The 114,033-nt window shown below is 70.7% G+C and carries 106 protein-coding genes (2 of these 106 only partly in view); 50 read left to right on the top strand and 56 right to left on the bottom strand.

Going from position 1 to position 114,033, the window contains the following annotated elements:
* Window positions 1-515: the 3' portion of an NAD-dependent epimerase/dehydratase family protein gene (locus FS532_RS15515; protein WP_144756322.1), read on the top strand. The gene continues 292 nt to the left of window position 1, outside the view; the window shows 515 of its 807 coding nt (coding positions 293-807); its start codon lies beyond the left edge, outside the window; it ends in the stop codon at window positions 513-515.
* Between the two features lie 142 nt (window positions 516-657).
* Here the strand turns inward: FS532_RS15515 and FS532_RS15510 are convergent, their stop codons facing one another.
* Genes FS532_RS15510 through FS532_RS15500 form a run of 3 tightly spaced genes read right to left on the bottom strand, consistent with a single transcriptional unit; the run spans window position 658 to window position 4,285 of the window.
* Window positions 658-2,892: a YhgE/Pip domain-containing protein gene (locus tag FS532_RS15510; protein ID WP_144756319.1), complete on the bottom strand. Its 2,235-nt coding sequence runs from the start codon at window positions 2,890-2,892 to the stop codon at window positions 658-660.
* A complete protein-coding gene (locus tag FS532_RS15505; protein ID WP_144756316.1) occupies window positions 2,889-3,623 on the bottom strand; it encodes a hypothetical protein in 735 nt (244 codons plus the stop codon). Before FS532_RS15505 ends, FS532_RS15510 begins: the two co-directional genes overlap by 4 nt.
* Window positions 3,620-4,285: a TetR/AcrR family transcriptional regulator gene (locus FS532_RS15500; protein ID WP_144756313.1), complete on the bottom strand. Its 666-nt coding sequence runs from the start codon at window positions 4,283-4,285 to the stop codon at window positions 3,620-3,622. Before FS532_RS15500 ends, FS532_RS15505 begins: the two co-directional genes overlap by 4 nt.
* Before the next feature lie 160 nt (window positions 4,286-4,445).
* On the opposite strand from FS532_RS15500, the gene FS532_RS15495 reads away from it, so the two are divergent.
* The 4 genes from FS532_RS15495 (at window position 4,446) to FS532_RS15485 (ending at window position 10,404) form a co-directional block, all read left to right on the top strand.
* Complete coding sequence (locus FS532_RS15495; RefSeq protein WP_144756310.1) at window positions 4,446-8,081, top strand: S8 family peptidase; 3,636 nt, start codon at window positions 4,446-4,448, stop codon at window positions 8,079-8,081.
* A 116-nt stretch (window positions 8,082-8,197) separates the two neighbouring features.
* The gene (locus FS532_RS18755) at window positions 8,198-8,365 is read left to right on the top strand and encodes a hypothetical protein (RefSeq protein ID WP_186322078.1); all 168 of its coding nucleotides are present in this window, start codon (window positions 8,198-8,200) and stop codon (window positions 8,363-8,365) included.
* Window positions 8,366-8,548: 183 nt separating this feature from the next.
* Window positions 8,549-9,844, top strand: a complete 1,296-nt coding sequence (locus FS532_RS15490; RefSeq protein WP_144756307.1) for an adenylosuccinate synthase — start codon at window positions 8,549-8,551, stop codon at window positions 9,842-9,844.
* Between the two features lie 2 nt (window positions 9,845-9,846).
* Entirely contained in the window at window positions 9,847-10,404 is a 558-nt protein-coding gene (locus tag FS532_RS15485; RefSeq protein WP_144756304.1) for an arsenate reductase/protein-tyrosine-phosphatase family protein, read from the top strand.
* A gap of 27 nt (window positions 10,405-10,431) precedes the next feature.
* Here FS532_RS15485 and FS532_RS15480 read toward each other — a convergent pair whose 3' ends face one another.
* Window positions 10,432-11,682, bottom strand: coding sequence for an MFS transporter (locus FS532_RS15480; RefSeq protein ID WP_144756301.1), 1,251 nt, complete (start codon window positions 11,680-11,682; stop codon window positions 10,432-10,434).
* A gap of 54 nt (window positions 11,683-11,736) precedes the next feature.
* Here FS532_RS15480 and FS532_RS15475 point away from each other — a divergent pair, with 54 nt between their 5' ends.
* On the top strand, window positions 11,737-12,516 hold the full coding sequence (locus tag FS532_RS15475; RefSeq protein WP_144756298.1) for an AraC family transcriptional regulator: 780 nt from the start codon (window positions 11,737-11,739) through the stop codon (window positions 12,514-12,516).
* Here the strand turns inward: FS532_RS15475 and FS532_RS18750 are convergent.
* A complete protein-coding gene (locus FS532_RS18750) occupies window positions 12,437-12,955 on the bottom strand; it encodes a VanZ family protein (RefSeq protein WP_186322077.1) in 519 nt (172 codons plus the stop codon). The genes FS532_RS15475 and FS532_RS18750 overlap by 80 nt on opposite strands.
* Window positions 12,956-13,057: 102 nt before the next feature.
* Here FS532_RS18750 and FS532_RS18745 point away from each other — a divergent pair, with 102 nt between their 5' ends.
* From FS532_RS18745 to FS532_RS15455, 3 genes are all read left to right on the top strand, one after another.
* Entirely contained in the window at window positions 13,058-14,002 is a 945-nt protein-coding gene (locus tag FS532_RS18745) for a hypothetical protein (protein WP_186322076.1), read from the top strand.
* A gap of 214 nt (window positions 14,003-14,216) precedes the next feature.
* Window positions 14,217-14,546, top strand: a complete 330-nt coding sequence (locus FS532_RS15460) for a hypothetical protein (RefSeq protein WP_144756292.1) — start codon at window positions 14,217-14,219, stop codon at window positions 14,544-14,546.
* 58 nt (window positions 14,547-14,604) lie between these two features.
* Window positions 14,605-14,964, top strand: coding sequence for a hypothetical protein (locus tag FS532_RS15455; RefSeq protein ID WP_186322075.1), 360 nt, complete (start codon window positions 14,605-14,607; stop codon window positions 14,962-14,964).
* A 22-nt stretch (window positions 14,965-14,986) separates the two neighbouring features.
* On the opposite strand, the gene FS532_RS15450 is transcribed toward FS532_RS15455, so the two are convergent.
* The gene (locus FS532_RS15450) at window positions 14,987-15,721 is read right to left on the bottom strand and encodes an SOS response-associated peptidase (protein WP_144756289.1); all 735 of its coding nucleotides are present in this window, start codon (window positions 15,719-15,721) and stop codon (window positions 14,987-14,989) included.
* Window positions 15,722-15,762: 41 nt separating this feature from the next.
* On the bottom strand, window positions 15,763-16,431 hold the full coding sequence (locus FS532_RS15445) for a hypothetical protein (protein ID WP_144756286.1): 669 nt from the start codon (window positions 16,429-16,431) through the stop codon (window positions 15,763-15,765).
* A gap of 255 nt (window positions 16,432-16,686) precedes the next feature.
* On the opposite strand from FS532_RS15445, the gene FS532_RS15440 reads away from it, so the two are divergent.
* Window positions 16,687-17,112, top strand: a complete 426-nt coding sequence (locus FS532_RS15440; RefSeq protein ID WP_144756283.1) for an organic hydroperoxide resistance protein — start codon at window positions 16,687-16,689, stop codon at window positions 17,110-17,112.
* 9 nt (window positions 17,113-17,121) lie between these two features.
* Window positions 17,122-17,508, top strand: coding sequence for a YchJ family protein (locus FS532_RS15435; protein WP_144756280.1), 387 nt, complete (start codon window positions 17,122-17,124; stop codon window positions 17,506-17,508).
* Here the strand turns inward: FS532_RS15435 and FS532_RS15430 are convergent.
* Window positions 17,501-18,367 (bottom strand): shikimate dehydrogenase family protein, encoded by an 867-nt coding sequence (locus FS532_RS15430; protein WP_144756278.1) that lies wholly within the window; start codon window positions 18,365-18,367, stop codon window positions 17,501-17,503. The two genes, FS532_RS15435 and FS532_RS15430, sit on opposite strands and share 8 nt — an antisense overlap.
* 58 nt (window positions 18,368-18,425) lie before the next feature.
* On the opposite strand from FS532_RS15430, the gene FS532_RS15425 reads away from it, so the two are divergent.
* On the top strand, window positions 18,426-19,430 hold the full coding sequence (locus FS532_RS15425) for an iron-siderophore ABC transporter substrate-binding protein (RefSeq protein WP_260852764.1): 1,005 nt from the start codon (window positions 18,426-18,428) through the stop codon (window positions 19,428-19,430).
* Between the two features lie 151 nt (window positions 19,431-19,581).
* Here FS532_RS15425 and FS532_RS15420 read toward each other — a convergent pair whose 3' ends face one another.
* The gene (locus FS532_RS15420) at window positions 19,582-19,986 is read right to left on the bottom strand and encodes a DUF1304 domain-containing protein (protein ID WP_222122002.1); all 405 of its coding nucleotides are present in this window, start codon (window positions 19,984-19,986) and stop codon (window positions 19,582-19,584) included.
* Between the two features lie 134 nt (window positions 19,987-20,120).
* Between FS532_RS15420 and FS532_RS15415 the strand changes: the two genes are divergently transcribed.
* From FS532_RS15415 to FS532_RS15405, 3 genes are all read left to right on the top strand, one after another.
* Window positions 20,121-20,444: a chorismate mutase gene (locus FS532_RS15415; RefSeq protein ID WP_144756275.1), complete on the top strand. Its 324-nt coding sequence runs from the start codon at window positions 20,121-20,123 to the stop codon at window positions 20,442-20,444.
* Window positions 20,441-21,514: a lactonase family protein gene (locus FS532_RS15410; RefSeq protein ID WP_144756272.1), complete on the top strand. Its 1,074-nt coding sequence runs from the start codon at window positions 20,441-20,443 to the stop codon at window positions 21,512-21,514. The genes FS532_RS15415 and FS532_RS15410 overlap by 4 nt, the downstream gene beginning before the upstream one ends.
* 82 nt (window positions 21,515-21,596) lie before the next feature.
* A complete protein-coding gene (locus FS532_RS15405; protein WP_144756269.1) occupies window positions 21,597-22,007 on the top strand; it encodes a GNAT family N-acetyltransferase in 411 nt (136 codons plus the stop codon).
* Between the two features lie 34 nt (window positions 22,008-22,041).
* Here FS532_RS15405 and FS532_RS15400 read toward each other — a convergent pair whose 3' ends face one another.
* Genes FS532_RS15400 through FS532_RS15385 form a run of 4 tightly spaced genes read right to left on the bottom strand, consistent with a single transcriptional unit; the run spans window position 22,042 to window position 26,355 of the window.
* Complete coding sequence (locus tag FS532_RS15400) at window positions 22,042-22,962, bottom strand: 2-hydroxyacid dehydrogenase (protein ID WP_144756266.1); 921 nt, start codon at window positions 22,960-22,962, stop codon at window positions 22,042-22,044.
* A 17-nt stretch (window positions 22,963-22,979) separates the two neighbouring features.
* Window positions 22,980-25,361 carry a phosphoribosylformylglycinamidine synthase subunit PurL gene (gene purL / locus FS532_RS15395; RefSeq protein ID WP_144756494.1) on the bottom strand — a complete coding sequence of 794 codons (2,382 nt, stop codon included), beginning with the start codon at window positions 25,359-25,361 and terminating at the stop codon, window positions 22,980-22,982.
* Between the two features lie 41 nt (window positions 25,362-25,402).
* Window positions 25,403-26,098 (bottom strand): phosphoribosylformylglycinamidine synthase subunit PurQ, encoded by a 696-nt coding sequence (gene purQ / locus FS532_RS15390; RefSeq protein WP_144756492.1) that lies wholly within the window; start codon window positions 26,096-26,098, stop codon window positions 25,403-25,405.
* Between the two features lie 5 nt (window positions 26,099-26,103).
* On the bottom strand, window positions 26,104-26,355 hold the full coding sequence (locus FS532_RS15385) for a phosphoribosylformylglycinamidine synthase subunit PurS (protein ID WP_144756263.1): 252 nt from the start codon (window positions 26,353-26,355) through the stop codon (window positions 26,104-26,106).
* Between the two features lie 145 nt (window positions 26,356-26,500).
* Between FS532_RS15385 and FS532_RS15380 the strand changes: the two genes are divergently transcribed.
* Window positions 26,501-27,109, top strand: a complete 609-nt coding sequence (locus FS532_RS15380; protein ID WP_144756260.1) for a PadR family transcriptional regulator — start codon at window positions 26,501-26,503, stop codon at window positions 27,107-27,109.
* Window positions 27,106-28,710 (top strand): DHA2 family efflux MFS transporter permease subunit, encoded by a 1,605-nt coding sequence (locus FS532_RS15375; protein WP_144756257.1) that lies wholly within the window; start codon window positions 27,106-27,108, stop codon window positions 28,708-28,710. Before FS532_RS15380 ends, FS532_RS15375 begins: the two co-directional genes overlap by 4 nt.
* Window positions 28,711-28,904: 194 nt before the next feature.
* Here the strand turns inward: FS532_RS15375 and FS532_RS15370 are convergent, their stop codons facing one another.
* A complete protein-coding gene (locus FS532_RS15370) occupies window positions 28,905-29,726 on the bottom strand; it encodes a cytochrome c oxidase assembly protein (RefSeq protein ID WP_260852773.1) in 822 nt (273 codons plus the stop codon).
* 139 nt (window positions 29,727-29,865) lie between these two features.
* Window positions 29,866-31,173, bottom strand: a complete 1,308-nt coding sequence (locus tag FS532_RS15365) for an acyltransferase family protein (RefSeq protein ID WP_144756254.1) — start codon at window positions 31,171-31,173, stop codon at window positions 29,866-29,868.
* 169 nt (window positions 31,174-31,342) lie between these two features.
* Between FS532_RS15365 and FS532_RS15360 the strand changes: the two genes are divergently transcribed.
* Entirely contained in the window at window positions 31,343-31,789 is a 447-nt protein-coding gene (locus FS532_RS15360) for a Fur family transcriptional regulator (RefSeq protein WP_144756251.1), read from the top strand.
* A gap of 89 nt (window positions 31,790-31,878) precedes the next feature.
* On the top strand, window positions 31,879-33,408 hold the full coding sequence (locus FS532_RS15355; protein WP_144756248.1) for a catalase: 1,530 nt from the start codon (window positions 31,879-31,881) through the stop codon (window positions 33,406-33,408).
* A 77-nt stretch (window positions 33,409-33,485) separates the two neighbouring features.
* On the opposite strand, the gene FS532_RS15350 is transcribed toward FS532_RS15355, so the two are convergent.
* From FS532_RS15350 to FS532_RS15340, 3 genes are all read right to left on the bottom strand, one after another.
* Window positions 33,486-34,052 (bottom strand): GNAT family N-acetyltransferase, encoded by a 567-nt coding sequence (locus FS532_RS15350; RefSeq protein WP_186322074.1) that lies wholly within the window; start codon window positions 34,050-34,052, stop codon window positions 33,486-33,488.
* 125 nt (window positions 34,053-34,177) lie between these two features.
* The gene (locus FS532_RS15345) at window positions 34,178-35,047 is read right to left on the bottom strand and encodes a VOC family protein (protein WP_144756243.1); all 870 of its coding nucleotides are present in this window, start codon (window positions 35,045-35,047) and stop codon (window positions 34,178-34,180) included.
* Window positions 35,048-35,275: 228 nt separating this feature from the next.
* Window positions 35,276-36,052, bottom strand: coding sequence for an SDR family oxidoreductase (locus tag FS532_RS15340; protein WP_144756240.1), 777 nt, complete (start codon window positions 36,050-36,052; stop codon window positions 35,276-35,278).
* Window positions 36,053-36,163: 111 nt separating this feature from the next.
* Here FS532_RS15340 and FS532_RS15335 point away from each other — a divergent pair, with 111 nt between their 5' ends.
* The 3 genes from FS532_RS15335 (at window position 36,164) to FS532_RS15325 (ending at window position 38,296) form a co-directional block, all read left to right on the top strand.
* Window positions 36,164-36,730: a hypothetical protein gene (locus tag FS532_RS15335; protein WP_144756237.1), complete on the top strand. Its 567-nt coding sequence runs from the start codon at window positions 36,164-36,166 to the stop codon at window positions 36,728-36,730.
* Entirely contained in the window at window positions 36,727-37,344 is a 618-nt protein-coding gene (lepB, locus tag FS532_RS15330; RefSeq protein ID WP_144756234.1) for a signal peptidase I, read from the top strand. The genes FS532_RS15335 and lepB overlap by 4 nt, the downstream gene beginning before the upstream one ends.
* Before the next feature lie 127 nt (window positions 37,345-37,471).
* Window positions 37,472-38,296: a helix-turn-helix domain-containing protein gene (locus tag FS532_RS15325; RefSeq protein ID WP_186322073.1), complete on the top strand. Its 825-nt coding sequence runs from the start codon at window positions 37,472-37,474 to the stop codon at window positions 38,294-38,296.
* 24 nt (window positions 38,297-38,320) lie between these two features.
* Here FS532_RS15325 and FS532_RS15320 read toward each other — a convergent pair whose 3' ends face one another.
* The 8 genes from FS532_RS15320 to FS532_RS15285 all read right to left on the bottom strand — a co-directional run bounded on the left by FS532_RS15320 (window position 38,321) and on the right by FS532_RS15285 (window position 43,776).
* Entirely contained in the window at window positions 38,321-38,755 is a 435-nt protein-coding gene (locus tag FS532_RS15320) for a hypothetical protein (RefSeq protein ID WP_144756229.1), read from the bottom strand.
* Window positions 38,756-38,757: 2 nt separating this feature from the next.
* Window positions 38,758-39,189, bottom strand: coding sequence for a helix-turn-helix domain-containing protein (locus tag FS532_RS15315; RefSeq protein WP_260852763.1), 432 nt, complete (start codon window positions 39,187-39,189; stop codon window positions 38,758-38,760).
* 41 nt (window positions 39,190-39,230) lie between these two features.
* Window positions 39,231-39,575 carry a hypothetical protein gene (locus FS532_RS15310; RefSeq protein ID WP_260852762.1) on the bottom strand — a complete coding sequence of 115 codons (345 nt, stop codon included), beginning with the start codon at window positions 39,573-39,575 and terminating at the stop codon, window positions 39,231-39,233.
* Window positions 39,576-39,902: 327 nt separating this feature from the next.
* Window positions 39,903-40,223, bottom strand: coding sequence for a hypothetical protein (locus FS532_RS15305; protein WP_144756222.1), 321 nt, complete (start codon window positions 40,221-40,223; stop codon window positions 39,903-39,905).
* 10 nt (window positions 40,224-40,233) lie between these two features.
* A complete protein-coding gene (locus FS532_RS15300; protein WP_144756219.1) occupies window positions 40,234-40,860 on the bottom strand; it encodes a response regulator transcription factor in 627 nt (208 codons plus the stop codon).
* Window positions 40,857-42,071, bottom strand: a complete 1,215-nt coding sequence (locus FS532_RS15295) for a sensor histidine kinase (protein WP_144756216.1) — start codon at window positions 42,069-42,071, stop codon at window positions 40,857-40,859. Before FS532_RS15295 ends, FS532_RS15300 begins: the two co-directional genes overlap by 4 nt.
* A gap of 23 nt (window positions 42,072-42,094) precedes the next feature.
* On the bottom strand, window positions 42,095-42,865 hold the full coding sequence (locus FS532_RS15290; RefSeq protein ID WP_186322072.1) for an ABC transporter permease: 771 nt from the start codon (window positions 42,863-42,865) through the stop codon (window positions 42,095-42,097).
* Window positions 42,862-43,776: an ABC transporter ATP-binding protein gene (locus FS532_RS15285; protein ID WP_144756213.1), complete on the bottom strand. Its 915-nt coding sequence runs from the start codon at window positions 43,774-43,776 to the stop codon at window positions 42,862-42,864. Before FS532_RS15285 ends, FS532_RS15290 begins: the two co-directional genes overlap by 4 nt.
* Before the next feature lie 139 nt (window positions 43,777-43,915).
* On the opposite strand from FS532_RS15285, the gene FS532_RS15280 reads away from it, so the two are divergent.
* Entirely contained in the window at window positions 43,916-45,109 is a 1,194-nt protein-coding gene (locus tag FS532_RS15280) for a PP2C family protein-serine/threonine phosphatase (RefSeq protein WP_144756210.1), read from the top strand.
* A 329-nt stretch (window positions 45,110-45,438) separates the two neighbouring features.
* Here the strand turns inward: FS532_RS15280 and FS532_RS15275 are convergent, their stop codons facing one another.
* Together FS532_RS15275 and purD are read right to left on the bottom strand one after the other, a co-directional pair.
* A complete protein-coding gene (locus tag FS532_RS15275; RefSeq protein WP_144756207.1) occupies window positions 45,439-46,308 on the bottom strand; it encodes a phosphoribosylaminoimidazolesuccinocarboxamide synthase in 870 nt (289 codons plus the stop codon).
* Complete coding sequence (purD, locus tag FS532_RS15270; RefSeq protein ID WP_144756204.1) at window positions 46,305-47,573, bottom strand: phosphoribosylamine--glycine ligase; 1,269 nt, start codon at window positions 47,571-47,573, stop codon at window positions 46,305-46,307. Before purD ends, FS532_RS15275 begins: the two co-directional genes overlap by 4 nt.
* 57 nt (window positions 47,574-47,630) lie before the next feature.
* Between purD and FS532_RS15265 the strand changes: the two genes are divergently transcribed.
* Window positions 47,631-47,993, top strand: a complete 363-nt coding sequence (locus FS532_RS15265; protein WP_144756201.1) for a sterol carrier family protein — start codon at window positions 47,631-47,633, stop codon at window positions 47,991-47,993.
* A gap of 330 nt (window positions 47,994-48,323) precedes the next feature.
* Here the strand turns inward: FS532_RS15265 and FS532_RS15260 are convergent, their stop codons facing one another.
* Window positions 48,324-50,897, bottom strand: a complete 2,574-nt coding sequence (locus FS532_RS15260) for a helix-turn-helix transcriptional regulator (protein ID WP_144756198.1) — start codon at window positions 50,895-50,897, stop codon at window positions 48,324-48,326.
* A gap of 109 nt (window positions 50,898-51,006) precedes the next feature.
* Between FS532_RS15260 and FS532_RS15255 the strand changes: the two genes are divergently transcribed.
* A complete protein-coding gene (locus FS532_RS15255; RefSeq protein ID WP_144756195.1) occupies window positions 51,007-51,420 on the top strand; it encodes a hypothetical protein in 414 nt (137 codons plus the stop codon).
* A gap of 84 nt (window positions 51,421-51,504) precedes the next feature.
* Here the strand turns inward: FS532_RS15255 and purF are convergent, their stop codons facing one another.
* On the bottom strand, window positions 51,505-52,962 hold the full coding sequence (purF, locus tag FS532_RS15250) for an amidophosphoribosyltransferase (protein ID WP_144756192.1): 1,458 nt from the start codon (window positions 52,960-52,962) through the stop codon (window positions 51,505-51,507).
* A gap of 72 nt (window positions 52,963-53,034) precedes the next feature.
* On the opposite strand from purF, the gene purM reads away from it, so the two are divergent.
* Window positions 53,035-54,129 carry a phosphoribosylformylglycinamidine cyclo-ligase gene (purM, locus tag FS532_RS15245; protein WP_144756190.1) on the top strand — a complete coding sequence of 365 codons (1,095 nt, stop codon included), beginning with the start codon at window positions 53,035-53,037 and terminating at the stop codon, window positions 54,127-54,129.
* Between the two features lie 267 nt (window positions 54,130-54,396).
* On the opposite strand, the gene FS532_RS15240 is transcribed toward purM, so the two are convergent.
* Window positions 54,397-54,618 carry a DUF3073 domain-containing protein gene (locus FS532_RS15240; protein ID WP_144756187.1) on the bottom strand — a complete coding sequence of 74 codons (222 nt, stop codon included), beginning with the start codon at window positions 54,616-54,618 and terminating at the stop codon, window positions 54,397-54,399.
* Window positions 54,619-54,775: 157 nt separating this feature from the next.
* Between FS532_RS15240 and FS532_RS15235 the strand changes: the two genes are divergently transcribed.
* Window positions 54,776-55,894: an NAD(P)-binding domain-containing protein gene (locus FS532_RS15235; protein ID WP_144756184.1), complete on the top strand. Its 1,119-nt coding sequence runs from the start codon at window positions 54,776-54,778 to the stop codon at window positions 55,892-55,894.
* Between the two features lie 45 nt (window positions 55,895-55,939).
* Here the strand turns inward: FS532_RS15235 and FS532_RS15230 are convergent, their stop codons facing one another.
* From FS532_RS15230 to FS532_RS15215, 4 genes are all read right to left on the bottom strand, one after another.
* Window positions 55,940-56,380, bottom strand: a complete 441-nt coding sequence (locus tag FS532_RS15230) for a DoxX family protein (RefSeq protein WP_144756181.1) — start codon at window positions 56,378-56,380, stop codon at window positions 55,940-55,942.
* 109 nt (window positions 56,381-56,489) lie between these two features.
* Window positions 56,490-56,756, bottom strand: coding sequence for a DUF3072 domain-containing protein (locus tag FS532_RS15225; RefSeq protein ID WP_144756178.1), 267 nt, complete (start codon window positions 56,754-56,756; stop codon window positions 56,490-56,492).
* 81 nt (window positions 56,757-56,837) lie between these two features.
* The gene (locus tag FS532_RS15220; protein ID WP_144756175.1) at window positions 56,838-57,575 is read right to left on the bottom strand and encodes a hypothetical protein; all 738 of its coding nucleotides are present in this window, start codon (window positions 57,573-57,575) and stop codon (window positions 56,838-56,840) included.
* 4 nt (window positions 57,576-57,579) lie between these two features.
* A complete protein-coding gene (locus FS532_RS15215; RefSeq protein WP_144756172.1) occupies window positions 57,580-59,817 on the bottom strand; it encodes an APC family permease in 2,238 nt (745 codons plus the stop codon).
* A gap of 130 nt (window positions 59,818-59,947) precedes the next feature.
* Between FS532_RS15215 and FS532_RS15210 the strand changes: the two genes are divergently transcribed.
* The gene (locus FS532_RS15210) at window positions 59,948-60,736 is read left to right on the top strand and encodes a MerR family transcriptional regulator (protein ID WP_144756169.1); all 789 of its coding nucleotides are present in this window, start codon (window positions 59,948-59,950) and stop codon (window positions 60,734-60,736) included.
* A 179-nt stretch (window positions 60,737-60,915) separates the two neighbouring features.
* On the opposite strand, the gene FS532_RS15205 is transcribed toward FS532_RS15210, so the two are convergent.
* From FS532_RS15205 to FS532_RS15195, 3 genes are all read right to left on the bottom strand, one after another.
* Window positions 60,916-61,497, bottom strand: a complete 582-nt coding sequence (locus FS532_RS15205; protein WP_144756166.1) for a PadR family transcriptional regulator — start codon at window positions 61,495-61,497, stop codon at window positions 60,916-60,918.
* The gene (locus FS532_RS15200; protein WP_144756161.1) at window positions 61,494-62,327 is read right to left on the bottom strand and encodes a DUF4097 family beta strand repeat-containing protein; all 834 of its coding nucleotides are present in this window, start codon (window positions 62,325-62,327) and stop codon (window positions 61,494-61,496) included. Before FS532_RS15200 ends, FS532_RS15205 begins: the two co-directional genes overlap by 4 nt.
* Window positions 62,328-62,457: 130 nt before the next feature.
* The gene (locus tag FS532_RS15195) at window positions 62,458-64,143 is read right to left on the bottom strand and encodes a BNR-4 repeat-containing protein (RefSeq protein ID WP_186322071.1); all 1,686 of its coding nucleotides are present in this window, start codon (window positions 64,141-64,143) and stop codon (window positions 62,458-62,460) included.
* Window positions 64,144-65,007: 864 nt separating this feature from the next.
* Between FS532_RS15195 and FS532_RS15190 the strand changes: the two genes are divergently transcribed.
* The 4 genes from FS532_RS15190 to FS532_RS15175 all read left to right on the top strand — a co-directional run bounded on the left by FS532_RS15190 (window position 65,008) and on the right by FS532_RS15175 (window position 69,555).
* Entirely contained in the window at window positions 65,008-66,336 is a 1,329-nt protein-coding gene (locus tag FS532_RS15190; RefSeq protein ID WP_144756155.1) for a hypothetical protein, read from the top strand.
* A 476-nt stretch (window positions 66,337-66,812) separates the two neighbouring features.
* Window positions 66,813-67,487 carry a hypothetical protein gene (locus tag FS532_RS15185; RefSeq protein WP_144756151.1) on the top strand — a complete coding sequence of 225 codons (675 nt, stop codon included), beginning with the start codon at window positions 66,813-66,815 and terminating at the stop codon, window positions 67,485-67,487.
* 23 nt (window positions 67,488-67,510) lie between these two features.
* Entirely contained in the window at window positions 67,511-68,449 is a 939-nt protein-coding gene (locus FS532_RS15180; protein WP_144756148.1) for a glycosyltransferase family 2 protein, read from the top strand.
* A gap of 257 nt (window positions 68,450-68,706) precedes the next feature.
* Window positions 68,707-69,555 carry a glycosyltransferase gene (locus FS532_RS15175; protein WP_144756145.1) on the top strand — a complete coding sequence of 283 codons (849 nt, stop codon included), beginning with the start codon at window positions 68,707-68,709 and terminating at the stop codon, window positions 69,553-69,555.
* A 150-nt stretch (window positions 69,556-69,705) separates the two neighbouring features.
* Here the strand turns inward: FS532_RS15175 and FS532_RS15170 are convergent, their stop codons facing one another.
* From FS532_RS15170 to FS532_RS18740, 8 genes are read right to left on the bottom strand one after another with little or no spacing between them, the layout of a single operon-like run.
* Complete coding sequence (locus FS532_RS15170) at window positions 69,706-70,902, bottom strand: hypothetical protein (RefSeq protein ID WP_144756142.1); 1,197 nt, start codon at window positions 70,900-70,902, stop codon at window positions 69,706-69,708.
* A gap of 44 nt (window positions 70,903-70,946) precedes the next feature.
* On the bottom strand, window positions 70,947-71,966 hold the full coding sequence (locus FS532_RS15165; RefSeq protein ID WP_186322069.1) for a glycosyltransferase family 2 protein: 1,020 nt from the start codon (window positions 71,964-71,966) through the stop codon (window positions 70,947-70,949).
* A complete protein-coding gene (locus tag FS532_RS15160; protein WP_144756136.1) occupies window positions 71,963-72,769 on the bottom strand; it encodes a WecB/TagA/CpsF family glycosyltransferase in 807 nt (268 codons plus the stop codon). Before FS532_RS15160 ends, FS532_RS15165 begins: the two co-directional genes overlap by 4 nt.
* Window positions 72,769-74,205 carry a sugar transferase gene (locus FS532_RS15155; RefSeq protein WP_186322068.1) on the bottom strand — a complete coding sequence of 479 codons (1,437 nt, stop codon included), beginning with the start codon at window positions 74,203-74,205 and terminating at the stop codon, window positions 72,769-72,771. Before FS532_RS15155 ends, FS532_RS15160 begins: the two co-directional genes overlap by 1 nt.
* Before the next feature lie 44 nt (window positions 74,206-74,249).
* Window positions 74,250-75,278: an LCP family protein gene (locus tag FS532_RS15150; RefSeq protein WP_144756131.1), complete on the bottom strand. Its 1,029-nt coding sequence runs from the start codon at window positions 75,276-75,278 to the stop codon at window positions 74,250-74,252.
* The gene (locus FS532_RS15145) at window positions 75,265-75,870 is read right to left on the bottom strand and encodes an arsenate reductase/protein-tyrosine-phosphatase family protein (RefSeq protein WP_186322067.1); all 606 of its coding nucleotides are present in this window, start codon (window positions 75,868-75,870) and stop codon (window positions 75,265-75,267) included. Before FS532_RS15145 ends, FS532_RS15150 begins: the two co-directional genes overlap by 14 nt.
* On the bottom strand, window positions 75,854-77,329 hold the full coding sequence (locus FS532_RS15140) for an O-antigen ligase family protein (RefSeq protein ID WP_144756124.1): 1,476 nt from the start codon (window positions 77,327-77,329) through the stop codon (window positions 75,854-75,856). The genes FS532_RS15145 and FS532_RS15140 overlap by 17 nt, the downstream gene beginning before the upstream one ends.
* A complete protein-coding gene (locus tag FS532_RS18740) occupies window positions 77,326-78,378 on the bottom strand; it encodes a glycosyltransferase (RefSeq protein ID WP_186322066.1) in 1,053 nt (350 codons plus the stop codon). Before FS532_RS18740 ends, FS532_RS15140 begins: the two co-directional genes overlap by 4 nt.
* A 292-nt stretch (window positions 78,379-78,670) precedes the next feature.
* Between FS532_RS18740 and FS532_RS15130 the strand changes: the two genes are divergently transcribed.
* Window positions 78,671-80,779, top strand: a complete 2,109-nt coding sequence (locus FS532_RS15130) for an acyltransferase family protein (RefSeq protein ID WP_186322065.1) — start codon at window positions 78,671-78,673, stop codon at window positions 80,777-80,779.
* Window positions 80,776-82,878, top strand: coding sequence for an acyltransferase family protein (locus FS532_RS15125; protein WP_144756118.1), 2,103 nt, complete (start codon window positions 80,776-80,778; stop codon window positions 82,876-82,878). Before FS532_RS15130 ends, FS532_RS15125 begins: the two co-directional genes overlap by 4 nt.
* An 11-nt stretch (window positions 82,879-82,889) precedes the next feature.
* On the opposite strand, the gene FS532_RS15120 is transcribed toward FS532_RS15125, so the two are convergent.
* Window positions 82,890-83,096: a hypothetical protein gene (locus tag FS532_RS15120; RefSeq protein ID WP_144756115.1), complete on the bottom strand. Its 207-nt coding sequence runs from the start codon at window positions 83,094-83,096 to the stop codon at window positions 82,890-82,892.
* A gap of 265 nt (window positions 83,097-83,361) precedes the next feature.
* Here FS532_RS15120 and FS532_RS19075 point away from each other — a divergent pair, with 265 nt between their 5' ends.
* The 5 genes from FS532_RS19075 to FS532_RS15095 all read left to right on the top strand — a co-directional run bounded on the left by FS532_RS19075 (window position 83,362) and on the right by FS532_RS15095 (window position 91,630).
* Window positions 83,362-85,779, top strand: coding sequence for a LuxR C-terminal-related transcriptional regulator (locus FS532_RS19075; RefSeq protein ID WP_186322064.1), 2,418 nt, complete (start codon window positions 83,362-83,364; stop codon window positions 85,777-85,779).
* Window positions 85,776-87,350, top strand: a complete 1,575-nt coding sequence (locus tag FS532_RS15110; RefSeq protein WP_144756108.1) for a polysaccharide biosynthesis tyrosine autokinase — start codon at window positions 85,776-85,778, stop codon at window positions 87,348-87,350. Before FS532_RS19075 ends, FS532_RS15110 begins: the two co-directional genes overlap by 4 nt.
* Complete coding sequence (locus FS532_RS15105; RefSeq protein ID WP_144756106.1) at window positions 87,293-88,300, top strand: nucleotidyltransferase family protein; 1,008 nt, start codon at window positions 87,293-87,295, stop codon at window positions 88,298-88,300. The genes FS532_RS15110 and FS532_RS15105 overlap by 58 nt, the downstream gene beginning before the upstream one ends.
* A gap of 139 nt (window positions 88,301-88,439) precedes the next feature.
* Complete coding sequence (locus tag FS532_RS15100) at window positions 88,440-89,018, top strand: hypothetical protein (RefSeq protein ID WP_144756104.1); 579 nt, start codon at window positions 88,440-88,442, stop codon at window positions 89,016-89,018.
* A 20-nt stretch (window positions 89,019-89,038) separates the two neighbouring features.
* Entirely contained in the window at window positions 89,039-91,630 is a 2,592-nt protein-coding gene (locus FS532_RS15095; RefSeq protein WP_144756101.1) for a helix-turn-helix transcriptional regulator, read from the top strand.
* A 39-nt stretch (window positions 91,631-91,669) separates the two neighbouring features.
* On the opposite strand, the gene FS532_RS15090 is transcribed toward FS532_RS15095, so the two are convergent.
* Together FS532_RS15090 and yczE are read right to left on the bottom strand one after the other, a co-directional pair.
* Window positions 91,670-92,218 carry a YczE/YyaS/YitT family protein gene (locus tag FS532_RS15090; protein ID WP_186322062.1) on the bottom strand — a complete coding sequence of 183 codons (549 nt, stop codon included), beginning with the start codon at window positions 92,216-92,218 and terminating at the stop codon, window positions 91,670-91,672.
* A 65-nt stretch (window positions 92,219-92,283) separates the two neighbouring features.
* Complete coding sequence (gene yczE, locus FS532_RS15085) at window positions 92,284-92,952, bottom strand: membrane protein YczE (protein ID WP_260852761.1); 669 nt, start codon at window positions 92,950-92,952, stop codon at window positions 92,284-92,286.
* A gap of 60 nt (window positions 92,953-93,012) precedes the next feature.
* Here yczE and yczR point away from each other — a divergent pair, with 60 nt between their 5' ends.
* The 3 genes from yczR (at window position 93,013) to FS532_RS15070 (ending at window position 98,550) form a co-directional block, all read left to right on the top strand.
* Window positions 93,013-94,479 (top strand): MocR-like transcription factor YczR, encoded by a 1,467-nt coding sequence (gene yczR, locus FS532_RS15080; protein ID WP_144756098.1) that lies wholly within the window; start codon window positions 93,013-93,015, stop codon window positions 94,477-94,479.
* A gap of 129 nt (window positions 94,480-94,608) precedes the next feature.
* Entirely contained in the window at window positions 94,609-95,271 is a 663-nt protein-coding gene (locus FS532_RS15075; RefSeq protein WP_144756095.1) for a DUF6518 family protein, read from the top strand.
* A 93-nt stretch (window positions 95,272-95,364) separates the two neighbouring features.
* A complete protein-coding gene (locus FS532_RS15070; RefSeq protein ID WP_144756092.1) occupies window positions 95,365-98,550 on the top strand; it encodes an efflux RND transporter permease subunit in 3,186 nt (1,061 codons plus the stop codon).
* Here FS532_RS15070 and FS532_RS15065 read toward each other — a convergent pair.
* Both FS532_RS15065 and FS532_RS15060 read right to left on the bottom strand, forming a co-directional pair.
* On the bottom strand, window positions 98,547-98,843 hold the full coding sequence (locus tag FS532_RS15065; protein ID WP_144756090.1) for a hypothetical protein: 297 nt from the start codon (window positions 98,841-98,843) through the stop codon (window positions 98,547-98,549). The genes FS532_RS15070 and FS532_RS15065 overlap by 4 nt on opposite strands.
* A gap of 209 nt (window positions 98,844-99,052) precedes the next feature.
* On the bottom strand, window positions 99,053-100,093 hold the full coding sequence (locus tag FS532_RS15060; protein ID WP_144756087.1) for an alpha/beta hydrolase: 1,041 nt from the start codon (window positions 100,091-100,093) through the stop codon (window positions 99,053-99,055).
* 136 nt (window positions 100,094-100,229) lie between these two features.
* Here FS532_RS15060 and FS532_RS15055 point away from each other — a divergent pair, with 136 nt between their 5' ends.
* Window positions 100,230-101,111, top strand: coding sequence for a PPK2 family polyphosphate kinase (locus FS532_RS15055; protein WP_144756084.1), 882 nt, complete (start codon window positions 100,230-100,232; stop codon window positions 101,109-101,111).
* Window positions 101,112-101,380: 269 nt separating this feature from the next.
* Window positions 101,381-103,366 (top strand): DEAD/DEAH box helicase, encoded by a 1,986-nt coding sequence (locus tag FS532_RS15050; RefSeq protein WP_144756081.1) that lies wholly within the window; start codon window positions 101,381-101,383, stop codon window positions 103,364-103,366.
* Between the two features lie 69 nt (window positions 103,367-103,435).
* Here the strand turns inward: FS532_RS15050 and FS532_RS15045 are convergent, their stop codons facing one another.
* The 3 genes from FS532_RS15045 to FS532_RS15035 are packed head-to-tail and all read right to left on the bottom strand — an operon-like array spanning window position 103,436 to window position 105,064.
* A complete protein-coding gene (locus FS532_RS15045; protein WP_144756078.1) occupies window positions 103,436-103,945 on the bottom strand; it encodes a mycothiol transferase in 510 nt (169 codons plus the stop codon).
* Between the two features lie 10 nt (window positions 103,946-103,955).
* Entirely contained in the window at window positions 103,956-104,489 is a 534-nt protein-coding gene (locus FS532_RS15040) for a MarR family winged helix-turn-helix transcriptional regulator (protein WP_144756075.1), read from the bottom strand.
* On the bottom strand, window positions 104,486-105,064 hold the full coding sequence (locus FS532_RS15035; RefSeq protein WP_144756072.1) for a MarR family winged helix-turn-helix transcriptional regulator: 579 nt from the start codon (window positions 105,062-105,064) through the stop codon (window positions 104,486-104,488). The genes FS532_RS15040 and FS532_RS15035 overlap by 4 nt, the downstream gene beginning before the upstream one ends.
* A gap of 267 nt (window positions 105,065-105,331) precedes the next feature.
* On the opposite strand from FS532_RS15035, the gene FS532_RS15030 reads away from it, so the two are divergent.
* The 4 genes from FS532_RS15030 (at window position 105,332) to FS532_RS15015 (ending at window position 111,396) form a co-directional block, all read left to right on the top strand.
* Window positions 105,332-105,931 (top strand): hypothetical protein, encoded by a 600-nt coding sequence (locus FS532_RS15030; RefSeq protein WP_144756069.1) that lies wholly within the window; start codon window positions 105,332-105,334, stop codon window positions 105,929-105,931.
* 98 nt (window positions 105,932-106,029) lie between these two features.
* Complete coding sequence (locus FS532_RS15025) at window positions 106,030-107,187, top strand: S24/S26 family peptidase (protein WP_144756066.1); 1,158 nt, start codon at window positions 106,030-106,032, stop codon at window positions 107,185-107,187.
* Between the two features lie 70 nt (window positions 107,188-107,257).
* Entirely contained in the window at window positions 107,258-108,421 is a 1,164-nt protein-coding gene (locus tag FS532_RS15020; protein ID WP_144756063.1) for a metallophosphoesterase family protein, read from the top strand.
* Window positions 108,421-111,396, top strand: coding sequence for an AAA family ATPase (locus FS532_RS15015; protein ID WP_144756060.1), 2,976 nt, complete (start codon window positions 108,421-108,423; stop codon window positions 111,394-111,396). The genes FS532_RS15020 and FS532_RS15015 overlap by 1 nt, the downstream gene beginning before the upstream one ends.
* Window positions 111,397-111,461: 65 nt before the next feature.
* On the opposite strand, the gene FS532_RS18735 is transcribed toward FS532_RS15015, so the two are convergent.
* Window positions 111,462-111,638 (bottom strand): hypothetical protein, encoded by a 177-nt coding sequence (locus tag FS532_RS18735; RefSeq protein ID WP_186322092.1) that lies wholly within the window; start codon window positions 111,636-111,638, stop codon window positions 111,462-111,464.
* Window positions 111,635-112,438, bottom strand: a complete 804-nt coding sequence (locus FS532_RS15010) for a class E sortase (RefSeq protein WP_260852759.1) — start codon at window positions 112,436-112,438, stop codon at window positions 111,635-111,637. Before FS532_RS15010 ends, FS532_RS18735 begins: the two co-directional genes overlap by 4 nt.
* A gap of 96 nt (window positions 112,439-112,534) precedes the next feature.
* Between FS532_RS15010 and FS532_RS15005 the strand changes: the two genes are divergently transcribed.
* Both FS532_RS15005 and FS532_RS15000 read left to right on the top strand, forming a co-directional pair.
* A complete protein-coding gene (locus FS532_RS15005) occupies window positions 112,535-112,972 on the top strand; it encodes a GNAT family acetyltransferase (RefSeq protein WP_144756057.1) in 438 nt (145 codons plus the stop codon).
* A gap of 180 nt (window positions 112,973-113,152) precedes the next feature.
* Window positions 113,153-114,033: the 5' portion of a CPBP family intramembrane glutamic endopeptidase gene (locus FS532_RS15000; RefSeq protein ID WP_144756054.1), read on the top strand. The gene runs 244 nt beyond the window's last position; the window shows 881 of its 1,125 coding nt (coding positions 1-881); its start codon is at window positions 113,153-113,155; its stop codon lies beyond the right edge, outside the window.

Genomic DNA, 114,033 nt, shown 5'->3' with positions numbered 1-114,033 from the left:
CCGCGGCCGGCGTGCTCCGGGTCGTCCAGGCGAGTTCGGTCCACGCGGTCGGCCGCGTCCCCGAGCCCGTCGACGCACCGGGGAGCGTCTCCGGCGATCGTCTCCCGCGACCCGACACGTACTACGGCGTCACGAAGGCCGGGATGGAGCTGTTGGGCAGCCTGTTCGCGGACCGGTTCGAGATGTCGATCGTCTCGGCGCGGATCGGGGCGTTCGGCGACGTGCCGTCCTCGCAGCGCGCGCTCCTGCTGTGGTCCTCGCCCGACGACCTCGCACGCCTGGTGATCGCCACGACCGAGCTCACCCAGCCCGGTCACCACGTGGTGTGGGCACTCTCGAGGAACACCGGGTCACCGGCTGACCTGCGCGCCGGCGAGGCGATCGGCTTCCTCCCGCGCGACGACGCATCCCGTGTGCTCGACCCCGACGACCGGGACGCCTTCGCGCCGGAGGACATGCGGTACCTCGGCGGTGGCCTGGCGGACGTCCCGCTCGGTCGCCGCCGCGAGCACTGACGGCCCCGTCGACGGAGCAGAAATCGTCGGGTGCCGAACGGCGACCCGACGATTTCTGCTCACTCGACGAAGCGGGCCGGGGCGGGCGCGCGGGGGCGGGGACGGGGCGCGCGGGGGCGGGACCCGTCCCCGCCCCGCCCCGCTACCCGATCAGGCTCGGGCGCAGGTCGCGCAGCGTCCGGGAGCGGGTCTGCCGCGCCGTGACGACGTACGACACGAGCAACGCGCCGAGCAGCCAGCACGTCAGCACCCCCGCGTCCGACCACGTCGCCGCGGCCGACCCGCCGTACATCGTCTGCCGGATCGCATCGACGGAGTACGTCATCGGGAGCGCGAAGTGCAGCGCCGCCAACGGCCCCGGCAGCGTCTGCCACGGGAACGTCCCACCGGCGGTGACGAGCTGCACGAGCATGAGCACCAGGCCGAGGAACTGCCCGACGGACCCGAGCAGCACGTTGAGCGCCATGATGATCGCCGCGAAGGTCGCCGACGCCAGCACCATGATCCCGATCGTCGGCCCCGTCCAGGCGACGTCGAGGTCGAGGGCGAACCGGACGATGAGGAACAGCGCCACCATCTGCACGAGCCCGAGCAGCGCGGGCGTCAGCCACCCGCCGAACACCACCCGCAACGGCTTCCGCACGGCCGTGATCGCCCGCTTCGAGATCGGCTTGAGGATGAGGAACAACGCGTACATGCCGATCCACGCCGCGAGCGAGATGAAGAACGGCGCGAGGCCGGCCCCGTAGTTCGACGCCGAGGCGACGTCGTCCGTCCCGACCTTCACCGGGTCGGAGATCACCGACGCCTGGTCGTTCCGCTGGGAGGCGGTTGAGGCGGGGATCTTCGTGCGGCCGTCGTCGAGCTTCGATGCGAGCTCGGACGAGCCGCTCTGCAGCTCGGTCAGCCCGGACGCGAGGGACTTCGCTCCGTCGTCGGCGGATGCCGCACCGGACGCGAGCGAGGCCGCGCCGGAGGACAGCGTGGGTGCCGCGGCCGCGAGCTTGGACGTCCCGGCCGCGACCTGCGACGACCCCGACGCCAGCTTCGACGCCCCGTCGGCGGCAGTGGCGATCCCGCTCGTCAGTCCGGGAGCCTTCGTCGCGAGTTCCCCGGTGCCGGCCGCGAGCTTGTCGGACCCGTCGGAGAGCTTCTGGACGCCAGCGGTGAGCTGCGGGGCCTTCGCTTCGAGTTTCGTCGCACCCGCGGCGACATCGGCGCTACCGGACTGCAACTTCGCGAGACTGCTCGACACCGTCGTGGCCCCCGCGCCGAGCGCCGCGCTGTTCGTCTGGAGCGTGTCGAGCGAGGCGAGCAGAGCGGCCTTCTGGTCGGCGCTCAGCACTGTCGACGTCTGCACGACGGGCTTCAGTGTCGCGACCAGGTCCGGCGAGGCCGCGGCGAGCTGCTGCACGCCCGCGATGAACGGTGCCGAGTCCGTGGCGAGCTTCGCGTTGCCGTCGGCCACGGCAGCCGCTCCGGTCGCGAGCTTCGTCGAGTCCGCCGGGAGGGTCGCGGTCTGGTCGCGGAGCGCGTGGAGCCCGCTCTGCAGCTGCTCCGCGCCGTCGTCCAGCGCAGCAGTCTGCGCCGGCAGCGACGCCGTCTGCTGCTTCGCCGACTGCAGCCCGGAGGACAACGTCGATGCACCGGACGCCACCTGCTGCGCGCCGGAGTTCAGCGCGGCGGTCTGCGACGGCAACGCGGCCGTCCCGTCGGCGAGCGTGGCCGCGCCGTCCGCGAGCTTGCCGGTACCGTCGGCGAGGGTCGCCGCCCCCGAAGCGGCAGAGCTCGCACCCGAGGCGAGCTGCCCGGCTCCGTCGACCGCGTCGCCGAGGCTGTCGCGCACGTCGGCGAGACCGACGAGCAGGGTCTTCGCCGCCTGCTTCCCGACCCGCTCGGCCACGGCGGTGCGCATGGTCTTGCCCGCCTGCTCGGCGATCGTCGACGCGAGGTACGAGTTCGTGTCCGCCGTCGTCATGACGAGCTTCGCCCGCTTCGGTTCGTCGGACTGCGCCGACACGAGGGACTCCGAGAAGTCGTGCGGGATGGTCACCACGAAGTCGTAGGTGCCGTTGCGCACGCCGGAGCGCGCGTCGGCCGCCGAGGTCTTCGTCCACTTGAAGTCGGCGCCGTCGATGGCCTCCTTCGTGACGTCCTTGCCGTAGTCGACGTGGTCGCCGTCGAGCGTGGCGCCGGCGTCCTGGTTGACGATGGCGGCAGGGACCTGGTCGAGCTTGGCGTACGGGTCGCGGTTGGCCCAGAGGTAGGCGCCGCCGTAGAGCAGCGGCACGACCATGAGCGCGATGAACGCGAGTCGTGCGAGCGGGGTCGCGGTGAGTCGCGCCAGTTCGGCGCGGACGAGCGAGGTGGTGGTCACGCGGTCGCCTCCGTGGGCAGGTGGTCGGTGTCGGACTGGAGGCGCGGGTCGTCTCCGTCAGGTCGGGCCACGTCCTCGGGGTCCTCGGTCTGGGTGGTTCCGGTCGTCTGGATGGTGTCGAGCGGCTCGACGGTGTCGAGCAGGTGCTCGACGGTCGCTGCTGCGGCCTTGGAGGTCACGAGCACCACGGTCACGCCGCGGCGGGCGATGTCGCGGACGACCGCGAACCAGCCCTCCACGGCGCCGCCGTGCCGCTCGGGCGAGGTGATCACGAGCCCGGTCACACCGTCCCGCAGCAGGGCGAGTTCGGCGAGCAACCGGACGCGCACGTCGGTCGGCACCCGCTGCACGTGCGTGTCGGCGTACTCGCGCAGCCCGAGCTCGTCGAGCACGGTGTCGACGTGCTGGCGGGAGGGCCGCTGTTCGGCGAACGCGAGCTCCTCGCGCACGATGCGCCGGACGCTCATCACCGGGAACGGCTCGGCGATGCCGGGGGTGTCGACGAGCGCGAACGCCTTCCGGATCGCCCCGGCGTCCTCGTGCCCGTCGAGCAGCACGCGGCCGGTCTCGGGCTGCATGCGGCCGCCGGCGACGAGGGACGCGAGCACGGGGGCCTGCTCGGTCTCGACGGCGATCACGCCCGGGCGTCCCGGTGCGGCGACGGCGGAGACGACGGGCAGGGCCGCGCCGGGCTCCTCGCCGATGCCGACGTGGTCGAGTTCGATGGTCATGCGGGGTCCTTGCTGGCGGAGGGGTTCGTGGAGTGGGCGGGTGCGACCGGCTCGGAGAGCATCGCGGTGCGCCAGTCGATGCCGGCCATGCCGAGTGCCGACAGCACCACCATGCGCCGGCCGTCCTCGTCGGACGTCCCGGAGCGGGTGGCCTCGTCGAGGACGGCGATGCAGGCGCCCTCGACCAGTCGCCCGAGCGTGGCGGGGTCGACGTCGTCGCGCATCGCGCCGTCGGCGATCCCGAGGGCGCAGGCGTCCCGGACCTGGGCACGCAGGGGTGCGAACACCTCGGCGACGGACTCGCTGAACGGGCTGCGGATCGCGACCCGGGCCATCGAGCGGACGTGCGAGACCTCGGCCCAGAGCGTCACCGCGATGGCGGCGAGTCGTGCGGCCGGGGGCAGGGCGACGAGGTCGGACGTGGTCGGCATGGTCGCGGCGACACGGGCGGCACCGGCGGTCACGACCTCGCGCACGAGGTCGTCGCGCGACGGGAAGTGTCCGTAGACCGCACGCCGGGACAGCCCGGCGGCGGACGCGATCGTCTCGAGCGAGGCGTCGGGATCGCCCTGCAGGACGGTCTTCGCCGCCTCGAGCAGCGCCGCGCGGTTCTCGGTCGCGTCGCGGCGGGGCGCGCGGGTCTGCTGGTCTGGACTGGTCACGCACCCCATCGTAATAACGTGCACACGGGTGTGCAAGTTATCAGGTTGACCACCCCCGAACGAGGGACGTCCCCCAAAGTGCGGACTGCGGGACCTGAGAGGAAACGCATAACTTCACAGCAATTCCTTGCGAAACACGGACGAACCGGGAGTGCGCCCTTTGAACCGTGCAACACCGAACAACGACCCGAACCCCAACCCGAACCGCATCGCGCGCGTCCTGACCGCCGGCATCGCCGCCGCGGCCCTGGCGTGCGGCGGACTGGCCGTCGGCGGAGCAGCCTCGGCAGCACCGGCCGGACCGGTACCGGCCGACCTGAAACTCTCGCAGCCGCTGCGGGACGCGAAGCCCTCGAAGACGATCGCCGCGTTCGTGCGGACGACCGGCCAGGGCGCGCTCGAGGTCGACGCCCAGGCGAAGGGCGGGGACCTCACGAAGTCGAAGACCCCGTCCTCGGCGGCGAAGCAGCGCGTCAAGGCGATCGGGTCGACGGTCGACGCCGTGCGCGCCGCCGTCCAGCAGTCCGACGCGGACGCCACCGAGCTCTACTCGACCGAGTACACCGTGCCGGGCGTGGCCGTCGTCGCCGACGTCGCCGCGCTCCGGAAGGTCGCGGCCCGCTCCGACGTCGAGAGCATCATCCCGCTCACGCCGAAGAAGATCGTCGACCCGACCGTGAACGCCGACTCCGGCGCGGCACCGTCCGGTGTCGACCCGAGCCTCACGAAGCCCGGCGCGGACGGCGTCACGCCGAAGAACGCGGCGAGCGACGTCTACACCCGCTCGCTCGACGCCTGGCAGCAGACCGGCCGCACCGGCAAGGGCGTGAACGTCGCCGTGCTCGACACCGGCCTCGACTACACGCAGGCGGACTTCGGCGGTCCCGGCACCGCGGCCGCGTACCAGGCGGCGCTCGCCAACACCGGCGCACCGACGGCCGGGTCCTACGACGGCAAGAAGTTCCTCGGCGGCTACGACTTCGCCGGCCCGACGTACAACGCGGACACCACCGACCCCGCGTACGACCCGACCCCGAAGCCGGACGACAACCCGATCGACGGCAAGGGTGGCGACCACGGCACCCACGTGTCGGGCACCATCGCCGGCTACGGCCTCGACGCCGACAAGAAGACCTACACGGGCGACTACACGAAGCTCACCACGCAGCAGGTCCAGGACATGTGGATCGGCCCGGGCACCGCGCCCCAGGCGGGTCTCTACGCCCTCAAGGTGTTCGGTGACAACGGCGGCTCGACCGACCTCACCGGTGCCGCGCTCGACTGGGTCGGCCAGGCGCTGACCGAGGGCAAGGACATCAACGTCCTCAACCTGTCGCTCGGCTCCGACTACGGTGCGCCGGACGACCCCGACAACGCCAAGATCGACGCGCTCACCGCCCGCGGTGTCCTGCCGGTGATCGCCTCCGGCAACGCCGACGACTTCACCGACATCGGTGGTTCGCCGGGCAACGCCGAGGGTGCGCTCACGGTGGCCGCGAGCGCCACCGGTCAGTCCCTCTACGACGGTGTCGAGGCGACCGCCCCGGCGGACGTCGCGAAGACCTGGCGTGCCCAGTACTCGCAGAACTACCAGGGCACGCTGCCGGTCGAGGGCGATGTCGTCGTCCCGGGCACGAACGTCGACGGCTGCGCCGCGTTCAGTGCGGACGAGGCAGCGAAGATCGCCGGCAAGGTCGTCTGGCTCAAGTGGACCGACGCCGCGCTCGAGTGCGGCTCCGGCGTGCGGTTCAACAACGTCGAGGCTGCCGGCGGTGTCGGCGTCCTGCTGGCGGGGACGATCAACACGTTCGACTCCGGCATCGCGGGGAACGCGACCATCCCGGGAGCCGAGCTGACCGCGGACAGCGTCACGGGCCTCCAGGCAGCTGCCCAGGCCGGGACCCTGCACGTGCGCTTCGCCGACGAGCTCGAGGGCTTCGAACTCGCGACGGACCCCGAGGCCGTGAACACGCTCGCCGGGTTCACCAGCCGGGGCGTCCACGGGTCGTTCGACGACATCGTCAAGCCGGACATCGCCGGCCCCGGGGTCAACGTGATCTCCGCGGCCAACGGCACCGGTGACGGCCGCATGTCGATGAGCGGCACGTCGATGGCCACGCCGGACGTGGCCGGCATCGCGGCGCTGACCTTCCAGTCGCACCCGACGTGGTCGGCTCCGCAGGTCAAGGCCGCGCTGATGAACACCGCGACGCACGACGTGCGGCAAGGTGACGGCACCGCGACCCTGCTCCGCCAGGGCACCGGTCGCGTCGACGCCCTGCAGGCGGTCACCGCCGGCACCACGGTCCGCAGCATCGAGAACGACCAGCTCGTCACCGCCTCCTACGGTGTCGTCGAGGTCGCCTCGAAGACCAGCGAGAACCGCACCCTGCAGATCGAGAACACCGACGGTCGGCCGCACACCTACGACGTGGCCTACCAGCCGCAGGTGTCGCAGCCGGGTGTGGCCTTCGCGCTCAGCACCAAGCGCGTGACGGTCCGACCGCACGGCACCGCGACGGTGAAGCTCACGTTCTCGATCGCCGACCCGACGAAGCTCCGCCGGGTGATCGACCCCACCCAGGAGTCGGTGCAGCAGGGCTACCAGCGGGAGTTCGTCGCCGCCGCCTCGGGCATCGTGACGTTCACGCCGACCGACAAGAAGCTCAACCCGCTGCGGCTCGGCACGTACGTCGCGCCGAAGCCGGTGAGCGCGGTGCACGGCTCCGACGTCGAGTTCCCCGCCACGAAGAACACGGCGGACCTCGCCCTGACCGGCCGCTCGGTCGACCAGGGCGACGCGACGACCGGCTACCACGCAGCCGTCGCACCGTTCGTGCTCGGCGGAACGGACGGCCAGGAGTCCTTCCCGGCCGGTTCGGCCAAGCAGTCCCTGCAGGCAGCGGACGTCCGGGCCTACGGCGCGAACTACGACAAGGCGTCGGACACGCTCGCGTTCGGCGTCCAGACCGCCGGTCCCGACGCCAACCCCGGCGCCGTGACCAACGTCGAGGTGCTCATCGACACCGACCGTGACGGCACGCCGGACTACCTGGTGTACGACGCCAAGTCGGCAGCGGTGGACGCCACGTTCGCCACGACCGTCGACCTCGCCACCGGCGAGACCGTGGACACGCAGCCGCTGAACGGCGGGGCCCCCGGCCAGGACGTGAACACGTTCGACAGCGCGGTCAAGGTCCTGACGGTCGACGCCTCGACGATCGGCGCCACGAAGGCGTTCACCTACTCGGTCCTGACCGAGTCGGCGTACGCCCCGGCCCTGGCCACGAGCGGCTCCTACGTCGTCGACGAGACGGCGGAGGCGACGTACGACCCGACGAAGCCGGCGCTCACCTTCGCGAAGGGCGGTTCGACCGGCGTCCTGTTCGCCGACTCCGGGTCGCTGCAGGTCACCCGCGGCTCCGGTCTCGCGAATGCCAAGGTGCTCCTGCTGCACCTCGGCAACGCGGTCGGCGACCAGGCCGACACGGTCTCGGCGACGGTCGCCGCCCCGGTCGTGACGCTCCGCAAGGGCAGCGCCGTCACGGTCAGTGGCAACCCGACGGTGGGCAAGAAGCTCACGGCGCACCACGGCTCGTGGGACGCCAAGGGCGTGCGGTACTCGTACCAGTGGCTCCGTGACGGCGCCGCCGTGCAGGGTGCCACGAAGCAGACCTACTCGCTGGGCTCGTCCGACGCCGGACACCGCCTCCAGGTGCAGGTCACTGCGACGGCGAAGGGCTACCAGGACGGCTCGGCGACGTCGAAGCCGACCGCGAAGGTCACCCGCCGCTAGTCGGAGCAGTCCGAACACCGCACTCCGGGCCCCGTCACCACGCGTGTCGGGGCCCGGAGTGCGTTCCGAGGACATGTAGTTAGACAAACTAGTTATCCAGTGACAGGCTGTTCGACATGCAGCACGCAACCCTCACGCAGCTCCGAGCCAACCCGATGGAGTGGCGGCGCCGTGGGCTCACCCCGCCGGACGTCATCCAGTCCATGATCGAACAGCGCCTCGCCGAGCCCGGCCACTCGCAGCCGGTCGGCGATCCCTCCTACCAGGACTTCTTCCGCGCCTGATCGCGGACGTCACCACCAGACGGACTGGAGGCGCGGTGCCAGCTGGCACCGCGCCTCCAGTCCGTTTCGTCGTCACCATCTCGAGCACGCGCCAGGTGGCGCGGAGGTGACCGTCCGATAGACTCGGGTGGACCACCGACCCGACGGTCGCGTGAGGTCCTCCGCCAACGTGAGGAGAACCAGATGCCCGCAGCAGTCATCATCGGCGCCCAGTGGGGCGACGAGGGCAAGGGGAAGGCCACCGACCTCCTCGGCAGCCGCATCGACTACGTCGTGAAGTTCAACGGCGGCAACAACGCCGGGCACACCGTCGTCGTCGGCGGGGAGAAGTACGCTCTGCACCTCCTGCCGTCCGGCATCCTCACGCCCGGCGTCACCCCGATCATCGGCAACGGCGTCGTCGTCGACCTCGAGGTCCTGTTCCAGGAGCTCGACGCGCTGAAGGCCCGCGGCGTCGACGTGTCCCGCTTGCTCGTGTCGGCGAACGCCCACGTCATCACGCACTACCACCGCACCATCGACAAGGTGACCGAGCGGTTCCTCGGCAAGCGCCAGATCGGCACCACCGGTCGTGGCATCGGCCCGAGCTACGCCGACAAGATCAACCGCGTCGGCATCCGCATCCAGGACATCTTCGACGAGAACATCCTGCGTCAGAAGGTCGAAGCCGCCCTCGACCAGAAGAACCACCTGCTCGTGAAGGTCTTCAACCGTCGGGCGATCGACGCGGACGAGGTCGTCGAGTCGCTGCTCTCCTTCGCCGACCGCCTGCGGCCCATGGTCGCCGACACCGGCCTGGAGATCCACCGGGCGCTCGAGCGCGGCGACACCGTCCTGTTCGAGGCCGGCCAGGCCACCATGCTCGACGTCGACCACGGCACCTACCCGTTCGTGACGTCCTCGTCGGCGACCGCCGGCGGCGCTGCGACCGGCTCCGGCATCGGCCCGGGCAAGCTCGAGCGGATCATCGGCATCGTGAAGGCGTACACGACGCGCGTCGGCGCCGGCCCGTTCCCGACCGAGCTGTTCGACGAGTCGGGGGAGTTCCTCCGCGCCAACGGCTTCGAGTTCGGCACCACGACCGGCCGTCCCCGTCGCTGCGGCTGGTACGACGCCCCGATCGCCCGGTACACGGCGCGCGTCAACGGCGTGACCGACTTCGTGCTGACCAAGCTCGACGTCCTCACCGGCCTCGAGACGATCCCGGTCTGCGTCGCCTACGACGTCGACGGCGTCCGTGTCGACGAGGTCCCCGTGAACCAGTCGGACTTCCACCACGCGAAGCCGATCTACGAGGAGTTCCCGGGCTGGACCGAGGACATCACCGGCGCCCGCTCGTTCGAGGACCTGCCCGCCAACGCCCAGGCCTACGTGCTCGCGGTCGAGGGGATGTCCGGTGCCCGGATCTCCGCGATCGGAGTCGGCCCCGGCCGTGACGCGATCGTCGTCCGGCACGACCTGCTCGGCGCCTCGGCCTGACGATGCGGGTCCTGTTCGTCTGCAGCGGCAACATCTGCCGCTCACCACTCGGCGCGCAGGTCCTGACCGCGAGGCTCGGCCGTGACGCCCCGGCGTTCACGGTCGAGTCAGCGGGCACCATCGCGCAGGACGGTGCCCCGATGGACGGCCCGGCCGCCGCGCAGTCGGAGCGGCTCGGCGGCGACCCGTCGGCGCACCGCTCCCGTTACCTGACGCCGGAGATCGCCGCTGCCGCCGACCTCGTGCTGACGGCGGAGCGCTCGCACCGTGCGGCCGTGGTGTCGCTCGCGCCGCGGGCTGCGAAGCGGGCGTTCACGATCAAGCAGTTCGCCCGGGTGCTCGACGCCCTCGAGCCCTCCGACCTGGACGGCGTGGCGACCGCGGAGCAGCTCGTGGAGCGGGTCGCCCGACTCCGGGGGACCGTGCCGCAGCCGGTCGACCCCGCGGAGGACGACGTCGACGACCCCTACCGGCGGTCGGCGGCGACTCACGAACGCGTGGCGGACGAGATCGCCGCCGCGCTCGACGTGGTCGCGGACGCCCTGCGCGCGGTGCGCTGACGCGGGTGGCGACCCGGCGCGCGGCGCCTACACCCGCGGCGCGAGCACGTGCCGGTCGCGGCTCGCGGCCACGCCGGCGACGAGCTGGACCACCAGGAGCGCCAGGAGTACAACGATCGGCACCGTCCAGCCGCCGGTCGCAGTGTGGAGCAGCCCGAGTCCGAGCGGCCCGAGCCCCGCGAGCAGGTACCCCGTGCCCTGCGCCATCGTCGACACGTGGGCGGTGTGCCGGGCATCCGGCGAGCGCCACACGATGTAGCTCAGCGACAGGCTGATCGCGCCGCCCTGCCCGAGCCCGAGCAGCGTCATCCACGCCCAGGCCCCGGCGGCCGGAGCGACGAGGAGTCCGACGAAGCCCGCCGCGCAGAGCACCACGACGACGAGGACCGGCAGCCACGTCGGCCGCAGTCGTCGGGCGATCGCCGGACCCGTCACCCCGGTCACGATCCCCGGCAGGCTTGAGTAGGCGAGCATCAGGCCGGCCTCGTGCGCGGAGACCCCGGCGTCCTGCAGGACCGTCGGCACCCAGGTCAGGAACGCGTAGTACGACAGGCTCTGCAGCCCCATGAACCCCGTCACGGCGATCGCCACCCGGTCGCGGAACAGTCGTGCGAACGTCGGCTCGTCGACGGCGGGCACCGGGGCGTCCGCGACGGCGCGTGATCCCCGTGCGTGCCCCGGGTTCCGGAGCGCACGCGGCAGCCACACCAGGAACGCCACGACAGCGGGCACAGCCCAGAACGCCAGTGCCGGACGCCACGACCCGAACGCGCCCATCAGCGGGACGACGGCCGCCGACGCGATCGCCGCACTGAGGAACAGTGCCGTCGAGTACAGCCCCATCATCAGGCCGACCCGGTGCGCGAAGTCGCTCTTGATCGCCGCCGGCATGAGCACGTTCGCGACCGCGATGGCCGCGCCCGCCAGCACGGTGCCGCCGTAGAGCGCCCAGCCGTGCGGCTCCAGACGGAGGGCGATCCCGACCGCCAGCACCGCCATCGTCAGTCCGAGCAGTCGGTGCAGCCCGATCCGCCGGGTGAGCACGGGCGTCAGGAACGCGAAGGCCCCGAAGGCGAACACCGGGATCGTGGTGAGGAGGCTCGCCGCCGACGGGCTGAGGTGCAGCGACCGCTCGATCGCCCCGAGCACGGGCCCGACCGACGCGACGCCCATCCGCAGGTTCAGCGCGACGAGCATGAGCCCGGCGCCGACGTACCAGGCGGCGAGGAGCCCGCGCCGGGGCGCAGCAGTCGGGACGGGGACGGAAGCGGTGGTCATGGACCGATCACACCATCGAGCGGGCTCGGCCCGGAACACGTACGCTGCCCGGTGATGTCGGATTCCAGCCAACCGGGCAAGCTGTCGGAGGACGGCCGCCCCGAGGCGGCGTTCTGGTTCGCGCACGCCGAGACCGTCCCGCCGCACGTGCACCCGCTCGGGCACCTCGTGCACGCCGCGTCCGGTGTGCTGTCGCTCATCACCGACGACGGCGCGTGGATCGCTCCGCCGAACCGGGTCGCGTGGGTCCCGGCCGGTGCCGAGCACCGGCACCGGGCCCACGGGGTGACCGACATGCGCGTCGTCTACCTGTCCGAGGACGCCGCCGTGGGCCTCCCGTCGGGTCCGGCGGTCCTGGCCGCGTCGGCACTGGCCCGGGAGGCACTGCTCGCGATCACGACGTCGGCTCGGCGTTCCGAGGTGGCTCGGTCCCACCTCCGTGCGGTCATCGTGGACGAGGTCGCGTCCGCCCCGGAGCAGCCCCTGCACCTGCCCGAACCCCGTGACGCCCGGTTGCGGCGCGTGGTGCGTCGGGTGGAGCGGGACCTCACGGAGCCGGTGTCGCTGGCGGGGCTCGCGGCGTGGTCGGGCGTCGGGGAGCGGACCCTGACCCGGCTGTTCCGGCAGGAGACCGGGATGGGGTACCGGCAGTGGCGGTTGCAGCTACGGGTCCACCGGGCGCTGGTGCTCCTCGCCGGCGGGCAGTCGGTGACCGATGTCGCCGCGGCCTGCGGGTGGGCGACGACGAGTCAGTTCATCGACCAGTTCTCCCCGCTCGTCGGGATGACGCCGGGCGCGTACCGGCGAGCCGCGAGCGCCGTGCCACGAAACTGAGGACCGCGACACCGAGGAGCGCGCCGACGATCGCTCCGATCGTGTTGGCGAGCACGTCGTCGAGCGTGGCGTACCGCGCGGGCAGGAACAGCGCCTGACCGGTCTCGATCGCCGCACTCAGCACCAGACCGGCGAGGGCACCTGCCCACCACCACCGTGCGCCGGCGAACAACACGACCAGCAGCCCGAGCGGCACGAAGAACACCACGTTCGCCAGGGACTCGACGACGTCGTAGCCGAACCAGGCCGGCGCGCCGAGGCGGTGCGCGTGGTCGATCGCAGCGTCGAGCCAGGTGCGGCTCGACGCATCGACCGGCGTGCGCCAGAACCCGATGAGCAGCACCGCGACGCCGTAGGCGGCCGCGATGGCGACGGCGAACCGTCGGCTGCGCGCGGAGGCGCGTGCGGGGTCGGGAGCCGACCACTCGTGGGAGGTCACCGGTCGACGGTAGCGAGTCGCGCCTCCAGGCCGGATGTGTCCACGGGTGCAGCGAGGCCGGCGCGGGCCGGGGGAGCGCACGTCCGCCGCTAGCCTGGCGGGATGGGTGGGGGAACACGGATGCGCACGGTCGGACTCGGCGTGGGGACCGGCGTGCTGTCCGGTGTGGTCGGCCTGCTGCCCTGGATCGTCACGGGCATGCGGCTGCCGCTGCAGAACCTCTGGGCGACCCCGACCGTCGACCCGGCCGACATGCCCGTGGCGCTGCTGCCGTTCAGTCAGTACAGCGTCGGGCTCATCGGAGCGATGCTGCTCGTCGGCGGGGCGGTCGCCGGGCTCGCCGTGCGGCTCCTGGGCGAGCGTCGGGGACTGCCCGGTCGGCTCGCCACCGTCCTGGCCGCGACCGGGTTGCTGGTCGTCCAGCTCGTCGCCCTGGTGCAGACCGCCGTGGTCACCGGGGCGGGGCTCCGGACGGACCGGTCGATCGGGACCGGTGCCGCGATCAGCGCCGCGCAGGTGTACCTCGTCGCACTGATGGCGGGGACACTCCTGGCCATCGCGCTCGCGGTCGTGCTGCTCGTGGTGCTCGCCCGGACCGCGCCGGGCGTCGCCGTCGTCGCGGTCGCGGTGGGGGCGCTCGCCGCGGGAACCTGGGTCGACGCGTTCCTGGTGTCACCGGTCGGGTTCGCCGACGGATCCGTGTCCGCCGTGCTGTCCGTCACCCGGTGGGTGCCCGCCGTCCTGGTCGGTCTCGGCATCGCCAGGACGGGTCTGACCAGCGTCGGGCGGGTCATCGGATCCGTGCTCGCGCTCGCCGTCCTCTGGAGCGGATCGGCCGCGGTCACCGCGGTCACCGCGGCCCTCGGGACGCGGGTGTACCTGCCGTACCCGCTCGAACTCGCGTCGTTCGGCGCCGAGGTCTTCCGGTCCGCACTCGGCCCGGCCGGGACCGGGATCGGCAGCGCGCTCGTTGCACTCGTCATCGGCGGTGCCGGCGCACTCGTGTGGCGATGGTGGCGGGCACGGAGGGGCCGCGTCGCACGCTGATCGCCGGCGGGGTCCGGAACTGGCCGGAGAACGAGTACCCCGATCTGTCCCCTGTACCCCGGAAGTGCGTCGCACGTGCCCGGAAAACCGGGGATCACTGATGCAGCGGATTGACGGAACCCGTGAATGCGCGGGCATCGCTGGCGGCGGGAGGGGGTGTTCTCGTAGCGTTCTGGTGTCAGCAGTTGTACCCCGGATCGCGAAGGAGAGCGACATGAGCACCACCGTCAGCACCGACACCCGAGCCGAGGTCACGCTCGACACCGACACCGTCGACACCATCGCCATCCTCGAGGCCCAGGCCGAGCCGCACTCCCGCCCGTCGCGGGCCAAGCTCAGCTGGACGCAGGAGGAGGACGGCGAGTGGGTCGCCAACTACGGCGGCTACTTCGGCGGGTCGATCGACAAGCGCGACGGTCGGTACGTCGCCTCGGACACCTTCGGGTTGGTCGTCGGTGACTTCGAATCGCTCGAGCAGGCCCAGGCTCAGCTCGCGGACCAGCTGCACGTCATGCTGCCCTCCGTGATCCGACCCGTCGACTGAGCACTCCACCACGCACCACCACCGGTCAGCACCGCAGCAGGACAGCACGAGGAGCACCATGAGCACGGCCTTCGCCCACCCCCACCACGCCGAGGCGACGGGACACGAGGCGACCAGGCACGAGGCCACCGCGGACGAGGTCACGGTCGACACCGCCACCATCGCCGTGATCACCGAGATCGAGGCCGAGGTCGTCGCTCCCGAACAGCACGCCCGGATCACGTGGTCCCGCCCCGACACCGGGCTGTGGGCCGCGAACTACGGCGGGTACTACGGCGGCACGGTCGACCGTCAGGAAACGCACTTCTTCGTGTCCGACACGTTCGGCCAGTACGTCGGCGACTTCCGGTCCCTCGAGGAAGCACAGCAGCGGCTTGCCGAGCGGCTCCGGGTGCTCCTGCCCGACGTGCGTCGCTGACGGGCGTCCCTGACGCCTGGGGTCAGGCGATCCGCTCGATCAGCTGTGGGCCGTCGTTCCTGACGCTGTTCACGGTGCGCGCGACCTCGTACTGCTCGAGACCAGCAGCGACCGTCAGTGACTCGTGGTCGAGCAGGGCGAGCAGGTCGTCCGTGTCTCGTCCATCGGGGTCCAGCCAGTCGTCGTAGCCGTCCGGCGTGAGGAACGCCGGCATCCGGTCGTGCACCTCACCCGGCGCCACGTGGGCGTCGCGCGTGATGATCGCGAGCGAGAGCCGCCACTTGTCCGGGTCGCCCTCGGGCTTCGTCGGGTCCGGCCAGGCGCTCACCACGCCGGCCATGGCGAGTGCGCCGCCGGGCTCGTGGACGAAGTGCGGTTCCTTGCCGTCCTCGCGCACGACCCACTCGTAGTAGCCCTGCGCGGGCACGATGCACCGGTTCGTGGCGAAGGCCCGTTTGAACATGCCGCTCGTCGCCACCGTCTCGATGCGCGCGTTGATCGGCTTCGGGCGCTGCTTCTGGAAATCCTTCGCCCAGCTCGGCACGAAGCCCCAGCTGATCCGGGGGAGTTCCCGTTCGCCGTGCCGCTGCCGGACCGCGAACACGGGGTCCGCCGGCGCGACGTTCCAGCTCGGGACGAGGCCGGTGCCGACCACGCCGGTGTCCTCGTCCACGTGCTCGGTCCGATCGGCGAGCTCACCGATCAGTTCCGGCAGCAGATCGGCCGTGGTGTCGGAGACGACGAACCTTCCACACATGACCCCAGTGTGCTCGCGACCACCGACAGGCGTGCGGTCGATCACTCGCCGGGCAGGCCCAGCTTCGAACCGGTCGGATCCCGTCGCCACTGCGGACCGTCGGAGTCGGGCGGCGGCGCGGTGGCGAGCGCGGCGAGGCGGGCGCGTTCGGAGCGGCCCAGCCGGACGACCATGTCCGGGATCATCCCGATGTACAGGACGGGCCACACGAAGGCGACGGAGCGGAAGCCGCCGGCGACGATCGCCCCGAGACAGAGCAGCGCGAACCCGACGATCGTCGGACCGAACCGGGACAGCCGTCGGAGCAACCCGCGCTGCAGCAGGGGCACATCGTTCAGGACCGCAGCGCGGTCGTCCTGAGCGACAGGGCGGGGGCGTCGGTCGAGGTACGGCTGGACCGACCAGCGCACGGCCATCAGCGTGTCCGGACGGACCTGTCGCCCGTTGATCGTCGCCGCTGGGTCGACCGGCCGTGCGGTCCGGAAGCAGCTGAAGCACACCAGGCCGACACCGGCGGTGGTCAGCGCGATGGTGACGACGGCTCCCAGCACGGACGTCCCAGCCCAGGCGAACCGCACCTGCAGGACCACGGCTGCGATGAGCGCGAGGACCGCCGCGACGCCGGAAACTCGTGTCGCCCGGCGGACGCGCGCGGAGTCGAGGACGTCGCCGATCCGCTCCCGCAGCACCTGCCAACCGAGTCCGAACACGAGACTTCTTCTACTCGGTCGGTCTGAGAGTGGCGCGTGCCGGGCTACCCGTGTGTCGAGGGAGCAGAAATCGTCGGGTGTGCTGCGGCGACTCGACGATTGGTGCTCACTCGATCGGGCGTGGGGCCGGACACGCCCGGGGCCGGACTCGCATGGGGTCGGACACGCCCGGGTGCGGGCTTCGGGAGCGCGGGCAGCCCGCACCGTGACGCCGCGGCCCAGCGCTCGCTCAGGAAGGCGCGGTGCGCTCGACCTATGAGCCTCGACATCGTCTACACCGCAGCCGCCCACGCCACCGGCGGAGGCCGCGACGGCCACGTGCGCAGCGAGGACGACCGCCTCGACCTCGACACCCGCCTGCCGAAGGAGATGGGCGGCAGCGGCGAGGGCACCAACCCGGAGCAGCTCTTCGCCGCCGGGTACGCCGCGTGCTTCCTCGGTGCGCTGCACGCCGCCGGCAAGGAGCTCGAGGTCGACACCACCGACGCCGAGGTCTCGGCCGAGGTCGGCATCGGCGGCAACGGGCAGGGCGGCTTCGGCCTCGCGGTCGAGCTCGACGTCTACGCCCCGTCCGCCCGTCCGGAGCAGCGGCAGCGCCTCGCCGAGCGCGCGCACGAGATCTGCCCCTACTCGAACGCCACCCGCGGCAACATCACGGTCGCCATCTCGATCGTCGACTAGCGTTCCGGCGTGGTCACCGACGAATCGCGCTGCCCCTGCCTCAGCGGCAACCCCTACGGGGAGTGCTGCGGACCCCTGCACGGCGGCGCGGCGGCACCGACGGCCGAGCGGCTGATGCGCTCGCGGTTCAGCGCGTTCGCGCTCGGTCTGCCCGAGTACCTCCTGCTGACGTGGCACCCGCGGACGCGGCCGGAGGACCTCGAGTTGGACGCGGATCAGCGTTGGACCCGGTTGGACGTGCTGTCGACGCGGTCTGGAGGCCCGTTCGACTCCCGGGGAACGGTCGCGTTCCGCGCGTGGTGGCGTTCCGACACCGAGCGCGGCACGCTCGAGGAGACGAGCGAGTTCGTCCGCGAGGGCGGTCGCTGGTACTACGTGGACGGCGTCGTCAGCTGAGCACGGTGGGCGGCAGGCCCACGGCGGCGCGCATCGCCCGCCGCACGTCCGCCTCGGCGGGCAGCAGCTCGTCCTGGTCGCCGGTGAGGAAGAACCGGATCTGTCCGAGCGCCTGCTCCGTGAGCATGTCGAGGCCGTTGAGCACCCGGCCGCCCGCACCAGCCCAGCGCGAGGCGACCGCCGTGGGCCACGGCTCGTAGGCGACGTCGAACAGCACGGCGTCGGGCCCGGACGGCACCAGCTCGAGGGTGTCCGCGGCACCACCGGGCAGGGTCGAGACGACGAACCCGTGCCGCGTCCCGGGAAGGTCCGTCAGGGGCAGGACCTCGAGCGAGACGCCGAGCCGCACGGCCAGGTCGACGAGTGCTCCGGCCTTCGCGGTGTCGCGGAGGAACAGCCGCACCAGGGTCGCGCCGAGCCGGACGGCGGCCGTGAGGGCGCTCGCCGCGGTCGCACCGCCGCCGAGGACCGTCGCCTCACCGGGCAGGTGGCCGAGTGCCTCGACCGGTCGGACGAGCCCCTCGACGTCGGTGTTCGCCCCGTACCGCAGCACGGTGTCGCCAGAGGTCCGGAAGGCGATGGTGTTGGCGACCCCGAGCTCGTCGACCAGCGGAGTGGTCCGGTCGAGGAGCGGCAGCACGTCCCGCTTGAGCGGCATCGTGAGGCTCAGCCCACGCCATTCGGGCCCCAGCCCCGCGACGAACGCATCCAACCCGCCGGACGCGACCTCGTGCCTCCCGTACGACCACCCCAACCCCAGGACGTCGTAGGCCGCTGCGTGCAGCGTGGGGGAGAGGGAGTGCGCGATGGGGGAGCCGAGCACCGCGAGCCGGGTGCGGGCGGGATCGGTGACGGCCACGGTGATCCAGCCTATCCAGACGCTTTCCGTACCGGGCCGTTAGGTTAGGCTACCCTTCGTGATCCGTACTCCCCTCCGTCTCCGACGCGTGCTGGCCGCTGCCGGTGCCGTCGTCGCAGCGTCCCTCGTCCTCGCCGGGTGCGCCTCCGGCTCCGGCTCCCCGTCCTCCTCGTCATCGGGGTCGTCCGACGGGGCCTTCCCGGTGTCCATCACCACCGCGCTCGGCACCACGAAGATCGAGTCGCAGCCGAAGCGCGTCGTCGCCCTCGGGTGGGGCGACGCCGAGACGGCACTCGAGCTCGGCGTGCAGCCCGTCGGCGCGAGCGACTGGCTCGCCTTCGGTGGTGACGGCGTCGGCCCCTGGCTGAAGGGTGCCTACACGAAGTCGCCGAAGATCATCCAGACGCTCGAGCCGAGCTACGAGGACATCCTCAAGCTCAAGCCCGACGTGATCCTCGACGTGAAGTCCTCCGGCGACAAGGACCGCTACGCCAAGCTGTCCGCGATCGCGCCGACCGTGGCGATCCCGAAGGGCGGCGAGAACTACCTCGCCTCGACCCAGCAGCAGACCACGATGATCGCGAAGGCCCTCGGCAAGGAAACGGAGGGCAAGAAGCTGCTCTCCGACCTCGACGACGCCTACGCCGCGGCACGCAAGGCCCACCCGGAGTTCGAGGGCAAGTCCGCCGTCGTCGGTGCGTACAGTTCCGAGGGCTTCGGTGCCTACGCCTCGACGGACAGCCGCTCGACGTTCATGCGGAACCTCGGCTTCACCATCCCGAAGGCCATCGACGAGCAGGCCGGCAAGGCGTTCTCGGTGCACCTGTCGGACGAGAACCTCGACCTGTTGAACGCCGACCTGACGCTCATCCTGCCGATCTACGTCGACGCGTCGAAGGCCGAGGCGGACCCGCTGTTCCAGAAGGTGCCGTCGGTCGAGGCCGGGCACTCCATCGTGTTCGACGACGCCGATGTGTCCTCGGCGTTCTCGATGGGGACCACCGCGGCGATCGAGTGGGCGCTCGAGAAGCTACCGGACGAGTTCCAGGCGAAGCTCGGCTGACGCGACGATCCGCGCGTAGGAGGTCGTTTCGCGCGTAGGAGGCTGGAACTTCCGGCCTCCTACGCGCGTTTCTGCTTCCTACGCGCGGTTCCGCCTTCTCCGCGCGAAACAGCTGCCAGCCCGGCGTCCGCGGACGCGACGGTCGCGTCGGTCAGGAACCGAACGTGGACCCGAGGAACGCGAACAGCAGTGCGATCAGGGGGAACGCGCCCTGCACGAACGCGGAGTTGAGGTAGCGGCGGCCGGTGCCGGCGAGGACCACCGCGGCACCGAGCATCGACGCGGTCGCGAACACCACGAGGGTCCACCCGCTCGCGCTGTTGCCCGCGACGACGAGCACCACACCGAGGACCGCACCGATCGCGAGGAACAGGTTGTAGAACCCCTGGTTGAACGCCATCGAGCGGGTCGCCTGCACCTCGGTCTCCGACGACAGGCCGAAGATCTTGCGCACCCGGGGACTCGTCCACGCCACGGACTCGAGGAAGAAGATGTACACGTGCACGAGGCCAGCGAGGACCGCAAACACGCTCGAGATCACGAGCAGGACCGACATGGACTCCATTCTCGCAGGACCGAGGCCGTGCTCAGGTCCCGCTCAGGTTGCGGCGGCGGACGCGCGCGACACCCGGCAGCGGACGCGCGCGTAACCGACACCTGGTGGCCAGCCCCGGCCGTTAGGCTCGCAGCATGAGCGACGACGACACCACGCCCGCGTACGACCAGGCGGCCGTCGCCGAACTCGGCAGCATCCGGCAGAGCATCGACAACATCGACGCCGCCGTGATCCACATGCTCGCCGAGCGGTTCAAGTACACCCAGCGGGTGGGGTACCTCAAGGCCGCCGCGGGCATGCCGGCCGCCGACCCCGGTCGCGAGCAGGTCCAGGTCGCACGGCTCCGCTCACTCGCCGCCGAGTCGCACCTCGACCCCGCCTTCGCCGAGAAGTTCCTGAACTTCATCGTCGCCGAGGTCATCCACCACCACGAGCAGATCGCCGGCGGCGACGCGTGAGCGACACCCTCCCGGCGCTGCTCGTCGGCTCCTACACCGCCACGGGCGGCGGCAACGCCACGGGGATCTCGATCGTCCCTGCCGGTCCCGCCGGTGACGCCGAGGCCCGTACCGTCGCGGTCATGGACGACCCGTCGTTCCTCGCGGTGTCCGGTGACCGCGTCTACGCCGTGTCCGAGACCGCGGACGGCGGCGTCTCGGCGTTCCGTCGCGACGGCGCAGCGCTCGAGCACCTCTGGGACGCCCCGGCCGGCGGCGACGCCCCGTGCCACGTCCGGGTCGACCCGTCCGGTTCGCTCGTCGTCACCAACTACGTCTCCGGCACCGTGACGGCGATCTCGCTCGAGGCCGCCGAGTCCCACGCCGCATCACTCCTCGCGAGCGACGGGGTCGTGGGGGCGCACGGAAGCGATGACGTCGGCGTGCCCGCCGCGGCCGTCGTGACCGAGGTCCTGCCCGACGCCACCGGACCCGTCGAGGACCGCCAGGAGGGGCCGCACGCCCACCAGTCGGTCGCCACCCCGGACGGCACCGTGCTCGTCGCGGACCTCGGGGGCGACGCCCTGCACGAGTTCCGGATCACTGCCGAACCCGCGATCTCCCTCGTCCGTGTCCACCACGTGGCACCGGGGGTCGGTCCGCGACACTTGGCCTGGCACGACGGGGACCTGATCGTCGCCGGCGAGCTGGACGGGCACGTGCACCGCCTGCGCCGTGACGACTCCGGTTCGTTCGTGACCATCGCGTCGACGGCGACCTTCGAGGGTTCGGTGGGGGAGTCGCTGCTCAGCCACATCGAGGTCGACGACGCCGGGCTCGTGTACGTCGCCGTCCGTGGGCGGGACCTGATCGTGGTGCTCGACGCCTCCGACGGCGGGCTGTCGCTCGTCGGTTCGGCGTCGTCGGGCGGTGTCTGGCCACGACACTTCGCGCGCGTGCCCGGACACGTCCTCGTCGCGAACCAGATGTCGGACGCGATCGCCGTCCTGCCGACCGGCGACGACGGCGTCCCCGGCGAGGCCGTCGCGCAGATCCCGGTCGGCACGCCGACCTGCATCATCCCGGTCTGACGCGGCGTCACGTCGCCCCCGGGACGCTGCGATCCAGCCTGGAGGCACGGTGCGTGTCACCGGGACCGGCCAGACTGGGGAGATGGACGCGTCCTACACCCTCGTCTCCGGTCCGCCTCCGCTCGCCGACTACCTCCGGCTGCGCCGGGACTCCGGCCTGACGCCGAAGAACGCCGAGCAGGGCGCCGGAGCGATCGCGGGCAGCTGGTCGGCGTGCCACGTCGTGGACGAGCAGGGCACACCGGTCGCGATGGGTCGGACGATCGGCGACGGCGGGTGGTACTTCCACATCGCGGACATCGCCACGGACCCGGCTCACCAGCGCCGCGGTCTCGGACGCCGGGTCGTCGAGTGGCTCCTCGAGGACGTCCGCTCCCGGGCACCCGAGGGAGCGTACGTCACCCTCGTCGGGGACCCGCCCGGGCAGCGGCTCTACCGGTCGCTCGGGTTCGAGGACGTCGCACCGAGCCTCGGGATGGCGCGACTGACCTGAACCGCGTCGGACGTCAGCCGCCAGCCGTCAGCCGTCAGTTGTCGATGAGGTTCTCGAACGGGCGACCCTCGGCCAGCGCCGCCACCTGCCGGCGCATGAGCTCGATCGACCTCGGGACGCTCAGGTCGGTGTTGCCGCCGACGTGCGGGGTCAGGACCGTGTTCGGCGTCGTCCAGAGCGGGTGCCGCGCGGGGAGCGGTTCGGGATCGGTGACGTCGAGCGCCGCCGAGAGGCGTCCGGACTGCAGCTCGGCCACGAGGGCGTCGGTGTCGACGACCTTGCCACGCGCGACGTTCACCACGAGGGCGCCGTCGGGGAGCGCGGCGAGCAGGTCGGCGTCCACCAGTCGCTCGGTCTCGTCGGTCAGCGGCGCGATGAGGACGAGCACGTCGGTCTCGCGGACGATCGTCGGGAGCTCGCCGAACGCGTGCACCTGTCGGCCGTCCTGCTCGCGCGCGGTGCGTGCCACCACGGTCACCTCGGTGCGGAACGCCTCGAAGCGCGTGGCGATCGCGGAACCGATCGCCCCGTAGCCGACCACCGTCACCCGGCGGTCGGCCAGGGAACGGGTGGTCCGGGCGTCCCAGACCCCGTTCGCGCGGTCGGTCTGGAACGCCCCGAGCTCGCGCAGTGACGTCAGCGCGAGCCCCACCGCGAGTTCGGCGGTCTCGTCGTCGTGGATGCCGCGGCCGTTCGCGAGCTGCGCGTGGCCGGGGACGTGCGGGACCGCGTGCTCGTACCCGGCGCTCGGCAGCTGCAGCAGCTGGAGGTTCGGCAGGTCGTGCACGTACTGCCACCGGTGCCGTCCACCGAAGTAGAACGGCAGGAACGCGATGGCGACGTCGTCGGGGCGTCCGTACGGCGCCTCGACGTCCCACACGTCCAGCTCGATGCCGTCCGGCACGGGGCCGAACCGGTCGACGAGCTCGGCGAACGGCAGCGTGACGATCGGCATCCTGTCGGCGACCGCTGTCAGGAGTCGGTCCGCGGCGAGAACGCGCCGTCGGAGTCGAGCGGACCCCGGCCGACGTAGCCCTCGGTCACGTCTTCGACGATGACGTCCCCGAAGCGGCCCGGCAGCGTGGCGTTGTGCGTGCCGCGCAGCTCGTCGATCGTCGCCTCGAACGCCCCCTGGACCTCGAGCGACCCGCTCGTGGCGTCCGTGACGCCGATGCGGAGCACCGGGAAGCCCCGGCCGTCGCAGAGGCCCTGGAAGCGGACGTCGTCCTCGCGTCGGACGGTCACGATGACGCGGGCGGTCGACTCGGAGAAGAGCGCGGTTGCCGTGTCGACGCCGTCGCGGGCCTCGAGCTCGTCGAGCACCACGCGGGCGCCGAGGCCGAACCGGAGCACCGACTCCGCGAGCGACTGGCCGAGGCCGCCGTCCGCCAGGTCGTGGGCGCTGGTCAGCAGCTGCTCGCTCGCCGCCGCGTGCAGGAGGTCCGCGAGGGCCTTCTCACGCTCGAGGTCGACCGCTGGCGGCCGACCACCGAGGTGGCCGTGCACGGTGCCGGCCCAGGCCGAACCGTCCAGCTCGAGCGACGTGGTGCCGAGCAGGTAGATGTTGTGTCCGTCGTCCTGCCAGCCGGAGGGCACGCGGAGTGCGACGTCCTCGATCACACCGAGGACACCGACGACCGGGGTCGGGTGGATCGGCGTGGTGCCGGTCTGGTTGTAGAACGACACGTTGCCGCCGGTCACCGGGATCCCGAGCTCCATGCAGCCGTCGGCGAGGCCCTCGACGGCCTCGGAGAACTGCCACATGACCTCGGGGTTCTCCGGCGAGCCGAAGTTCAGGCAGTCGGTCACGGCCGCGGGGACGGCGCCGGTCACGGCGACGTTCCGGTACGCCTCGGCGAGGGCCAGCCGTGCGCCCTGCTTCGGGTCGAGCTGGCAGTAGCGGCCGTTCGCGTCGGTGGCGATCGTGACGCCGAGCCCGGTCTCCTCGTCGACGCGGATCATGCCGCCGTCGTCGGGGAAGGAGAGCGCGGTGTTGCCGAGCACGTAGGTGTCGTACTGGTTCGTCACCCAGTTCTTCGACGCGAGGTTCGGCGAGCCGAGCAGGCTGAGGAACTGCGCCTTGAGCGCGGGGCCGTCGGCCGGACGCTCGAGCGAGGCGGCGGTGTCGGCCTGCAGCGCGTCGATCCAGGTCGGGTAGGCGACCGGACGGTCGTACACCGGGCCGTCGACGGCGACCGTGCGCGGGTCGACGTTCACGATCTCCTGACCCTGCCAGTCGATGACGAGACGGCCGGTGCCGGTGACCTCGCCCAGGACGCTGGTCTCGACCTCCCACTTGCCGACGACCGCGAGGAACGCGTCGAGCTTCTCGGGGCGGACGACCGCCATCATGCGCTCCTGGCTCTCCGACATGAGGATCTCCTCGGCGGTGAGCGTCGGGTCGCGCAGCAGGACGTCGTCGAGCGAGATGTGCATGCCGCCGTCGCCGTTCGATGCGAGCTCCGACGTGGCGCAGGAGATGCCGGCGGCACCGAGGTCCTGGATGCCCTCGACGAGCTCCTTCTGGAAGAGCTCGAGGCAGCACTCGATGAGGACCTTCTCGGCGAACGGGTCGCCGACCTGGACCGCCGGACGCTTGGTCGGGCCACCCTCGGTGAAGGTGTCGGACGCCAGGATCGACGCGCCGCCGATGCCGTCGCCACCAGTGCGCGCACCGAAGAGCACGACCTTGTTGCCGGCGCCGGAGGCGTTCGCGAGGTGCAGGTCCTCGTGCCGGAGGACACCGACCGCGAGGGCGTTGACGAGCGGGTTGCCCTGGTAGACGGAGTCGAAGTAGGTCTCGCCGCCGATGTTCGGCAGGCCGAGGCAGTTGCCGTAGAACGAGATGCCACCGACGACGCCGTGCACGACGCGCTGGGTGTCCTCGTGGTCGATCGCGCCGAAGCGGAGCTGGTCCATCACGGCGACCGGACGAGCGCCCATCGAGATGATGTCGCGGACGATGCCGCCGACACCCGTCGCGGCGCCCTGGTACGGCTCGACGTAGGAGGGGTGGTTGTGCGACTCGACCTTGAAGGTCACCGCCCAGCCGTTGCCGACGTCGACGACACCGGCGTTCTCGCCCATGCCGACCATGAGGTTCTTCGTCATCTCCGGCGTGACCTTCTTGCCGAACTGCCGGAGGTAGTTCTTGCTCGACTTGTACGAGCAGTGCTCGGACCACATCACCGAGTACATCGCCAACTCGCCCGAGGTGGGGCGGCGGCCGAGGATCTCGCGGATCTTCGCGTACTCGTCCGTCTTGAGCCCGAGGGCCTCGTACGGCTGGTCCTTGTCGGGGGTCGCGGCGGCGTCCTGGACGGTGTCGGGCTTGGGGCGCACGAAGGTCGTCACGGTGTTGTCGTTCCCTGCTGAGGTGGCGTCGGTCGGCTCGGTCACTTGACCAGCGTCGACTCGATCACGGAGGTGAAGAAGGTGAGGCCGTCCGTGCCGGAGGCCATCGCCGCGGGGGTGTCCGGGCCGAAGCCGGGCTCCGTCGCGTGCTCGGGGTGCGGCATGAGGCCGACGACGTTGCCGCGCTCGTTCGAGACGCCCGCGATGTCGTCGATCGACCCGTTCGGGTTCACGCCGACGTAGCGGAACACGACCTGGCCGTTGTCCTCGATGCGCTTGATCTCGTCGGGGTCCGCCACGAAGCGACCGTCGGCGTTCTTCAGCGGGATCGTGATCTCCTGCTGGGCGGTGAAGCCCGAGGTCCACGCGGTCCCGGTGGTCTCGACGCGGAGCTTCTGGTCGCGGCGGATGAACTGCTGGTGCGCGTTGCGGGTGTGCGCGCCGGGCACGAGGCGGGCCTCGGCCAGCATCTGGAACCCGTTGCAGATGCCGAGCACGGGCATGCCCTTGCCGGCGGCGTCGATGACCTCGGCCATGATCGGAGCCTTCGCGGCGATCGCACCCGCACGCAGGTAGTCGCCGTACGAGAACCCGCCGGGCAGGACGATGGCGTCGACCCCCTGGAGGTCGTGGTCGCCGTGCCAGAGCGCGACGGGGTCGGCACCGGCGAGGCGGACCGCGCGCTGGGCGTCGCGGTCGTCGAGCGAACCCGGGAACGTGATGACGCCGATGCGCATCGAGGTCACTGGCCTTCGACCGTCACGGACACGACGTCCTCGATGACGGCGTTCGAGAAGACGTCCGCGGCGATCGCACGGACCTCGGCGAGCTTGGCGTCGTCGACCGGGCCGTCGACGGCCACCTCGAAGCGCTTGCCGATGCGGACGTTGGTCAGGTCGGCGTTGCCGAGTCGGGCCAGGGCGTTGCCCACGGCCTTTCCCTGCGGGTCGAGGATCTCGGCCTTGGGCATGACCTCGACGACGATCGTTGGCACGTGTTCACTCCAGCGCTTCGGGGGTGGGTGGGACCCGACCAGTCTAAGCGGCGCGCGCGGCGCGCCCGACCGCTTGTGGAGAACCCATCCAAGGCGTATATTCCAACCCGAATAGTCCACACGGAACACCGACCTGGAGGCACGGATGACGTCGATCACGCCGCTCGCGTTCGCCGCGCTCGGGCTCCTCGCCGAGGCGCCCATGCACCCCTACGAGATGTTCCAGACGATGCTGCAGCGGCGCGAGGACCAGAACGTCAAGGTCCGGCCGAGCACGCTGTACCACCAGATCGGCCGGCTGGTCGACCTCGGGTACGCCGAGGCGCTCGGCACCGCTCGCGAGGGCAACCGCCCGGAACGCACGACCTACGCGATCACCGACCACGGTCGGACCGCGCTCGAGGACGGCCTCCGTCGCATGATCGCCGAGCCGGCGGACGAGTACCCGGAGTTCCAACTCGCGGTCTCGCACATCGACAACCTGAGCGCCGCGGACGCGGTGACCGCCCTGCGGGCACGCGCCGACGCGCTCCGGGGCGAACGCGAGGAGTACGACCAGGCCGCCACGGGCCTCCAGGCCAAGCAGCTGGCGGGCCGCTTCTGGCTCGACGTGTCGTACGTCCGTGCCATGCTCACCGCGCAGATCGAGTGGCTCTCCGGGACCGCCGACCGGATCGCGAGCGGCGACGTCCCCTGGGACGGCCCGGCCGTCCCCCCGAACACCACCCAGACCAACAAGGAAAGCACTCGATGACAACCGTCGAAAAGAAGCCGTGGCCCGCCCTGTGGGCCCTCGTCGTCGGATTCTTCATGATCCTCGTCGACTCGACCATCGTGTCGGTCGCGACCCCCACCATCGCCGCGAAGCTCCACGCGGACATCAACTCCGTGATCTGGGTGACGAGCGCGTACCTCCTCGCCTACGCCGTGCCGCTGCTCATCACCGGCCGCCTGGGTGACCGGTTCGGCCCGAAGATCCTCTACCAGGTCGGTCTCGTCGTCTTCACGCTCTCGAGCCTCTGGTGCGGCCTGGCGGGTTCCATCGAGGTGCTCATCATCGCCCGCGTCGTGCAGGGCCTCGGCGCCGCGATGATGACGCCGCAGACGATGGCCGTCATCACACGCATCTTCCCGCCGCAGAACCGCGGTGCGGCGATGGGCCTCTGGGGTGCGGTCGCCGGTGTCGCCTCGCTCGTCGGACCGATCGTCGGCGGCCTGCTCGTCGACGGCTTCGGCTGGGAGTGGATCTTCTTCGTGAACGTCCCGGTGGGCATCGTCGCGTTCGTGCTCGCACAGCGCTTCGTCCCGACGTTCGACCGCCACGGGCACCGTTTCGACTACCTCGGCATCGTGCTGAGCGCGGTCGGCATGTTCCTGCTCGTCTTCGGCATCCAGGAGGGAGAGACCTACGACTGGGGCACCATCGCGGGGCCGATCTCGGTCTGGTCGCTCATCATCGCGGGCATCGTCGTGCTCGCCGCGTTCGTGGTGTGGCAGGGCGTCCAGAAGGGCGAGCCGCTGCTGCCGCTCGGTCTGTTCAAGGACCGCAACTTCACCCTGGCGAACATCGCCATCACCGCCGTCGGCGTCGCGATCTCCTCGTTCGCGCTGCCGATCATGCTGTGGGCGCAGGACGTCCTGACCTTCAGCCCGACCCAGGCCGCGCTGCTGCTCGTCCCGCAGGCCGTGCTGTCCGCGGGCCTCGCGCCGCTCGTCGGCAAGAACCTCAACCGCTGGAGCCTCCGCTGGGTCGCTTCGTTCGGTCTCGCCTGCTTCTCGGGAGCGCTCTTCTGGTTCGGGGCGCTCCTGGCCTCCGGCGCCGACTGGGGCTGGGTCCTGCTGCCGTCGACGCTGCTCGGTCTCGCCAACGCGTGCATGTGGGGACCGCTCTCGGTCTCCGCGACCCGCAACCTGCCGCCGAAGCTCGCCGGCGCGGGCTCGGGCGTCTACAACACCACCCGTCAGATCGGTGCCGTCCTCGGCTCCGCCGGCATCGCGGCGCTGATCGAGGCCCGCATCACGGCGAACTTCCCGGCGTCGACCGGTGGCACGAGCGGCGGCGGTGCCGAGCGGCAGGTCGGGGCGCTCCCCGGGTTCCTGCAGCAGCCGTTCGCCACGGCGATGGGGCAGTCGCTCGTCCTGCCGGCCGTGGTGCTCGTCATCGCGATCGTGGCGGCACTGTTCCTGGCGAAGCCGAAGCAGACCGTGGCGTGGCAGCAGACCGGTGCCGTGTCGGACGGATCGTCGACGGCCGCCGAGCAGCGTCACGGGGTGCACGCCGCGGCAGCTGCGCCGGAGACCCCCGAGGCGGAACTCGCCGCGACCGATCACCACGGGCGACACTCGGGCGAGTAGCCCCGCGCACCGACGAGCCCCGCGCTGCCCCGGCAGTGCGGGGCTCGTTCGCGTTCGGCGTCACTCGACGTACGGTGCGAGCTTCCGCGCTGTGTGCGAGGGTGCGGCGCTCCCACGGTGCGCGGAACCTCGCACACTGCGGGCCGACGCGACGCGCGGGCCGACGCGACGCGCGGGCCGACGCGACGCGCGGCTCACCCCCGGCGCTGCAGGTGCGCCCGGGTGAGCTCGTCCATCTCCTCGTCGGTGAGGGCGTCGATCGTGCGGGCCTCGCGGCGGTCGGTGCGCTGCCACCGGATGAAGAGCGAGATGAGCACCGGGATGTCCGCGACCTCGGCGATGAACCACAGCAGGTCACCCGCCAGGTGTTGATCGCGCAGCGGTGACGGGAACCACGGCTGCCCGACCGCCTGCACCACCGAGCCGTCGAGCACGTGGTTCGTGATCCGCAGCACGATGCCCGGGATCGCGTCCGCCATCAGCTCGACGAACGCCAGCAGGAACTCGACCGTGACGAACGTCGACGAGCGGAGGACGCCCGGCTCGGACAGCGGCGTGAGGAGCGTGAAGCCCAGCACCGGCACGAGCACCGTGATCGCGGTGGCCCAGACCGGGGACTCTCGGGTGGTCGCCGCGAACGGGGTGAGCAGCACGCAGAACAGCGCGAGGGCGATCAGCGGCGCGACGATCGCGTTGCCGAGGAACCGCACCGGACGCGACCGCAGCACGGCGGTGGCGGTCTGCGCGAGGCGATCCGGGCCTCCGGTCCGCAGCAACGAGACGGGCGCGGCGAACGCGGCGAAGGTGGGGACCGCGAAGAAGAGCAGGGCGAGGCGCAGCACGAACGCCCAGCGGAGCTCCTGGTCGTAGACGCCGACGACGCCGAACTGCAGGATCCCGAACAGGACGAGCGCGCCGAGGAACGCGAGGCTCCGCCACCACGGCCAGCGCGCACCGCGGCGCGCTGCGCCGACCACCCACCACCCGTACGTGATCGCCGCGACGCCGATGAGCACCGCTGCCAACGGGTCGACGTGCCAGATGCTCCAGAACTCGGGTGTCGACGGCGTGGGGTGCCTCCTGAGGATCGTGCTGCCGACGACAATCCTCCGCCCGCAGCACGCCTCCGGAGGGCTGCGGGCGGTGAGAACCGGTTCAGATCCGCGTGACGCCCCGGGCCGGCACCGTCTTCGTCAGCAGCCACACGCCGGCGGGGACGAGCAGCGCACCGAGCAGGGCGGCCCCGAACGACAGGTGCAACTGCATGACGACGAACGCGGGGCCGATCGTGCAGAGCGCGGCGACGGCGAGCACCGGCCACGCCGGACGGTCGGCACCGGGCAGCAGTCGGGGGAGCGGTCGGTCGAACCACCGCAGGCCTCGCGCCACTCCCAGTGCCACAACGAGCAGGACGACCAGTGCGACCGCACGCGTGGGCCACCACGGCGCCGAACCCGGTTCGGGGAACGGCACACCGACGAGCAGTGCCACGCCGTTCAGCGCGATGAACAGCGGCAGGTGCCACAGGTAGATCGTCATGCCGTCCCGGCCGAGCAGGAACACGGTGGCCTGCGCCGCGCGCGTCCGCATCAGCCGGGTGAGCGGTGCGTGCACGACCTGCACCAGGCAGGCCTGGCTGACGGCGAGGACCGCGAGCGGCAGCATCGGCGGGTTGAGGTCCTGCAGCATGTCCGGCGCCCAGAGGCCGATCGAGGTCATCGGGACGAGCAGCGCGTACCCGGCCGCCGCGATGACCACGAGCAGGACCCGGGACCGTCGTGCGAACCACCCGTCGGCCCAGAGGAAGCCGACCTGCTGCGCGAAGAGCCACACCGGTCCGAGGTTGAGCAGCCCGACCTCGGCGGTGCCGGTAGCGAACCGGAGGGCGTCGACGGCGGTGGCGAAGAGGAGCAGCACCCCGAGTGTGCGCCAGGGAGCGCGTTCGTGCAGGCGCACCATGAACGGCACGCAGCACTGCGTGATGCCGTAGGCGGCGAGGAACCACAGCGGCGACCCGATGCCGAACGCGACCTCGGCCAGCAGTTCCGGCGGGGTGCCGAGCGCCGTCGCGACACCGAGCCCGATCGCGAGCACCGCGAACAGGGGGATCGCGGGGCGGAAGAGCCGGACGAGTCGCGTGGCGACGTAGTCTCGGCCGCCGCCGCCCCGCGCGACCGTGCTCCGCCACCCGACCGCGCTGGCGAACCCGCCGACCACGAAGAACAGCGGCATCACCTGGCCGATCCAGGTGGCGGCCACGTACCAGGGGAGTTCCTGGAGGGGGCTCGTCACCGCGATGCCGTCGGGCCCGGCGGCGACACCGACCATCGTGACGTGCACGAAGACGACGAGGACGACGCACGCCGTCCGGATGAGGTCGACGACCAGGTCCCGCTTCGCGATGATCCCCCGGACGTCCTGAGCGCGGTTCGCCTGCACGGGCAGGCTCTGCTTCGTGGACATGTCCGGACGCTAGCGCGAGGTCGTGGCATCCCAGCGTCGTTCCAGCTGATCGCGACCGGATCGTGACACTTCGCATTCCGGTTGCGGCATACTTCGACGTCGCCAACCGTCCACGCGGCTGGTGTACAGTGGCGGTGTTGTCTTGATCTCTGCAAAAGAAAGGCTCAGCATGGACGTCGACGCCGACCTGCTCCGCGCCTCCGGTCTCCGGGTCACGACACCGCGGCTCGCCGTCCTCCGCACCACCGAGACGATGCCGCACGCGACCGCCGACGACATCGTCACGGCGCTCGCCGCGGAACTGCCGACCACCAGTCACCAGGCCGTGTACGGCGTCCTCGCGGCGCTGACCGGCGTCGGACTGGTCCGCCGGATCGAGCCAGCAGGCAGCCCCGCCCGGTACGAACGCCGGACGGGCGACAACCACCACCACGTCGTCTGCACGATGTGCGGCGCGATCGAGGACGTCGACTGCGCCGTCGGGCATGCGCCGTGCCTCACCCCGTCGGAGACCCACGGCTTCGCGGTCACCACCGCCGAGGTCACGTACTGGGGCATCTGCGAGCGGTGCGCGGCGGCCGAGCGTGACGACGCAGCGGCACCCGTCACGGCCTGATCGCACCGCGATCCCCGGCGACCAGCCGAGGCCCCCTGAGCAACCCGAGCACCCCTGACCGAACCAACCGTTCCACCCAAGGAGGAACCGTGTCCGACCAGAACACGACGCCCGGCCAGCCGGCCGGCACCCCCACCACGACGACCAACTCCGGCGCCCCCGTCTCGAGCGACCAGCACTCCATGGGTGTCGGCGCCGACGGCCCGCTCGCGCTGCACGACCACTACCTCGTCGAGAAGCTCGCGCAGTTCAACCGCGAGCGCGTCCCGGAGCGGGTCGTGCACGCCAAGGGCGGCGGCGCCTTCGGTACCTTCACCGTCACGCAGGACATCAGCCGCTTCACCCGTGCCGCGTTCCTGCAGCCGGGCAAGCAGACCGAGATGCTCGCGCGCTTCTCGTCGGTCGCCGGTGAGCAGGGCTCCCCGGACACCTGGCGCGACCCCCGCGGCTTCGCGCTGAAGTTCTACACCGAAGAGGGCAACTACGACCTCGTCGGCAACAACACCCCCGTGTTCTTCATCCGCGACGGCATCAAGTTCCCGGACTTCATCCGCTCGCAGAAGCGCCTGCCGGGTTCGCACCTGCGCGACCACGACATGCAGTGGGACTTCTGGACCCTCTCGCCCGAGTCGGCGCACCAGGTCACGTGGCTGATGGGTGACCGCGGCCTGCCCGCGTCGTGGCGCGAGATGGACGGCTTCGGCTCGCACACCTACCAGTGGATCTCGGCCTCGGGCGAGCGCTTCTGGGTCAAGTACCACTTCCTCACCGAGCAGGGCCACAAGACCCTGACGCAGGAGGACGCGGACCGCATCGCCGGCGAGGACGCGGACTTCCACATCCGCGACCTCCACGCCGCCATCGAGCGCGGCGACAACCCGCGCTGGACCCTCAAGGTGCAGGTCATGCCCTACGAGGACGCCGCCGCTTACCGCTTCAACCCGTTCGACCTGACGAAGGTGTGGCCGCACGCGGACTACCCGCTCATCGAGGTCGGCACGATGGAGCTCAACCGCAACCCGGAGAACTACTTCGCGCAGATCGAGCAGGCGACCTTCGCTCCTTCGAACTTCGTGCCCGGCATCGCGGCGAGCCCGGACAAGATGCTCCTCGCGCGCATCTTCAGCTACGCGGACGCCCACCGCTACCGTGTCGGCACGAACCACGCGCAGCTGCCCGTGAACGCCCCGAAGAACGAGGTGCACTCGTACTCGAAGGACGGGGCCATGCGCTTCGACTTCCAGAAGTCCGAGGTGCCCGTCTACGCGCCGAACACGCTCGGTGGTGCGCACGCCGACCCCGCCGCGACCGACGACACCCCGGGCTGGGAGTCCGACGGTGCGCTGCAGCGCTCCGCTGCGACGCTCCACCCGGAGGACGACGACTTCGGCCAGGCCGGCACCCTCGTCCGCGAGGTCCTCGACGACGCCGCCCGTGAGCGCCTGGTCGGCAACATCGCCGGGCACGTCTCGAAGGTGACGCGCGACGACCTGCGCGAGCGTGTGTTCGCGTACTGGACGAACGTCGACGCCGACCTCGGTGCGCGCGTGCGCGCCGCGGTCGTGCCGAGCGCCCCGGGTTCGAACGAGGACCCGGAGAAGGTCGCGGTCGAGGCGTAAGCCCAGCGAGACCCCTGACGGACGGGAGGCACGGTGCCAGCTGGCACCGTGCCTCCCGTCCGTCGTTCAGGCGAGTTCTAGACCTGCTGGCCGTTCAGCCAGATCGGGCCGGCCGGCCAGTCCTCCAGTCGCTCCGCGACCGGCAGGACCATCCAGCCACCCTGCTCGGTCTCCGAGATGCCGGCGCCGTCCGCGGTGAACGCGGAGAACGTGCCCACGGCACCGTCGATCTCGTGCCAGCCCATGCGTGCGTAGAACGGGATGCGGTTCTCCCCGGCACCGAGGAACCCGTACGGTACGCGGAGCCCCTCGAGCACCGCGTGCGTGCGGGTCATCAGCTCGCGACCGACCCCGGTTCCCTGCAGCCGAGGCGACACGGCGACGATGCCGGTGTCGCCGACGAGCACGTCCTCGCCACCGACCGTGATGAACATGCGGCGGATGCCGACGTGGGCGAGGACGACGCCGTCCTCGCTCCGGCCGATCACGCGTCGCTCGGGCTGCATGCCCGCGTAGTCGCGGCCGCCCACGTACCAGTGCGACCAGTCGGGGAAGGCCTGCCCGAGCAGCGCTGCGATCGCTTCGTGGTCGGGGAGCGACAGCGTGCTCTCCTCGACCACCTCCCACCGGATGTCTTCAGTCACGGGTCCATCCTGCCGGAGTGGGACCGGCGCCGCGGGCCGAGACTCGGCGTCAGCGACACTTCTCGCGCGGATGAGCGCGAGAAGTGTCGCTCAGGCCGAGAACTCAGTGCCCGTGCGGGCAGCGGTCAGCCCCGACCCGGCGCCGTGACCTCGATGCGGTTCGCCCACGGGTCCTCGAACGCGACGGTCCGGCCGTCGTCCGCGGTCTGCACCCCGGTGTCGTGCATGCGCGCGACCAGTGCCCCGAGGTCGTCGGCGGCCGGGACCTCGATGCGGACCAGCCCGAGGCCGAGCGCGAGCTGGCGGCGCCCGGCACCGCGGGAGTTCCACGTGTTCATCGCCATGTGGTGGTGGTAGCCGCCGGCGCTGACGAACAACGCCTCACCCCAGCCCGCGGTGGTGGCGAAGCCGAGCTGGTCGACGTAGAACTCCTTCGCGGTGGCGACGTCGCCGACGGAGAGGTGCACGTGGCCGACGCGTCCCGGAGCGACGGCCGCACCGTCGAGCGCGGCGGACGTCAGGTTCTCCCGCAGGAACTCGTTCGGGTCGACGAAGATCGTGGCCATGTCGACCATGCCGTGCGTCCACGACCACTCGGTGCGGTCGCGGTCCCAGTACAGCTCGACGCCGTTCCCTTCCGGGTCCGTGAAGTAGAACGCATTGCTCACCAGGTGGTCGGCGCTGCCGGTGAACGTCTGCGGGTACTTCGTCGCGACGGAGTACAGGGCTGCAGCGAGGTCGGCCTTCGTGTCGAACAGGATCGCGGTGTGGAACAGCCCGGCGTCGTGCGGGCCGGCGTGCTGCATCGACGGCGCGTGCTCGAGGATGACGATCGGCGTGGCGCCACGACCGAGCACGGCGACACCGCCCTCGTTCGACAGGAGGGAGAGCTGGACGCCCTCGCGGTAGTACCCGATCATCCGGTCGAGGTTCGCGACCCGGAGCGTGACCGCGCCCATCCCGGTGTCGGCGGCGAGGAGGTCCTGCGTGTGCATGTCACCAGTGTGCGCCGAAATGGTTGACGCGTCAACTAAACGCTCGAGTGTACCGGCATGCGGGCATGCGACAACGCCGATGTCGTACGACGTCGGTCATGACGCTGGTCCGCGCGCGCAACAGTTGCACGCGCGCGGGTGCGACACGGTGGTCGTCGTACGACAGCGGCGAAGTCGTTCCGAGTCTCCCCGGTCACCGAGCGATCGACGGGCTACGTGCGCGCGCGCCTACTTCGCGCTGAACCCGCCGTCGGACTTCAGGAGCTGCCCGTTCACCCACCCGCCGTCCGGCCCGCAGAGGAACCCGACCAGCGCTGCGGTGTCGCTCGGCATCGACGGGCGCCCGCCCGGGGTCTGCGCGATCGCCGACTGCCGGATCTCCTCGGTCATCCACCCGGTGTCGTTCGGCCCCGGGTTGACGAGGTTCGCGCTGACGTGCACGTCCGCGAGCTCCTGCGCGGCCCCGACGACCAAGCGGTCGAGCGCGCCCTTGCTCGTGCCGTACGGCAGGTTGAACGCGACGTGGTCGCTCGTGAGCGCGATCACGCGTCGACGGTCCTCCGGCGCTGGTGCCCCCGCCCGCAGGCGTGCGGCGTACGCCTGGACGAGCAAGAACGGCGCCCGCACGTTGACGGCCATGTGCCGGTCGAACGACTCGAGCGTGGTGGTCTCGAAGTCGGAGTCCACCGACTCGCAGTGCGACATCACGATCGCCGTGACGGGCGCGCCGGCCTCCGCCTCGGCGCGGCCCACGAGCGCGGCCGCCTGTTCCGGGTCCGCCAGGTCGACCGGGAGGCGCGTCACGCGTGCGCCCGCGTGCTCGCACTCGGCGACGACGGAGTCGACGCCGTCCGGATCGGCCGCACCGTGGACGCGGGCGTCGTACGGGCCCCACCACGAGATGGCCAGGTCCCAGCCGTCGGTCGCCAACCGCGCCGCGATCGCGGCGCCGATCCCGGCTCGTCGACCGACACCGGTCACCAGGGCGAGGGGTCTGTGGGACATGGGTCGTGCCTCCAGTCGGGGTCGTCGCAGCGGTGCGCCGACGCGCCCAGCTTGGCATCGCACCCGGTGTCCTGTCGGCGGAGCGCGCCGGGACAGGGCCAAGATGGAGGGATGCCACGCACACGACGTCTGCCCGACCGGCCACGCGGTCGCCGCGGCGGCCGTCCGGACCCGTCCGAGTTCCCCGTCGAACAGATGCGCGACCGCATGTCGTCGTACATCTACGGCAACATCACGGTGCTCGCCGCGGCCATCGCCGTCGACCCGCAGGCGATCCACCACGGCTCGGCCGTGTGGGCCGTGCTCGCGACCGCGGTGCTGACGTACCTGGCGCACGTCCTCTCGCACCTCGTCGCGCACGGGTTCGGCGCCGACGACTCCGAGACGGACGACGCTCGCCGCGAATCGGTGGCCACCATCGTGCGCAACGCCAACCCGATCGCGACGTCCGGCCTGATCCCTGCGGTGCTCTACGCCGCGGCGTGGATCGGGTGGATCCCGGCACCGTGGGCGCAGACCGCCGCGCTCGTGATCCTGGCCGTCCGCATCGGCATGGTCGGCGTGTTCATGCAGCGGTTCAGCGGGAAGCGTCCGACCTTCCTCGGCCTCTGGGGCGGCATCGTGCTCGCCGCGGTCGCCTTCGTCATCGGGTTCGTGAAGGTGGTGCTGACGCATTGAGCGAGCAGACCGTGCCGGTGCGCAAGCGCCCCGGGTGGAAGTTCCTGCGCGACCTCGTGATCATCGTGGTCGCGGCGTTGCTGGCGTCGTTCCTGGTGAAGGCGTACCTCGTCCGGTCGTTCTACATCCCGTCGGCGTCGATGGAGAACACGCTCCTGATCGGGGACCGTGTGCTCGTCAACGAACTCGTGCCGGGTGTCGTGCCGGTCAGGCGCGGCGACGTCGTGGTGTTCCAGGACCCGGGCGGGTGGCTCGGCCCCGGGCAGGGCGACGACCTCATCAAGCGGGTCATCGGGCTGCCGGGCGACACCGTCTCGTGCTGCGACACCCAGGGACGGCTGTCGGTGAACGGCCACCCCGTCGACGAGTCGTACGTCGTGCTCCAGCCGGGGTCCGACCGCGTCTCACTGCAGGACTTCTCGGTCACCGTGCCGAAGGGGCAGCTCTGGGTGATGGGTGACAACCGGTACGAGTCCGCGGACTCCCGCGCGCACGGGACCGTGCCGGTGTCGGACGTCGTCGGGCGAGCGTTCCTGACGACGTGGCCGGTGTCCCGGTGGACGGTGCTGTCGCGGCACGCGGATGTGTGGGACGGGGTGCCCGACCCGTCGTGATCTCGGTTCATGTGCTCGCTTGCCTCGTCTCGCGACGTGGACGGGGGACTCGCGTGTGCCTGCGCCCCGCGGTAGCGTTCGGTGGCCCGCCGGACCCGGCGCGCCGAACGCCGATCGGAGGGATGCCATGACGTCGTCCGAGCAGACGTTCGACTACGTCACCGGTGGCGACGACGAGGTCTCCCTGCGGAAGATCCGCACCGACGGCCCGCAGTCCGGCACGATCGGCCCCCGTCCCGACCACGTCGTCTTCGTGCTCGCCGACGGGCACGCGACGCTGACCGCCGACGACGGGAGCGAGTGGGAGGTCGAGGCCGGCCGCCCGATGATGCTCTCCGCACCGGTCGCCTACGCGTTCGACACCGACGCGACCGCCATGACGCTGCTGCACATCGCCCCGGCGGTGCTGGGCGACGGCGACGAACTCTCGGAGTTCGTGCAGCCCGCACCCGCGGACCCCGGCGTGGAACCCCTCCTCACCCTGTTGAACGAGGTCACCGACCGCATCCTCGACCCCACGCTCGACGGTGCCGGACGGGCCGTGCTGAACCGGCGCGTCGCGACCGTCGTGCTCTCGACCTTCACCCGGTCGCGATCGGACGTCGAACACCGGCTCCGCCGGGCGATCCGGTTCGTGCACGACCATGCGGGCGACGACCTCACGGTCGCGGACGTCGCGGCGGCGGCGGACCTCAGCGAACGCGGGCTGCAGGACCTCTTCCGCCGGCGGCTCGCGGTCACACCGATGCGGTACCTGCGGGAGGTCCGGCTCGACCGGGTGCACCTCGAGCTCGCCGCCCGACGGAACCGGCTCGTGACCGTCGGTGACATCGCGCGGGCGTGGCGGTTCGCGCACCTCGGGCGGTTCGCGGCGGCCTACCGGCGGCGGTTCGGGGAGAGTCCGCACGAGACGTTGCGGCGGTCGGGGCGTGCGGAGTTCAGAGGCGGCTGAGTCGTCCGCGACGCCACAGCTTACCTACTGCTCGTCGACGTCAAGTGCGATCTGGCCTCGCTCAATCGTCGGCAGCATGAGAGCTTGCCCGAACACTCGAATGCTCATCGTGGACACCGCCTCCCGCAGGAAGGGAAACACGGTCATCACGCCAACCTCGTTGGCAAAGAGTTGCAGTGTGCGAGCCGTCGGTTGATAGCCGTCTGCCAGCTCATACTCGCCAGCAACGCTCGCGGAGATGGTTCCTACCCCGAGTCGGATGTCGGCGTTGAGTCGGATTCCGAAGCTCGTTTCGTCCAGACGTTGCTGCACGGCGATCGATACCTCGGCCGCATCCTTCGGGCTCTCGGCTTGCTCGCGACGCGCGTGCAACTCGTACTGTTCGATACTCGACAGCGTCGAGTGAGCGACGAGCGCCTGAACGGCCTCGATGTCGGCTGAATCAAGCGAGTACGACATCCCTAACCCGCCAGCGCGAAGTCAGTGCGCTTCATCGTGGTCCACTCGTTCTGCGCGTGACTGATCGAAGGTCGAGGACCAGTCTGGACGATCGTGACTGATTGCCCCGAGGTCTTCCACGTCGACGGACCAGCGAGCTCGATCGACTGACCGACATCACGAACTACCTGATGCTCGACGATGGCGCCGACTGCGTTCGCGTAGCGACGAAGAGTGGAAGCCTTGGGATCGGAGTCGTATCGCTCGAACTTTTGAACGGCCTGCTGCGTCACGCCGATCAGCTCGGCAACGTCGTTCTGGGTGAGATTGCTGGCGCGTCGCAGCTCAATCAACCTCGACTTCAGCCGTCGGTCCTGGCTGGCCAAAATCTTGCCTCGAGCACGGGCCATGCGCAGGCCAAGGCGTGACGTGAGGAAGTCAAGGGCGGCAGACATGAGGACGATAGTAGCGGGACAACCTGCGAGTTGTATACGCGCTACCAGCCTGCGCGCTCTCGAACTTCGTCGTACAAGTCGGCGGCGCCTTCGATCTCGACCTGCTGCGAAGGTCCGTCGACCTTGATGTGACGGTGTAGGGCGACGAGCTTGGTGGAGTCACGCTCCGGTTCTGCGTGGTAGAACCTGAGCTTCTTGTTAAGTGCCGTCCGGCGAAGCTCGTAGATCTCAGGATCCTCGAACACGGGCTTAATCGGAGTCGACGCATCGCCTGAGTCCCAGAGCGAACCTGCTGCGGCCGCCTCGAAGAGGTCATCGATCTCGCCCTCCTCATGATTTCGCGAGAACGGCGCAAGTGTCGACAGCCAGCGATCGAGGGCAACCACGGACGGATGGGTGTCCCGTTCTTCGTGTTGCCAGTCATATGGTGCGCCCTCTGGGTGGCAGCACCTCGAATCACTCCCCCGTCGGTAGTCCCCTCGCATGATCGAATCATAGGGTGACCGACTGACACTCGTGATCGTTCAGCCGCTTAGCCATGACGGTTCCCGCGTCGCGCGCCAAGCGTTCGGCCTCACACCCCGGCGCAACGCAGAAACCCACGCTCACGCGTGGGTTTCTCGAGTCGGCGCTCAGAGAACTGTTCCATCTCCAGCTACCGGGGACGACCCTACCGAGCAGACCACGGGACAGCCAATGCACGGTGCCAGCCGTCAGCAGCCTGTCGTCGTCAACGTCACGGCAGCCACCTCGTCGTTCGACACCGTCGTCTTCTGCGGGCAGAGGTCGTTCGCCCGCACGGTGACCTCGCCGAGGGGGACCCCCGCGAAGTTCGCGGTGCCGCCCGGGAACACCCGCTGGTGCTCGGAGAGCTTGCCGGTGGACGCGAAGACCTTCACCTCGTAAGGGTGGTCCGCCGCGTTGGCCGACACGGTCACGGAGACCTGCCCGGTGGAGTCGTGCGCACCGCAGCCGGTGAGCGTCAGGACCGCGGCGATGCCGAGGACGAATACGGGGACGACACGACGGAGCACACGGGCAAGGCTACGCCGTCCCCAGGAGCCAGCCGTTGTCCGCGGCGACCCGGAGCGCCTCGGTCGCGTTGCGCGCGGCGGTCTTCCCGATCGCCGACGACAGGTGATTGCGGACTGTGCCTTCGGACAGGTGCAGGGACCCGGCGATCCCGGCCACGGTCGGCGCCGTCCGGAAGGCGATGAGCACGTCGGTCTCCCGCGGGGTGAGCGGGGACGGGCCGGCGGCGAGGGACTCCGCGGCGAGCACGGGGTCGACGACTCGGAACCCACCGGCGACGCGACGGACGGCGTCGGCGAGCTGTTCGGCGGGGGTGTCCTTCACGACGAACCCCGCGGCCCCGGCCTCCAGCGCACGGCGGAGGTACCCGGGCCGGCCGAACGTGGTCACGATGAGCGATCGGCAGGTGGGCAGCGAGCGGGCGAGGGCAGCGGCGGCGGTGAGGCCGTCGGCGCCGGGCATCTCGACGTCGAGCAGGGCGACGGTGGCGCGCGAGGACCGTGCCGCCTCGAGGACCTCGTCGCCGCGGGCAACCTGGGCGACGACCTCGATGTCCCGCTCGAGCGACAGCAGGGACGCCAGGGCACCCCGGACGAGCGCCTGGTCGTCGGCGAGCAGCACCCGGATCGTCTCGGTCATCGTCGCTTCCTCTCGACCCGCAGCAGGAATCCGCCGAGGTCGCTCGTCCCGGTGGTCAGCGTCGCCCCGACGGCGTCCGCGCGCTCCCGGAGCCCACGCAGCCCGTTGCCGGGAGTGGTGGACGCGGCATCCGGGTCGAGCAGCCCGGTCCCGTCGTCCTCGATCGTCAGTGCGGTCCGGGTGAGCGTGACCCGGACCCGGCTGGCGGCAGCGTGGCGGACCACGTTCGTGACGCCCTCGCGCAGCACCCACGCGAACAGGCTCCGCACGTCGTCGGCCGCCGCGTCGCCGTCGGTCGGGAGCACCGCGTCGATCGCCGCGGCTTCCAGTGCCGCGCGCGCCGACACGAGTTCGGCGTCGAGATCGGCCTCACGGTACCCGCTGACCGCGCGCCGGAGGCCCTGCAGCGCCTCGCGGGAGAGCCGTTCGACGTCCTGCATCTCGGTCTTTGCCCGGGCCGGGTCGACGTCGACCAGCCGTGCGGCGAGCTCGGACTTCATCGCCACGACGGTGAGCGAGTGACCGAGGACGTCGTGCAGGTCGCGGGAGAACCGTGCGCGTTCCTCGACCACGGCGAGGCGGGTGATCTCGTCCTGCGCGACGCCGAGTCGCTGCTCCGCCTCGCGCTGCCGGCCGAAGAAGAGCATCGACGCCCCGACGGACACGGTGATGACCGGGGCGAACAGGATGCCGCTGTTCACCGCCGCGTTCCATCCGGTGCTCGCCGCGACGAGGAACTGTGCGCCGAGGATCGCGAGCACGACCGCCCCGGCCACCCAGAACCGTTCGGCGACGAACCCGGACAGTGCGGCGACGAGCAGCCAGGTCCAGACGGCGAGGGGTCCGACGACGAACAGCAGCAGCCCCGCCAGCAGGGCGACGCCGGCCAGGACGACGACCCGGCCGCGCAGGCTCCGCCGCCACATCAGCTCCGGCGCGAACAGGTACGCCGCGTAGACGACGGCGAGGGCGATGGTCGAGACGACGTGCGCCCGGAGGCTCCGCCCGTCGCTCCAGACGGCGATGATCTCGAGCACCTGCCAGAGGAGCGCGAACACCGCGCCGGTGTACCAGCGGCGCCGCCCGATGCGGATGTCGTCGTCGCTCGCGCCCGGAGGGACGGCCCACGGGAACGAACGGGGAGACGGCCTGGAGGCGCATGGTGCGTTCTCCGCGCCACGCGCCTCGGCCGTCTTGGTCGCCTCGGACATCGGTGCCAGCGTAGGACCGTCGGTCACTGTCGCGCGGCGTCGCGGCGGTAGCGCCACACGATCACCGCGGCCAGGACGATCGCCCAGCCCGCCAGGACCATCGCTGGCTCGGTCATGCCCGAGGACCCGGTCGCCCCGGCACCCATCTGCCCGATGCGGTTCAGCCAGTACGAGGGCAGCAGATGTGCGACGGAACCCATCCAGTCCGGCATCACCGACAGCGGGACCCAGAGCCCGCCGAGGATCGCCAGGCCCATGAACACCACCATGAACAGCGGCTGCGCGAAGGACGGCTTCGCGAACTGCCCGATCAAGATGGCGATGAGCGCGAAGGGGATCACCCCGCACCAGATCCCGAACCCGGCGGCGAACCAGTGCGCCGGGTCGAGCGAGGCGTGCATGCCCACGGTCGCGACGAGCACCGTGATGACGATCGACACCGCGGCGAAGGCCATCGCGGCGATCACCTTCGACACCATGAAGCCCCACCCGGACAGCGGCGTGACGCGGAGCTGCCGGTTCCAGCCGATCGACCGTTCGTTGACGATCGCGAACGCCTGGCTGAGCGCGGCCATCATCGCCCCGTAGGACGCCATCTGCAGCGTCGTGACGACGAGGTACTGCAGGTGCGTGGTCGGGTCGGTCTGCGAACCGAACGCCGAGCCGAACACGAGCAGCATGATCACCGGGACGGCGAAGGTGAACACCATCGCGCGGATGTTGCGGAGCTGCCGTTTCGTCTCGAGGTACACGTAGCGGATCGGCAGCCGGCCGGACACGGTCACGGTGGTCATGCGAGGACCCCTTCGGGAGCGGGGTCGGCGGTGAGCGCGAGGAAGGCGTCGTCCATGGTCGAGGCGACCACCTGGATGTCGTGCGCCTGCGGGAACGTGGTGAGGAGGGCCCTGAGGGTGTCGTCGCTGCGGTCCGAGCGGAGCGTGACGCAGTCGTGCCGAGCCTCCAGGGAGACGACACCAGGCAGACCGCGCAACGTGACGTGCGCGTCGGTCCCCACCCCGGAGAACCGGACCGAGCGCGTGGCGGTGATCGCCTTGATCTCGGCGGGCGTGCCGTCGGCCACGATCCGGCCGGCGCGCATGATGACGATCCGGTCGGCGAAGGTGTCCGCCTCGTCGAGGTAGTGCGTGGCGAACACGACGGTGCGCCCCGCGTCGGTGAACTCGCGCATCGACGACCAGAACGTGTGCCTGGCCTCGACGTCCATCGCGGCGGTCGGTTCGTCGAGCACCAACAGGTCCGGGTCCGAGACCACTGCGACGGCGAACCGCGCCCGCTGCAGCTGCCCGCCGGAGAGCTTGTTCACCCGACGGCCGGCGATCTCGGTGCACCGCGCACGGCGGAGGGCCTCGTCGACCGGCATCGGACGACGGTGCGCCGCGGCGACGAGGGCGACCGCGTCCCGGACCGTCATGTCCGGCAACAGCGCGCCGCCCTGGAGCATCGCCCCGACCCGGCCGGTGACCACCGCGGAGCGGGGTTCCTCGCCGAAGAGCAGTGCCTCGCCGGTCGTCGGCGTGGACAGCCCGAGCGCGAGGTCGACCGTCGTGGTCTTGCCCGCGCCGTTCGGGCCGAGGAGGGCGACGACCTCGCCCGGACGGATCGTCAGGTCGACGCCGTCGACCGCGGCCACGGCGCCGAAGCGCTTGCGGAGGTCGCGGAGCTGGATGACCGGTGTGTCGTTCATGGCTCCGAGCCTGGCGCGCGGAGGAGTCCGAGCCCTCTGCGGTGCGTCACGGATCCGGCATGACATCTGTCACGGTCGGACCCGGCGTCCTCCGTACTGGGGACACAGGACTGTCCGGTAGGCGCGTTAGCGTGGACGTATGCACCTCGACTCCGCCGTCTCCGACCGCACCGCGCCGGAAGCCGTGCGGCGGGCCGCGCTGCTCGCCGCGCTCGACGTCGTCGAGGGTGGCGCCGAGGAACGCTTCGAACGGATCACCCGCATCGCGCGAGAGGCCTTCGGCGTGAGCGGTTCGTTCCTCAACCTCGCCCGCGAGACCGATGTCTTCATCAAGTCGCAGCAGAGCGACACGGTGTTCGGCCCGACGATCCCGCTGCAGGACACGTTCTGCGGCCGGACCCTCGCGATGGAGGGCCCCGTGGTCGTTCCCGACGCCCGCGCCGACGTCCGGTACGCGGACATGCCGATGGTCGTCGACGACCCGAACGTCCGCTTCTACGCCGGGGTGCCGCTCCGCGCCGGGGAGGACGACGTCAAGGTCGGCACGCTCTGCCTCATCGACCCGCAGCCCCGCACCCTCGACCCCGACGACCTCGCCCTGCTCCAGGAGCTCGGCGTCTGGGCGGAGCGCGAGCTGGCCGCCGGCGCCGACGAGGACCGCCTCCGCTCGGTGCTCGCCGGCCTCGAACCCTCCGCCGTCGACCTGCCCGGGTACCGCGTCGGGGGCATGTCGAAGCCGCACGGCGTCGTGTCCGGCGACTTCCACGACTGGCACCTCGACGGGGACTCCCTCGTGGTGACCGTCGCGGACGTCATGGGCAAGGGGATGTCCGCCGGGCTCCTCGCCGCGACCATCCGCGGTGCCCTGCTCGCGCGGGGGACGGCGTCCTCGAGCGATGCCGTGGCGGCGCTCGAGGCGCAGGTCGGCCCCGACCTGTCCCGGGCGGAGTCCTTCGCGACCCTGTTCCACGGACGCCTGACGACCGCGACCGGGCGGATGGAGTTCACCGACGCCGGCCACGGCCTCGCGATCCAGCTCCACGCCGACGGGACCGAGAGCGTGCTGCGCTCCTACGACCTGCCGATCGGCCTGCACCCGGTGGGGGCCGCACGGGTCACGGGCACGCTCGAGCTCGAGCAGGGGGACGTCCTGCTGCTCGTCAGCGACGGGGCACTCGAGCTGTGGGACTCCACGCTGGCGTCCCTCGGTGCGCTCGGGGCGATGTGGCGTGACGCGCCGGACATCGACGTGTTCCTGGGGCGGGTGCGGGCCCGTGCGGTGACGCACGACCCGGGGGACGACCTGACGGTCGTCGTCGTCGCGCGCGACTGACGCCCGCACGGGCGCGACGCGCGGGTGGTCGCCGAGGGCGGGCGCCGAGGTCGCATGTTGTGTCGCGCTCGGCACCGGCGGGCGGCACTTCGTGCGCCCTCGGCGGACGTGAGCGGCGTGTTGTGCGACCTCGCGGGGGCGCGGGCGGGCGCTCGGCCTGGAGGCGCGGGGCGGCCTGTCCTCGTCCCTCCCGTCGGGTGGGTGCGCGGGGGTGGGCGCCGAGGTCGCGTTTTGTGTCGCGCTCGGCGCCGGCGGGCGGCATTTCGTGCGGCCTCGGCGGACGTGAGCGGCGTGTTGTGCGACCTCGCGGGCGCGCGCGTCGGCGGGCGCTACGCGCCGAGGCGCTCGATGAGCTCGCGGTAGCGCTCGGCCGTCCGGGTGACGATCTCCTCGGGCAGCACCGGGGGCGTCCCCTGCCGGTCCCAGTTCGCGCTGAGCCAGTCCCGCACGATCTGCTTGTCGAACGACTCCGTGCGGTTCCCAGACCGGGCGTCCCAGTAGCGGCTGGAGTCGCTCGTCAGGACCTCGTCCGCGATCCGGATCTGCCCCGACGCATCGCGCCCGAACTCGAACTTCGTGTCCGCGATGACCACTCCACGCGACAGCGCGATCGCCGCCGCCTCGGTGTACACCCGGAGCGACAGGTCCCGCAGCGCCGCAGCCGCCTCGGCGCCGACGAGCGCCACGGTCTGGTCGAACGAGATGTTCTCGTCGTGCTCACCCTGCGGCGCCTTGTACGCCGGCGTGTAGATCGGTTCCGGCAACTGGTCGCCGTTCGACAGGCCGGCGGGGAGCGGCACGCCGCAGACGCTGCCCGACTCCTGGTACTCCGCCCAGCCGCTGCCGACCAGGTACCCGCGGACGACGCACTCGACCGGGAACATCTCGAGCGGCATCACGTGCATCGACCGCGAGGCCACCGATGCGGGCACCGGGGTGCCGCCGGCGGACGGTGCGATGAGGTGGTTCGGGACGTCGGCCAGCCGGGTGAACCAGAAGCGGGAGAGGCGGGTCAGCAGTTCGCCCTTGCCCGGGATCGGCGGTTCGAGCGCGAAGTCGTAGGCGCTCACCCGGTCCGAGGCGACGAGCAGCAGTTCGGTGGCGCTCGCGACGTCGGCGGTGCCGGTCGGGACGTAGAGCTCCCGGACCTTCCCAGACGACACGTGCTGCCAGCCGTCGAGCACGGGTGCCGGGCTCATCGGGTGACCTTCGCGGCGATGTCGGTGCGGAACTGCGCGCCCTCGAGCGTGATGTCGCCCAGGCCGGCGTACGCGCGGTCGCGGGCCTCGGCGAAGGAGGACCCGGTCGCGACGACGCTCAGCACCCGGCCCCCGGTCGCGACGAGCTGGTCGTCGAGGACCCCGGTGGCGGCGTGCGCGACGGAGACCCCCTCGCGGGCGTTCGCGGCGTCGATCCCGGTGATCGGACGACCGGTCTGCGGGTTCTCCGGGTAGCCCTCGCTCGCGAGCACGACCGTGACCGCTGCGTCCGGACGGAACGACGGTGCCGGGGTCCCGCCGAGCTGACCGGTGGCCGCGGCGAACATGAGGCCGCTCAGCGGGGTCGCCAGGCGGGGGAGGACCACCTGGGTCTCCGGGTCGCCGAAGCGCGCGTTGAACTCGATGACCCGCACGCCCTGCTCGGTGACGATCAGGCCGCAGTAGAGCAGCCCGACGAACGGCGTGCCCTCGTGCTCGAGTCGGCGGACGGTGGGGAGCGCCACCAGGTCGGTGACCTCGTCCACGAAGGCGCGTTCCGACTCCCAGCGGTCGGCGAGCCACGGCAGCGGCGAGTACGCGCCCATGCCGCCCGTGTTCGGCCCGGCATCGCCGTCGCCGAGGCGCTTGTAGTCCTGCGCAGGGCTGAGCGGCCGGACGTCGTGCCCGTCGCTCAGGAAGAACAGCGAGACCTCTTCACCGTCGAGGAACTCCTCGACCACGACGTGGCCGTGCTGGAGCCAGTAGGTGGCGTGGTCGATCGCGGCCTGACGGTCCTCGGTCACCAGGACGCCCTTGCCCGCCGCCAGCCCGTCGGCCTTCACGACGTACGGTGCGCCGAGCTCGTCGATCGCCGCGACGGCTTCCTCTGCGGTGCCGGCGTACACCGGACGCCCGGTGGGCACGGCTGCCTCGGCCATGATGCGCTTGGCGAACGCCTTCGAACCCTCGAGCTGCGCGGCGGCCTTGCTCGGGCCGAACACCGGGATGCCCCGGGTCCGGACGGGGTCGGCGACGCCCGCGATGAGCGGCGCCTCTGGCCCGACGACGACGAGTTCGATGCCGTTCTCGATCGCGTACTCGGCGACGAGCGCACCGTTCGTCGGGTCGAGGGACACCGTCTCGACGTCGGCGGCGATGCCGGCGTTGCCGGGCGCAGCCGTGATGACGTGACCGGCCCGCTCAGCGAGGAGGGCCGTGATGATCGCGTGCTCGCGGGCACCGGAACCGAGGACGAGGATTCGCACCCGATCACCCTACCGATCCCGACTCGCCGGTTGCGATGCGACGGCTAGCCTGTGGACATGCCACCCAGGAGGATCGAGGACGCCGAGGGCCGCGCAGCGCTCGCCGCCGTGCAGCAGGGCTCGACCGCCCGGCCCGACCTGGCGACCGCGGTCCGCTGGTCGTTGCAGCGTCTCGCCGACGAGGTCCCGGGCAACAGCGTCGAGGTCCGCGTCCCACCGTTCGCCGCCGTGCAGGCCGTGCCCGGGCCGCGGCACACCCGTGGGACCCCGCCGAACGTCATCGAGACGGACGCGGCGACGTGGTTGGCGCTCGCCACCGGCGCGCTCCGCTGGGAAGAGGCGGTCGCGCAGTCGCGCGTCAGCGCGTCCGGATCGCGTGCCGACCTGACGGCGTTCCTGCCGGTCCGGCTGGACGTCTGAGACGGTCCGCGGCGACGGACGGGAGGCGCGCGGCGGGCCCGACCCGTGCCTCCAGGCCGGTACGCACGCACTTGCGTAGGCGGACTAACCGAATTAGGTAGTGCCTACTGATGTGACGTCACCAACCGGCCGAATACCGTAGAAGTCGCCGGGATTCGGACCCGACCCGAACGGGTCCGAACCCGGCGACAGGGTCAAAGGTACGCGACATTTGTCACACCGTGTCAACTGTTCCGGCGAGTCGTGCTGCATTCCGCAACGAACCTGCGACTTCCGGACGGTCCGTTGCGCCCGGTGCAGCAGGTCACGGAGCGCAGCAGTTCACGGACCTCACAGCAGCTCGGCGAGCTCCGTGCGCGCGTGCAGGTCCCACTTCGTGAACACCCGTGACAGGTGCGCGTCGATCGTCCGGACGCTCAGCCCCAGCGACTCCGCGATCCGCCGGTTGCTCAGACCCTCGGCGGCGAGCTTCGCGACCTCGTACTCGCGGTTCGTCAGGGGTGTCTTCGATCGGCCGGCGGTGACCGCCATGCCGTGCGTCGCCAGGACCCCCTGCGCCGCGATGATCCGGGTGCGGTCGTCCGCGCGGATCGCGTCGGCGTACTCGACGATCGCGCCTGCGAGCGGGCCGTCCACCCGCGCGGCCGCCGTGCGCATCCGGTCGAGGGACGCCGCGGAGTCCCGCCCGTTCAGCATGTCGTTCGTGTAGTGCAGGGTCTGCGCGTACATGACGTGGGTCCAGGACCCGTTCGCGGTGCCGCGTTCGATGATCTCGTCGGCGTGCCGGAGACCGGCCGGGTTGCCGAGCACGGCCTCGGCCCACGAGATCGTCACGGCGACCTGCTCGCCGATGATCCGCATCGCCCGGAGCGGTGTCGACCGTGCCCGTTCGAGCGCTGCCGTCGCTTCCTCGGCGCGGCCGGCGTAGGCGTACGACATCGCGAGCCGTGCCCACGGGTACGCCGCGAAGCCGCCGTGGTCCGCCACGTCGTAGCGCTCGCAGGCGGCCGAGAACGCGGCGACGGCGTCGTCCCAGCGGCGCTGGCCGAGCGCGAGGTTGCCCTCGCCGATGAGTTCGAGCGTGAAGTCGTACTTCAGGTAGGGGCTGGAGCGTCGGACCGGGACCTCGGTGATGAGGTCGGCGATGTCACCGCGCCAGACCTGCAGCTGGTGCATGACGGAGACGATCTCGCCGACGCTCCACGGGGCGTCCTCGAGGTGCTCGACCGCGGTCGCCAGACACGCCTTCCCGAGGGCCGCGGCGTCGTCGAGCCGACCGGCGGTCGCGAGGGCCATCACCGCGCACGGGGCCAGGCAGAGGAACGCGAACGGGATCGTCGGTGCGTGCACGATGCCCGTCCGCTCGAGCTCGGCGCGGACCTCGTCGAAGCGGCCGCCCCAGCCGAGGTGCGCCAGCCGCAGCAGCCGGAGCCGCTCGGCCCCGTCGGCGGACACGAAGCGGACCGCGACGTCCGTCAGGGCCACCGCGGCCAGGGTGTCGTCGTCGTGGAACTGCCGGATGTTGGCGAGCGTCTCGCACGCCTCGATCACCGCGGCGTCGTCGACCTCGTGCGGGGCGGACCGGACGACGGCCCACGCGGCCTCGGCGTCCGCGCGGCCGGCTTCTCGACCGGTGCTGTACGAGTACGCGAGGGACCGGAGGCAGTGCGCGGCCACCCGTTCGGTCGGGGTCAGCGTCGTGCGGAGGGCAGCCGAGGCCAGGGCGACGGCGCTCTCGTGCTCCTGCAGCCGGACCGCGACCTGGGCGCCGTCGAGCAGCTGGTCGACGGGCGGGAGCACCCCGCACTCGAGCGACCAGAGCGCGGCGCGGAGCCGTGCGGCCGGCGGTGCGCCCTCGGGACGGTCGGTGCGGAAGGCGTTGGCGCGGGCGAACAGTGCGGTGCGCCGCGCCACCGGGACGAGGGCACGGACGACCTCGCCGACGAGCGGGTGCGACGGCCGGACCACGGCCGCGCCGTCCTCGAGCGAGTCGATCCGGACGAGCCCGAGCGCCACGACGCGGTCGACGTCCCCGCCGCTGACCAGTCCGACGAGCCGGGCGAGGGGGATGGGGTCGGCGAGGGCCACGATGTCGACCACGTCGCGGAGGTCCTCCGGCAGGGAGCCGAGCTCGGTGCGGTACATGTCGGCGAGGCTGTTCGACGCCGTGACCCGGCCGCGCCAGTACCACCCGGTGGCGGTCTGGTCGAGGGCTCCGGAGGCGAGTGCGGACCGGACGACCTCGCGGATGTAGAGCGGGTTGCCGGCCGTCGCACGGTGCACCCGCTCGGCGGAGGCGGTCTCGAGCTGGGCGCCGAGGGCCTCGGCGATGAGCGAGGACGTCTCGTGCAGGTCGAGCGGCTCGAGGTCGATCCGCTCGAGCAGGTCGTCCTGCCACAGGGCGCGGAGGGGCTCCGGCAGCGCGGTGAAGTCGCGGCAGGTGAGCACCAGACGGGCGCCCTGGTCCCGCACGAGCCACGCCACGTACCGAGCGGAGATCGCGTCGAGGTGGTCGGCGTCGTCCACGCGGAGCAGGACGTCGCGGTCGGCGAGGTCCTCGGCCTCGCGCAGGCGCTGCTCGGCCCCGCCGGCACCGACGAGTTCGGCCAGCGACCCGGGCAGTTCGCCGAACCGCTCGGCGACGGCCCCGAACGGCATCGATCTGCTGGCGGCGACCGCGGTGATCGGGACGACGAGTGTCCGGCCGGAAGGGTCACGACCGGAGACACGGTCCGTGACCCGGGCGGCCGCGGTGCTCTTGCCGAGGCCCGGGGCACCGACGAGCGCCACGCTCCACCGGTGCTCGGCGACCACGGAGACGGCCCGGTCCTCCTCACGACGCTGGAGGAGCGGCCACGCCACACGGGCCGGGATGCGGGCCGCACGAGCTGTCCGTTCGCGCATCCGCCTCACCTCCTCCGCGTGGGATACCGATCGGTCGGGACCATCCTCTCCCGGAACGACCCGACCCGCACAGGCCGGAGCACGTCCCACAGTGGGGGACAATGGAGGGGTGAGCAACACCGATCGACCCGACGAACGACCGGCTCCGGCGCCGAACGCCGTCACCTCCTCCGACGAGGTGACGATCCGCCGCGCCCCGAAGTTCGGCGTCTTCATCGTGGGCGGGGCGCTGCTCGGCTTCGTCGCGACGCTGATCGTGGTGTCGCTGACCATGAACATCGACCGCGGCGACCAGCAGGAGACCACGAGCTTCGGCAGCCTGGTGGGGTACTTCAGCCTGTGGGGCGTCACCATCGGCGCCTTCGTCGGCGCGGTGGTCGCGGTCGTCCTGGACCGCGTGTTCGCGCGACGGGCCGCTCGCCTCACGGCGGAGCGCGTCGAGGTCGAGCTGCCGCCCGAGACGGTCGAGGGTGAGATCGAGGACCACGGCGACGCTGCCGGGGGCAGCGACCGGACGCAGTAGACGCGACCATGAACGGACTGGAGGCACGGTGCCAGCTGGCACCGCGCCTCCAGTCCGTCAGGCGGTCGCGTTCGCGACCCCCGCTCAGCTGAGCTGGTTGGCCTCCACCCAGGACAGGTACTCCGGGCTCACGGTGCCCGTGACGTACTCGCCCGTGAAGCAGCTCATCTCGAGGTCCGTGACGTCGGACCCCTCGATGATCGCGTCGCGCATGTCGCCGATCTCCTGGTAGATCAGGTGGTCGCTGCCGAGCACCTTGTTGATCTCCGGGATCTTCCGGTCGTGGGCGATGAGCTCCGCGCGGGTCGGCATGTTGATGCCGTAGACGTGCGGGTACCGGACCGGGGGAGCGGCGCTCGTGAAGGTGACCTCGTTCGCACCGGCGGCGCGGGCCATCTCGACGATCTCGCGGCTCGTCGTGCCGCGCACGATCGAGTCGTCCACGATCAGGATGTTCTTGCCCTTGAACTCCGACGACATCGCGTTGAGCTTCTGGCGCACGGACCGCTTGCGCTCCGCCTGCCCCGGCATGATGAACGTGCGGCCGACGTAGCGGTTCTTGTAGAAGCCCTCGCGGTACTCGATGCCGAGCTTCTGCGCGACCTGCATCGCGGCCGGGCGGCTCGAGTCCGGGATCGGCATGACCACGTCGATGTCGCCGGTGGGGGCGTACTGCGCGATCGTGTCCGCCAGACGGTTGCCGAGCCGGAGCCGGGCGTCGTACACCGAGATGCCGTTCATGACGGAGTCGGGACGGGCGAGGTAGACGTACTCGAACGAGCACGGCACCAGACGCGGGTTCTTCGCGCACTGGCGGGCGTGCATCTGGCCGTTCATCTCGATGAAGACGGCCTCGCCGGGGGCGACGTCGCGGACGATCTCGTAGCCGCCGGACTCGAGCACCAGGGATTCGGAGGCGACGACCCACTCGGGATTGCCGGCCTCGTCGAACTTGTGCCCGAGGATCAGCGGACGGATGCCGAACGGGTCGCGGAACGCCAGCAGTCCGTGCCCGGCGATGGTCGCGATGGCGGCGTAGGAGCCCTCCACCCGCTCGTGCACGCGCTCGACGGCGTCGAACACCTGCCCGGGATCGAGGTCCTTGCCGCGCACCTGGCCCTGGAGCTCGTGCGCGAGCACGTTCACCAGCAGTTCGGTGTCGGAACTCGTGTTGAGGTGCCGCCGGTCGATGTCGAACAGCTCACGGGTGAGTTCCCGCGTGTTCGTCAGGTTGCCGTTGTGCACGAGGACGATGCCGTAGGGCGCGTTCACGTAGAACGGCTGGGCCTCTTCCTCGTTGCTCGCGGTGCCCTTCGTGGCGTACCGGACGTGCCCGAGGCCCATCGTGCCGAGGAGGGCACGCATGTCACGGGTGCGGAAGGACTCCCGCACGTGACCACGGGTCTTGTGCATGTGGTGGATGTGACCCTCGACCGTGGCGATGCCCGTCGAGTCCTGTCCCCGGTGTTGCAGGAGGAGCAGAGCGTCGTAGATGGATTGGTTTGCAGGCCCCTGCGCAACGAGGCCGACGATGCCGCACATTCGCGGTGTGCTCCAGACCGTAGAATCGGGTGGTACCGAACAAGTCTGCCATGCCCTAGCGGAGGACTACGCATGCCCAACCCGTACGCAGAGGCCGGCGTCGACACCGCTGCCGGTGACCTCGCAGTCGAGCTCATGAAGTCCGCCGTCTCGGCGACGCACAACACGTCCGTGCTGGGCGGTGTGGGCGGATTCGCGGGACTCTACGACGTCTCGTTCCTGAAGGACTTCGAACGACCGCTGCTCGCGACCTCGACCGACGGGGTCGGCACGAAGGTCGCCATCGCGCAGGCGATCGACAAGCACGACACCATCGGCCAGGACCTCGTCGGCATGGTCGTCGACGACATCGTCGTGGTCGGCGCGAAGCCGCTGTTCATGACGGACTACATCGCCTGCGGCCGGGTCGTCCCCGGACGCATCGCGGACATCGTCGCCGGTATCGCGCGCGGCTGCTCGGAGACCGGCACCGCCCTGGTCGGCGGCGAGACGGCGGAGCACCCCGGGCTGCTCGGGCCGGACGACTACGACGTGGCCGGTGCCGCCGTCGGTGCGGTCGAGGCCGGCTCACAGCTCGGCGCGCACCTCGTGCAGGACGGCGACGTCGTCGTGGCGATCGCGTCCTCCGGGCTGCACTCGAACGGGTACTCGCTCGTGCGCCACATCCTGTCGTCCCGCGGCGTCGGGTACACCGATTCGCTGCCGGAGCTCGGCGGCCTGGTCGGTGAGGCCCTGCTCGAGCCGACCCGCCTCTACACGACGCCGCTCCTGTCGCTCATCGAGCAGCACCCGGGCGCCGTGCACTCGCTGTCGCACGTCACCGGTGGTGGCATCGCGGCGAACCTGGCGCGTGTGCTGCCCGTCGGGTCCTGGGTCGAGGTCGACCGCTCCACGTGGGAGCCCCTGCCCGTCTTCCGGGTGCTCGCCTCGATGGCCGGCACCCCGATCGAGGACACCGAGGGCACCTGGAACCTCGGCATCGGCATGTTCGCCGTCGTCTCGGCTGCTGCGGCGTCGGACGTCATCGCGTCGCTCGGGGCCGCGGGGCTGGCGTCGTGGAGCGTCGGGACGATCTCGACCTCGGCGCGGGACCTGAGCGGATTCGAACAGGGCGCGAAGGGCGTCGACGGCGGCGCGGTGCGGCTCGTGGGGGCGTACGCGGGCTGAGTGGGCTGCGCTCGGGCGGGCGCGGGTGGGCGCGCGGGCTCGCCGGGGGCTCGAGGTCGCGCGAACTGCCGTCCGGACTCGTTCCGGGCGGCAGTTCGCGCGACCGGGGCGCAACGCTCGCGGCGCGTCGTGCGACCTCGGGGGCGACACGTGCGGGCGTCTGATGCGTGGGCACGTGTCGCGTCGGCACTGGCGGGCGCGGGTCGGCGCACACGACGAAACGCCGCGCTGCCCCGAGGGGTGCGCGGCGTCGTCATCGAGCCTGGGTCAGGCGGACTTGTTCTGGTCCTCTTGCGGTTCGAACTCGTCGTCTTCTTCGAGCTGGTCATCACCGTATTGGTCTGCCCAGCGGTCGACGTAGGAGTTCTCGTCCGAGTGCTGCCCGGCGGAGAGCTCGCGTTCGAGCGCACCGTAGTTCGTCTCCGGGCTGAAGTACTTCAGCTCCCGGGCGACCTTGGTGTGCTTTGCCTTCTGACGGCCGCGCCCCATGCGTGACCCCCTCGTGATCGGCTCTGGTCCGGTCCTGGCGGGAGAGGAGTCACCCGGGGAACCGAACGGTTCGTGGTTTGAAATCTGCCGATCACTCTACCATGTACCCCGATCTGGACGTCGCCGCGACGGCCTCGCGCACAGCAGAATCGAAGTGATGACAGACGACGCCCCGCCCCCGGTCGACCAGCACGCCCGCGTCGTGGTGATCGGCGCCGGTCAGGCCGGTCTCTCGGTGGGATACCACCTGCGCCGACTCGGGTTGACGCCGGGGAACGACCTGGTGCTCCTCGACCGCGCGCCGAGCACCGGTGGGGCGTGGCAGTTCCGCTGGGAAGCGCTGCGGCTCGGCGCTGCCCACAGCGTGCACGACCTGCCCGGCATGAACGCGATGGGGCTCCGGTTCGACGACGCCGACCGGTCGCGGCCGGCCCGGGATGTCGTCGGTGAGTACTACCGGCGCTTCGAGCAGCACTACGACCTGCGGGTCCGGCGCCCGGTCTCGGTGTCGTCCGTTTCGCGCGTCGACGGCGCTGAGAAGCTCTGCGTCGCCACGAGGACCGCGGACGGCGGCACCGCCCGGATCGCCGCCGAGATCGTGGTGAACGCCTCCGGGACCTGGGGCACGCCCTTCCTCCCGTGGTACCCGGGCCGCGACGTCTTCCGAGGCCGCCAGGTGGACACGACCGAGTACCGGAGCGCCAAGGAGTTCGCCGGGCAGGACGTGGTCGTGGTCGGCGGCGGGACGAGCGCCATCGGGTTCCTGCTCGAGCTCGACGGGGTGGCGGCCCGGACCCGCTGGTTCACCCGGCGGCCGGTGGTGTGGTCGGAGGCCCCGGCGCTCGACGTCGAGTCGGCCGTCGCCGCCGTCGACGAGCAGGACCGAGCGGCGCGTGCGGGGGAGACCCTGCCGAGCATCGTCAGTGGGACCGGGGTGCCCGTCTCGAGGCGGATCCGTGCGGGACTCGACCGTGGTGTGCTCCGCGAGTCGCCGATGTTCACGCGGCTCGACGAGACCGGGGTCGTCACGGCGGACGGCGAGCACGTGCACGCCGATGCGGTGATCTGGGCGACGGGGTTCCGGGCGGACCTGCGGCACCTCGCGCCGCTGCATCTGCGGACCGCGGCGGGCGGGATCGTGGTCGAGGACGGACGCTCCGTCGACGAGCCGCGGCTGTTCCTCGCCGGGTACGGCCCGCAGGCCTCGACGATCGGGGCGAACCGCGCCGGGCGGCGGATCGCTCGCCAGGTGATGGACGTGCTCGCCGCGTCCTGACCTCGCACGGTGCGAGGTAGGCAGGCAGGCGGGCGGTCGCCAGCGTCAGGCGGGCAGGGGCTCCTGCACGCCACGACGTCGACGCGAGGCGAGCAGGAACACCGCGTCGAGCGAGAACCGCCCCGGCCCGGTCAGCGCTACGGCCAGGGACGCCACCGCGAGCACGAGCACGTACTCGAACCCGCCGTCCTGCGAGTAGAACCCCGAGGACGCGTGGGCGAGCAGACCCGCGACCACCATGTCGACCGCGAGCAGCACGCCGACCACCCGCGTCGCGACGCCGAGCACGAGGAACACGCCCCCGACGAGTTCGAGGCCGGACACGAGGGGTGCCGCGACCTCGGCGAGCGGGACACCCATGCCGGAGAACCCCTCGGTCACGGAGCCGATGCCCTGGGCGAACTTCTGGGCGCCGTGGGCGATGAACACCACCCCGAGGACGATGCGGAGCGCGGTCAGGCCGATGGAGGTCGATGTCGTTCGCATGGCGTCGAAGCTAACCGGTGACGCGTCATCGTTCCCCCTCGTTCGGGGGACTGCCCGGGCATCACCAGGACATGCTCAGCCCCGGGTCCGCCGAAACGCGGACGCGCGTTCAGGAAGCGCCGCGTCCGGTCTGCTGCTGCAGGCGGTCGATGTGCTCCGAGGCCTCGGCCTTGGTGAGGTCGGCGGGGAGCTCCTCGCCGGCTTCGCGGGCGAGGGTGTCGAGGTAGCTGCGCTGCGGGCCGGTCATCGGCTCGTCACCGGTGACCCACTGCTCGGGGTCCTTGCTCGCGTCGGTGGACGGGTCCGGACGGGGACCTCCGAGGGTCTCACCCGCGAGGTCGGATTCGGGCTGCTGGGTCGGGTCTGCACCACTCATGCCGGGGACGCTACGCCGCACCCCCGACCGTCACGCCCACCCTGGCGTCCCCCGAACCGAATCCGGGGACGGGACTCCGGGTCAGCCGGCGACCGCGGTGTAGCGCACCAGGTCCGGCCCGATGGCACTCGCCGCGATCGGCACCGTCCGGTCACCCTGCCGGATCCAGATCGTCGCGGCCCGCTCGTCGATGCGCTCGACCTGGTGCAGCGTGCCGTCGAGCAGCACCGCGGCGCTGACGACCTGGTGTCCGGTCGCTTCTCGCGGTGGCAGGCCGACGACGTCGTCGTCGTGGGCGGTGTACCGCCCGGGCGACAGGAACGGCGACACCGGGGTGGTCACGATCTCCAGGCCCTCGTCGACGTGCCTGACGACCACCAGCCGCACCGCCTGGTCCGTCGGCAGCGGAACGTCGACGACCGGGGCGTCCGCCGGGCCGGCCAGTGCGCGGAACGCGGGCCGACCGTCGGGGGCGAGTCGTGCCTCCAGGCCGTCGATCCGGACCCGTCCACGACCGCGCGAATCGGCGTACGTGCCGGGCTCGAGCCCGGACTGCCGCGCGTCGAGCCGCGAGACGACGACGCGGTCCGGGCGGTACCAGTCGCGCAGCGTGGCGGGGTCGACCCAGCCGATGCGGTGCGTCGAGTCCTCCGCCGTCCGCTCGTCGAGCGCTCCGAGGGGGTGCGGTCCGCGGACGGCGACGAGTCCCTCGTGCGGGCCGCCGGGCGTGGGCTCGTGGTCGAGCACCTCGACCCGCTTCGAGACCTTGCCGCCGTGCCCGTCGAAGGTCGCGAAGGTGCGCAGGTCGGAGATCGTCATGACGTCAGATGGTACGACCGTCACCGCGCGGGGACGAAGCACCGTCGCTGCGCGGCGGAGACGGCACGAGCACGCGCATCTCACCGGTGCACTGGGTCTGGTCGACGCCCTCGGCCGGACCGGCGGGACGGGTCGCACGCCGCGGCTGCAGGCTGTTGCGCTGCGCGGACCGGAACAGTCGGTCGTCCTGGGCCTCGTGCTGGAAGACGCCGTGGGGGGAGCGGCGGAGGGCCGGGCGGATCGGTTCGCCGCGGCGTTCCTGGCCCGGCAGCGGACGGGAACGGCGGCCGTACAGGAGCTCCGACGAGTCGAGCAGCCAGGGCACGAGGGCGACCGTCACGCCGTGCACGAGCAGGAGCTTCTTCCGGATCCGGCGACCGCGGTGGTTGTGCAGGAAGTTCTCCCACCAGTGCCCGACGACGAACACGGGCGTGTAGACCGTGACGACCTCGGAACCGTGCTCCATCCGGTGCGCCTTGATGTACTTGATGAGCGGCATCGAGATGTCGCGGTAGGGGCTCGGCACGATGGTCAGGGGGACCTCGATGCCCCAGTCCGCCCACTGCGCCCGCAGCCGGGCCGACTCGGCGTCGTCGATCGCGACGTGCACGGCTTCGAAGCTCGCGTGCTTCGCGGCGATCGCGTAGTCGAGCGCCTTGAGCACTGGCTTCTGCAGCTTGTTCACGAGGACGATCGCGTGGTCGCCGGTGGCGCCGAACTGGGTCTCCTCGTCGGCCTCGATCTCGTGCGAGACGTCGCGGTAGTACCGGTTCACGCCGAGCATCAGGACGAAGAGGATCGGCATGATCAGGAACACGAGCCACGCGCCGTGGGTGAACTTCGTGATCGTGACGATGACGAGGACGACGAACGTGAAGGTCGCGCCGGTGGCGTTGATCGCCCGCGAGCGCATGACCTGCCCGCGGTTGACGGGCTCGGCGGCGGTCCCGGCACGGTCCTCGCGCAGCAGCCGCGTCCAGTGCACGATCATCCCGGTCTGCCCGAGCGTGAACGACACGAAGACGCCGATGATGTAGAGCTGGATCAGGCTGGTGACGTTCGCCCGGTAGACGATGAGCAGCGCCGCCGCGACGAGCGCGAGGACGATCACGCCGTTCGAGTAGATGAGCCGGTCGCCGCGCGTGGACAATGCCTTCGGGGCGTACGAGTCGCGGGCGAGGATCGAGCCCAGCAGCGGGAAGCCGTTGAACGCCGTGTTCGCCGCGAGGAGCAGGACCGCCGCGGTCGTCGCCTGGATCACGAAGAACAGCACCGTGTTGTTCCCGAAGGTCGCGGCCGCGATCTGGGCGATCAGGGAGCGCTGCGGGTGCGTCGCGCAGGCCGCGAAGCCCTGCAGGTCGCAGGCGTCCTCGGCGTAGTGCACGCGGGAGATGAGCGCGAGCGTGATGAGCCCGACGAACAGGACGATCGCGATCGAGCCCATGAACACGAGGGTCATCTGTGCGTTCTTGATCTTCGGGCGGCGGAACGCCTGCACGCCGTTCGCGATCGCCTCGACGCCGGTCAGCGCCGAGCAGCCGGACGCGAACGCGCGCAGGAGCAGCAGGATGAAGGCCGCCTGCGTGGTGTGCTCGACGTTCTGCACCGTGTAGGCGGCGGACTCGGCGACCGGGGCGTGGCCGAACGCGGCACGGAGCAGCCCCGTGACGACCATCACGAACACCGACGCGACGAACAGGTACGTCGGCACGGCGAAGGCCTTGCTCGACTCGCGCACCCCGCGGAGGTTCGCGGCCGCCAGGAGCACGACGAAGAGCAGGGCGAGCTCGACCCGGAACTCGTTGAGCACGGGGAGCGCCGAGATGATGTTGTCCACGCCGGACGCCACCGACACGGCGACGGTCATCACGTAGTCGACGAGCAGCGCGGACGCGACGACGAGGCCGGCCTTCTCGCCGAGGTTCCGGTGCGCCACCTCGTAGTCGCCACCGCCGGACGGGTAGGCCTTGATGAGCTGGCGGTAGGACGCGACGACCACCAGGAGCAGCAGCACGACGAGAGCGGCGACCCACGGGGCGAACGTCAGGAACGCCATCCCGCCGAGCAGCAGGATCATGAGGAGTTCCTGCGGCGCGTACGCCACGGAGGACAGCGGGTCACTCGCGAAGATCGGCAGGGCCAGGTGCTTCGGGAGGAGCTGCCCTTCGAGCTTCTCGGAGGGGAGGGGATCCCCGATCAGTCGCGCTTTCAACGACCGGATCTCGTTCGTCACGAGCGGCAAACCTACTCGTTTCGGAGCGCGAGTCAACACGGGTGACCGGACCGTTATTCCGTGTCGGTCGCGACTCGTTCCGAGTGCACCCCGAAAACCCCTTGCGGTTGACGCAGCGTCAACCCCTAGCGTGGTCTGCATGAGGGATTCGACAGACAGCGTGGACGCAGCTGCGAAAGCACCGCACGGCATCGCCGACGTGGCGCGTTCCGCCGGTGTGTCGAGTCGCACGCTCCGCCACTACGACGCGATCGGGCTGCTGCCCGCCACGGCGGTCGGTGGCGGCGGACTCCGGCGCTACGACGACCGGGCGCTCGTCCGGTTGCAGCGGATCCTGCTGCTCCGCGGACTCGGACTCGGTCTTCCCGAGATCCGGCGGGTCCTCGACGGCGAGCAGGACGACGTCACGGCCCTCACCGCGCACGTCGCGTGGCTCGAACGCGAGCGTGACCGGCTCGCCCGGCAGCTCGCCGCCGTCCGCACCACCATCACCAGGATCGAGAAGGGAGAGGACATGAACGCCACCGACACGTTCGACGGGTTCGACCAGACCCGGTTCAAGCAGGAGGTCGAGGAGCGCTGGGGCGCCGACGCCTGGGACCGCGGCGCACGCTGGTGGGAGTCCAAGGACGCCAGTGCGAAGGAGGCCTTCCAGGCCGAGCAGCGGGCGATCGCGCAGGACGCCGCGGCGCTCACCGCGTCCGGCGCGGGGCCGGCATCGGGCGCCGGCACCGCACTCGCGCGGCGCCAGTTCGCCTGGCTCGCGCAGGCGACGCCCCCGGCCGAGCTCACCGCCGACCGGTTCCGCACGCTCGCCGACATGTACGTGCAGGACGAGCGGTTCACGCACGCCTACGAGTGGGCGGGTGCGGGCGCGGCACGCGCCCTGCGGGACGCGATGCACGCACTGGCCGACCGCGGCCTGTGACGTGCGCCGCGCGCGGTGCGCGGTGCGCGGCCGCTTGCGTACTGTCGCGCCCGCACACGGACATCGCGCCCCGGAGCGACGGGGCGCGATGTCCAGAGGCGGGCGCGATGCCGTGGCCGTCGGCCGACGAGCGGACTGCCTGGAGGCACGGGTCGTCCCCGTCTGTCGGCCGACGGCCGTCAGAGCGACTTGCGCAGAGCCTCCAGGCCGTCGCGCAGACGCGTCACGGTGTCGGCGGTGAGCGTGCCGCGCGTGGCGCGGCGGCGGAGGTCCGCACGGACCTGCTGCCGGAACGACGACAGGGCCATCTCGACCTCGCGGAGTGCTCGGGCGCCCTCGGACGGCACGTCGACGGGCTCGTCGACGGTCCGGCCGCGCGGGCTCTGCGCGCTCGCGGCGAGGTCGGCGCGGAGCGACCGCATGGCCTCGCCCACCGAGGCGCGGACGCCGTCGGCGAGGGACTTCACGGAGTCGTTGACGCCGTTCTCGACCTCGGCGATCTCGTCGGCGCGGGCGTCCAGCTCGGCCCGACCCGCATCGGTGATCGCGTAGACGGTCTTCCGGCCGTCCGCGGACTTCGAGACGAGTCCCTCTTCCTCGAGCTTGGCGAGCCGCGGGTACACGGTGCCGGCACTCGGGACGTACGTGCCGCCGAAGCGGTCGCCGAGGGCCTGGATGACCTCGTACCCGTGCATCGGGTGGTCGGCGAGCAGGACGAGGAGGTACAGGCGCAGGTGGCCGTGGGCGAAGACGGGGCTCATTCGACGACCTCCGTCTCCACGAACGCCGGCGCCTCGGGTGCCGCGTGCAGCACCGCGATGTCGCCGGAGACCGAGTTCACCCGGAGGTCCAGCCACTGCCCGGACAGCTCGCCGCCCTGTTTGACGTACGAGCCACGGACGCCGCGGATCTCGGAGTCGTCGAACTGCAGCTTGCCGGACGCCGTGCTCACGGTGCACCGGTAGGGCACGCCGTCCTCGAGCCGGACGCTCACCGACCCGGACACCGTGTTCACGCGTGCCGAGTCCGGGGTGCCGTGCAGGTCGAGCACGACGTCGGCGCTCACCCCGTCGGCCGAGAAGCGCGGGATCGCACCCGTCGCCACGACGTCGCCCGAGACGGTGTGCACCGTCAGCGCTCCGTCGAGCTCGCGGATGGTCGTGGTGCCGGACACCGCGTTGACCGTCACGTCGCCCGCGATCTCGTCGACGACCAGGTCGCCGGACACCGTGTTGAGCGTGGCGCCGCGGTTCGTACCGGAGAGCAGCGCGCCGGCGGAGACGACCCCGACGGTGACGACCGCGTCGCGGGGCACCAGCACGCTGACGTCGGCGTGGGCCTTGCCGCGGAACGACTTCAGGAACCCGATCGGGTCGTCCCAGCGGACCTGCGGGTGGTCGATCGTGAGCGTGTCGCCGTCGAGCTCGATCTTCATCGGCTTGCCGGACACGCTGTGCACCTCGACGCGGGCGGTCGGCTCGTCGTGGGCGACGACGTCGACCTGACCACCGGCGAGGCCCACGCGCAAGCGGCGGACGATCCCGGTGTCGATCACCTTCGGCTCCTCGACGAGCCACTTCTCCTGGGCCATGTTGCCTCCTCGAACTCGCGATGTATCGCGTTTGCGGAGTCACGTTATATCGCGAATGTGCGTCGCGCAAGACCCACGTGGACGCGAGGTGCTCCGCCTTGCGCCTGAACCTCCATCAGCCGCGCTGCGCTCAGCGGTCCTCTGCGCGTGTTCGCAGTGGCATCGCGTGCTCGACCGCGTACAGGACGGCAGGTGAACCGCCGGACGGGAAGTCCTGCCCTGGAGCGCTCCCGTCGACGATGTACCGCCCACTGTCCCACCCCAACATCCACGTGGTCGGAGTAGACGCCGAGCCGAAGGCGACGCGCGGAACGAGCTGCGGGTACCTGTTCGGGTCGGTGCGGCGCTGCAGGCTGGCGGCTGGCTCCGACGCGGTGGCGGACCACCCGTCAGACACCAGCCGCGAGCTGCCGATGTACGCGCCAGTGGCGATGATCGCCGTCCGCGCCTCGCTTCTCTCCGGGCAGCTGTACTGGATCGTGAACTCGCCTGCACCGCTCGTGTCGGGACGTGCGCCGCCGAGCATGGCCAAAGGGGGCTCTGCCGCCGGCGTGGTGATGCCGCTCCAGTTCGAGACCTGCTGCGGCACCCAGAACGACGACACCCCGGGGAGGCGGGCCGCGAACATCTGAGAAGTGCGCTGACCGTCCTTGTCCCGGTACTTGAAGTACGTGACCACAGGCAAGCCGGCGCTGTCGTACCCGATCTGCACCTGCCCGTTCAGGAGTCCGGAGCTGTGGAGCGGGAGATCGTCCACGATGACGTCGGGGTTCGAGAAGCTGATCGTGGACGGGAGCTCCTTGCCCCGGGGGCTGTACCAGGTTGTGAGGTCGCGACTCTTGGCGGCGGAGATGCGACCGTTCGAGTCCGGGTCGTTGCTGTCGGATCGCCACGACCACGCTTTCCAGTACCACCCGTCCGGGAAGCGAACCGGGCGGGTGGAGAACGGACTCACGCCGCTGCTCATGCCTTCGAGCAGGACGTGCCCCTCGGGGTAGGAGCCGTACATCGTCGAGCCGGCGACGCTCTTCCAGACGCGTGTCGACTCGTCGAACCGGTAGAGGAACTCGTTGCCCTGCCCGGCCATCCCCGATCGCCACGACATGAAGAGAGCGCCGTCCGGGCCGTCGAAGATGTCCGGGTACGACGTCGCCCCGAGCTCGGCACCGGACCCCAGGTACCGCTTGACCTCGGAGCCCGTCGCGTCCTTCACGATCCAGACGCCTTGCATCGCGCCCGGTTCGGCAGCGTTCCGCAGGGACCGGACGTCGTGCGGTTCCGTCGAGCGCCAGTACGACAGCGGCGAGTTGTGGACGTTTCCCGCGACGTGGACGTAGCCGGAGCGGTCGACAGCGATCGTGAGGTTGTTCGCGGAGTCGTTGAGGTTGCCGTTCGCCGCCGACGACGTGGCATACCCCTGGTCGAAGCGTGCAGGAGCGCCGTCGGCCGTCGCGAGCCCTACATCCGCGGTGGCGCGCTCAGGTTTATCCGGATCGACTTCGACGACGTGAACAGTCCGGTCGGCTGCGTAGAGGGCGGTGAGGACGTGGCCGGTCGAAGGATCGACCGTGACGGCCGGCGGCAGCATGAGGCCCGCGTACATCCGCAGCGGCGCACCGTCCTCGTCCGGCACGGTGATCGGTTCACGAGCGAGTTGTGGGCGTCCGGGTGCCGCCGGTGGAGCTGCCGCCGATCCGCAGGACACCTCGGTGGCGACGGCGGCAGCGTTGGCCGGCCCGACGACGCCGATCAAGCTCGCAGCCGTCACGAGGCTCGCGACGAGGGTGGCGCGTCTACCGCGTGGCCGAAGGGACATGGGGCTCGCGCTGCTCTGCATGGTTCTCCCGTGGATGGTCTGGAACGGATCGCCCCCGCTCCGGGAACGTCGGCCATCGTCACTGGCTGGAGTCGGAGCAGTGAACCGATGTCGGAGGAATGGTCACGCCGCGCTGTCGGACTGAGCACTCCTCGGTGCCGATCAACCGACATCTGACGGGCGGCGCCCGGGTGTCCATCGAACCGCCCCGGGTGCGCAGGACGGAGTAGCGGAGCCGCACACGGGCTCCTTCGGATGCTCAGTGCCGCGCTCGACGTACTCAGAACCGGCACCCCGTTCGTCACCGGGGTGTTCCTCGCCGCAGGATGCTCGAGCAGGCAATCCTGCAGTCTGGGCGATGTGCCCGTTCGCGCACCCCTTGTGAGTGCGTCACCGGCTGCCCGCGCCTCGGCGACGACCCTGATCGTATCGTCGAGTCCGCTGGGCAGGGAGGGTCCGATCGGCCACCACGATCGGACCCTCTCGTTTGCTGTCCGCACCCGTCCCGGCGGGCCGATCCCGATTGCTCAAAGAGTCGATGATCAGTACTCAGAACTGAACAGCCGAGCGTTGATGTGGCTTCCGGGCGGCCATCGTTATCGAGTGGTGTCCGGTCGCAGGCCGGGACCGCGCGGTGTGGGGCGGCACCGCGAGCTGCTGGGCTCGTCTTTCGGGTGACGATCCCAGCAGCTCGTCTCGTCGGTCTCCAACGGGATCCATGAGGTGTGAGCTCCATCCTCAGGTACACGGCCGCGGCTACTCAGGTGGACGCACCGCAGTACTCGCCGCGCTGCGACCTCCGTAGCGTCGTCAGCGCTCGTCACAACTCCGACGTGCGCCCACCCCCAGTACCAGAGGCTCGAATTGACCAGACCCGCCGATCACTCGCCCGCAGGACCACAGTCGGGGTCTCAGGACCAAACCGCGTCGAAGGTCGCGAGGCGAACGCTACTCACCGCTACCGCCATGGCCGTTCCCGCAGTCACGATCCTCGCCGCCGCGCCGGCTCTGGCGGCGTCCGAGACCGCAACGGCGACACTGAGCCCCAGCAGCGCCCAGATCGCCGACGGCGACACCCAACTGTTCACGCTGACCGTCCTCTCGGGGAACGGCAAAGCCCTCGCGAACGAATCGGTCAACCTCTTCATCAGCAGTTCGGCGACGTTGCCGGGGTTCACCGTCTCCGTCGACGGGGGCGGCTCGGTCGGCACCGGCGGCTTCCTGCAGGCCACGACCGACGCCTCAGGGCAGGTCATGCTCAGGGCTCGATGCGGACGGCTGACAGCTGACCAAGGCGGCAAGGTCATCCTCAACGCCGGCGTGTCCGGAGTCGGGGCGACTGACGCGACTGCAGAGTTCGGCCACGGATCGATCGCCCTCACCGGCGACACCGAGAATCCGACCGTCGGAACGACCGTGCGGGTCACGGGTTCCGTTGCGAAGCCCTTCAACCTCGGGCCGTACCCGAGTGTCACATCCGTGCGGTTGAGTCTGCCCGCCGACAGTGGCGCTTCTGTGCCATCGAGCGTGCCGGTGGCCAACGGTGCCTTCGACGCCGACCTCGTCGGACCGCTCGAGCCCAAGGTGATCTCGCTCACCGCGACCGACGACTACCTCGTCGCAACGCTCGACATCAGCTTCCTCGCCGCCGTCACCGGACCGGAGACGACGTGGGGGCGTGGGAAGAAGTCGACCTACCTGAGCTTCCTGACCGACTCCGCCGTCCCGGGGACTGCGTTCGCGTACAACGGCGTGGACATCAATGTCGATCTGCAGGTTCCGGACTACACGACGCCACGCGGGTCCTACTACACAGCACGCACCTGGAAGCAGGGGGTCCGGGGCTGGCGGAGCAAGACAAATCGTGGACCCAACGCGGTCCTGGCACCGGGGACGTGGGTGAACGGGGGCGTCGGGATGCATTTCGGGCTGAGTCTCGATGAAGCCGCTATGCCCTACCCGTCGCAGAGCCCCGTTCTGCCCGACGACTTCCCGGGTACCATCAACGTTCGTCTCCGTCCTCAGACCGGCAAGTGGGCCTCGAGTTACCTCTTCATCCTGAACAGCTACCACGTCGGCGTCCTGAGCTGGGTGGGCGGGCAGAACGTGACGAACGCAACCGAGTACGACGCGAATGCCGTGCAGCCAGCCGTCGGGCGGACCGCCATCGACATCAGCTCGCTCATCTCGTGAGTCCTCGGGCCGACCTGGCTCCTGGTGCCCTCCAGCCCGAGCTCCTCGTCTGGATGGAGCTGACGATCGGAGCGATCATCCTCACGGTTGAGTTCGCGGGCGCGCAGGCCAGCGTGGTTCGACTGTGCAGACGCGAAGCGATGCGTGTCTGGGTTGGCTGCGCGCCCGTCGCGGTAGGAACACCCGACGGTCGAGCGGACGTCCGGTGTGTGTCCGCGTACACGAGGTCGCTTCGCGAACGTGACGCCGCCGTACGAACGGTTTTGAGCGACCTCTCGAGAGAGGTCACACGCTTTCTGGTGGGACGTCAGGCTTCTTGCCGTCTTCTGCTGCACGCTGCGGCGCTCCCTCGGCTCGGCGGAGCTCGTTGCAGTGCGCTCATCGGCGCGTCTGGTGCTGGGAAGACCACGTTCGTTCAGACGCACGCGCACAGCGGTTACCTGACAGACGAGCTCGTCGCGGTCGACCATGCTGGGATGGTCTCGCCGTACCGCAAGCCGCTCTCGATCGTGGCGGGCGGGTCCGTCAAGGACCAGCGACCGCCGACGATGCTCGCAGGGGGCCCTCAGCAGCTCGATGCGCTCGTCCTCCTCGACCGAGTCGAGACCGGTGAGGTGACCGCGACTCGCCTCGACTTGGTCGATTCCATGGCAGCACTGGTCCCGCACACGTCGGGATTGTCCTCGTTGCCCCGACCGCTGCATCGACTCGCGCGGCTCATCGCGGACTGTGGGGGTGCGATCCGGCTGCGCTACAGCGAGGCAGCAGAGGTCGACCTGGCAACCGTCATCGCACGCTGCGCGAAGCGCACCCTGCCCTGGTCCGATGTGGTCGACGACATGCAAGATGATCGGGCGCAAGCGCCGAGTGGCGCGATGGTGCGGGCGGAGTACACAGATGCCATCGAGGCCGGTGGCGACCTGACAGTCTTCGCGGGCGATCGACTCCTTCGGCTCTCACCGGTTGCGGCCACCGTCTGGCGGCTCTGCGCGATCGCGACGACTCCGGATGCAATCGCGCCGAAGCTCGGCCTCGCTCCCGACATCGTGCGGGAAGTCGCGAGCGAACTCATCGACCGCGATCTGCTGCGATACGCCGCTCGGGTCGAACCCGACCGGTCCGGCCCGACGCCTCCACTCCCGCCCTGTTGAACGACGTTCGTCTCGGAGCAACGATGTCCTCTTTCCCCGCGCCCCAGATCACCGTGTGCATGCCAGCTCGCAACGCTGGACGCACCATCCTGCGAGCGATCACGAGCGTTCTCGCGAGCCGGCACGTTGCGCGGGTCGTGATCCGTGACGACGGCAGTGACGACCAGACGTCCGAGATCGTCCGGGCGATCGACGACCGTCGCGTCGTGCTCCATCCGCACCGCCACTCGGTCGGGCACGGAGCCGCGATGAACGACGCACTCAGGTACGTTGACACAGAACTCGTCGCCAGGATGGACGCCGATGACGTCTCGCTCCCCTGGCGCTTCTCCAGCCAGCTCCTCGCCTTCCGCGACGACGATGACTTCCTGTTCTCTCCCGTCTTCCACTTCAGCGACACCGGTGCCTGGGGCCGCCCACAGCGTCTGACTCCCGTCTCGCACCGAGGAGCGGCGAGCCGGCTCCTCGTCGAGAACCCGTTCATGCACCCGACGATGATCGCTCGGACTCATGCGCTCGAAACCCTCGCTGGCTACCGATCCGTGGCGAGCGAGGACTACGACCTCTGGCTTCGAGCGGCAGGAGCGGGCTACTCGCTCAGACGGACCACTATCCCCGTCGTCGCATACCGTCGGCACGACGCACAGCTGTCGCGGTCGGCATCGTGGAGCCGGGCGCGTTCGGCTTCACCCGACGTCGAGGCAGCGTTCGACGCACTTGCACGGCGCGAACTCGGCTGGGTACCGGCATGGTTCAGCTGGAGACGAGCGGGATTCCCCCGAGGAGCGGCCCCGCAAGGTACCGACGTTGATGTCGAGCGGATGCTCAACCACGTTCACAGGTTGCCGATAGGGGATCGAATCCACTTGGCGCGGCGGCTGCGGTGGATACGAGCTCGGGCGGAGGTCTCCGGACCGGGGCCCCGCCCTCCGTTGTCGTCGTCCAGCAGGGCGACGGCGTGACCGAGCGAGTGGTCGCCTACGTCCGCGTCGATGATCCCGAGTACCCAAGGAACGTCCTGCTGCGTGCGGCTCTCGCGAGGGAGTTCTCGGTCCGCGTCGTGGTGCGGACCGAGTGTGGGAACGTGCTCGTCCGCTACCTGCGCGACTTGCTCGCCACCTGGCGTGGCACGGCGGGTGCCACGGTGGTCTTCGTGTCCGAGTTCTCGCTCCCGTTCGTCCCGATCGCCTGGTGCATCGCGCGCGCGCGGCGTGCTCGGTTGGTCGTCGACAGCTTCGTCGGCCGGCACGAGACCGTCATCGGCGACTGGGGATCGGCCTCGCCGCATTCACTTCGCAGCGTGCTCGCCCGCTTGGTCGATCGTGTTGCGATCCACCTCGCGGACCTCGCCCTCATCGACACCGAGGTGCGAGCACAGCGGTTGCGGACCGCCCACGGACTCCCACGGTCGAGGGTCTTGTCGATCGCGGTCGGGGCGCCGTCGTGGGCGATGAGTACCGCGATTCCAGCCACACGCGACTACGAGCCCCTCCGGGTCCTGTACTACGGCTGGTACATCCCATTGCATGGTGTTCCCACCGTCGTCAAGGCGCTCGCCGCCACGACGCGGGACATTCGCCTCACGCTCGTCGGCGAGGCCGACCACGCTGGCGGAGTCCGTGACACGCGCGCACTTGCTCGTGCGCTCGCCGTTGACGGGCGCTGCCATTTCCTCGACGCCGCCGTGAGCTCGAAGACACTCGCGAGCCTGGTAGCGGAGGCCGATGTCGTCCTCGGCGTGTTCGGGGGGTCGGTGAAGGCCGCAGGGGTCATCCCGAACAAGGTCTGGCAAGGTCTCGCGATGGGGCGCGCCGTCGTCACGAGACAGTCGCCCGCTCTCGCGGCGCTCTCACGGCGCCTCCCTCCGGGACAGCTCGTCACCGTGCCGCCTGAGGACCCGAAGACGTTGGCTCGAGCGCTCGACGTGCTCGCCGACGCGCCGCGCCAGGCGTTCCCCGGATCGCGGACGATTATCGACGAACTCGTCGAACGGGACTGCAGCGCGTTCATTGCGGCGATCAACGCACTGGTGCAGGGAGGCCGGAACTCCGATCGTGCCCAGGGCTGAATCAGCCTGGCGTCGGGGAAGAACCCTTCGACCTCCTCGATGCCGTGTCCAGCGCGCAACACCACAACACGTGTTCAGATGATTGTCCACACGTTCGACTCGATCTTCACGCGAGGTCGGAGCCGAACCGGTCATCGAGCGCGTTGGCCATCACGAAACTCGGCTCGTCGCGGCCCAACCGCGGACTGCTGCGGCTACCTGGACTCCCAGCACGCCGAGTTCGGCGAGCAGGGTCCCGCAGAGAGCGCCGGAGACGCCGTACAGCTGCGCACCGAGCGGGATAGCGACCAGACCGATGCTGGCACCGACGGTGGCGCTGATGACGATGAACCGGACTCTTCGCAGCACGACCAAGATGACACTGCCCGTGATCCGCGACCCGCTGACGACGGTGATGACTCCGGCGCACCACATCGCAGCGGAGGGTGTGACCGCGGTGTCTTCCGAGAGGAGCATCCGCGACAAGGCTGGGGCGACCAGCACGAACACCGCTCCGACTCCTCCGCCGACCACTACTGACACTAGGGCGGCGTTCCGGGCCCGGATCAGGCGCTCCCGCAGGCCAGGTGACGAGCCGACCCAGTGTTGGACGGTGTTGGGCACGGCCTGAAGACCTGTGAGTGCCATGCGCTGCAACCGGTCTGCGCCAGCGAAGCTCGCGACCACCGAGGTCGGAGCCACCGCGGCGACGAGTGTCACCGGGAGGGCGATGTAGACGGCACTCACCGCCCGACCGGCCAACGCCGTGCGCTGCATCACGATGACCCGCAGGAGCCGCCGCCAGGTCATCCCGGTGAGATGTGACCGCTGCAGTCGCACCGCACGTACCGCGAGTACCGGCGCGGCCATGGCGGGTATCCCGACACCGAGCACGAAGATCCACAGGGAGGAGCCACCGAGCAGGAGCACCGCCGCAGTGACTCCGCAGAGCGTCCGGGGGAGCGCGTCGAAGAGCAGGAGTGCTGTCGGGTCACCTCGACCGATGAAGAACCAGACAGCGTTGACCGAACTCAACGCACCGAATCCCGCGATCGCCGCTGCTTCGAGGTGGTACGCCGGAGCGAGCAAAGCCGCTGCGCCGGCTGCCGCCGGAGCCACCACGACGAGCACGATGGCCTTGGTAGCGAACGACCAGGCGAGGAGCTGACGTGCTGCCGACGCTGCTTGTCGACCGACCCGGACCGTGCCGGTGAGACCCCATCCGAGTTCCGTGACGACAGCGCCTGCTGCGCCGATGGACTGACCGATCGCTACCGCCGCCCACCCGGCGGTGCCAGCCGACGCCGTCACTCCGGGCAGCGCGAGCAGCGGTACCAGCGACGTCAACGCCGGCACGGCGACGAACACGGAGAACCGACTGGCAACCAGTCGTCCTCTGTCACGGCGGCCCGTCACCGGTGGGGTGCCAAGGCCGAGCGGCGGAGCCAGCGGAGCCCGTCCAGTGTGCGGTACAACGCGGCGTACACGATCCGGGTCGTGCCGGGCGAGCGCGCGCCGAGCGACACGATGGACCACAGCATCGGGTCCCGGGCACGGACGAGATCGCGATCGAGGTCGCGCCAAGTGCGCTGCAGCATCTCCGAGGCTTGGCACCGCTTTGCGCGATCGACCCGGCTCCGCACCGGCGTGCGGATGAGCGCTCGGCAGAGGAACGTCGCGACGAACAAGGACCGATCGGTCGGGGACGACGATCCGCCGACAAGCTCGACGACGCGATGACAGGCGTACTCGAGTGCCCGCCAATCAGGCTCACTGCGGCGAGACACCGACTCAGCGCGGTGAACGTAGTGGTAGACGACCGTGCTCCGGAAGACCACACGTCGCGCGCTTGCGAGCACACGCGCGACGCCAACCACGTCGCTGTGTGCAGAGATCGGCGGGAAAGGGTCTCTCCCCAACGCCTTCCGCCGGATGAGTTTCGACCACAGGAACCCTCCGATTTGTCCGCCGAGGAGAGCCGACCGACCGCACGCACCGCTGACCACCTCGTCCCCGTCGATGCCGTCGACCACGCGTGTGGGACTGCCCGGAGCGGGACAGTAGACGGCGCGGAACTGCACGAGGTCTGCATCCAGCGTCGCGGCTTCCCGAAGGGCCACCTCGATGCCGGCGGGCCACTCGTCGTCATCATCGACGAACCAGACGTAATCGGTGTCGCACAGCGCGAGCGCCAGGTTGCGTGCCCGAGCGATTCCGAGGTTGGTCGCAGCGGGCACGTGGAGGACGTTCTCGACCTGATCTGCCATGCGTCGCAGCACAACGGACGAGCCGTCCGTCGAGGCGTCATCGACAACGATCACGGTGTCGGCCCACAGCGCCAGATTCCGTAGACGGGCGGCGAACGAATCCACGTTCGAGCCAGGGTTGTGTGTACAGGCGATCACAGCGACGGTCGGAGAAGAGGCGGTCACGGACACCCTCGCAGGTACCGATCGCCGATGCTGCGTGCGGCGATCCCGATGAAACGGGGCCCGCGTACGAGGTACCGACGTGCAAGGCGCCGTGGCTCGAGCGCGAGCCGCCAACACCACTCCGCTCCCAGGCGCTGCACCAAGCGTGGCGCGCGCCGGACTCGGTTGGCAGCGAAGTCGACAGCGGCTCCCGCGCCGACGTAGACCGCATCCGGAAGGGTTGCCCGCCAGTGCGCGAACCATTGCTCCTGGAGCGGAAACCCCAAACAGAGGAACACCACGTCCGGCCGGGCTCGCTCGAGCGCCTCGACCGCGACCGCGCCCCGGGGATCGGACGCTCCGTCGAGGACAGGTACCGACACGGACTGCACATCGGCTCCGGGGTGTCTGGTGCGGAGGTTCGCCGCCGCCGCAGCGGCGGCCCCAGGCGCCCCGCCGCACACGACGATGCGCCATCTCTGGTCGGCGGCGTTGGCGGCGACGAGCGGCAGCATGTCGGCCCCGGTGTTGCGACAAGTGGCAGGCCCACCCAGGACTCGGCCGACCGCGGCGATCGGAGCGCCGTCGATGGTCACGAGATCACTCAGAGACACGAGGGGACGGAGCGTCGGATCGGTGCACGTCGAGATGAGTTGATCGACGTTGAGTGTGAGGACGAACGTCGGCGCGCGTGTCTCGCGCAACGCGCGGATCCTCGTGACCAGGGCAGATTGATCGGCGCCGAAGAGGGGCGTCGAGGCGAGGAACAACTGGGTTCCGTCGCTCCGGAGCAGCCATCGCGGACTGGGACGGGTCGCGATCATCAGTACGCCCCTCTGGCTCGGAGCACCGCGCCGAAGGTGCGGACGATGATCGCGAGGTCGTCGGTGAGGGACCAGTTCTCGACGTAGGACAGGTCCATCCGGATGCTCTGCTCCCAGGACAGGTCGCTGCGTCCCCCGACCTGCCACGGTCCCGTCAGGCCGGGCTGCAGCAGGAGACGGCGCTGCTCAGCACTCCGGTACCGTTCCACTTCCTCTGGCAGCGCTGGCCGAGGACCGACGATGCTCATGTCACCACGCAGGACGTTGACGAGCTGGGGGAGCTCATCGAGCGAGTAGCGCCTCAGTCGCTGACCGATCGACGTGACCCTGGGATCATCCCGCATCTTGAACAGCGGACCGTCCGCATCGTTGCGGAGGACGCCGCTCGTCGCCGCGCTGCCCGTCCTCATCGAGCGGAACTTGAGCATGGAGAACGGTCGGCCGCCCTTCCCGATACGTTCCTGCACGAAGATGGCAGGACCATCGCTGTCCCGGCGGACAAGGACAGCGATGACCAGCATCAGAGGGCTCAGGAACGCGAGGCCCAGACTGCTCACCAGGACGTCGAGCACTCGTTTCGCGAACCGGTGCAGCCGGCTTCGACCTGCGACGCGGACATGGACCCATTTCTGGCCGCCGAGCTGCACCATCTCGACCCTGCCCCGACCGACCAGGCCGAACTGCGGCGAGAGCATGAGGTCTGCACCGGTTCCTTCCATTCCCCATGCGAGTCGCTGCATCGCGAGTCGGTCCGCAGCCAAGCGAGCCCCGACGATGAGGTAGCCCGCACGGGTCGCTCGGACCGTCTCGACCGTCGACTCGACCCAGCTGTCGACGGAGTCCACCGTCGTGGAGTCGTCGAATGGGGGGACGGTGACGAACTGGACGATCTCCAACCCGTGCCAACCCTCGCCCTCCCGGCCGCCGGGGAAGTGCTCTGTCGACGAGCACACATGATCGGCCAAGACCACCGGAACACGGCAACTGCCGCTCGCCCGGAGGGCAGCGTCGACCGCGTTCCAGCAGGACTTGCCGAGGACGAGGCCAGCCAGGCCGACCACGAACACGAGGACCGTGTAGGTCCTCGACACCTCGGACTTGAGGAAGTGTGCGAAGACGCTGGCGCCGAGGAACACGAACACCGACGCATGCACGGCCCGTCGGTAGGAGGCTGAAGTGTCCAGAGCCGTCGCCGCAGACCGAGCGGCCCCCATCGTGAGCGCACTGATCCAGATCACAGCGAGTGCGACGGAGTAGAGCTGGTACGGGATCTCGGTCCCGAGGACATCCACGTGGCCGGGGTCCGTCCCGAGCACGCAGATCTCGACGATGGAGACCGTGCAGAGGACGACGAAGACATCGGTCAGGAAGGGACCAACGCGAAGCCAGCGGGGAGCGTGCTTCGCACTGCGCCGATCTGCGGTGAGAACGGTCACCGGTGACGCTTCCGCCCTGCGGTCGGCAGCTCTCATGGTGGACGTCATGTCGAACTCCCTTCGCGTCGGATGAAGTCGGCGACGCGGTCGTCTCGGATCGCTTCTGTGAGCCTGGCGACCCCGTCGTTGTCTTGCATGACGACCGATTGCCCCTGGCGGGTGGCTGTCCCCGCCGTCGGGAGGGTGGTGTTCGAGACCGCGCTCCCGTCGACCTCGCGGAGCGACCAGCCAATCCGGGCGGCGGCGAGGGGGCTGAGTCCAGCGTCGACAGCGGCGGTCGAGGACAACCGCTGCACGACGCCGACGAACTTGGGGAGGTCCAGGTCCGTCGCAACCTCGTGGAGGCGGTCGACGGCACCGCGGACGAACGACGCTTGGTTGCGCACACGCTGGAAGTCCGCGTCCTCGAAGGAGTAGCGTTCGCGCACGAAGGCGACCGCTCGGTCGCCCTCCAGCACGTTCGGCCCCGCTTTGTAGGAGAAACCGGGCATGTTCCTCGAGCGGAACGCCTTCGGGGACTCCACGGGAACTCCGCCGAGCGCATCGGCGAACTCACCCAGACCGGCGAAGTCGACGACAGCCACATGATCCACCTGCACCGCGAGGAGATTCTCGACGGTCCTCACCGCGAGTCGGGCGCCGCCCCACGAAAAAGCAGCGTTCAACTTCGCTGAACCGTGTCCTGGCACCTCGACCCACGTGTCCCGCATCAACGAGACGATCTGGACCGACGACCGGTCAGCCGGGACGTGCACCAACATGGCAGTGTCCGATCGGACACCGGTCGATCGATTCGCCCACGAATCGTCCGGGGCGGACCCGTCGACGCCGAGGAGCAAGACGTTGAGCGCGCCGCTCTCGGGCTGCGCAGTCGCGTCAACGACGTCCGGCAGCACAGTCAGCCCGCCGATCAGCGAATGCGTCAGCACCACTGCGGTGATCGTCGTGCCTGCGATCACTGTGAGCAGCGCGGCGCAGAGGACCGCAATCGCGCGAGGACGCGCGGGCTTCGGCTCCGTGAAGGCCGCCATCCGCGACGACAAGATGCACTCGAGCTCGTCAGCGAGGTGCATCGTCGTCCAGGGCGCGGAGGACGGAGGCCAGGCTGCTCACAACGAGTCGCTCGGTTTCGCAGTACGCGTCTGCGCCGGAACGCCCCAGTGGGTCAGGGATGTCGTCATCGTCGCGGTCGGCAGGTACTGATCTCCAGCGGCCCACGTGCGCGGCGCCGACCATGGCCTGCCACCTGACCTGAAGCTCGCCACCTCCGGTGATCGGTGGTGACACCGCCCTGGCGAACTCACGCACGGTGAACGCCCGAGCAAGGAGCGCGGGACGGCGGAACACGATCTCGTCGCGTTGCGCGCTCGACGCGGTGAGCACGGTATCCATCGCCGCGAGGTCGATGTCTCGCGTGCGGTGTGAACGGTGGTCCGTGACATCGACCCCGTAGGCTCGTGTGATCGCTCGGACGCCCTCTGGGGCGGCCAGACCATCGAGTGCCCGAAGACCGCTGCTCGACACTCGGAACGAGCCGGGGGCGAGCTGCTCGAGACGGTCCGCGAGCAGACGACCGGCGAGGACCGAGCGCACGAGGTTCGCCGAGCATACGGTCATGATGTTGACCGGCGAACGATCCGTTCTGGGGTCATGTCGGGTAGCCATGTCGCCGCTTCTCCGGTCTCGATTGCACGTCGTCCGAAACGGTGGCGACGGCGGGGCGGAAGGGCATCGCCGGTTTGGCGGTGCGGGGAGACGGTACGGACCACGTCGGGGATGTTCGAGCCAGCGGTTCGGTGCGGGCGAGGTCGTCCAGCGGGGCCGATCTGCGTGTCCTCGGGCGAGCGTGCCGAGAAGCAGGTGTCCCGGGCCTCTGGGCGACTTCACCCGTCGCATCATCCGTTCGGAGCCTCAGCATCACCCCGTGCGCCGGGTCGATGACGAGGAGGAGCACGAACACCGCAGCCGTGGATCGCCACGCGAGGAGGTCGAACGCGGCGCACATCACGGCCAGGACGACGATCGTTCCCCGCCCGGTTCGACCCGTCGTGACGAAACCAACCACGAGCGGCACGAGGAGCGCGGCAAGCCCGACGACGCCCATGGTGCCGAGGGCGTACACGTAGAAGTTGTCGACCACGGTGAAGTGGTAGGGGCTCGTGAGCAGCCCGGTCCGGTAGAGCTCTTGATCCGACCCGAAGCCGGACCCGAACCAGAAGTCGTGCCCGGTCCGCGACAGGAGCCGCGGTACCGAGTTCACCGATCCCAGTCGTTGCAGCCAGGAACCGGAGTCGAGCGCTTCCGTCGCAAGTGCCCGGACGCCGAAGTCCAGTAGGCCTACGAGCGCCACGCCGATCAGCGCGATCGCCAGGTTGCGTACCCACCGCAGGAGGCCGGGGCGCATGAGCGCGTGCACAGCGATGGCGCCGACCAGCGCCACGAGGGCGCTGCGGGTGCCGGAGAGGAATAGTCCACCGAGGAGCACACAGAACACGACGGGCCGCAGGCCGCGGTGGAGGCGCGCAGCGTCCGACCACGCCAGGAAGGCGATCACTGCGCTGAAGAAGCCGTACACGATCGCCTGTCCGAAACTCGCCTGGACCCGATCGATGCCCTCAGCAAACGGGTTGTCGATCCCCTGGGAAGCGACCCGTCCCCAGATCGGCTGGAGCCCGATGACTGCCTGGGCCGCCGCGTACGCGAACTCGGCGACGCCGATGACGATGATGCTGCGTATCACCGCGACCCGTTCCCGGCGGTCGAGCTGCGTCACCGTCCAGCCGAGCATGACTGCGATCGGGACGAATGCGGGAGAACCGCCCCCGCTGAGAGCGCTGCTGAGCAACACGATCGCCAGGAACGTCGTCGCGGCACCCATCGTCGCGCTGACCTGCCGGACGACCAGTCCTGCGCGGTACCACGCGACGACGAGCAGGACAGGGCACCCGAGCGCGACGGCGGTCCACAGGGCGGTGGGTGTCCTGTTCGAACCGAACATGCACACGGCCCCGAAGCTCACCACGACCGCGACGATCCGACAGTGCTGAGGGGGAAGGAGCGCGAGCGCCACGACCATGGCGAGGCCGCAGAAACCGGCGATCACGGTGAGCGCATCGGCGGTCATCGCAGCGACACCCGGTACGCGCGTCCGACGGGGGCGAACACCCGGTCGGGATGCGCGTGAATCCGTGCGAACTCCGCTGCGTCGGACGTCATCCGGTCGACGTCGAACGTCCCGTTGCAGACGTCGATCAGGGCATCCGCGAACTGCTCCGGACCCGACGCGTCCGGGAGGACGATCGCTCGTCCGCCGCCGAGGGCACCGTCGCCGCCGCTTGATGCGGTTGCAACGACCGGAGTGTGCCTCGCGAAGGCCTCGAGGGCGACCAACGGGGTGCCTTCGAACTTCGACGTCATCGCGAGGACGTCGGCCCGGTCCAGAACGGAGCGCACGTCGGGGACCGGAGGTAGGAATCGGAGGGGAAGCCGGTGCCGGGCAGCAGCCGTTCGAGCCGCGCCGAGGAGCGGCCCGGAGCCGTACCAGCTTGCTTCGACCGCCGTACCGCGGCGCACGAGCTCGCGGATCGCACCGACGAAACGTAGGGGGTCCTTCTGATCGACCAGGCGTCCGATGGCGACGACGTGCATCGCCCGCCGTCCACGCGGCCTCGGCAAGTGGTGGTCGGCGAACATGTCGCGGTCCACAGGATTCCCGATCATCTCGACCCTGCTCGCGGCCCGGCCGAAGTCCTCGGCGACCATCGAAGCGACGGCAGGACTCACGGCGAAGATCGCCCGACTCCGGAACGACAACGGATCTAGCACCTTGGACCGGCTCGCGAGGAGCGTGTGCGCGTGCTCGACGACGAGCGCGCTCCGGCCGGCCGCGGCGAGCGCTTGGAGCGCTTCGCGGCGCTGGTGGGCGTGCATCACCGTGGCGCGGGAGCGGTGTCGCATCTTGCGGAGTTCCCGGGTCTGCGCGCCGAACCCCCGTTCACGACGTTCGAAGAACCGCACGCCTGTCGGTAGCTCCCGGAGCAGCGGGCCCGAGGGAGCAGCCAGTACGCAGGCGATGCCGTTCTCGACGCACCAACGTGACAGCTGCAACGCGACGCGCTGTGCGCCACCGACTTCGAGAGAGTCGAGTACCTGGAGGACGACGGGTCCGGACATGGTGCTCCTTTCGATCGGATCGAGACTGTGGCCAGTGACCGAGGCGAACTGCGGCGTCCCAGCTGCGCTGAACGCAACGACGGAAAGGATGAACTTCGGGGTGAAGTGGCACCGCCGGATCCCGCGGGCTCGTGCTCCCCGGGCCCGTTCGCACTCTGATGCCGTCGTACGGTCCCCTAGCTGCCGACGACATCGGCTGCATCCCTCCACCCGAGAGCAACGAGGAGATCGCATGGCGCTCCACAGGACAGCCGCAGCCGCAACGCCCTTCGACGGAAGGCGGCGTGGCCGCGTGCGCAATCAACGCCGTGACATCCAAGGGCTGCGTGCTCTCGCGGTGACCGCGGTCGTCCTGTCGCACTTCTGGGGTTGGCCCCGAGGCGGCTTCGTCGGCGTCGACGTGTTCTTCGTCATCAGCGGGTTCCTCATCACCGGGCACCTCGTTCGGGAACACGCCACGACCGGACGAATCTCGTTCGTCGACTTCTACGCGAAGCGGATCCGGCGGATCGCACCGGCCGCCGCCGTCGTGCTCATCGTCACCGTCGGAGCGAGTGCGTTCCTGTTGAACCCGAACAGGGCGAGTGATGTGCGCGGCGACGGCGTGTGGGCGGCGGTGTTCCTCGCGAACTGGCACTTTGCCCAGACCGGCACCGACTACTTCACCGCGGATGGACCGTCGTCGCCGCTCCAGCACTTCTGGTCACTGGCGATCGAGGAGCAGTTCTACGCGGTGTGGCCCCTGCTCATCGTCGTCGTTCTCCGCCATCGCCCTGCGCGCAGCCGAATCGTGCGCCCGACGGCTCGTCTCGCCGGCCTGTGCGGTGGCGTCATCGTGCTGTCGCTCTGTTGGGCGGCGTGGTCGACCCACGCCGCTCCGACCTCGGCGTACTTCTCCACCGGCGCCCGCGCGTGGGAACTGGCCGTCGGAGCCATGCTCGCGGTCGGTGCGCGGTACTTCCAACAGCTGCCGCAGTGGGCGCGGGAGGCTCTGGCGTGGGCTGGACTCGCTGGGATCACGGCCGCGTACGTCATCGCGGACGGTGCGCACGGCTTCCCCTTCCCGACGGCGCTCCTGCCGACACTCGGCACAGCGTTGGTGATCGCAGCCGGCGTCGGCTCAGAACCGCGCTCGCTGTTCGTCCTCCGGAACCCGCTCACCGACTACGTCGGCCGTGTCTCGTACTCGCTCTACCTCTGGCACTTTCCCGTGCTCGTCCTCGCAGTGCCCGTCTTGGCAGCCGCCCTTGGGAGATCGAATCCCCTCGTCCTGATCGCCGCGCTGCTGCTGGCGGTCGGATTCGCAGTGAGTTCCTTCCACTTCGTCGAGGAACCCGTCCGGCGGAGCCGATGGCTGGTCCGGCGACCGGGTCGGAGACATCGGATCCCGGCGAACACCGCTGTAGCGATCACCGTCTCGGCGATGGCGGTGCTGTCCTCAGGCGCCGCTCTCACCGTCGATGGGCGTTCGTCTCGCGCTTCGGCGAGTGAGTTCGCGAACTCCGCCACAGCGGAGCCACACGACACCGCGGACACCGGTGCACGTGCAGGCCGCGACGAATCCGAGCAGGACGCGATCACCGCTCTGGTCGAGGAAGCGAACAAAGCGACCGCCTGGCCCGACGACCTGGCGGTGAACGACCCTGACGCACCTGATGCGCTGCCCGGCGCGGCCGGCGTCTGCGGATCCGCCGAGTGGCTTGATGCCGAGGAATGCACGATCGGATCGCCCGATGCCCCCAAGACGGCTGTGCTCGCTGGCGACAGCATCGCCCAGGCGTACACGCCGGCACTCGCGACGCTGTTCGGTACAGGCGAGTGGAAGCTCCGGATGGTCTCCATGTACGCCTGCCCGTTCGTCGCCCTGGAACTCGGTGATCAGCCGAACCGCATCGACAGCTGTGCCGAACGGAAGAAGCTCGAGGTGCAGGAAGTGAAGCGACTCAAGCCAGACGTGCTCATCATCGCGAACACCTACATCCGCAACGTCGATCGCTCCGGCGAACGCCCCTCGGTCGGAGAGTGGTCCGCGGCATTGGCGGACCAGGTTTCCCGAACGGCTGGCGCGGCAAAGCGCACCTTCTACCTGCTCCCGCCGCCGCAGACACCGGACGTCCGCGAGTGCTACACGCCGATCTCGAAGCCCAAGGACTGCGCTGGCCGGGTGTCAGACACAGATTGGAAGGCGATGGCCCGTGCCCAGACAGCAGCTCTTCGTGCGCAGAAGGTCAGCGTCATCGATTCGTTGCCGTGGTTCTGCACTTCCGGAGGTTCGTGCCCGGCGTTCGGCGGTACCGCGATGATGCGTAACGACTCCTGGCATCCGAGCCCCACGTGGACGACCATCCTCGCCCCGGCGATGCGCGAGGCGTTCGCAGCCGCGGGCGGGCTCGGAGGATGACCGGACCCGGTCGGAGGCGCGACGTCCAAGGACTCCGCGGCATCGCGGTCCTCCTCGTCGTCGCGCAGCACGTGCTGGGGAAGCCTTCGGGGGGCTTCGTGGGCGTGGACCTGTTCTTCGTCATCTCGGGATACGTGATCACGCGCTCACTCCTCGGGGAATGGCGGGAATCAGGTCGGATCGACCTGGCCGGGTTCCTCACCGGCCGTGCTCGGCGGCTTCTCCCATCCGCGGTCCTGGTGCTCGCCTGCACGTCAGCCGCTGCGCTCTTCTTGTTCAACGAGTCCCGTGCCCGGTCGGTCGGTCTCGACGCACTGGCCGGCGTGACATCGGCAGCGAACTGGCACTTCCTTCGAGCAGGTGCGGACTACTTCGGACCGGACACCCCGTCGCCGTTGCTGCACTTCTGGTCGTTGTCGGTGGAGGAACAGTTCTACGTCATCTTCCCCGTGTTGTTGATCGGAGCGCTCGAGATCGGCCGTCGAGGGCACCAGCCTCGGCTAGCGGTGCTCCTGATCGCCGGGGCGGTGGCGGGGAGCATCGCGGTTGCCGTGCTCGAGAGCAGTCTGCGTCCTGCTGCCGCGTACTTCACGACCGAGTCTCGCGCGTGGGAGTTCGGTGTCGGCGCGTTGGTGGCGTTGCTCGCCCGACACTCCGCCGAGCTCGGAGCGGTGCCGAGGCGGATGCTCGGCGCACTGGGTGCCGCCGGGATCACGCTGGCGTCGCTCACTTCGGTCGGGACGTCGTTCCCCTTCCCGGGAGCGGCGCTCCCGGTATTCGCTGCTGCCGCGGTGCTCGCGGCTGGCGAAGCCGGTGACGGACCGTGGTCGAGCAAGATGCTCGGTACGCCGCCGCTCGTGCTGATCGGTGATCTGTCGTACGTCATCTACCTCTGGCACCTTCCGCTGCTCACCTTCATCGAAGCGATCGCTCCGGGATCTCACCTGGGCCCGGTGATGGTCTTCGTGGTGCTGCTCGCGACCGGCGCAGCTGCCTGGCTGACACACCGGTACATCGAGCAGCCGCTGCGGCGTAGACGCTCACCCTCCCGCCGGGCCGACCTGAACGACGAACGACGGACAGCCCACGGGGGTGTCGAGCGAGCCACCGCCGTCGGGCTGGTCCTCGTGGTCGTCGTCGGTTCCGGAGTGCAGGCTGGCGGCGGGACGCATGTGCAGGGCGGGCCGAGGCCCCTCGCCGACGATGCCTCGTCCATCGGTCTCGCGCCGTTCACCACTGACGCCCAGCTGTCGCACAACGTCGGAGAAGGTCTGGCCCTGCGGCGTTGGCCGAGCACGGTTCCGGACATCACTACGATCACCGCCGCCGACGGAGAAGCATCCAGACTGGCTCAGTGCCTCCACGATCCTGCGACCGTCGACCAACTGGCCCTGCGAGAGTCCCTGAAGGACTGTTCCTGGGGAGCGTCCGACGGTCCGGTGCTCGCCGTCTTCGGCGACTCCATTGCCCTCGGCTGGACAGCGGGTGCGGTCCATCGCTACGTCGCCGAGGGGTGGCGTGTGGTGGCTGTCGGCTTGCAGAGTTGCGCAACGAGCGACGTCGCTGTGCCCGACCGGACCGGTCGCCCGGACTTCGTCGAAGCGTGCAAGAACGCCCGAACGATCGCCATCGAGTTCATCGCAGGACTCGGGGCCCGGGTGATCCTGACGAGCAGCTCGGTCGGCGCATTCGATCGTCAACATCAAACGACCTCGTCCGGCCGCTCAGCAGCTTGGCAGGCGGGACTCGTGCGGACGCTCCGGAAGCTCGCCCTCTCGGGGCCGGAAGTGTTCGTGCTGGGTGCACCTCCCGAAGGGAGCGACCCGTCCGTCTGCGCCACCAGGATGAACGATCCCCGCAATTGTCTGACCATCATGGGAACCAGCAGGAAGTCGATGGCGATCGCAGAGGCCGCTGCCGTGCGCGAGCTCGGGAGCTCCGCGCGGTACGTGCAGACGGATCGCTGGTTCTGCGACGACGACGGCCGGTGTCCGCTCGTCGTGGACGGGACAGTGGTGCGTGCCGACCGAGGCCACATCACGACGGCGTTCTCCGAGCGCCTCGCACGAGTCCTCCCGGTCGTCGGCGCGCGTGACTGATGCCCATTGACTCATGCGACGAGGAAGCCCTGCTCTAGGAGAGCGAGTGCGATTGCTTGCTGTTCACCGGGCACATCGACGACCTCTCGCTGCGTGCACTCCCGCCAGAGGAGCGCTGCTGGCCCGTCGAGCCGGATGCAGACGCTCGTGTCGAGGTTCGTCACGATGTAGGTGCCATCAGCGACCGGAACAGTGGCCGTGCGTTCGGAGATGTGCATGTGATCCTCTCGGGCCAGAAGCGTACCGAAGTCGGCCCGCGGGACACCTCCTGGTCGGCTCCTCGGGTGTCACGGTCCTGGTGCGCTCGTACCCGGTTCTGATGATCGCGGCACTCACTCGCCTGCACTGCTCGGTGGTATTGGACACGAGACCTCGGCGGAACACTCGAAGGCCGTTCGCGGTCCGCGCCGACGGCGTCCTCGTCATCCACCTCGACGGAAGCGCTCCACCCGAATGTACCGACCCACTGTCCGCCCTCGCGTCATGGAAGCCATCACTGCAGCTGCGCGCGCGCGGATCGCGTTCCTGTGCGGCGCGCACCGATCCGGCCGCTCGACGGCTCTGTTGCACTGGGCAGAACTGGCGACCACCCCGACCATCGTGTGCTCTGAACGAACCGGTGTCCTCGATGCGCTTGGCGAGATCGCTTCACGATCGCGGCCGAGCGACACCACGGTAGTGGTAGACGACATCGACACCATCTTCACGCTGGAGGACCTGCCGGAACTCCTCGATGCCCTTGAGCTTGCGCCGCACGCTCGGCTCGTCGGAGCGGTGGGTTGGGACGGGCTCTGGTTCGCAGAGGCGCTGGCGATGTCATCGGAGGTCGCGACCGTGGACGATCGGGTCCTGGCATTCGACGAGACCGAGGTACGGCAGTTGATGCACGACCGCGGAGTTGCCCCGAGCGCCGTCCTCGTTGCGGATGCCCTCCGGACCTTCGCCGGTTGGCCGCCCGTCGTCCGCGCGATGTCAGCTGTGTTGCAGTTCGAGGGGTTCGGCGACGCAAGGACGATCGAGGACGAGCTGCGCTTCACCGAACGGATCCGTGAAGTGATGACCACGGGCCTTGCCCGGCGCCTCACACCAGCGGCGGTGGAGGCACTCGCGCCGCTCAGCCTCGTCTCGCAGTGCTCGGCCGCGGCTGCCGCTCGCATCCTCGGGTGCGACGATGACGAGGCAGCCGTGATCCTCGCAGAGCTCGACGAGGTCGGCCTCGGCTCATGGCGCTTCGTCAACGGGCGACGACGATTCCGGATCTCGGCGGTGACTCGTGGAATTGTCGCCCCTTCCAAGGTCCGTAGTGCGACGGACCGTCGCCTGCACGGTCGGATCGCCTTGGAGCTCGCCGTTGACCGCTCCGTTGGTGACGCTGTCCGGCATGCGCTCCTCAGCGACGACGCAGACGTCGTGGAGCGGGTACTCGACGGGACCTTCCCGGACGGGCTCCGTTCTGACCCCCACCAGTTCGAAACGGCATGCCGGGATGCGGTCCGACGCGAGCTCGTGCAGTCCGTCGACATCCGGGCGCTCACCGACCTGGTGCAGTGGCACGTCACCGGCGCGGGCCCGCTGGCCCCATGCGACCGGGTGGGTTCGACCGAGGAGCCCGCGCCCAGAGATCCGCTCCTCGACGTCGCTGAGGCAGTGCGTCAGCTGTGTGCCGGTAGCGTCGAGATCGCGCGGGGTCTCGCGTTCCGCGCCGACAAGGCAGCCGGCCGCTACGCCGCTCTGACGGCGCTCACCCGGGCCCAGGTTCTGATGCACGCCGCGCCGCTCACACACGAGGTGAGTGAATCGAAGGCAGTGATCGGCACCTTCCGGGAGGTGGTCGCAGCCCATCCCGGCACCGAGGCCGCGTTCGCGGCCGCGGGATACATCGCGCTTCTCAAGTGTCTCGACGGCGACGTGGCCGACGCGCGCCACGAACTCCTCAGAGTCCCGACGGGGCTCGCTCTCCGCTGGGAAGCCGGCCCGTGGGGCCGTGCGCGCCGGTTGGCGAACGCATGGCTCGCGCTCGAGGGCGGGGAGGAGAACCGGGCTGCGACGACAGCCGAAGAGATCCGGCGCGGCGAGTGGGGAAGCGATCGGTGCTTCGCGGCGGTCGTCGAGGCGACTGCGCGTCTGCACGCTGGCGACCTCCAGGGGGCTGCTCGGGTCGCCCGGGCATCGCTCTGCGAACCCAAGGGGCCTCAAGGGCCGCGGGTCCGTGACCTGCTCGAGGCGGTCCGTCTGGACGTTTCCGGCGGGCGCCGCGACGCGCCACAGGGCGCGGTTCTGTTCGCGGTGATCTCTCGAGCGGCTTCCTCCCAGCTGGCGATGGCCCGCTGCTCGCTTCGACGCGGCGACGTGCACGAGGCGTTCGCGTCAGCGACCACGGTGCTCCGCAGTGCGGAGCTGACGACCCGTAACCGGGTCGATGCACTTCTCCTGGTCGGTGCCGCGTCGTGCCGATCGGGGTTGCGCCATGAGGCGCAGCGAGCCGTCCTCGAGGCAGCTGCCGAGTGCACTCGGCAGGGCCTGACGACGCCGTGGTACTTCGTCGCACCGGACGTCCTCGAGACCGCTGAGACCGTACTCGACGCGGAATCGCGACGTGTGCTGACCGCCGGTCCCCGCTTGCCGACCGGGACCGTCGTCCCCGAGTTGACGCCGAGGGAGCTGGTCGTCCTGGAGACACGTGCACGGTCAGGCTCGCTCCGAGAAGTGGCGGCACGGCTCATCGTGTCACCGAACACCGTGAAGACCCAGCTGCACAGCGCCTACCGGAAGCTCGGGGTGTCGAGCGCATCGCAGGCCGTAGCCCGAGCGATCGACCTCGGCGTCATCGTCGACCCCGACTCGCTCCGACGGAACCCCGGCGCGGCAGTGGCTCGTGGTGACCGGAGGCGCGTCGGATGACCGAGACCGGGCCGGTGACGACACACGTACTGGATCTCCGTGACTTCATCCGCACGCTGCGCTCGTTCTGGGCGGGGGCCGTGACGGTGCTCGGGCTGACCGTCACCATCGCCGCGTGCTGGACGATGACGCAGGACCGCTTGTTCACCTCGACGGCATCCGCCATCGTCCAGGTGGCCGGCGCCGACGACGTCGGTCTCGCGCTGAGCGCCGAGAACCTCGCGAAGAGCAAAGCGGAATCCTACGCTGAGATGTCGCACTCCATCGCTGTCGCGAATCGAGCTGCGGCTGCGTTGGGGGCCGATGCCGATGCCGATGCCGAGCGCTTGATCAAGCGCATAGCGTCGTCCGTTCCAGCGGACACTTCGATCGTCGAGATCGAGGCCGTCGCAGGCAATCCAGAGGACGCTCAGCGTCTTGCGCGGGCCTGGACGGACGCGCTGGCGGCGAACGTCGATCAGATGAACACGGACGCCGGGCAGGATACCGAGGGTGCGGGTACCGTGCGGCTGGTGCCCCTGGCGGTCGCAACGTTGCCGACGAGCCCGACGGAACCACGCGTCGGGACGGTAATCCTCGTTGCCACCCTCCTCGGGTCGGTCGGTGCCGTTCTGTACGCGCTCGTCAGGAACCAGCTCGATCGTCGGATCAGGTCTGCCGAGATCCTCGAGGCGGAGCTGGGTCTTCCGGTCGTCGGGCGACTCCCGTTCGTCGAGCACCTCGAGAATCGACGTGCTCTCGCGACGGACGCTGTTCCTGGAGACGGGGCCGACACGCGGACCGCTGCAGCCCTGACGGAGGCACTCCGTGAGATCCGGACCAACCTCTCGTTCCTGAACGTCGACGACCCACCCCGGTCGCTGGTGATCTCGAGTTCCACGGCGGGCGAGGGGAAGACCACGGTGGCGGCGAACCTCGCCGCGACGATCGCCCAGAGCGGGCAGCAGGTGGTGTTGATCGACTGCGATCTGCGACGTCCAGCGCAGGCGAACCTGCTCGGCCTCACGAACGGGACCGGCTTGTCCGATGTGCTGAGCGGACGCGCGAAGCTCCACGAGGTCGTACAACACCGGTCAGACGTCGAGAACCTGCACGTCATCACGTCGGGGCGGACGCCTCCGAATCCGTCCGAGTTGCTCGCATCGCGCGCGATGCGCGACCTCGTCGCGACGTTGGAACAGGACGCATTTCTTGTCCTCGACGCGCCTCCACTCCTCGCGGTCACCGACGCGGCGATCCTGTCGCGGGAAGCGGACGGGATGTTGCTCGTCGTCTCCGCGAAGCGGACGACCCTCGACCAGGTGCGACGGGCGGTCGACGCGGTACACCGCGTCAGCGGTCGGATCTTCGGTGCTGTCCTGAACCGGGTACCGGTTCGCGGGATCGACGCGCACTACTTCGGCTACTACGCAGACGCGCACTACTACGTGTCCCCGGCGTCGGAGATGACCAAAGCCGAACAGCCGGCCGCGGGCCCGGCCTCTCGGCCCAGCGTCGGCGGGGTCGCTGACCAGTGCTCGATGTCGGTGCCCGGACCCGCTCACCACGCTCCGACGCGCGGACCCCGGTGAGCGTCGTGGAGCCGCTTCCGCACGAAGCCGCCGTGGAGCTCGCGGTCGTGCTGGCCCTGGATTCCTGTGCACACGCGGGAACCCGTGGACTGGTCATAAAGGGCATCGCGAGCCAACAGCAGGGTCTCCGCGGCAGGCGGAGGGTCGGCGACGTCGATGTCTTGGTCCCACCCGGGGCGAAGGAGGACGTCGTGAACGTCCTCCGGACCCGTGGATGGGAGGCCAGACACGAGGACGCTGATCGCGCCACCTTCCCACGACACTCGACGACCATGTACCACCGGGCCTGGCCGTGCGACATCGACGTCCACGACCAGTTCCCCGGAGTCACGGTCGCGGCTGCGGATGCTTTCGAATTTCTTTGGGAGCGCCGGGCTACTTTCACAGCAGCCGGGCGAGGGGTGACGACCCTTGATCGTGCCTCACACGTCGTCGTGCTGGCGCTGCACTCGCTCCGCACATTGGACCGTGAGCGCAACCGCGTCGACCTCGTCGACCTCGTGGACCTCGTCGGCCGAGCCCCACGCGGAGCGCCACACGCGCCATCGAAGGTGTTCGACGCTGCGGTTGCGCTCGGCGCGCTCGGCACCGCTCGCCCGTTCCTCGAACGTGTCGAGCCGTCAGCGCAGCCGACGTGGCCGGCAGCGCCGCGCGAATGGCGTCTGCGGACCCTCTTCCCCGACGGCGTGGGGCGTCGGTGCGTCGCCGTTGTGCTGGGGATCGGGCCGGCACCAGTCAGGTCGCTCCTCGCCGCTGTCCGCGCCGACGATGCCACGCTCCGCAAACGCGACATCGCTGCCGGCAGCGACCGCGCGACGTCGCGCCGCCTCCGCGCAGCACGCCTGCTCGCAGCCCTGCGGGCTCTGGTGCGGTTCGTCGGTTCGGCTGACCGGATTCGAGCCGTGCGTTCACCGGAGCAGTACGACGAACTCCGCCGCGCCTCGATCTGATCTTCGACCCGAGCGACGTGCAACGGCGTGGAGTCGGATGCACGGCCGTGGCCGGAGCAGCGCTCAGCTGCGTGGTCGATCTGTCCTGGTTCAGGAACCGATTGTCCTGGTTCTGACGAACCGGCCTCACTATGGCTTGATGATCGGAGAGCATCGGTGCGAGTCGGAGGGGAGCATCATCATCACCGTCACACACGACGCGCCGTCAAGTCACCACGACCGGATGATCGACGCGCGCACGCGGGGGCTGCTGATGTCGATACTGCTCGGGCAGGGGCTCCAGAACACACCCGTCGGCCAGCGCATCGTCGATGCGTTCGAAACGGCGATGAACTCCGCAGTCCTTCCGCTCATCGTCACAGCCGAGGAGGCGGCAGCCCTCCGCGAGAGGCCCGTGACGACGTCCAGACCGAAGAAAATCCGACCGGTCCGCGAAGCGCTCGCAGAGCAGCTCGGCGCAACTGCCTCGACCCGCACCAGCGTCGTCCGCTTGCCAGTGGGTGTGCTCCGGAGGCTCTGGCTCAACCACATCGGCCTCTTCGAGGGGCAATCGCTGACGATCTGCCGAGTCGTCGAACGATCTGGAGCGCTGCAGGTCGGCGTGCTCACCCGCATCGCGGATGAAGATGTGGACACGATCGCCCGGGCGCTGCCGGCGCAGGAGTCGAGGATGTTCCAGACGTTGCTCGGCGATCGTCCCGTCGACGTCACGGACTAGCCTCGTCGACAGCGTTCAAAGTGGCCGTCGTCGACGAACTGTCGGCCGTTGGTGTGTCAGGAGCCGGAATGTACGCACGCGCAGCGGAACTCGCCGAGGTACTCGACCTCGTCCGGCGGGGAAGCAGTGTGATCCTCGAAGGTCTCCCCGGAACCGGTCGGACCGAGGTGCTCCGGCGAGCAGTCGCGGACCTCGAAGCGACCGGTGTACAAGCGGTGACGTCGACCGGCCTGCAGTTCGATCGGACGCGGCAGCGGCGAGGTGGGACGACGGTCTCCACGGCGGACTCGGATGCCGTCATATTCGCGCAGGGTCTCGTCCAGGAACTCGCGGCGGGGGGAGGCGTGGTGCTCTTCGTTGACGACGCCATCGAGATCGATGACACGACGAGGCTCGTCCTCGACATGGTCGCCTCCCGACTGAACGCGCCGACCGTGTTCGTCCTGCCGCCGATGCCCCGCACCGCACGACCCCCGCTCCCGCGTGCCGTGCGGCGAGCCGTGACGGTACGCCTGCGGCCGCTGCCGTTCCCGGAGACGACGGACTACATCCGAACGCGCCACCGCATCCACGTCGATGCACGGCTCGCCGCTCGTGTCTACACGAAGTCAGGCGGCGTGCCCGGTCTAGTCGACGCGCTGGTCGAGACCGCGACTCGTGCCGACCTGATAGTCGAGCGGGACGGGACTTGGTCGATGGCCGGCTCGTCGCTCTGGAGCAGTCAACTGGACCCGCACGTCATGCGACTCATTGAGTTGCTGACCCCCGACGAGATCGATGCACTGCACGCCCTTGCACTGGCGGGTGCACTTCCGCTCGACCCAGCGCTCGAACTCGTCGGACCGAGCATGGTGACCGCCCTCTCGGACAGGGAACTCCTGACGGTGCTCGGTGACATCGCCGGCAGTGCGCTGATCTCCGTGACGCCCCCACTGCTGACGGACCACTTCCGACGCGCCCCGATGAACCCTGCTCGGCTGGTACTGGAAGACAGGATCCGGCGTGTCGCTGATGCGTCCGGTGTGGACAGCGATGAGGTCCGCGGTCGTGTCGGCGACCCGCTCGCGACACCGGGCGATGCGGCGCTCGCCCGGTACTTCGCGGATCGGGACCTGAGCGAACAACGTGTTCGCTGGAGGTTGTGGGAGGACGCTCCGACTGTTCCGACCGCCCTTCGGTACCTCTCGGTTGCGATGACCGGCCAACAAGATCCGTACGGGGTCGACGAGGTCCTCTCGCGTACCCCCGTCACCGGCGCCGATTCGGCTGCCGAGGTCCTCGGGTTCGCGGCGTACGCCGTGATGCACCGCGACCTCGACAATGGAGACGCGACCGCCACATCGGTGGTCCTCGACGAGGTGACGACACGTCTGCCCGAACTCACCGATGCACTCGTCTGGCAACAACGGCTCATCGACGTGCTTCGAGGCGGCGTGGCGCTCCGGGCGGACGAAACGCCTCATACACGGACTCCGGCGGTCGGCCGCAACACCGTCGCGGCCATCCAGGGACTGATCGATTCGCTCGGCGGCCGAGGGGCGGATGCGATTCGAACGCTGACGACTCTCACGGCCCCTCCGTCGCCCGTCATCGCCTACGTCGAGGTGATGGCGAACGGCCTCGCCTTACTGGCTGAGGGGCGAGGCGAGGAACTCGCCGAGCGAGCGTTGCGCGCTCTGGAAGATGCCCGGGACGTCCTCGACCGTTCCGGGATGTTCCTGCAGTCGTACCTGGCCACCATCGCCCTGATCCGTATCGGCCGATGGCGCGATGCGCGACGGGTCCTGGGTGGCGTGCTCGTCCTCGGCGCACCGCCGAGGTTCCTGGCCCACTGCTGGGCGGGGCTGTGCCGTCTCTCGGCGCTGCTGGCGCTCCGGTCCGACGATCCTGCCTTCTCGCGCTCATTGCTCGATGGTGCTGACGCGGTGGTGAGCGTCGACGGTGCGCTTCCCGGTGCACAGCGGGGCCTCTCGGATGCGATCCGCGCGCTGGCAGACGGCGACGACGCGCAGGCGGCCGACAGGATGCGGGCCACCGCTCAGGAGTGCCGCGCACGTGGGTGGCTGCTGGCGGCGTCGTCGTTGCAGGTCTACGCGGTCTGTCTCGATCCGAGCGACTCGAACGTGCAGGAGCTCGAGACGCTGCAGGGTCACCCTGCTGGGCAGTCTTCAGCGCAGTTCTTCGAGTTCGTCGTGACGGCGCGCACGGGGTCGCAGGCTGCCGCCGGTGCGGCGGCCACGTACGTCCTCGACTCGAGTACGTTCTTCGCGATCCTCGTCTTACGAACGCTCACCGAACGTGCCGTTGCGGCGTCAACGGATGATGCGGCGGATCTCGCCGAAGCGACGCGGCTATTGACCGAGCGTGCGGGGTGGGAGCGACCAGCAGAGTACTTCGACGGCCGACACGCGCTCGCGGTGGAGCTGACGCCCAGAGAACGGGAAATCGGCCTGCTCGCGGGGGTCCACTCGAACAGCGAGATCGCAGTTCTCCTGCACCTGAGCACGCGGACGGTGGCGAATCACGTCTCGAACGCCCTTCGGAAGCTCGGACTCTCTTCTCGCACCGAGTTGTTCGGTTGGTTACGCGCAGAAGCCGCTCGCGCGGGGTGAAGCCGGCTGAAGTCTCTGCGATTCGCCCATTCCTGCTCATCAAACGTGCGCGACGGAGGTGGGCCGGGCCTCCCGGCGTGGTGCGTGCTTCGGGCTCCACGGGAACCGGCGGAAGAACGGCATGAGTGGCTGCACCATCGGACCGATCGCGAAGGCGGCGATGACGGTGCCGGCACCGACGTCGCCGCCGAGGATCCAGCCGACGACCACAACGGACGCCTCGACCAGGGTGCGCGCGAGCCAGAGCGGCCAGCCGAGGCGCTCGTGGAGCCCGACCATCAGGCCATCACGCGCCCCGGTGCCGAACCCTGCGCCGATGTAGAACGCGGTCGCGACGGCGAGCAGCACCAGTCCTGCGATGAACAGGGCGATCCGGGCGAGCAGGCCGGAGGGCGCCGGCACGAGCCAGAGCACCAGGTCGGCGCTCGGTCCGATCGCCAGGGCGTTGAGCAGCGTGCCGATGCCCGGCTTCTGCCGGAGCGGGATCCAGAACAGCAGGATGACGCCGCTCGACACCACGGTGATGACGCCGAACGACCACGGCACGACGTTCTCGAGGCCCTCGGTGAGGACGGTCCACGAACTCACGCCGACGACGGCCCGGACCTGCAGCGCCGTCGACTCCGCAAGGCCTGGGAGCCGACCATCTCCACTCACGGGGCCGGCGTGACGGAGGCGGGTCGTGCCTCCAGGCCGGTGGTCGCGGCGTGAGCCGTGCGTTCCGGACTCCACGGGAACCGGCGGAAGAGGGGCATCAGGGGCTGGACCATGGGGCCGATCGCGAACGCGGCGATCACGGTGCCCGCACCGACGTCGCCGCCCAGCAGCCAGCCGGCGATGACGACCGACACCTCGATCGCGGTCCGCGCCACCCACACCGGCCAGCCGAGCCGCTCGTGCAGGCCGACCATCAGGCCGTCCCGCGCGCCCGTGCCGAACCCGGCGCCGATGTAGAACGCCGTTGCCAGCGCGAGCAGCAGGAGTCCGGCGACGAACAGCAGGACCCGTCCGACGAGCTCCGACGGGGTCGGGACGAGCCACAGCACGAGGTCAGCCGACGGCCCGATCGCCAGGGCGTTGAGCAGCGTGCCGATGCCCGGCTTCTGCCGGAGCGGGATCCAGAACAGCAGGATGACGCCGCTCGACACCACGGTGATGACGCCGAACGACCACGGCACGACGTTCTCGAGGCCCTCGGTGAGCACCGTCCACGAACTCACTCCGACGACGGCCCGGACCTGCAGTGCCGTCGACGCCCCGTAGAGGAACAGGCCGACGAAGAGCTGGACGAAGCGGAGTGTGAGGGCGGTCGAGCGGGGCATGGGTCGATCGTGCTCGGGATTGGACTGCACGTCGAGGGCCAATTCGGCTACCGTGGATCCATGACCGTCCTGCCCGCGACCCGCACCGGCGCCGTCCTGCTCAGCGCCCGAGCCGCCGCGCACCTCCTCACCGACTGGCGAGCGGGCACCGACGCCCCCGCGTACGAGGCGCTGTCCGATGCCCTGCGTGTCCTCGTGATCGACGGTCGGATCCCGCTCGGCGTCCGCCTGCCCGCCGAACGCGGACTCGCGACCGCCCTCGGCGTCTCCCGCACCACCGTGGCGAACGCGTACGCGCGGCTGCGGTCCGACGGGTTCCTCGTGTCGGTCCGTGGCTCCGGCAGTGTGGTCCACCTGCCGCGGGACCTCGCCGGACGGCCGGACCCGGAACGGCTCGGCGGCGTGGTGTCCGGCGATCTGCTCGACCTCCGCAAGGCGGCGATGCACGCGGCCCCAGGCATCGCCGAGGCCGTCGAGCGGGCGGTGCGGCACGTCCCGGCGGCGCTCGCCGGCATCGGCTACGACACCGTCGGCGACCCGGGGCTGCGCGCCGCGATCGCTGCGCGGTACACCGAGCGCGGGCTGTCCACCGACGCCTCCCAGATCGTCGTGACCATCGGCGCGCAGCACGCCATCGCCCTGCTCGCCCGGGTGCTCGTCCGACGCGGCGACGCCGTCCTGGTCGAGTCGCCGACCTACCCGCACGCGCACGAGGCCTTCCGCGAGGCCGGCGGACGCCTCGTCGGCGTGCCCGTCGATGCCCGGACCGGGTGGGACGCCGCCGCGCTCGAGACCACGCTGCGGCGGACCGCACCGGCCGTGGCGTACGTGATGCCCGAGCTGCACAACCCGACCGGGGCGACGATGTCGGCGTCCACGCGGGAGCTGCTGCTGTCCGTGGCGGCATCGACGGGCACCACGGTGATCGCCGACGAGACCATGGGGGAGCTGCGGATCGAGGGGACGCCGTCGCTCCCACTGGCCGCCGGTTCCGATGCCGTCGTGATGATCGGGTCGGCGGACAAGGTGTTCTGGGGCGGCCTGCGCATCGGCTGGATCCGGGCTGCGCCCGAGCTCCTGCAGCGGCTGCTGCTCGCCCGTCCGACGGGCGACCTCGGCACGCCCGTCCTCGACCAGCTCGTCGCGCGGGAGCTCGTGCCACGCACGGCGGCCGTCCTGGAGGCGCGGCGCGAGTACCTGCGGCAGGGTCGCGACGACGTCGTGGGCGCGTTGCGCGCGCGGCTCCCGGAGTGGGACGTCCCGTCGCCGGCGGGCGGGTTGACGACGTGGGTCGGGCTCGGTCGGCCGGTGTCGAGCGCACTCGTGCTCGCCGCACGGTCCGAGGGCGTCGTGCTCGCCTCCGGCGGGGTGTTCGGCCCGGACGGCGGGTTCGAACGGTTCCTGCGGGTGCCGTTCACGATGCCGCCGGCCGATCGGCTGCGGCTCGTCGACGTGCTGGAGCGGTCGTGGGCGCGGATCGGTGGGGACAGTGCCGGGGTGCGGGGGTCGTTGGCCGCGGTGGTGTGAGCGCGCGGGTGCGCGCGGGTGCGGGTGCGCGCGTGTGGGCGGCCCGTCATCCTGTGGGGTGACGGCGGGGCGTGCATCTCGCTCCGTGGGGTGATGTGGTCCGGCCGGTCGGCACGGGAGTCTTGTCGCATGGACACGACCATGAAGGCGACGGCCACGGCTCCGGAGCGCGTCGCGTGCGCGGCGGTGCCCCCGGCTGCCCGCGTCACGATGGCGCTGACCGGCTCGCTGCTCGCCGGCGTGCTGACCTCGTTCGGCCAGGCGGTCCCCGGGCTGTCGACCGTCTCGAACTCCGCCGGGCCGTGGTTCGTCGTCGCCGCGTTGCTGTGCATGCTCGCCGGCGTCCGTGCGGGCCGGGTGGCGCTGCCGCTCGCGATGCTCCTCGGTGTGGTCCTGCTCGAGCTCATGCACGTGGGGTACTGGGCGACGACGAACCTCCGGGGCTTCCCGGACTTCCTGTCCATCACGAACTTCTGGGTCCTCATGGGGATCCCCGCGGGGGTGCTCGCCGGGGCCGTCGCCGTGGCCGTCCGTTCTCCGAACGTGCGGTGGCGCGGCGCAGCACTCGGTGCGACCGCGGCGGTGCTCGTCGGCGAGGGCGTCCGGGCACTACTCCAGGTCGCCGACACCACCGGGCCGGTGACCTGGGTGGTCGAGATCGTCGTCGGGGTGGTGCTCCTCGCGGTGGCCGTCCTGACCGCCCGTGACCCGCTCGGCCGGGTCCTGGCGCTCGGGGTCGGGGTCCTCGGCACGGTCGGGGTGCTCGGGGTGTACCTGGCGCTGGGAGGCTGAGGTCGGTCCTCAACAGGGACTCGTCCGTCCTGGGTTCTCCACGGATCGCGGTGATCGCGTCCACGCACGGGTGGGTCCTGCAAGGATCGGAGCGTGCACCTCCTCTCGGTCTTCAGTCTCCGCAACCGGGCCCTCATCGCGCTCGTCACCGTCGTCGTCGCGGTGTTCGGCGGCATCGCGCTGACGAGCCTCAAGCAGGAGCTCATCCCGAGCGTCCAGTTCCCGCAGATCGCGATCGTCAGCGCCTACCCCGGTGCCACACCGGAAGTCGTGTCGAACGACGTCTCGACGAAGATCGAGCAGGGGATCCAGGCGGTGCCGGACCTCGAGTCCACGACGGCGACGTCGTCCACCGGCCAGAGCGTCGTCTCCGCCGAGTTCGCCTACGGATCGAACCTCGCCAGCGCTGAGGACAAGATCCAGACCGTCGTCAACGCACTGTCGCTGCCCGACTCGGTCCAGACGCAGATCGTCACCGGGTCCTTCGACGACCTACCGGTCATCCAGCTCGCGGTCTCGGCGACCGGCGACCAGGAACAGCTCGTCGACCGCTTGAACGCCACCGCGATCCCCGACCTCGAGAAGCTCGACGGCGTGCGCGAGGCGGACGTCTTCGGCAACCCCGGCCGACGCGTCGTGATCACCCCGGACCGCGCGGCGCTCGCCGCACGGGGGCTGTCGCAGACCGCCATCTCGGACGCCCTCGACGACAACGGCACGCTCATCCCCGGCGGCACGATCACGCAGGACGGCACGACGCTCTCGGTGCAGACCGGGCAGCGGATCGCCTCCCTCGACGACATCGAGGCGCTGCCGCTCACGGGCGGGACCTCGGCGGCGACCATCGGCGACGTCGCGAAGGTCGCGATCCAGGAGTCCCCGCGCACCTCGATCAGCCGCGTCGACGGCGAGCGGGCCCTGACGATCGCGATCACGAAGACGCAAGAGGCCAACACCGTCGACGTCTCGACGACCGTGCGGGACGCCCTGCCCGAGATCGAGAAGAAGATCACCGGTGACCCGAAGATCACCGTGGTGTTCGACCAGGCGCCGTACATCCAGCAGTCGATCGACTCCCTCGCCGAGGAAGGCCTGCTCGGCCTCGGGTTCGCCGTGGTCGTGATCCTGCTGTTCCTGCTGTCCGTCCGGTCCACGATCGTCACCGCGATCTCGATCCCGACGTCGGTGCTCCTCGCGGCGATCGGCATGCGGGCAGCGGACTACACGCTGAACATCATCACCCTCGCGGCGCTCACGATCGCCATCGGCCGAGTCGTCGACGACTCGATCGTCGTGATCGAGAACATCAAGCGGCACCTGCAACCCGGCGTCGACCGACGGCAGGCGGTGCTCGACGGCGTGCGCGAGGTCGCCGGTGCCGTGACGGCGTCGACGGTGACCACGGTCGTCGTGTTCCTGCCGGTGGCGTTCGTGGCCGAGCTCGTCGGCGAGCTCTTCCGGCCGTTCGCCCTGACCGTCACGATGGCGCTCGTCGCCTCGCTGCTCGTGTCGCTGACGATCGTGCCCGTGCTCGCGTACTGGTTCCTGCGCGCGCCGAAGCCGCACAAGCACGCCGGCGCGACCACCCCGTCAGCCGCAGCCGACGCACCCACCGACACCGCGCCTCCAGGCCGCTCCGCGACGACGGGAGCACTCGCCTCCGCAGCCGACCTGCACGACGCCTCCGCTCCCGACCGCCTGCGCCGGGGCTACCAGCCTGTCCTCCGGTGGGTGCTCCGGACCCCGTGGACGGTGTTGATCCTGGCGGTCGTCGTCCTGGGCGGCACCGCGGCAGCGCTGCCCTTCGTCAAGACGAACTACCTCGGCGACTCCGGGCAGAACACGTTCACGGTGACGCAGGACCTCGACCCGGGCACCAGCCTCGACGTGCAGTCCGACGAGGCCCGGAAGGTCGAACGGCAGCTGCGTGACGTGGACGGCGTCGACACGGTGCAGACGACCATCGGCACGAGCGGGCAGTCCATCCAGGCGGCGTTCGGCGGCGGTGCCTCCGCATCGATCCAGTACGCCGTGACGACGGACGCCGACGCCGACCAGGACCGCATCCAGTCGGACACCCGGAAGCGGCTGAATGCGCTCGAGGGTGCCGGTGACGTCACGGTCTCGTCGGCGGGCGGCGGCTTCGGCGGGAGCAGCGACATCGAGGTGGACGTCACGGCGCCGACCCAGGACCAACTCCGGACCGCGGCGGACCAGGTCCTGCGCGAGATGCGCAAGGTCGACCACACCACCGGGGCGTCGAGCAACCTGTCCTCGGCGGAGCCGTACCTCGCCGTCCGGGTCGACCGGTCGAAGGCGGCGGCGCTCGGCCTCACCGAGACGCAGGTCGGCGGGATCGTCGCCGCGGCCGTCTCGCCGCTGGACACCGGCACGGTGGAGATCGACGACGCCTCGCTCGACGTGTACATCGCCGACCCGGAGCCGCCGACGACCACGGCCGCGCTGCGGAGCCTGTCGATCCCGACGTCGACCGGGGCTGTCCCTCTGTCCGACGTCGCGACCGTCGAACGGGCCGAGGGGCCGACCACCGTCACCACCTCGGACGCCGTCCGCACCGCGACCATCACCGTCACGCCGGACGCCACGAACCTGGGTGCGGCGGTGCAGGCCGTCACCACCGCGGTGGACGGGCTCGACCTGCCGAGGGGTGCCTCGGCGACGATCGGCGGCGTGGCCTCGAGCCAGTCGTCGGCGTTCAGCCAGCTGCTGCTCGCGGCGCTGATCGCGATCCTCATCGTCTACGTGGTGATGGTGGCGACGTTCCGCAGCCTGCTCCAGCCGCTCCTGCTGCTCGTCTCGGTGCCGTTCGCCGCGACCGGGGCGATCTTGCTGCAGATCGTGTCGGGCATCCCGCTCGGGGTCGCGTCGCTGATCGGTGTCCTCATGCTCGTGGGCATCGTCGTGACGAACGCCATCGTGCTCATCGACCTCGTCAACCAGTACCGGCGACGAGGGCTCCGCGTCCGCGACGCCCTGGTCGAGGGAGCCACACGGCGCCTCCGCCCGATCCTGATGACAGCACTCGCGACGATCTTCGCGCTCGTCCCGATGGCGATCGGACTCACCGGCAAGTCGGGCTTCATCTCGCAGCCGCTGGCGCTCGTCGTCATCGGCGGTTTGGTGTCGTCGACGCTGCTCACCCTCGTGGTGCTGCCGGCGCTCTACTTCGTCGTCGAGCGGGCGCGCGAACGTCGGGCCGACCGGCGCGCAGCGGCTGGGACTGCTGCGGAGGATGCGGCGGCGACGGCGGAGGGCTAGCGGCGGTACTCGGCGTCGACGGCCGCGATCGGGTTGACCGGCGCGGTCGGGGCTTCCTCACGCTCGACGGCGCGGAACCACGACACGAGCACGCACGTCAGCGTCACGAGGAACACGACGCCGGCGCCCTGCGACAGCACGGTCATCCGACCCGTCACGGCTGCGTACCCACCGAACGCGACGGCAGCGGCGAACGACAGCCCGAGCAGGAGCTCGGCGAACGTCTGCAGCGACGAGTGCCGCTCCCAGCGGGTGGCGGTGTCGCGGGCAGGGCGGGTCGAGGTGTCGGTCACCCCGAAAGTCTGCTGCGGGCGTGCCCCGGGCGGCAGTCCCGACTCCGGGTGCCACCCGCCCGGGGCACGCCCGCGCCCGCGCCCGCCGTGGGCCCGCTCGCTCGTCCGCCCGAGTTTCGGGCTGAGCGACACTTCTCGTGCCCCGGCGCCCGAGAACTGTCGCTGACCGCGAAACTCGGGGAGCCACGGGCCCCTGCCCCGCCGCCGGCTCAGCCCAAGTGCCCCCGCAGGAACGTCGCCACGCGCTTGCTCATCGCCTCGTCGAGCTGCGCGATCGAGTGCGCCGACCCCTCCACGGCCACGAACGTCACCGGCACGTCGTGCTTCCGCAGGGTCGCCGCGAACTCCTGCGACTCCCACAGCGGGATGAACTCGTCCGTGGAGTGCCCGATGAAGAACGGCGCCGTGTCCGAGGTCACGTGGTACTCCGGCGATGCCCGGGTCGCCGCCGGACAGTTCGCGTAGGTCCGGCACCCGAGGTACAGCAACTGCTTCCGCTGGAACGACGCCGAGACCCCGTCCGCCCGGGTCGACCGCGAGGTCAGGTTCGTCGGCCCGCTCAGGTCGACGACGGCACGGATCCGGTCGCCCTCGGCGTACGCGGTCGAGTCGTGGTCGGTGACGGCGAGCATCGCGGCGAGGTTCCCGCCGGCGCTGCCCCCGAACACCCCGACCCGCTTGCTGTCCACGTCGTAGGTCGACAGCGTCGTCGGACGGAACACGAAGTCGAGCGCCCGGCGGACGTCGTCGAGCCCGGCCGGGAACGGGTCGGTCGGCGCGAGGCGGTAGTCGACGTTGAACGTGACGAACCCCTCGGAGGCGAGGTACTTGCACACCGACCGGTACGCCGCCGTCGCCTTGTCGCCGTGCGACCAGCTGCCGCCGTGGATCATGAGCACGGCGGGACGGGTGCCGCTGGCTGCCTCGGCGAGTGCACCCGGGTTCGCCGGAGTCGAAGCCGACGCAGAGGCCGTGGGTGTGGGGACGGCCGTCGCGGTCGGCGTCGTCGTGGTGTCCGGAGCGCTGTCGGCGGGCAGGCAGACGTCGAGGCGCTGCAGTGACTCCGACCCGTACGGCACGTCGGCGACCACGTCGATGCCGTGGTACCGCAGGGACAGCGGGTAGATGACGGGGCCGGCGGTGACCGTGCGGTTCTCGTCGCCGACGGGGTCCGCGCTGCACGACGCGACCGCGCCGAGCGCCACGACCGCGGCGACGAGCGCGAGCAACGTGCGACGGCCTGACCTCATCGAGTCCACCGTAACTCGCCCTCCGCGCGCCGACGTCCACCGGTGGGACGAACGGCCACGCGCCGCACTCCACCCAGCGGACGACCCCGACGGACGAAAAAAGGCCCCCGGGCGAACCCGCCCCCACGGTGCCAGGATGAGAGACGACCCCGCAGGAGGACCCGTGAGCCGTCGCAAGGCCTGGAACGCCGACCCCGAACCGCTGCTCCGCGTCGAGGAGGGCTTCCGCCTCGACCGCGTCGACCCCGACGGCACCCCGGGGTTCCCCGGCCGCAAGATCGACGGCCTCGAGGCGCTCGCCGCAGGCGAGTCCCGCCTGTCCGCCCTGCAGGAGCGGCTCTGGGCGGCATCGACCGCGGGAGACCAGCGCCGGGTGCTCCTCGTGCTCCAGGCGATGGACACCGCCGGCAAGGGCGGGATCGTCTCGCACGTGGTCGGCGCGGTGGACCCGAACGGCGTGCACTACGCCGGCTTCAAGGCCCCGACCGCCGAGGAACGCGAGCACGACTTCCTCTGGCGCATCGAACGACAGCTGCCGGGAGCAGGCCAGCTCGGCGTGTTCGACCGCTCGCACTACGAGGACGTCCTCATCCAGAAGGTCCGCTCGTTCGCACCCCCGGAGGAGATCGAGCGCCGCTACGGCGCGATCGTCGACTTCGAGGACGGGCTCGCCGAGCAGGGCACGAGCATCGTCAAGGTGATGCTGCACATCTCGAAGGACGAACAGCGTGAACGGCTCGGCGAACGCCTGGACCGCCCCGACAAGCACTGGAAGTTCAACCCGGGCGACATCGACGAGCGGCTGCTCTGGGACGACTACCAGGAGGCGTACCAGACGGTCTTCGACCGCACCTCGACCTCGCGTGCGCCCTGGTACGTGATCCCCGCGAACCGCAAGTGGTACGCGCGGCTCGCCGTCCAGCAGCTGCTCCTCCGCACACTCGAGGACATGCAGCTCACGTGGCCCGCGGCGGACTTCGACGTGGCCGAGCAGCGACAGCGGCTCGCCGAGTCCTGACCGCGGCGGCCGGCCTGGAGGCACGGATCGCCGCCACCGCGCACCGCGCGCCCGCCTCGGGGCTGGCATCAGGGCGCGTGGTCGCGTAGACTCGCTCGGTCGGCCTTCGACGCCGTGACATTGCGATCACGGAGTTCAAGTTTGGGTGTGTGTTGCTCGAGGGCTGGATTCACGTCGATCCGCGACGGGAAGAACCCCCTCTCCGCATTCAGCCCCCGCCGATGTCGCTGCCGGGCGCTGCGGTACGTCTGCACCCCGAGAAAGTAGCCATGGCCCCGTACAACAAGGGCGGCGCGGACAATCGCGCCTCCGACCGTGTCCGTCACCCGAACGGCACCCCCGCCGCACGCAGCAGCAAGCACCGCGGGTTCCGCGCTGCCGACCCGTCGGCACCCCGACAGAAGCAGCGTTGGGACGCCGAGGAGCGTCGCGGCCGCGCATCGCAGGGCGAGCGCCCGAGCCGTCCGAACTGGGAGCCGCGCGACGGTGGCCAGAGCCGCCCGCAGCGTGACGACCGTGGCGGCCGTCGCTTCGACCGTGATGACCGCGCTCCCCGTCGCTTCGACCGTGACGACCGCGCTCCCCGTCGTGACAGCGACGACCGTCCGCGTCGGAACTTCGACCGCGACGACCGTGCCCCGCGTCGGTTCGACCGTGACGACCGCGCCCCGCGTCGGTTCGATCGCGACGATCGTGCGCCGCGTCGGTTCGATCGTGACGACCGTGCGCCGCGTCGTGACGGCGACGACCGTCCGCGTCGCAACTTCGATCGTGACGACCGCGCTCCCCGTCGCTTCGACCGTGACGACCGCGCTCCCCGTCGTGACAACGACGACCGTCCGCGTCGGTTCGACCGTGACGAGCGTGCCCCGCGCCGGTTCGATCGTGACGACCGCGCTCCGCGTCGTGACAACGACGACCGTCCGCGTCGGAACTTCGACCGCGACGACCGTCCCCGTCGGAACTTCGACCGCGACGACCGCGACCGCACCGAGCGCAAGCCGTTCGTCCCCGCGGACGACGTCAAGCTCGAGAAGCTCCAGGCCGAGGCCACCGTCGCGGCCGACGTCGAGGGCGTGACCTTCGGCGACCTCGGCATCGGCGGCAACATCTCCCGCGCCCTGCAGGAGCTCGGCGCCAGCAGCCCGTTCCCGATCCAGGCGGCGACGATCCCCGACGTGCTCGCCGGCAAGGACGTGCTCGGCCGTGGCCGCACGGGCTCCGGCAAGACGATCGCCTTCGGTGCGCCCCTCGTCGAGAAGCTCATGGAGAACGGCGGCGGCACGAAGCGGAAGATGGGCCGCGCCCCGCGTGCGCTCATCCTCGCGCCGACCCGTGAGCTCGCCCTGCAGATCGACCGCACGGTGCAGCCGATCGCCCGCTCGGTCGGCCTGTTCACGACGCAGATCTACGGCGGTGTCCCGTACGGCCGTCAAGAGGGTGCGCTCCAGCGCGGCGTCGACATCATCGTCGGGACGCCGGGCCGCGTGCAGGACCTCATGAACAAGGGGAAGCTCGACCTCAGCGAGGTCGTCATCTCCGTGCTCGACGAGGCCGACCACATGTGCGACCTCGGGTTCCTCGAGCCGGTGCAGGAGATCCTCTCCGCCACTGCCGAGGTCACCCCGGAGGGCAACCGCGCCCAGAAGCTCCTGTTCAGTGCGACGCTCGACGCGCAGGTCGCCTCGCTCGTCGAGGAGTTCCTGCACGAGCCGTCCGTCCACGAGGTCGCCGGTGAGGACCAGGCGTCGTCGACGATCGACCACCGCGTGCTCGTGGTCGAGCAGCGCCAGAAGGACCAGCTCCTCGAGGAACTGGTCGCCGGTGAGGGCAAGACCATCGTCTTCGCCCGCACCCGCGCCTACGCCGAGCGTCTGGCCGACCAGTTCGAGGACGCCGGCATCCGCGCGACCTCGCTCCACGGCGACCTGAACCAGTCCCGTCGTACGCGCAACCTGCAGCTGCTCACGAGTGGCCGGGTGAACGTGCTCGTCGCGACCGACGTCGCCGCCCGCGGCATCCACGTGGACGACGTGTCGCTGGTCGTGCAGGCCGACGCCCCGGACGACTACAAGGCGTACATGCACCGCTCGGGCCGCACGGGTCGTGCCGGCAAGGAGGGCACGGTCGTGACGATCGTCCCGCGCAGCCGTCGCCGCAAGATCGAGGGCATCCTCGAGCACGCGGAGATCGAAGCGGAGCTCGTCGACGCCGCTCCCGGTGACGGGATCGTCGCGGAGCTCGCCGCGCGGTAGTCGCGAGCAGACGGACGACGGGAGGCACGGTGCCAGCTGGCACCGTGCCTCCCGTCCGTCCGGACCGCGTCAGCGGTTGAAGAAGAGCAACCCGCGCACGTACCCGGTCTGCCCCGCGTGCTGCGTGCAGTCGTCGAGGATGCTCACGAGCCGCGCGCCCCGCGTGACGGGCGGGTCCCACGCGTCGTCGACCACGGGGTCGAAGTCCTCCGGCGAGAGCGTCCGCACGTAGGCGACGGTCCGCTCGTGCACGGCACGGAGGTACCCGACCAGCAGATCGGCCGAGGCACGCACGCGCCCGACGTCGTCACGGGACATGCCGTACCCGAGCGCCTCGGCGGGGAACGGCAGCCCGAACCGCTCCACCCAGCCGTCCGCGGTCCACACCTGCTCGCTGCCCGCGAGGTCCGCGACCTGGGCGTCCTGCCCGCGCGCGATGTGCCACGCGAGCCAGGCGAGCGTGTTCGCACCGGCGGCCGGACGTGCGGCCAGCTGGTCCTCCGACAGCCCGTCGACGGCCCGTTCGACGGTCGACGGGATGCGCGAGAACGCTTCGATGAGGAGTTCTGAGGGGGTCATGCGGGCCACGCTACGCGCGGGCACCGTGTGCCGCGAGCTCGGCGTCGAACGCCTCGAGCAGGGTCGCGAGCGTGCCCATCCGGTCCGCCGGGATCGCGGTGGTGAAGGCCTCGCGGTAGACGTCCTTGACCTCGTCGACGGTGCGGGTGCCCGCGTCGAGGATGACCACCTCGACGCTCCGCCGGTCGTTCGGGTTGGGGATTCGCCGGACGAGGTCGCGCTGCTCGAGCCGGTCGATGAGCGAGGTCATCGCACCGGTGGAGAGGCCGAGGTACGCGGTGGCCTCCTTCGGCAGGACGCTGCCGCCCGGGCGCGCGGCGAGCGAGAACAGGAAGCGGAGGTCGGTGAGCCCGAGCCCGCGCCGCGACGCCTCGACGTTCACGAGTCGGGCGTGGTGGATCTGCAGGCGCCGGTAGACCTCGAGCACGCGGTCGAGGTCGGTCTCCGGTGCCGCCCCGGACACGGGTGACACGGGCGACGACGACCCGGCGGGGACGGCGGCGGCACCGGGCGCGGTGGGGTCGTCCGGCAGCACCGCGGTCACGAGGCGGACCCGACCCGTGGCGCGGACCCGTCCCGCGGCGCGGTGACCGTGCGCGAGTGGTGGTCGAGCGCCACCCCGAGTCGGTCGAACGCCTCGGCGAGCCGGTCACGGTCCCCGGGGGCGATCACGTCGCGGAACGCCGACGTGTAGACGGCGCCGATCTGCTTCGCGACCTCGGCCCCGGACGGGGTGAGGTGGATGAGGATGCTGCGGCGGTCGTTCGGGTTCGGTCGGCGCTCGATGTGGGCGCGCTTCTCGAGCCGGTCGATCAGCGAGGTCATCGCGCCGGTGGTGAGCTCGAGGTACTCGCCGGCCTGCTTCGGGGTGACGCCCTCGCCGTCCGCTGCCGCGAGGAAGAACACGAACCGGGCATCGGTGGCGTTCAGACCACGGCTGGAGCTCTCGTGGTGGAGCACCCGGGCGTGCTGCATCTGGAGCACGCGGAACGCGGTCATGAGCTTCGCCAGGTCGGTGCCCGGCGTGGTCTCGGGCACGCTCACGACGGGTGACACCGGCGCAGGGGGGAGCTGTGCGGTGTCCAGCGGGTGCGCGAGTGCGGGGACGGTGTCCGTCATCGGGCGGCTCTCTCGGGTGCGTGATCGCCTGCGCGATCGTGGGGACGGCACTGGTGCGCCGTCGTGCTGCTCATTGAACAAGTATCTCACTCGTCGAACTACCCCCAGCAGTGGGGGCGTAGCTTCCCTTGTGAGCCGCACGGCCTCCAAGTAACTTGATCGTCGTACCAACCACTGCGTCGAACAACCACGACGCGGTACCAACCACAGCGTCGAAGCGCGGCCAACCACCGCGGGCCCGGCGCACCATGGATCAGGAGCTCCGTCATGTCCCGTGTCACCCCTCGCGCCGCTCGTCTCGCCGCCTGGATCGCCATCCCCGCCGCACTCGTGGCCTCGGGTGTCGTCGTCTCGACCGCGTCGTACTCGGCGTTCTCGGCCACCACCGTGAACCCGACGAGCAACTGGACGGCCGGCAGCGTCGCCCTGACCGACGACGACAACAACACGGCGCTGTTCACCGCGACGGGCCTCAAGCCCGGTTCGACCGGCGCGAACTGCATCACCGTCACCTCGACCGGGTCGCTCGCCTCGACGGTGAAGCTGTACGGCACGAACCCCGCCACCACGAACAACCTCGCCGGCAACATCAACCTGCAGGTCGAGCAGGGCACCGGCGGCGGCTTCGGCTCGTGCACGGGCTTCACGCCGGCGTCGACCAGCGGCACGCTCTACAACGGCACGCTCGCCGCGTTCGGCACCGGCTCGACCAACTTCGCGACCGGCCTCGGCACGTGGGCCCCGACCGGCTCCGCGTCCGAGTCGCGCGTCTACCGCTTCACCTACACGGTCTCGAGCACCGCGCCGAACACGGTGCAGGGCGGCACCGCGTCGATCGGCCTCACCTGGGAGGCCCAGAACAGCTGAGCCGGGGTCCGTCCCCGCTCGCTGGTGACGTCCGGGACCGGGCCCGACGCGGTCCCGTCCGTCACCCTCCGTCAACGCGCCCCCGGTCGAAGGCAGTCATGGTCAGCATCGAAGTGCACGGTGGTCCCACACCGCACGACGTGCTCCGCGACGCCGTCGACTGGGGGCGCGTCGTCGTCGCCACGCTCGCCCGCGGGGTCGTCGCGACCCTGCTCGGGCTCGCGCTCTGGGCCGCCGCGCCCGCCGTCATCGGCTGGCAGCCGACGACGGTGATGACCGGGTCGATGGAGCCGCGGCTCACCCCGGGCGACGTGGTCGTCTCGCGTCCGGTCTCGGCCGGCGAGGTCAAGACGGGCAAGATCCTGCTCGCCGACGACCCGGACCAGCCCGGGCACCTGCGCATGCACCGCTACGTCGAGGACGGCCCCCGCGGCACCCTGATCACGAAGGGCGACGCCAACCCGCAGCAGGACTCGACACCGATCGAGCAGTCCGCCGTGCACGGGGTCGCGTTCCTGCGCGTGCCGTTCGTCGGGGCGCCGGTCCTGTGGATCCGGCAGGGCGAGTGGGCCAAGACCGGCATGCTCGCGCTCGGGCTGTTCGCGGTGCTCGCCCTGTGCACGATCGACGGGTCGCTGCGGCGACTCGTCGCGGCCGACGGCACCGACGGCACCGACGGCACCGACGGTGACGAGGGTGACGAGGGTGCGGACGGTACCGATGACGGCCTGGAGGCGCGGGACGGCGCCGCCACGCGCCTCCAGTCCGTCGCTCCCACCGTCCACGACCCCGAACCCGCCAGCCGCCGCGCCGCACGTCGACGGGAGCGACGCGCACGGCGGGTCCGCCGGTTCGGCGCGGCGGCCGCCGCGCTCGTCGTCGCCGGTGTGCTCCTCCCCGCACAGGCCGTCGCAGCGCCGTGGTCCAGGACGACGACCACCGCGCTGTCCTTCGGTGCCCTGACGGTGCCGGAGGCGACCACGCTCGTGTGCTCGCCGAACGGCGACGGCTCCGTGAACATCGCGTTCGCGTACGGGGGACCGGCGGCGACGTCGTTCTCGGTGATGAACGGCACGACCGTACTCGCGACCGGCACGACGACACCGGTGCGGGTGGTCGGTTCCGGACTGCTCCCGCTCGGGCAGGCGTACACCGTCACGCTCCGGGTCAACTACCTCGGGAACTGGGTGTCGACGAGCACCGCGACGGCACGCATCCAGACCGCGCTCATCGGTACGAACCTCAGCTGCGGCTGACGCCGGCGAGTTCTCCACAGGCGACCGCGGGGCGTCCGGGGATGTCCGCGGCCGGCGCTACCGTGGCGGCATGCGCATCCTGCACACCGGCGACTGGCACCTCGGCCGCACGCTGCTGGGCGCCGACCTGCTCGAGCACCAGGCGGCGTTCCTGGACTGGCTCGTCGACCTGGTGCGGGCGCGCGCGGTCGACCTCGTCGTCATCGCGGGGGACGTGTACGACCGCGCGATCCCGCCGGTGGACGCCGTCCGGATGCTCTCCCACGCGCTCGAGCGACTCGCCGAGACCACCACGGTGGTCCTGACGCCCGGCAACCACGACTCCGCCGCGCGGTTGGGGTTCGGCGCCGGGGTGATGGGCGCGCGCGTCCGGATCCTCGCCGAACCCGCCGGCATCGCCACCCCCGTGCTCGTCGACGACGCCGATGGTCCGGTGGCCGTCTACGGCATCCCGTACCTCCACCCCGACCTCACGCGGTACGCCCTCGCCGCCGTGCCCGACGAACCGCTCGCCCGGTCGCACCAGGCCGTCGTCGGTGCCGCGATGGACCGCGTCCGCACCGACCTCGCCGGGCGTCCGGACACGCGCAGCGTCGTCGTGGCGCACGCCTTCGTCGGCGGCACCGAGCCGAGCGACAGCGAACAGGACATCCGCGTCGGCGGGGTCGACCGGGTCGCCGAGTCGGTGTTCGACGGGGTCGACTACGTGGCGCTCGGGCACCTGCACGGTCCGCAGCGCGTGGGCGACGGCGACCGGATCCGGTACGCCGGGTCGCCGCTCGCGTTCTCGTTCGGTGAGCGCAACCAGCGGAAGTCCGTGACGGTCGTCGACCTCGACGCCTCCGGTTCGGTCACGGTCGAGCTCGTGCCCGCTCCGGTGCCCCGCCGGCTCGTCGACGTCCGCGGCACGATCGACGACGTCGAGTCCGGTGCGTTCCGGTCGGCGTCGGACGCCTGGGTCCGCGTGGCCGTGACCGACTCCGTGCACCCCGAGCGGATGTACGCGCGGGTGAAGGACCACTTCCCGTTCGCCCTCGCGATCACCCACGAGCCGGCCGACCGCGGCGAACGCGCCGCCGCACGTGCCGTCACCGCGACGTCCGACCCGGTCGAGGTCGCGGCCGACTTCGTCTCCTTCGCCACCGGTGCGGCGCCGGACGACGACGACCGCGCGATCCTGACCGAGGCGTACGAGGCCGCGGCCCTCGCCCTGCAGCGCGAGGGGGACCGCTGATGTACCTGCACCGTCTCGAACTCCGTGCGATCGGGCCCTACCCGGAGCTCGTGTCGATCGACTTCGCCGCGCTCGCTGCATCGGGGGTGTTCCTGCTCGAGGGGCCGACGGGCTCCGGCAAGTCGACGATCATCGACGCCGTGGTGTTCGCCCTGTACGGCGGACTCGCCGGTGCCGACGCCAGCAACGACCGGCTGCACAGCCAGCACGCCGACCCCGCGGTCGAGCCGTACGTCGAGCTCGTCTTCGAGACCGGTGCCGGCGTCTACCGGGTCCGGCGCTCCCCGCAGTACGACCGCCCCAAGCAGCGGGGGACCGGCACGGTCAAGCAGCAGGCAGCGGCGCAGCTGTTCCGGCTCGCCGGTCCGGCCGACGTCGCGGGCGAACCGGTGTCGTCCCGCATCCCCGAGGTGGGTGCCGAGATCGCTCGGATCGTCGGGCTCGACAAGGCCCAGTTCCTGCAGACCGTGGTGCTGCCGCAGGGTGAGTTCGCACGTTTCCTGCGGTCCCCGGGCGAAGAGCGCCGGAAGCTCCTGCAGTCCCTGTTCGGCACGCAGGTCTACGACCGGACCGCCGAGGAGCTCGCCGCCCGGCGCCGAGCGGTGCAGGCCGAGGTCGACGGCGCCGACGCCCGCGTGCGGGACGCCCTGAACCGCTTCGCCCAGGCCTCGGGCACCGATGACCCGGAGGAGTCCGAGGTCCCGACGACGGTGGCCGCGCTGCGCTCCGTCGCCGATGCCGCCGAGGCAGCACGCGCGGCGGCCTCGGCGGCGGCGACCGCCGCCGCGGCCCACGAGCAGGCCGTCACCGCACGTGCGGCAGCCCTCGACCGGCGGGCGGCGCTCCTCGGGCGTCGGGCGGCGCTCGAGCAGCACGCCCCGCGGGTCGACGCGGCCCGGACCCGTCTGGCACTCGGCGAGCGGGCCGCCCGCGTCGTCGCCGTCGCGGACGGCCTCGACGCGGCCCGGACCCGGTCGGCCCAGGCGACTGCCGACGCCGAGGCACTCCGCGCTCGGCACGCCGTCACGAGCGGAGCGGAGGATCTCGCCCGCGAGCGTGCCGCCGCCGCGGAGTCCCTCGCCGAGGTCCGGCATCTCGTCGCCGTCGAACGTGCGCTCCCGGGCCGACGTCGGACGATCGCCGACGCGGTGGGACGGGGGGAGCAGCTCGTCGTGCGGCTCGCCGAACTCGACGCCGCGCTCGAGGCCCGCCCCGCCGAACGCTCCCGGATCGTCGAGGACGCCCGCGCCGCCGCAGCACTCGCCGCCGGAGCCGAGGCCGCTCGGGTCGAGGTCGAGCGGATCGACCAGCTGCGTGCCGACCTGACGGCGCGCGGCGAGGCGGACCGCCGGGTCCGCCTCGCCGAACAGGCCAAGACCGACGCCGGTGCCACCGCGCTCGATCGGGTCCGCGCGGAGCAGCAGCTCCGTGAGCGTCGGATCGCCGGGCTCGCCGGAGAGCTCGGCGCCGCGCTGGCCCCGGGGGACCCGTGCCCGGTGTGCGGCGCGACCGAACACCCGGTGGTCGCGACGCCGCAGGACGACCACCCCACGACCGAGGCGATCGAGGCTGCGGGTGCCGTCGCACGTCGTGCCGAGCAGGACCTGTCCGACGCCGCCGCGACGCTCGCGGTCGAACGTGCGGCCCTGGAGCGCCTCGTCCAGGCGCTCGGCGACACCGACGCGGTCACGATCGACGCGTTGGCCGCCGCCGCTGCGGCACGGGTGCAGGCCGCACACGACGCCGCCGTGCTGGTCCGTACGCTGGAACAGCAGCGGGCCGCGCACGACGAGCAGACCCGAGCCCTCGAGCGGCAGCGCAACGAGGTCGACGCCGAGCGCGCGGTCCTCGCCGGATCGGTCGCGGCCGACCGAGAGCGCGTGGCGGCAGACACCGCACTCGTGCGGCAGGGCGTCGCACGGGTCGCCACGCACCTCGACGACGTCCCCGACGACCTGCAGTCCGGTGTCGAGCAGCTCGACGCCCTCGTCGCCCGGCTCGATGCGGTGGCACAGGCAGACGCCCGCGCCGCCACCGCAGCCGAGGCCGTGCACGACCGGACGGCCGACGTCGAACGGGTCCTCGCCGAGCAGGAGTTCGACGACGTCGCGGACGCCCGCACCGGTGTGCTCGACCGGGTGTCTGCGGAACAGCTCCGCGACGAGGTCGCCGAGGCGGACCGCGAGCGTGCGGTCGTCGATGCGGGGCTCGCCGACGCCGCCGTGGTCGCCGCTGCCGACGACGACCGGGAACGACTCGACCTCGACGGTGCCAGTGCCGCGCGCGAGCAGACCGCGGCCGCAGCGGACGACGCGACCCGACTCGCGACCTCCGCCGGCGACCGCGCTGCCGCTTCCGAGCAGTGCGCCGCCGACCTCGCCGCCGCTGTCCGGGCGCGGGACGACACCTCGGCGCGCAGCCGTGCGGTGGTCCGGCTCGCGGACATCGCGGCGGGGGCGCCCTCGGTGAACCCGAGCGGCATCACGCTCGGCACCTACGTGCTCATGCGGCGCTTCGAGGACGTCGTGGCGGCGGCGAACGACCGGCTCCGGGCGATGCTCGCCGGCCGGTTCACCCTCGAGACCTCCGACGAGCGGGAGTCGGGCTCACGCGCACGCCGCACCGGACTCGCGCTCGCCGTGCACGACCAGACGACCGACACCGTCCGTGACCCGCGCAGCCTGTCCGGAGGTGAGACGTTCACGGTGTCGCTGTGCCTGGCGCTCGGGCTCGCCGATGTCGTGCAGGCCGAGGCCGGCGGTGTCTCCCTCGGCACGTTGTTCGTCGACGAAGGCTTCGGCACGCTCGACCCCGAGACGCTCGACGACGTCATCGGTCAGCTTTCACGACTGACGGCCGGTGGGCGTCAGGTCGGGATCGTCAGCCACGTCGAGGAACTGAAGCAGCGGATCCCGGAGCGGATCGCCGTGCGCCGGACGGCCGACGGCGGCTCACGCGTGACGACGACCGTCTGACCCGCGCACGCCCGCACGGGGCGCGGCGCGCACGGCGCAGTGTGCGAGGGTCCGCGTCTCGCGGGTCAGGGGGACGGGGTGACGTCCACCGTGCCGTCCGGCGGCGGCAGGATGTCCGCCGCGACCCACGGGAACACCCACGTGAAGAGGACGAAGACGATCGCGGCGAGCAGCACGAGCAGCTCGATCACCTTGAGTGCGGTGGGTCCGGGCAGGATCCGCCAGACGAACGGGAAGATCACTTCGTCGTCTCCGAGAGTTCCTTCGGGGTGCCCTCCGACGCGGGCATCCAGTAGTCGAGCTTGGCGTGGGTGACGTACCGCTCCTTCGCCGACCACATCGGGTGGCACGCGGTGAGGGTCAGCCAGCGGTCACTGGCCGTCGGTTCGACGCCGGGCTTGTTCGGCACCGGAGCGATCGTCTCGACGTGGTCCGGCGTGACGATCTGCGAGTCGGTGACCTTGTACACGTACCAGACGTCGAACTTCGTCTTGGCGTCGGTGACCCGCACGACGATGTCGTCCCCGGTCTTGAGCTCCGCGATCTGGTTGAGCGGCTTGCCGTAGGTGACGCGGTGTCCGGCGACGGCGAAGTTGCCCTCGGCGCCCGGCATCGCGGTGTCCTGGTAGTGGCCGAGGCCGATCGTGTTGAGGACCTTCTCACGGTCCGTGCCCTCGCCGATCGGGCGGTCGTAGTCCTTGCCGAAGCGGGGGATCTGCATCGTGCCGAAGACGTCGGTCACGGTCGGCGGCTCGGCGAGCACGGGCGCCGGCCCGCGGTGCTCGGTACCGGTCCCGGAGGTGTCCTTCTGCCCGAGCCCGTCGACGAGCTTCGTCTGCGCGTTCACCGCGACGACGTCGGTCCACCACGCCGTCCACACCACGTAGAGCCCGGTGCCGGCACCCGCGATGATGAGCAGCTCGGCGATGAGCGAGACGATCGCGCCACCGACGGTCTGGCGACGGCGCGGCGCCGGACGCGCGGATCGACCGTCGCCGTCGCGGCCTGATCGACGCGACGGGAGTGTCTCGTGTGCGGTCACGGGGCTCCTGATCCGGATGGGGTGGTCGGACAGGTCTATCAGATCACGACGACGCTTCCGTGACGAGGTTCTCCACAGCACCGTTACCGTGTGGAGATGCAGCACGTCCTCCGCGCCTTCACGCCCGCCGACACCGAGTCCGTCGTCGCCCTGTGGGAGGCGTGCGGTCTCGTGCGTCCGTGGAACGACCCCCGACGTGACATCGCCCGCAAGCTCTCGGTGCAGCCCGAGCTGTTCCTCGTCGCCGAGGACGCCGACGACCCGGCCCGCCCGGTGGTCGGTGCGGGGATGGCCGGGTTCGACGGGCACCGGGGCTGGGTGAACTACCTCGCCGTGCGGCCGGACCTGCAGGGCTCCGGACTCGGCCGTGCGTTCATGTCCGAGTTCGAGCGGCTGCTGACGGACCTCGGCTGCCCGAAGCTCAACCTGCAGGTGCGCGCCGGCAACGAGCAGGTCATCGGGTTCTACGAGTCCCTCGGCTACACGGACGACCGAACGGTCTCGCTCGGCAAGCGCCTCATCCCCGACGCCTGACGCGCGTCCGCCGACCCGCGACCCGCCCGAGTCTCGCGCTGGGCGACACTCTTCGTGCCGGAACGCCCGAGAACTGTCGCTCAGCCCGAGTCTCGGGCCGCGGACACCGCCTACGCCAGCGACCACCCCGACCCGCCGCCCCACGGCTCCCATCCTGCCCGGCCCGGTAGCCTGCACGGCGTGAGCGTTCCCTACCACCGCCTGCCCCGCGTCGACGCACGCTGGAGGTGGTGGCGCCCGCTCGTGGCGCTGGCGTTCCTGGCGGGCTGGTACATCGCGTCCCAGGTCCTCATCACGATCGCCTACTTCATCCCGATCGCCGCGGTCCAGGGCGAGTCCGGGCTGACGAGCCTGCTCGACGACCTGCAGAGCGGTGCCCTCGACCCGACCGACCCGCTGACCCTCTCGCTGAGCCTCGTGTCGCTGGTGGTCCTGCTGCCCGGCGTCCTGCTCGCGGTGCGGATCGCGCGTCTCGGCCCGGCGGGCATCCTGTCGTCGACGCGCTTCCGCGTGCGCTGGGCGTGGGCGGCGTGGTGCCTCCTCCCGACGCTCGTGATCTCCGTGATCATGTTCCTGGTCCAGACCGGCGGCATGTTCACCTTCGAGGGCGGCTTCGGGTGGGACCACGATGCGATCGGTCAGTCGACGGTGTCGGTCGGCACGCTGACGGTCACGATCGTGCTCGTCCTGCTGCTCGTCCCGTTCCAGGGCGCGGCGGAGGAGTACATCTTCCGCGGCTTCCTCATGCAGACCATCGGCTCGTGGATCCCGGTGCGGGTCGTCGGCACGATCGTCGCCGTCGCCGTCTCGACGGTGGTGTTCGCGCTGCTGCACATCCCGAACGGCTACAACGTGTGGGGCATCCTCGACGTCGGTTCGTTCGGCCTGATCGCCGCGATCATCGTGCTGCGGACCGGTGGCCTCGAGGCCACCGTCCTGCAGCACGCCTTCAACAACATCATGATCTTCGTGGTGCAGGCGCCGGGCTGGTCGAAGATCGACCTCACGTCGCAGGACGCCAACGGCACCGTCGTCGGCTGGCTCATCACCCTCGGGACCTC

It is taken from the genome of Curtobacterium pusillum (assembly GCF_007673235.1).
Lineage (GTDB): Bacteria > Actinomycetota > Actinomycetes > Actinomycetales > Microbacteriaceae > Curtobacterium > Curtobacterium pusillum_C.
Note: the sequence above shows the minus strand (reverse complement) of the source record. Positions and strands in the feature narration are given on the sequence as shown.

What these genes read in the sequence shown, in the direction of transcription:
- FS532_RS15505 (WP_144756316.1), bottom strand. Translation starts at nt 3,623, where the DNA reads ATGACCATCGAACTCGACCACGTCGGCATCGGCGAGGAGCCCGGCGCG.
- FS532_RS18755 (WP_186322078.1), top strand. Translation starts at nt 8,198, where the DNA reads ATGCAGCACGCAACCCTCACGCAGCTCCGAGCCAACCCGATGGAGTGG.
- FS532_RS15490 (WP_144756307.1), top strand. Translation starts at nt 8,549, where the DNA reads ATGCCCGCAGCAGTCATCATCGGCGCCCAGTGGGGCGACGAGGGCAAG.
- FS532_RS15485 (WP_144756304.1), top strand. Translation starts at nt 9,847, where the DNA reads ATGCGGGTCCTGTTCGTCTGCAGCGGCAACATCTGCCGCTCACCACTC.
- FS532_RS15480 (WP_144756301.1), bottom strand. Translation starts at nt 11,682, where the DNA reads ATGACCACCGCTTCCGTCCCCGTCCCGACTGCTGCGCCCCGGCGCGGG.
- FS532_RS15475 (WP_144756298.1), top strand. Translation starts at nt 11,737, where the DNA reads ATGTCGGATTCCAGCCAACCGGGCAAGCTGTCGGAGGACGGCCGCCCC.
- FS532_RS18745 (WP_186322076.1), top strand. Translation starts at nt 13,058, where the DNA reads ATGGGTGGGGGAACACGGATGCGCACGGTCGGACTCGGCGTGGGGACC.
- FS532_RS15460 (WP_144756292.1), top strand. Translation starts at nt 14,217, where the DNA reads ATGAGCACCACCGTCAGCACCGACACCCGAGCCGAGGTCACGCTCGAC.
- FS532_RS15455 (WP_186322075.1), top strand. Translation starts at nt 14,605, where the DNA reads ATGAGCACGGCCTTCGCCCACCCCCACCACGCCGAGGCGACGGGACAC.
- FS532_RS15450 (WP_144756289.1), bottom strand. Translation starts at nt 15,721, where the DNA reads ATGTGTGGAAGGTTCGTCGTCTCCGACACCACGGCCGATCTGCTGCCG.
- FS532_RS15440 (WP_144756283.1), top strand. Translation starts at nt 16,687, where the DNA reads ATGAGCCTCGACATCGTCTACACCGCAGCCGCCCACGCCACCGGCGGA.
- FS532_RS15420 (WP_222122002.1), bottom strand. Translation starts at nt 19,986, where the DNA reads ATGTCGGTCCTGCTCGTGATCTCGAGCGTGTTTGCGGTCCTCGCTGGC.
- FS532_RS15415 (WP_144756275.1), top strand. Translation starts at nt 20,121, where the DNA reads ATGAGCGACGACGACACCACGCCCGCGTACGACCAGGCGGCCGTCGCC.
- FS532_RS15405 (WP_144756269.1), top strand. Translation starts at nt 21,597, where the DNA reads ATGGACGCGTCCTACACCCTCGTCTCCGGTCCGCCTCCGCTCGCCGAC.
- FS532_RS15400 (WP_144756266.1), bottom strand. Translation starts at nt 22,962, where the DNA reads ATGCCGATCGTCACGCTGCCGTTCGCCGAGCTCGTCGACCGGTTCGGC.
- purQ (WP_144756492.1), bottom strand. Translation starts at nt 26,098, where the DNA reads ATGCGCATCGGCGTCATCACGTTCCCGGGTTCGCTCGACGACCGCGAC.
- FS532_RS15380 (WP_144756260.1), top strand. Translation starts at nt 26,501, where the DNA reads ATGACGTCGATCACGCCGCTCGCGTTCGCCGCGCTCGGGCTCCTCGCC.
- FS532_RS15375 (WP_144756257.1), top strand. Translation starts at nt 27,106, where the DNA reads ATGACAACCGTCGAAAAGAAGCCGTGGCCCGCCCTGTGGGCCCTCGTC.
- FS532_RS15365 (WP_144756254.1), bottom strand. Translation starts at nt 31,173, where the DNA reads ATGTCCACGAAGCAGAGCCTGCCCGTGCAGGCGAACCGCGCTCAGGAC.
- FS532_RS15360 (WP_144756251.1), top strand. Translation starts at nt 31,343, where the DNA reads ATGGACGTCGACGCCGACCTGCTCCGCGCCTCCGGTCTCCGGGTCACG.
- FS532_RS15345 (WP_144756243.1), bottom strand. Translation starts at nt 35,047, where the DNA reads ATGCACACGCAGGACCTCCTCGCCGCCGACACCGGGATGGGCGCGGTC.
- FS532_RS15340 (WP_144756240.1), bottom strand. Translation starts at nt 36,052, where the DNA reads ATGTCCCACAGACCCCTCGCCCTGGTGACCGGTGTCGGTCGACGAGCC.
- FS532_RS15335 (WP_144756237.1), top strand. Translation starts at nt 36,164, where the DNA reads ATGCCACGCACACGACGTCTGCCCGACCGGCCACGCGGTCGCCGCGGC.
- FS532_RS15325 (WP_186322073.1), top strand. Translation starts at nt 37,472, where the DNA reads ATGACGTCGTCCGAGCAGACGTTCGACTACGTCACCGGTGGCGACGAC.
- FS532_RS15320 (WP_144756229.1), bottom strand. Translation starts at nt 38,755, where the DNA reads ATGTCGTACTCGCTTGATTCAGCCGACATCGAGGCCGTTCAGGCGCTC.
- FS532_RS15315 (WP_260852763.1), bottom strand. Translation starts at nt 39,189, where the DNA reads ATGTCTGCCGCCCTTGACTTCCTCACGTCACGCCTTGGCCTGCGCATG.
- FS532_RS15300 (WP_144756219.1), bottom strand. Translation starts at nt 40,860, where the DNA reads ATGACCGAGACGATCCGGGTGCTGCTCGCCGACGACCAGGCGCTCGTC.
- FS532_RS15295 (WP_144756216.1), bottom strand. Translation starts at nt 42,071, where the DNA reads ATGTCCGAGGCGACCAAGACGGCCGAGGCGCGTGGCGCGGAGAACGCA.
- FS532_RS15290 (WP_186322072.1), bottom strand. Translation starts at nt 42,865, where the DNA reads ATGACCACCGTGACCGTGTCCGGCCGGCTGCCGATCCGCTACGTGTAC.
- FS532_RS15285 (WP_144756213.1), bottom strand. Translation starts at nt 43,776, where the DNA reads ATGAACGACACACCGGTCATCCAGCTCCGCGACCTCCGCAAGCGCTTC.
- FS532_RS15280 (WP_144756210.1), top strand. Translation starts at nt 43,916, where the DNA reads ATGCACCTCGACTCCGCCGTCTCCGACCGCACCGCGCCGGAAGCCGTG.
- FS532_RS15275 (WP_144756207.1), bottom strand. Translation starts at nt 46,308, where the DNA reads ATGAGCCCGGCACCCGTGCTCGACGGCTGGCAGCACGTGTCGTCTGGG.
- FS532_RS15265 (WP_144756201.1), top strand. Translation starts at nt 47,631, where the DNA reads ATGCCACCCAGGAGGATCGAGGACGCCGAGGGCCGCGCAGCGCTCGCC.
- FS532_RS15260 (WP_144756198.1), bottom strand. Translation starts at nt 50,897, where the DNA reads ATGCGCGAACGGACAGCTCGTGCGGCCCGCATCCCGGCCCGTGTGGCG.
- purF (WP_144756192.1), bottom strand. Translation starts at nt 52,962, where the DNA reads ATGTGCGGCATCGTCGGCCTCGTTGCGCAGGGGCCTGCAAACCAATCC.
- purM (WP_144756190.1), top strand. Translation starts at nt 53,035, where the DNA reads ATGCCCAACCCGTACGCAGAGGCCGGCGTCGACACCGCTGCCGGTGAC.
- FS532_RS15240 (WP_144756187.1), bottom strand. Translation starts at nt 54,618, where the DNA reads ATGGGGCGCGGCCGTCAGAAGGCAAAGCACACCAAGGTCGCCCGGGAG.
- FS532_RS15235 (WP_144756184.1), top strand. Translation starts at nt 54,776, where the DNA reads ATGACAGACGACGCCCCGCCCCCGGTCGACCAGCACGCCCGCGTCGTG.
- FS532_RS15230 (WP_144756181.1), bottom strand. Translation starts at nt 56,380, where the DNA reads ATGCGAACGACATCGACCTCCATCGGCCTGACCGCGCTCCGCATCGTC.
- FS532_RS15225 (WP_144756178.1), bottom strand. Translation starts at nt 56,756, where the DNA reads ATGAGTGGTGCAGACCCGACCCAGCAGCCCGAATCCGACCTCGCGGGT.
- FS532_RS15220 (WP_144756175.1), bottom strand. Translation starts at nt 57,575, where the DNA reads ATGACGATCTCCGACCTGCGCACCTTCGCGACCTTCGACGGGCACGGC.
- FS532_RS15210 (WP_144756169.1), top strand. Translation starts at nt 59,948, where the DNA reads ATGAGGGATTCGACAGACAGCGTGGACGCAGCTGCGAAAGCACCGCAC.
- FS532_RS15205 (WP_144756166.1), bottom strand. Translation starts at nt 61,497, where the DNA reads ATGAGCCCCGTCTTCGCCCACGGCCACCTGCGCCTGTACCTCCTCGTC.
- FS532_RS15200 (WP_144756161.1), bottom strand. Translation starts at nt 62,327, where the DNA reads ATGGCCCAGGAGAAGTGGCTCGTCGAGGAGCCGAAGGTGATCGACACC.
- FS532_RS15195 (WP_186322071.1), bottom strand. Translation starts at nt 64,143, where the DNA reads ATGTCCCTTCGGCCACGCGGTAGACGCGCCACCCTCGTCGCGAGCCTC.
- FS532_RS15185 (WP_144756151.1), top strand. Translation starts at nt 66,813, where the DNA reads ATGGTCTCGCCGTACCGCAAGCCGCTCTCGATCGTGGCGGGCGGGTCC.
- FS532_RS15180 (WP_144756148.1), top strand. Translation starts at nt 67,511, where the DNA reads ATGTCCTCTTTCCCCGCGCCCCAGATCACCGTGTGCATGCCAGCTCGC.
- FS532_RS15160 (WP_144756136.1), bottom strand. Translation starts at nt 72,769, where the DNA reads ATGATCGCGACCCGTCCCAGTCCGCGATGGCTGCTCCGGAGCGACGGA.
- FS532_RS15150 (WP_144756131.1), bottom strand. Translation starts at nt 75,278, where the DNA reads ATGCACCTCGCTGACGAGCTCGAGTGCATCTTGTCGTCGCGGATGGCG.
- FS532_RS15145 (WP_186322067.1), bottom strand. Translation starts at nt 75,870, where the DNA reads ATGGCTACCCGACATGACCCCAGAACGGATCGTTCGCCGGTCAACATC.
- FS532_RS15140 (WP_144756124.1), bottom strand. Translation starts at nt 77,329, where the DNA reads ATGACCGCCGATGCGCTCACCGTGATCGCCGGTTTCTGCGGCCTCGCC.
- FS532_RS18740 (WP_186322066.1), bottom strand. Translation starts at nt 78,378, where the DNA reads ATGTCCGGACCCGTCGTCCTCCAGGTACTCGACTCTCTCGAAGTCGGT.
- FS532_RS15125 (WP_144756118.1), top strand. Translation starts at nt 80,776, where the DNA reads ATGACCGGACCCGGTCGGAGGCGCGACGTCCAAGGACTCCGCGGCATC.
- FS532_RS15120 (WP_144756115.1), bottom strand. Translation starts at nt 83,096, where the DNA reads ATGCACATCTCCGAACGCACGGCCACTGTTCCGGTCGCTGATGGCACC.
- FS532_RS19075 (WP_186322064.1), top strand. Translation starts at nt 83,362, where the DNA reads ATGGAAGCCATCACTGCAGCTGCGCGCGCGCGGATCGCGTTCCTGTGC.
- FS532_RS15110 (WP_144756108.1), top strand. Translation starts at nt 85,776, where the DNA reads ATGACCGAGACCGGGCCGGTGACGACACACGTACTGGATCTCCGTGAC.
- FS532_RS15100 (WP_144756104.1), top strand. Translation starts at nt 88,440, where the DNA reads ATGATCGGAGAGCATCGGTGCGAGTCGGAGGGGAGCATCATCATCACC.
- yczE (WP_260852761.1), bottom strand. Translation starts at nt 92,952, where the DNA reads ATGCCCCGCTCGACCGCCCTCACACTCCGCTTCGTCCAGCTCTTCGTC.
- yczR (WP_144756098.1), top strand. Translation starts at nt 93,013, where the DNA reads ATGACCGTCCTGCCCGCGACCCGCACCGGCGCCGTCCTGCTCAGCGCC.
- FS532_RS15075 (WP_144756095.1), top strand. Translation starts at nt 94,609, where the DNA reads ATGGACACGACCATGAAGGCGACGGCCACGGCTCCGGAGCGCGTCGCG.
- FS532_RS15060 (WP_144756087.1), bottom strand. Translation starts at nt 100,093, where the DNA reads ATGAGGTCAGGCCGTCGCACGTTGCTCGCGCTCGTCGCCGCGGTCGTG.
- FS532_RS15055 (WP_144756084.1), top strand. Translation starts at nt 100,230, where the DNA reads ATGAGAGACGACCCCGCAGGAGGACCCGTGAGCCGTCGCAAGGCCTGG.
- FS532_RS15050 (WP_144756081.1), top strand. Translation starts at nt 101,381, where the DNA reads ATGGCCCCGTACAACAAGGGCGGCGCGGACAATCGCGCCTCCGACCGT.
- FS532_RS15045 (WP_144756078.1), bottom strand. Translation starts at nt 103,945, where the DNA reads ATGACCCCCTCAGAACTCCTCATCGAAGCGTTCTCGCGCATCCCGTCG.
- FS532_RS15035 (WP_144756072.1), bottom strand. Translation starts at nt 105,064, where the DNA reads ATGACGGACACCGTCCCCGCACTCGCGCACCCGCTGGACACCGCACAG.
- FS532_RS15030 (WP_144756069.1), top strand. Translation starts at nt 105,332, where the DNA reads ATGTCCCGTGTCACCCCTCGCGCCGCTCGTCTCGCCGCCTGGATCGCC.
- FS532_RS15025 (WP_144756066.1), top strand. Translation starts at nt 106,030, where the DNA reads ATGGTCAGCATCGAAGTGCACGGTGGTCCCACACCGCACGACGTGCTC.
- FS532_RS15020 (WP_144756063.1), top strand. Translation starts at nt 107,258, where the DNA reads ATGCGCATCCTGCACACCGGCGACTGGCACCTCGGCCGCACGCTGCTG.
- FS532_RS15015 (WP_144756060.1), top strand. Translation starts at nt 108,421, where the DNA reads ATGTACCTGCACCGTCTCGAACTCCGTGCGATCGGGCCCTACCCGGAG.
- FS532_RS15005 (WP_144756057.1), top strand. Translation starts at nt 112,535, where the DNA reads ATGCAGCACGTCCTCCGCGCCTTCACGCCCGCCGACACCGAGTCCGTC.